General features: G+C 65.5%; 118 protein-coding genes and 1 pseudogene (2 of these 119 running past the window's edge). 50 read left to right on the top strand and 69 right to left on the bottom strand.

The features are described 5' to 3' along the window. Nucleotides 1-210: the start of a PGRS repeat-containing protein gene (locus C1A30_RS36405; RefSeq protein WP_200828124.1), read on the bottom strand. Its footprint begins 1104 nt before the window's first position; 210 of the gene's 1314 nt are visible here — the first part of the coding sequence; the start codon lies at nt 208-210; its stop codon lies off the left edge, out of view. A gap of 307 nt (nt 211-517) precedes the next feature. Between C1A30_RS36405 and C1A30_RS01275 the strand changes: the two genes are divergently transcribed. Genes C1A30_RS01275 through C1A30_RS01265 form a run of 3 tightly spaced genes read left to right on the top strand, consistent with a single transcriptional unit; the run spans nt 518 to nt 2608 of the window. After that, entirely contained in the window at nt 518-967 is a 450-nt protein-coding gene (locus tag C1A30_RS01275) for a Zn-ribbon domain-containing OB-fold protein (RefSeq protein ID WP_101946471.1), read from the top strand. A gap of 12 nt (nt 968-979) precedes the next feature. Continuing rightward, nucleotides 980-2122 (top strand): thiolase family protein, encoded by a 1143-nt coding sequence (locus C1A30_RS01270; protein ID WP_101946470.1) that lies wholly within the window; start codon nt 980-982, stop codon nt 2120-2122. Nucleotides 2123-2179: 57 nt separating this feature from the next. Further along, nucleotides 2180-2608, top strand: coding sequence for a hypothetical protein (locus tag C1A30_RS01265; RefSeq protein ID WP_101946469.1), 429 nt, complete (start codon nt 2180-2182; stop codon nt 2606-2608). Here C1A30_RS01265 and C1A30_RS01260 read toward each other — a convergent pair. Further along, entirely contained in the window at nt 2566-3204 is a 639-nt protein-coding gene (locus C1A30_RS01260; protein WP_101946468.1) for a TetR/AcrR family transcriptional regulator, read from the bottom strand. The two genes, C1A30_RS01265 and C1A30_RS01260, sit on opposite strands and share 43 nt — an antisense overlap. 150 nt (nt 3205-3354) lie before the next feature. Between C1A30_RS01260 and C1A30_RS01255 the strand changes: the two genes are divergently transcribed. Continuing rightward, a complete protein-coding gene (locus C1A30_RS01255; protein WP_101946467.1) occupies nt 3355-4632 on the top strand; it encodes a cytochrome P450 in 1278 nt (425 codons plus the stop codon). Here C1A30_RS01255 and C1A30_RS01250 read toward each other — a convergent pair. Next, a complete protein-coding gene (locus C1A30_RS01250) occupies nt 4619-5413 on the bottom strand; it encodes a phthiotriol/phenolphthiotriol dimycocerosates methyltransferase (RefSeq protein ID WP_101946466.1) in 795 nt (264 codons plus the stop codon). The two genes, C1A30_RS01255 and C1A30_RS01250, sit on opposite strands and share 14 nt — an antisense overlap. A 6-nt stretch (nt 5414-5419) precedes the next feature. Continuing rightward, nucleotides 5420-6247 (bottom strand): phthiotriol/phenolphthiotriol dimycocerosates methyltransferase, encoded by an 828-nt coding sequence (locus tag C1A30_RS01245; protein ID WP_101946465.1) that lies wholly within the window; start codon nt 6245-6247, stop codon nt 5420-5422. Nucleotides 6248-6519: 272 nt separating this feature from the next. Between C1A30_RS01245 and C1A30_RS01240 the strand changes: the two genes are divergently transcribed. Continuing rightward, nucleotides 6520-8772, top strand: coding sequence for an MMPL family transporter (locus C1A30_RS01240; protein ID WP_101946464.1), 2253 nt, complete (start codon nt 6520-6522; stop codon nt 8770-8772). Beyond that, complete coding sequence (locus C1A30_RS01235; protein WP_235009596.1) at nt 8765-10075, top strand: cytochrome P450; 1311 nt, start codon at nt 8765-8767, stop codon at nt 10073-10075. The genes C1A30_RS01240 and C1A30_RS01235 overlap by 8 nt, the downstream gene beginning before the upstream one ends. Nucleotides 10076-10084: 9 nt before the next feature. Here the strand turns inward: C1A30_RS01235 and C1A30_RS01230 are convergent, their stop codons facing one another. The 4 genes from C1A30_RS01230 to C1A30_RS01215 are packed head-to-tail and all read right to left on the bottom strand — an operon-like array spanning nt 10085 to nt 14781. Beyond that, complete coding sequence (locus C1A30_RS01230) at nt 10085-11434, bottom strand: cytochrome P450 (protein ID WP_101946463.1); 1350 nt, start codon at nt 11432-11434, stop codon at nt 10085-10087. After that, complete coding sequence (locus C1A30_RS01225) at nt 11427-12248, bottom strand: Coq4 family protein (RefSeq protein ID WP_101946462.1); 822 nt, start codon at nt 12246-12248, stop codon at nt 11427-11429. The genes C1A30_RS01230 and C1A30_RS01225 overlap by 8 nt, the downstream gene beginning before the upstream one ends. Next, a complete protein-coding gene (locus tag C1A30_RS01220) occupies nt 12235-13623 on the bottom strand; it encodes a wax ester/triacylglycerol synthase family O-acyltransferase (protein WP_369974085.1) in 1389 nt (462 codons plus the stop codon). The genes C1A30_RS01225 and C1A30_RS01220 overlap by 14 nt, the downstream gene beginning before the upstream one ends. A gap of 18 nt (nt 13624-13641) precedes the next feature. After that, nucleotides 13642-14781: a Rieske 2Fe-2S domain-containing protein gene (locus C1A30_RS01215; protein ID WP_101946461.1), complete on the bottom strand. Its 1140-nt coding sequence runs from the start codon at nt 14779-14781 to the stop codon at nt 13642-13644. 332 nt (nt 14782-15113) lie between these two features. Here C1A30_RS01215 and C1A30_RS01210 point away from each other — a divergent pair, with 332 nt between their 5' ends. Together C1A30_RS01210 and C1A30_RS01205 are read left to right on the top strand one after the other, a co-directional pair. After that, nucleotides 15114-16289: a cytochrome P450 gene (locus C1A30_RS01210; RefSeq protein ID WP_101946460.1), complete on the top strand. Its 1176-nt coding sequence runs from the start codon at nt 15114-15116 to the stop codon at nt 16287-16289. A 59-nt stretch (nt 16290-16348) separates the two neighbouring features. Then, on the top strand, nt 16349-16735 hold the full coding sequence (locus C1A30_RS01205) for a hypothetical protein (protein ID WP_101946459.1): 387 nt from the start codon (nt 16349-16351) through the stop codon (nt 16733-16735). Between the two features lie 19 nt (nt 16736-16754). Here C1A30_RS01205 and C1A30_RS01200 read toward each other — a convergent pair whose 3' ends face one another. Further along, nucleotides 16755-17135, bottom strand: a complete 381-nt coding sequence (locus tag C1A30_RS01200) for a hypothetical protein (protein ID WP_101946458.1) — start codon at nt 17133-17135, stop codon at nt 16755-16757. Between the two features lie 77 nt (nt 17136-17212). Here C1A30_RS01200 and C1A30_RS01195 point away from each other — a divergent pair, with 77 nt between their 5' ends. After that, the gene (locus C1A30_RS01195; protein ID WP_101946457.1) at nt 17213-17758 is read left to right on the top strand and encodes a hypothetical protein; all 546 of its coding nucleotides are present in this window, start codon (nt 17213-17215) and stop codon (nt 17756-17758) included. Here C1A30_RS01195 and C1A30_RS01190 read toward each other — a convergent pair whose 3' ends face one another. Genes C1A30_RS01190 through C1A30_RS01135 form a run of 12 tightly spaced genes read right to left on the bottom strand, consistent with a single transcriptional unit; the run spans nt 17759 to nt 32595 of the window. Beyond that, nucleotides 17759-19441 (bottom strand): MCE family protein, encoded by a 1683-nt coding sequence (locus tag C1A30_RS01190; protein ID WP_101946456.1) that lies wholly within the window; start codon nt 19439-19441, stop codon nt 17759-17761. Then, nucleotides 19441-20955 carry an MCE family protein gene (locus C1A30_RS01185; RefSeq protein WP_101946455.1) on the bottom strand — a complete coding sequence of 505 codons (1515 nt, stop codon included), beginning with the start codon at nt 20953-20955 and terminating at the stop codon, nt 19441-19443. Before C1A30_RS01185 ends, C1A30_RS01190 begins: the two co-directional genes overlap by 1 nt. Then, a complete protein-coding gene (locus C1A30_RS01180; RefSeq protein ID WP_101946454.1) occupies nt 20952-22418 on the bottom strand; it encodes an MCE family protein in 1467 nt (488 codons plus the stop codon). Before C1A30_RS01180 ends, C1A30_RS01185 begins: the two co-directional genes overlap by 4 nt. Further along, nucleotides 22415-23509: an MCE family protein gene (locus C1A30_RS01175; RefSeq protein ID WP_101946453.1), complete on the bottom strand. Its 1095-nt coding sequence runs from the start codon at nt 23507-23509 to the stop codon at nt 22415-22417. The genes C1A30_RS01180 and C1A30_RS01175 overlap by 4 nt, the downstream gene beginning before the upstream one ends. Beyond that, nucleotides 23509-24534 carry an MCE family protein gene (locus C1A30_RS01170; RefSeq protein WP_101946452.1) on the bottom strand — a complete coding sequence of 342 codons (1026 nt, stop codon included), beginning with the start codon at nt 24532-24534 and terminating at the stop codon, nt 23509-23511. Before C1A30_RS01170 ends, C1A30_RS01175 begins: the two co-directional genes overlap by 1 nt. Beyond that, a complete protein-coding gene (locus C1A30_RS01165; RefSeq protein WP_235009595.1) occupies nt 24531-25811 on the bottom strand; it encodes an MCE family protein in 1281 nt (426 codons plus the stop codon). Before C1A30_RS01165 ends, C1A30_RS01170 begins: the two co-directional genes overlap by 4 nt. Nucleotides 25812-25821: 10 nt before the next feature. Beyond that, complete coding sequence (locus C1A30_RS01160) at nt 25822-26679, bottom strand: ABC transporter permease (protein ID WP_200828123.1); 858 nt, start codon at nt 26677-26679, stop codon at nt 25822-25824. Nucleotides 26680-26689: 10 nt separating this feature from the next. Next, nucleotides 26690-27502 (bottom strand): ABC transporter permease, encoded by an 813-nt coding sequence (locus tag C1A30_RS01155; protein ID WP_101946450.1) that lies wholly within the window; start codon nt 27500-27502, stop codon nt 26690-26692. After that, entirely contained in the window at nt 27489-28658 is a 1170-nt protein-coding gene (locus C1A30_RS01150) for a thiolase (protein ID WP_101946449.1), read from the bottom strand. The genes C1A30_RS01155 and C1A30_RS01150 overlap by 14 nt, the downstream gene beginning before the upstream one ends. Next, a complete protein-coding gene (locus C1A30_RS01145) occupies nt 28655-29833 on the bottom strand; it encodes an OB-fold domain-containing protein (RefSeq protein ID WP_101946448.1) in 1179 nt (392 codons plus the stop codon). Before C1A30_RS01145 ends, C1A30_RS01150 begins: the two co-directional genes overlap by 4 nt. 16 nt (nt 29834-29849) lie before the next feature. Beyond that, nucleotides 29850-31055, bottom strand: a complete 1206-nt coding sequence (locus C1A30_RS01140; protein ID WP_200828122.1) for a CaiB/BaiF CoA-transferase family protein — start codon at nt 31053-31055, stop codon at nt 29850-29852. Nucleotides 31056-31110: 55 nt separating this feature from the next. Then, nucleotides 31111-32595 (bottom strand): aldehyde dehydrogenase family protein, encoded by a 1485-nt coding sequence (locus C1A30_RS01135; protein ID WP_101946447.1) that lies wholly within the window; start codon nt 32593-32595, stop codon nt 31111-31113. Nucleotides 32596-32844: 249 nt separating this feature from the next. Here C1A30_RS01135 and C1A30_RS01130 point away from each other — a divergent pair, with 249 nt between their 5' ends. The 5 genes from C1A30_RS01130 to C1A30_RS01110 all read left to right on the top strand — a co-directional run bounded on the left by C1A30_RS01130 (nt 32845) and on the right by C1A30_RS01110 (nt 36531). After that, nucleotides 32845-33543 (top strand): SDR family NAD(P)-dependent oxidoreductase, encoded by a 699-nt coding sequence (locus tag C1A30_RS01130; RefSeq protein WP_101946446.1) that lies wholly within the window; start codon nt 32845-32847, stop codon nt 33541-33543. A 22-nt stretch (nt 33544-33565) separates the two neighbouring features. Beyond that, complete coding sequence (locus C1A30_RS01125) at nt 33566-34426, top strand: mycofactocin-coupled SDR family oxidoreductase (RefSeq protein WP_101946445.1); 861 nt, start codon at nt 33566-33568, stop codon at nt 34424-34426. 15 nt (nt 34427-34441) lie between these two features. Further along, nucleotides 34442-34636, top strand: a complete 195-nt coding sequence (locus tag C1A30_RS01120; RefSeq protein WP_101946444.1) for a ferredoxin — start codon at nt 34442-34444, stop codon at nt 34634-34636. 10 nt (nt 34637-34646) lie between these two features. Further along, on the top strand, nt 34647-36023 hold the full coding sequence (locus C1A30_RS01115) for a cytochrome P450 (RefSeq protein WP_235009594.1): 1377 nt from the start codon (nt 34647-34649) through the stop codon (nt 36021-36023). 70 nt (nt 36024-36093) lie between these two features. Next, on the top strand, nt 36094-36531 hold the full coding sequence (locus C1A30_RS01110) for a hypothetical protein (protein ID WP_101946443.1): 438 nt from the start codon (nt 36094-36096) through the stop codon (nt 36529-36531). Here the strand turns inward: C1A30_RS01110 and C1A30_RS01105 are convergent. The 6 genes from C1A30_RS01105 to C1A30_RS01080 all read right to left on the bottom strand — a co-directional run bounded on the left by C1A30_RS01105 (nt 36528) and on the right by C1A30_RS01080 (nt 43023). Then, complete coding sequence (locus tag C1A30_RS01105) at nt 36528-37889, bottom strand: amidase family protein (RefSeq protein ID WP_101946614.1); 1362 nt, start codon at nt 37887-37889, stop codon at nt 36528-36530. The two genes, C1A30_RS01110 and C1A30_RS01105, sit on opposite strands and share 4 nt — an antisense overlap. A gap of 102 nt (nt 37890-37991) precedes the next feature. Then, the gene (locus C1A30_RS01100) at nt 37992-38777 is read right to left on the bottom strand and encodes an SDR family NAD(P)-dependent oxidoreductase (protein WP_101946442.1); all 786 of its coding nucleotides are present in this window, start codon (nt 38775-38777) and stop codon (nt 37992-37994) included. Beyond that, nucleotides 38774-40069 carry an acyl-CoA dehydrogenase family protein gene (locus C1A30_RS01095; RefSeq protein ID WP_101946441.1) on the bottom strand — a complete coding sequence of 432 codons (1296 nt, stop codon included), beginning with the start codon at nt 40067-40069 and terminating at the stop codon, nt 38774-38776. The genes C1A30_RS01100 and C1A30_RS01095 overlap by 4 nt, the downstream gene beginning before the upstream one ends. Before the next feature lie 13 nt (nt 40070-40082). Beyond that, a complete protein-coding gene (locus tag C1A30_RS01090; RefSeq protein ID WP_101946440.1) occupies nt 40083-40850 on the bottom strand; it encodes an enoyl-CoA hydratase/isomerase family protein in 768 nt (255 codons plus the stop codon). A gap of 5 nt (nt 40851-40855) precedes the next feature. Further along, complete coding sequence (locus tag C1A30_RS01085; RefSeq protein ID WP_101946439.1) at nt 40856-42031, bottom strand: acyl-CoA dehydrogenase family protein; 1176 nt, start codon at nt 42029-42031, stop codon at nt 40856-40858. Next, entirely contained in the window at nt 42031-43023 is a 993-nt protein-coding gene (locus C1A30_RS01080) for an acyl-CoA dehydrogenase family protein (protein WP_101946438.1), read from the bottom strand. The genes C1A30_RS01085 and C1A30_RS01080 overlap by 1 nt, the downstream gene beginning before the upstream one ends. A 286-nt stretch (nt 43024-43309) precedes the next feature. Here C1A30_RS01080 and C1A30_RS01075 point away from each other — a divergent pair, with 286 nt between their 5' ends. The 4 genes from C1A30_RS01075 to C1A30_RS01060 are packed head-to-tail and all read left to right on the top strand — an operon-like array spanning nt 43310 to nt 46817. Beyond that, on the top strand, nt 43310-44392 hold the full coding sequence (locus C1A30_RS01075) for an amidohydrolase family protein (RefSeq protein WP_101946437.1): 1083 nt from the start codon (nt 43310-43312) through the stop codon (nt 44390-44392). Between the two features lie 19 nt (nt 44393-44411). Next, nucleotides 44412-45554 (top strand): amidohydrolase family protein, encoded by a 1143-nt coding sequence (locus tag C1A30_RS01070; RefSeq protein ID WP_101946436.1) that lies wholly within the window; start codon nt 44412-44414, stop codon nt 45552-45554. 1 nt (nt 45555) lies between these two features. Beyond that, entirely contained in the window at nt 45556-45948 is a 393-nt protein-coding gene (locus C1A30_RS01065; RefSeq protein ID WP_101946435.1) for a Rieske (2Fe-2S) protein, read from the top strand. Then, entirely contained in the window at nt 45945-46817 is an 873-nt protein-coding gene (locus tag C1A30_RS01060) for an alpha/beta fold hydrolase (RefSeq protein WP_101946434.1), read from the top strand. The genes C1A30_RS01065 and C1A30_RS01060 overlap by 4 nt, the downstream gene beginning before the upstream one ends. Here the strand turns inward: C1A30_RS01060 and C1A30_RS01055 are convergent. Continuing rightward, nucleotides 46814-47287, bottom strand: coding sequence for a hypothetical protein (locus C1A30_RS01055; protein WP_101946613.1), 474 nt, complete (start codon nt 47285-47287; stop codon nt 46814-46816). The genes C1A30_RS01060 and C1A30_RS01055 overlap by 4 nt on opposite strands. A gap of 33 nt (nt 47288-47320) precedes the next feature. On the opposite strand from C1A30_RS01055, the gene C1A30_RS01050 reads away from it, so the two are divergent. The 8 genes from C1A30_RS01050 to C1A30_RS01015 all read left to right on the top strand — a co-directional run bounded on the left by C1A30_RS01050 (nt 47321) and on the right by C1A30_RS01015 (nt 54504). Continuing rightward, nucleotides 47321-48580: an NADH-ubiquinone oxidoreductase-F iron-sulfur binding region domain-containing protein gene (locus C1A30_RS01050; protein ID WP_101946433.1), complete on the top strand. Its 1260-nt coding sequence runs from the start codon at nt 47321-47323 to the stop codon at nt 48578-48580. Continuing rightward, complete coding sequence (locus C1A30_RS01045; RefSeq protein ID WP_101946432.1) at nt 48573-48878, top strand: ferredoxin; 306 nt, start codon at nt 48573-48575, stop codon at nt 48876-48878. The genes C1A30_RS01050 and C1A30_RS01045 overlap by 8 nt, the downstream gene beginning before the upstream one ends. Next, complete coding sequence (locus C1A30_RS01040; protein ID WP_101946431.1) at nt 48875-50518, top strand: OB-fold domain-containing protein; 1644 nt, start codon at nt 48875-48877, stop codon at nt 50516-50518. Before C1A30_RS01045 ends, C1A30_RS01040 begins: the two co-directional genes overlap by 4 nt. Beyond that, nucleotides 50515-51408 carry an alpha/beta hydrolase gene (locus tag C1A30_RS01035; RefSeq protein ID WP_101946430.1) on the top strand — a complete coding sequence of 298 codons (894 nt, stop codon included), beginning with the start codon at nt 50515-50517 and terminating at the stop codon, nt 51406-51408. The genes C1A30_RS01040 and C1A30_RS01035 overlap by 4 nt, the downstream gene beginning before the upstream one ends. Continuing rightward, nucleotides 51408-52226, top strand: coding sequence for an NAD(P)-dependent oxidoreductase (locus C1A30_RS01030; protein ID WP_101946429.1), 819 nt, complete (start codon nt 51408-51410; stop codon nt 52224-52226). Before C1A30_RS01035 ends, C1A30_RS01030 begins: the two co-directional genes overlap by 1 nt. Beyond that, nucleotides 52223-53041: an NAD(P)-dependent oxidoreductase gene (locus tag C1A30_RS01025; protein ID WP_101946428.1), complete on the top strand. Its 819-nt coding sequence runs from the start codon at nt 52223-52225 to the stop codon at nt 53039-53041. Before C1A30_RS01030 ends, C1A30_RS01025 begins: the two co-directional genes overlap by 4 nt. A gap of 63 nt (nt 53042-53104) precedes the next feature. Next, nucleotides 53105-54307 carry a cytochrome P450 gene (locus C1A30_RS01020; protein ID WP_101946427.1) on the top strand — a complete coding sequence of 401 codons (1203 nt, stop codon included), beginning with the start codon at nt 53105-53107 and terminating at the stop codon, nt 54305-54307. Further along, nucleotides 54304-54504 carry a ferredoxin gene (locus C1A30_RS01015; protein ID WP_101946426.1) on the top strand — a complete coding sequence of 67 codons (201 nt, stop codon included), beginning with the start codon at nt 54304-54306 and terminating at the stop codon, nt 54502-54504. The genes C1A30_RS01020 and C1A30_RS01015 overlap by 4 nt, the downstream gene beginning before the upstream one ends. 89 nt (nt 54505-54593) lie before the next feature. On the opposite strand, the gene C1A30_RS01010 is transcribed toward C1A30_RS01015, so the two are convergent. From C1A30_RS01010 to C1A30_RS00955, 12 genes and pseudogenes are all read right to left on the bottom strand, one after another. After that, nucleotides 54594-54878, bottom strand: a complete 285-nt coding sequence (locus C1A30_RS01010) for a DUF1330 domain-containing protein (RefSeq protein ID WP_101946425.1) — start codon at nt 54876-54878, stop codon at nt 54594-54596. A 16-nt stretch (nt 54879-54894) separates the two neighbouring features. Continuing rightward, nucleotides 54895-55086, bottom strand: a complete 192-nt coding sequence (locus tag C1A30_RS01005) for a ferredoxin (RefSeq protein WP_101946424.1) — start codon at nt 55084-55086, stop codon at nt 54895-54897. Continuing rightward, on the bottom strand, nt 55083-56357 hold the full coding sequence (locus C1A30_RS01000; RefSeq protein WP_101946423.1) for a cytochrome P450: 1275 nt from the start codon (nt 56355-56357) through the stop codon (nt 55083-55085). The genes C1A30_RS01005 and C1A30_RS01000 overlap by 4 nt, the downstream gene beginning before the upstream one ends. A gap of 95 nt (nt 56358-56452) precedes the next feature. Beyond that, a complete protein-coding gene (locus tag C1A30_RS00995; protein ID WP_101946422.1) occupies nt 56453-57298 on the bottom strand; it encodes a TauD/TfdA family dioxygenase in 846 nt (281 codons plus the stop codon). Beyond that, nucleotides 57295-57627 carry a hypothetical protein gene (locus tag C1A30_RS00990; RefSeq protein WP_369974084.1) on the bottom strand — a complete coding sequence of 111 codons (333 nt, stop codon included), beginning with the start codon at nt 57625-57627 and terminating at the stop codon, nt 57295-57297. The genes C1A30_RS00995 and C1A30_RS00990 overlap by 4 nt, the downstream gene beginning before the upstream one ends. 2 nt (nt 57628-57629) lie before the next feature. Then, nucleotides 57630-58889 carry an aromatic ring-hydroxylating dioxygenase subunit alpha gene (locus tag C1A30_RS00985; protein ID WP_101946420.1) on the bottom strand — a complete coding sequence of 420 codons (1260 nt, stop codon included), beginning with the start codon at nt 58887-58889 and terminating at the stop codon, nt 57630-57632. 12 nt (nt 58890-58901) lie between these two features. Then, nucleotides 58902-59645, bottom strand: coding sequence for an SDR family NAD(P)-dependent oxidoreductase (locus C1A30_RS00980; protein ID WP_101946419.1), 744 nt, complete (start codon nt 59643-59645; stop codon nt 58902-58904). Nucleotides 59646-59654: 9 nt separating this feature from the next. Further along, nucleotides 59655-59927 (bottom strand): annotated as a pseudogene (locus C1A30_RS00975) (2Fe-2S iron-sulfur cluster-binding protein); the annotation flags it as partial. A 46-nt stretch (nt 59928-59973) separates the two neighbouring features. Further along, nucleotides 59974-60441 (bottom strand): MarR family winged helix-turn-helix transcriptional regulator, encoded by a 468-nt coding sequence (locus C1A30_RS00970; RefSeq protein ID WP_101946418.1) that lies wholly within the window; start codon nt 60439-60441, stop codon nt 59974-59976. Between the two features lie 18 nt (nt 60442-60459). Beyond that, the gene (locus C1A30_RS00965; RefSeq protein ID WP_101946417.1) at nt 60460-61695 is read right to left on the bottom strand and encodes an amidohydrolase family protein; all 1236 of its coding nucleotides are present in this window, start codon (nt 61693-61695) and stop codon (nt 60460-60462) included. Beyond that, nucleotides 61692-62021, bottom strand: a complete 330-nt coding sequence (locus tag C1A30_RS00960; protein ID WP_101946416.1) for a hypothetical protein — start codon at nt 62019-62021, stop codon at nt 61692-61694. Before C1A30_RS00960 ends, C1A30_RS00965 begins: the two co-directional genes overlap by 4 nt. Beyond that, nucleotides 62018-63283, bottom strand: coding sequence for an aromatic ring-hydroxylating dioxygenase subunit alpha (locus C1A30_RS00955; RefSeq protein ID WP_101946415.1), 1266 nt, complete (start codon nt 63281-63283; stop codon nt 62018-62020). The genes C1A30_RS00960 and C1A30_RS00955 overlap by 4 nt, the downstream gene beginning before the upstream one ends. A gap of 79 nt (nt 63284-63362) precedes the next feature. On the opposite strand from C1A30_RS00955, the gene C1A30_RS00950 reads away from it, so the two are divergent. Next, complete coding sequence (locus C1A30_RS00950) at nt 63363-64805, top strand: aldehyde dehydrogenase (RefSeq protein ID WP_101946414.1); 1443 nt, start codon at nt 63363-63365, stop codon at nt 64803-64805. Between the two features lie 3 nt (nt 64806-64808). Here C1A30_RS00950 and C1A30_RS00945 read toward each other — a convergent pair whose 3' ends face one another. Both C1A30_RS00945 and C1A30_RS00940 read right to left on the bottom strand, forming a co-directional pair. Next, entirely contained in the window at nt 64809-66095 is a 1287-nt protein-coding gene (locus C1A30_RS00945) for an HNH endonuclease signature motif containing protein (RefSeq protein ID WP_101946413.1), read from the bottom strand. Between the two features lie 33 nt (nt 66096-66128). Next, nucleotides 66129-67304, bottom strand: coding sequence for an acyl-CoA dehydrogenase family protein (locus C1A30_RS00940; RefSeq protein ID WP_101946412.1), 1176 nt, complete (start codon nt 67302-67304; stop codon nt 66129-66131). A gap of 44 nt (nt 67305-67348) precedes the next feature. Here C1A30_RS00940 and C1A30_RS00935 point away from each other — a divergent pair, with 44 nt between their 5' ends. The 5 genes from C1A30_RS00935 to C1A30_RS00915 are packed head-to-tail and all read left to right on the top strand — an operon-like array spanning nt 67349 to nt 72164. Continuing rightward, complete coding sequence (locus C1A30_RS00935; protein WP_200828121.1) at nt 67349-68266, top strand: NAD(P)-dependent oxidoreductase; 918 nt, start codon at nt 67349-67351, stop codon at nt 68264-68266. A gap of 2 nt (nt 68267-68268) precedes the next feature. Further along, nucleotides 68269-69012, top strand: coding sequence for a hypothetical protein (locus C1A30_RS00930; protein WP_101946410.1), 744 nt, complete (start codon nt 68269-68271; stop codon nt 69010-69012). 9 nt (nt 69013-69021) lie between these two features. Beyond that, the gene (locus C1A30_RS00925; RefSeq protein ID WP_101946409.1) at nt 69022-69975 is read left to right on the top strand and encodes an LLM class F420-dependent oxidoreductase; all 954 of its coding nucleotides are present in this window, start codon (nt 69022-69024) and stop codon (nt 69973-69975) included. Between the two features lie 57 nt (nt 69976-70032). After that, complete coding sequence (locus C1A30_RS00920) at nt 70033-70872, top strand: mycofactocin-coupled SDR family oxidoreductase (protein ID WP_101946408.1); 840 nt, start codon at nt 70033-70035, stop codon at nt 70870-70872. Nucleotides 70873-70886: 14 nt separating this feature from the next. Further along, nucleotides 70887-72164, top strand: a complete 1278-nt coding sequence (locus tag C1A30_RS00915; protein ID WP_101946407.1) for a cytochrome P450 — start codon at nt 70887-70889, stop codon at nt 72162-72164. Between the two features lie 3 nt (nt 72165-72167). Here C1A30_RS00915 and C1A30_RS00910 read toward each other — a convergent pair whose 3' ends face one another. Continuing rightward, on the bottom strand, nt 72168-72863 hold the full coding sequence (locus C1A30_RS00910) for a FadR/GntR family transcriptional regulator (RefSeq protein WP_101946406.1): 696 nt from the start codon (nt 72861-72863) through the stop codon (nt 72168-72170). A 159-nt stretch (nt 72864-73022) separates the two neighbouring features. Here C1A30_RS00910 and C1A30_RS00905 point away from each other — a divergent pair, with 159 nt between their 5' ends. The 3 genes from C1A30_RS00905 to C1A30_RS00895 all read left to right on the top strand — a co-directional run bounded on the left by C1A30_RS00905 (nt 73023) and on the right by C1A30_RS00895 (nt 77272). Further along, entirely contained in the window at nt 73023-74378 is a 1356-nt protein-coding gene (locus C1A30_RS00905; RefSeq protein ID WP_101946405.1) for an SLC13 family permease, read from the top strand. 180 nt (nt 74379-74558) lie between these two features. Beyond that, a complete protein-coding gene (locus C1A30_RS00900) occupies nt 74559-75764 on the top strand; it encodes a CaiB/BaiF CoA-transferase family protein (protein ID WP_101946404.1) in 1206 nt (401 codons plus the stop codon). Further along, nucleotides 75761-77272: a carboxyl transferase domain-containing protein gene (locus tag C1A30_RS00895; RefSeq protein ID WP_101946403.1), complete on the top strand. Its 1512-nt coding sequence runs from the start codon at nt 75761-75763 to the stop codon at nt 77270-77272. Before C1A30_RS00900 ends, C1A30_RS00895 begins: the two co-directional genes overlap by 4 nt. On the opposite strand, the gene C1A30_RS00890 is transcribed toward C1A30_RS00895, so the two are convergent. The 11 genes from C1A30_RS00890 to C1A30_RS00840 all read right to left on the bottom strand — a co-directional run bounded on the left by C1A30_RS00890 (nt 77239) and on the right by C1A30_RS00840 (nt 87706). Then, nucleotides 77239-77544: a hypothetical protein gene (locus tag C1A30_RS00890; RefSeq protein ID WP_101946402.1), complete on the bottom strand. Its 306-nt coding sequence runs from the start codon at nt 77542-77544 to the stop codon at nt 77239-77241. The two genes, C1A30_RS00895 and C1A30_RS00890, sit on opposite strands and share 34 nt — an antisense overlap. Before the next feature lie 11 nt (nt 77545-77555). Continuing rightward, entirely contained in the window at nt 77556-78434 is an 879-nt protein-coding gene (locus tag C1A30_RS00885) for an alpha/beta hydrolase (protein ID WP_101946401.1), read from the bottom strand. A gap of 92 nt (nt 78435-78526) precedes the next feature. After that, complete coding sequence (locus tag C1A30_RS00880) at nt 78527-79246, bottom strand: glycine betaine ABC transporter substrate-binding protein (protein ID WP_101946400.1); 720 nt, start codon at nt 79244-79246, stop codon at nt 78527-78529. Further along, a complete protein-coding gene (locus C1A30_RS00875) occupies nt 79243-80265 on the bottom strand; it encodes an NADPH:quinone reductase (protein WP_101946399.1) in 1023 nt (340 codons plus the stop codon). Before C1A30_RS00875 ends, C1A30_RS00880 begins: the two co-directional genes overlap by 4 nt. A gap of 19 nt (nt 80266-80284) precedes the next feature. Beyond that, nucleotides 80285-81517, bottom strand: a complete 1233-nt coding sequence (locus C1A30_RS00870) for an LVIVD repeat-containing protein (RefSeq protein WP_101946398.1) — start codon at nt 81515-81517, stop codon at nt 80285-80287. Next, nucleotides 81514-82578 carry an SMP-30/gluconolactonase/LRE family protein gene (locus C1A30_RS00865; protein ID WP_101946397.1) on the bottom strand — a complete coding sequence of 355 codons (1065 nt, stop codon included), beginning with the start codon at nt 82576-82578 and terminating at the stop codon, nt 81514-81516. Before C1A30_RS00865 ends, C1A30_RS00870 begins: the two co-directional genes overlap by 4 nt. Further along, complete coding sequence (locus tag C1A30_RS00860; RefSeq protein WP_101946611.1) at nt 82575-83588, bottom strand: zinc-dependent alcohol dehydrogenase family protein; 1014 nt, start codon at nt 83586-83588, stop codon at nt 82575-82577. Before C1A30_RS00860 ends, C1A30_RS00865 begins: the two co-directional genes overlap by 4 nt. A gap of 22 nt (nt 83589-83610) precedes the next feature. Further along, nucleotides 83611-85206 (bottom strand): benzoylformate decarboxylase, encoded by a 1596-nt coding sequence (mdlC, locus tag C1A30_RS00855; protein ID WP_235009593.1) that lies wholly within the window; start codon nt 85204-85206, stop codon nt 83611-83613. Nucleotides 85207-85239: 33 nt separating this feature from the next. Further along, nucleotides 85240-86340, bottom strand: coding sequence for an enolase C-terminal domain-like protein (locus C1A30_RS00850; RefSeq protein WP_200828120.1), 1101 nt, complete (start codon nt 86338-86340; stop codon nt 85240-85242). 2 nt (nt 86341-86342) lie between these two features. Further along, complete coding sequence (locus C1A30_RS00845) at nt 86343-86846, bottom strand: nuclear transport factor 2 family protein (protein ID WP_101946394.1); 504 nt, start codon at nt 86844-86846, stop codon at nt 86343-86345. Between the two features lie 200 nt (nt 86847-87046). Then, nucleotides 87047-87706, bottom strand: coding sequence for a helix-turn-helix domain-containing protein (locus tag C1A30_RS00840; RefSeq protein ID WP_160112667.1), 660 nt, complete (start codon nt 87704-87706; stop codon nt 87047-87049). A gap of 161 nt (nt 87707-87867) precedes the next feature. On the opposite strand from C1A30_RS00840, the gene C1A30_RS00835 reads away from it, so the two are divergent. Both C1A30_RS00835 and C1A30_RS00830 read left to right on the top strand, forming a co-directional pair. Further along, nucleotides 87868-88455 (top strand): TetR/AcrR family transcriptional regulator, encoded by a 588-nt coding sequence (locus C1A30_RS00835; RefSeq protein WP_101946392.1) that lies wholly within the window; start codon nt 87868-87870, stop codon nt 88453-88455. Then, a complete protein-coding gene (locus C1A30_RS00830; RefSeq protein WP_101946391.1) occupies nt 88452-88832 on the top strand; it encodes a helix-turn-helix domain-containing protein in 381 nt (126 codons plus the stop codon). Before C1A30_RS00835 ends, C1A30_RS00830 begins: the two co-directional genes overlap by 4 nt. On the opposite strand, the gene C1A30_RS00825 is transcribed toward C1A30_RS00830, so the two are convergent. Together C1A30_RS00825 and C1A30_RS00820 are read right to left on the bottom strand one after the other, a co-directional pair. After that, nucleotides 88810-89844: an NAD-dependent epimerase/dehydratase family protein gene (locus C1A30_RS00825; protein ID WP_101946390.1), complete on the bottom strand. Its 1035-nt coding sequence runs from the start codon at nt 89842-89844 to the stop codon at nt 88810-88812. The genes C1A30_RS00830 and C1A30_RS00825 overlap by 23 nt on opposite strands. Nucleotides 89845-89920: 76 nt before the next feature. Beyond that, the gene (locus C1A30_RS00820) at nt 89921-90829 is read right to left on the bottom strand and encodes a helix-turn-helix domain-containing protein (protein WP_101946389.1); all 909 of its coding nucleotides are present in this window, start codon (nt 90827-90829) and stop codon (nt 89921-89923) included. Nucleotides 90830-90940: 111 nt separating this feature from the next. On the opposite strand from C1A30_RS00820, the gene C1A30_RS00815 reads away from it, so the two are divergent. Next, complete coding sequence (locus C1A30_RS00815; protein WP_160112666.1) at nt 90941-91873, top strand: nuclear transport factor 2 family protein; 933 nt, start codon at nt 90941-90943, stop codon at nt 91871-91873. Nucleotides 91874-91933: 60 nt separating this feature from the next. Here C1A30_RS00815 and C1A30_RS00810 read toward each other — a convergent pair whose 3' ends face one another. The 3 genes from C1A30_RS00810 to C1A30_RS00800 form a co-directional block, all read right to left on the bottom strand. Further along, nucleotides 91934-93136 (bottom strand): cytochrome P450, encoded by a 1203-nt coding sequence (locus C1A30_RS00810; RefSeq protein ID WP_101946387.1) that lies wholly within the window; start codon nt 93134-93136, stop codon nt 91934-91936. 21 nt (nt 93137-93157) lie between these two features. Next, nucleotides 93158-93994: a mycofactocin-coupled SDR family oxidoreductase gene (locus tag C1A30_RS00805; RefSeq protein ID WP_101946386.1), complete on the bottom strand. Its 837-nt coding sequence runs from the start codon at nt 93992-93994 to the stop codon at nt 93158-93160. Between the two features lie 81 nt (nt 93995-94075). Beyond that, nucleotides 94076-94648, bottom strand: a complete 573-nt coding sequence (locus C1A30_RS00800) for a TetR/AcrR family transcriptional regulator (RefSeq protein WP_101946610.1) — start codon at nt 94646-94648, stop codon at nt 94076-94078. Between the two features lie 101 nt (nt 94649-94749). On the opposite strand from C1A30_RS00800, the gene C1A30_RS00795 reads away from it, so the two are divergent. The 8 genes from C1A30_RS00795 (at nt 94750) to C1A30_RS00760 (ending at nt 100400) form a co-directional block, all read left to right on the top strand. After that, a complete protein-coding gene (locus C1A30_RS00795) occupies nt 94750-95232 on the top strand; it encodes a DUF1772 domain-containing protein (protein WP_101946385.1) in 483 nt (160 codons plus the stop codon). Further along, nucleotides 95229-95546, top strand: a complete 318-nt coding sequence (locus C1A30_RS00790; RefSeq protein ID WP_101946384.1) for an NIPSNAP family protein — start codon at nt 95229-95231, stop codon at nt 95544-95546. Before C1A30_RS00795 ends, C1A30_RS00790 begins: the two co-directional genes overlap by 4 nt. Before the next feature lie 20 nt (nt 95547-95566). Continuing rightward, nucleotides 95567-95941 carry a DUF4267 domain-containing protein gene (locus tag C1A30_RS00785; RefSeq protein ID WP_101946383.1) on the top strand — a complete coding sequence of 125 codons (375 nt, stop codon included), beginning with the start codon at nt 95567-95569 and terminating at the stop codon, nt 95939-95941. A gap of 55 nt (nt 95942-95996) precedes the next feature. Next, entirely contained in the window at nt 95997-96341 is a 345-nt protein-coding gene (locus C1A30_RS00780) for a cupin domain-containing protein (protein WP_101946609.1), read from the top strand. Between the two features lie 104 nt (nt 96342-96445). Further along, nucleotides 96446-97099 carry a TetR/AcrR family transcriptional regulator gene (locus tag C1A30_RS00775; protein WP_200828119.1) on the top strand — a complete coding sequence of 218 codons (654 nt, stop codon included), beginning with the start codon at nt 96446-96448 and terminating at the stop codon, nt 97097-97099. Nucleotides 97100-97114: 15 nt separating this feature from the next. Continuing rightward, nucleotides 97115-98416 carry an acyl-CoA dehydrogenase family protein gene (locus C1A30_RS00770; RefSeq protein WP_101946382.1) on the top strand — a complete coding sequence of 434 codons (1302 nt, stop codon included), beginning with the start codon at nt 97115-97117 and terminating at the stop codon, nt 98414-98416. A gap of 38 nt (nt 98417-98454) precedes the next feature. Further along, the gene (locus tag C1A30_RS00765; RefSeq protein ID WP_200828133.1) at nt 98455-99438 is read left to right on the top strand and encodes a phosphotransferase family protein; all 984 of its coding nucleotides are present in this window, start codon (nt 98455-98457) and stop codon (nt 99436-99438) included. Further along, a complete protein-coding gene (locus tag C1A30_RS00760; protein ID WP_101946380.1) occupies nt 99435-100400 on the top strand; it encodes an NADPH:quinone oxidoreductase family protein in 966 nt (321 codons plus the stop codon). The genes C1A30_RS00765 and C1A30_RS00760 overlap by 4 nt, the downstream gene beginning before the upstream one ends. On the opposite strand, the gene C1A30_RS00755 is transcribed toward C1A30_RS00760, so the two are convergent. The 10 genes from C1A30_RS00755 to C1A30_RS00710 form a co-directional block, all read right to left on the bottom strand. Beyond that, nucleotides 100397-100894: a hypothetical protein gene (locus tag C1A30_RS00755; protein ID WP_101946379.1), complete on the bottom strand. Its 498-nt coding sequence runs from the start codon at nt 100892-100894 to the stop codon at nt 100397-100399. The genes C1A30_RS00760 and C1A30_RS00755 overlap by 4 nt on opposite strands. Beyond that, nucleotides 100891-101499: a TetR/AcrR family transcriptional regulator gene (locus C1A30_RS00750; RefSeq protein ID WP_101946378.1), complete on the bottom strand. Its 609-nt coding sequence runs from the start codon at nt 101497-101499 to the stop codon at nt 100891-100893. The genes C1A30_RS00755 and C1A30_RS00750 overlap by 4 nt, the downstream gene beginning before the upstream one ends. A gap of 204 nt (nt 101500-101703) precedes the next feature. After that, a complete protein-coding gene (locus C1A30_RS00745) occupies nt 101704-102153 on the bottom strand; it encodes a nitroreductase/quinone reductase family protein (RefSeq protein ID WP_101946377.1) in 450 nt (149 codons plus the stop codon). 2 nt (nt 102154-102155) lie between these two features. Then, nucleotides 102156-103304, bottom strand: coding sequence for an acyl-CoA dehydrogenase family protein (locus tag C1A30_RS00740; RefSeq protein ID WP_101946376.1), 1149 nt, complete (start codon nt 103302-103304; stop codon nt 102156-102158). A gap of 64 nt (nt 103305-103368) precedes the next feature. Further along, on the bottom strand, nt 103369-104514 hold the full coding sequence (locus tag C1A30_RS00735; RefSeq protein WP_101946607.1) for a thiolase family protein: 1146 nt from the start codon (nt 104512-104514) through the stop codon (nt 103369-103371). A 5-nt stretch (nt 104515-104519) separates the two neighbouring features. After that, entirely contained in the window at nt 104520-105296 is a 777-nt protein-coding gene (locus C1A30_RS00730; RefSeq protein ID WP_101946605.1) for an enoyl-CoA hydratase/isomerase family protein, read from the bottom strand. A 2-nt stretch (nt 105297-105298) separates the two neighbouring features. After that, nucleotides 105299-106522 (bottom strand): CaiB/BaiF CoA-transferase family protein, encoded by a 1224-nt coding sequence (locus C1A30_RS00725; protein ID WP_255413172.1) that lies wholly within the window; start codon nt 106520-106522, stop codon nt 105299-105301. Further along, nucleotides 106519-107274 carry an SDR family NAD(P)-dependent oxidoreductase gene (locus C1A30_RS00720; RefSeq protein ID WP_101946375.1) on the bottom strand — a complete coding sequence of 252 codons (756 nt, stop codon included), beginning with the start codon at nt 107272-107274 and terminating at the stop codon, nt 106519-106521. Before C1A30_RS00720 ends, C1A30_RS00725 begins: the two co-directional genes overlap by 4 nt. Then, nucleotides 107274-108440 (bottom strand): acyl-CoA dehydrogenase family protein, encoded by a 1167-nt coding sequence (locus C1A30_RS00715; protein WP_101946374.1) that lies wholly within the window; start codon nt 108438-108440, stop codon nt 107274-107276. Before C1A30_RS00715 ends, C1A30_RS00720 begins: the two co-directional genes overlap by 1 nt. Nucleotides 108441-108539: 99 nt before the next feature. Next, entirely contained in the window at nt 108540-109832 is a 1293-nt protein-coding gene (locus C1A30_RS00710; RefSeq protein WP_101946373.1) for an amidohydrolase family protein, read from the bottom strand. A 251-nt stretch (nt 109833-110083) separates the two neighbouring features. On the opposite strand from C1A30_RS00710, the gene C1A30_RS00705 reads away from it, so the two are divergent. The 4 genes from C1A30_RS00705 to C1A30_RS00690 all read left to right on the top strand — a co-directional run. Beyond that, a complete protein-coding gene (locus C1A30_RS00705; protein WP_101946372.1) occupies nt 110084-110614 on the top strand; it encodes a carboxymuconolactone decarboxylase family protein in 531 nt (176 codons plus the stop codon). A 7-nt stretch (nt 110615-110621) separates the two neighbouring features. After that, entirely contained in the window at nt 110622-111953 is a 1332-nt protein-coding gene (locus tag C1A30_RS00700) for an SRPBCC family protein (RefSeq protein WP_101946371.1), read from the top strand. Beyond that, nucleotides 111946-112275, top strand: coding sequence for a hypothetical protein (locus tag C1A30_RS00695; protein ID WP_067810255.1), 330 nt, complete (start codon nt 111946-111948; stop codon nt 112273-112275). The genes C1A30_RS00700 and C1A30_RS00695 overlap by 8 nt, the downstream gene beginning before the upstream one ends. Nucleotides 112276-112357: 82 nt before the next feature. Further along, nucleotides 112358-112518: the 5' end (the start) of an amidohydrolase family protein gene (locus C1A30_RS00690; RefSeq protein WP_101946370.1), read on the top strand. Its footprint extends 1060 nt past the window's final position; 161 of the gene's 1221 nt are visible here — the first part of the coding sequence; it begins with the start codon at nt 112358-112360; its stop codon lies off the right edge, out of view.

Below are 112518 nucleotides of genomic sequence, written 5' to 3'. Positions count from 1 at the left end.
CAGCTCCAGACCGGGCTCCACGTACGCCGCGCCCGCAACAGTCGCGTTCGGGCCGTGAGGCTCAACCAGGGCGTCGGCACTGGGCTGCGAGGTCGCCGGCATCGCGGCCACGATCGGCCCATCCTGGGTGGTGGCCGCCGAACCGCCTGCACTGAAAACGCCCGCGGCGACGACCGCGCCGACCACCGTTAATTGCGGAACAGCCGTCATGACAAAGGTTCCCCAACTCGCAAATTGGCTGAGCTAACGAGCACATATTCGCATCTTTCACAGCAGCAGTTGGCGAATTCGAGAAAATATGCGTGCCCCCAAACCCGTTGCGCTGCACTGCGTTTGTCACGCCTCGGCGCCGGCCCCCCGCTGCGCAGCAAATGGCCGGAGCCTTTTGCGCATCACCGTAATTAAAAAGCAAGCGTTAATTTCTCGCGGCGACACTCTCTGATTTCGACCGATTGGCGTCACGACCGTTTCCGGCAAACAAAGCCAACGCCGGGCGAAGCGTTCTCTCTAGACGAGAATGTCATTTCCAGTTATCGTCAACGGCGTGTCAGTACAGCAGATAGCGCTCGCGCCGGAGATCTCGACCTGGCCAGCCGAGCACCCCCAACTCATCGGAAGCTCCTGCGGTAAGTGCGGGGCCACCGCGTTCCCCGTGCAGCAGCGCTGCCCGAAGTGCAGCGCCGGCGAGATGTCCGAGGTCCTGTTGCCCCGCCGCGGCACGCTGGTCGCATGGACCACCCAGGGCTTTCCGCCCGGCGCGCCGTACAAGGGCCCGACCGGTAAGGACTTCGTGCCGTTCGGCGTCGGCCTGGTGCAACTCGAGGACGTGATCCGCGTCGAAGGCAGGCTCACCGAGAACGATCCGGCCAAACTGCAGTTCGGCCAGGAGGTCGAACTGACCATGATCCCGTTCACCACCGACGAAAACGGCAACGAGATCGTCACCTTCGCCTTTCAGCCGGTCTGAGAAAGGACTGCCATGAACGACGTCGCCATCATCGGCGTGGGCCTGCACCCGTTCGGACGCTTCGACAAGACCGCCATGGAGATGGGCGCCGACGCGATCCAGGCGGCCCTCACCGACGCGGGGGTCGAGTGGAAGGACATCCAGTTCGGCTTCGGCGGCAGCCATGAAGTCTCCAACCCGGACGCGGTGACACGCCTCGTCGGCCTGACCGGCATCACCTTCACCAACGTCTTCAACGCATGCGCCACAGCGGCATCGGCCATCCAGCAGACGGCCGACACCATCCGGCTCGGCAAGTACGACATCGGCATCGCGATCGGTCTGGACAAGCATCCCCGCGGGGCGTTCACCGACGACCCCGCCAAGCTGGCGCTGCCGCAGTGGTACGCCGAGAACGGCCAGTTCGTCACCACCAAGTTCTTCGGGATGAAGGCCAACCACTACATCCACAAGCACGGCATCTCCCAGGCAACGCTGGCCAAAGTGGCTGCCAAGAACTTCCGTAATGGCGAGAAGAATCCGAATGCGTTCAGGCGCAAGCCAATTCCCGAGGAAGAAATCCTCAACTCGACAGTGTTGAACTACCCCTTGACGCAGTACATGTTCTGCGCGCCCGACGAGGGCGCCGCCGCGGTCATCATGTGCAGGGGCGACATCGCGCACAAGTTCACCGACAAACCGGTTTACGTGCGTGCCACCGAGATACGCACACGCACCTTCGGCGCGTACGAAGTGCACGCCACGTCGGCGCCGCTGGACGAGGACGCCTCCCCCACGGTGTATGCGGCCAAGGCCGCCTACGAGGCCGCGGGCATCGGCCCCGAGGACGTCGATGTCGCGCAGTTGCAGGACACCGATGCCGGAGCCGAGGTCATCCACATGGCCGAAACGGGCCTGTGCGCCGACGGCGACCAGGAGAAGTTGATCGCCGACGGCGAGACCGAGATCCACGGTTCGATGCCGATCAACACCGACGGCGGGCTGATCGCCAACGGTGAGCCCATCGGCGCGTCGGGGCTGCGGCAGGTGCACGAGTTGGTGCGTCAATTGCGCGGCGAGGCGGGCGACCGTCAGGTGCCCGGCGGGCCGCGGGTCGGCCTGGCCCAGGTCTACGGGGCGCCGGGCACCGCGTCGGCGACGATCCTGAGCCTGTAGTCACCGGATCGCCGAATCGGAACCCGGTGTGGGAAACATGGTTCTAGGATCCCGGAAATGAGGTTTCCGTCCGCGCTGTCGGCGACGGTGTTGGCCGTCGCGTGTCTGATCTCCGGCATGCCGTCCGCGGCCGCAGACGACGATCCGCCGCCTCCGCCCCTGCACAACGTGCACTACACCGTGTGGGCGGAGCAGCCTTTCAGCGTGTCGATCTACTACCGCGACACCGACCCGCCGAACTGGGCCGATTTCAGCCACAACCCGTACCAGTTCAGCCCGAAGGTGCAGGCCGACGTCGGTCCGAACCAGCAGTGGAACATGGACGTCGGACTGGTCAACCCCGACGAGTGGGCGATGGTCGTGGCGGGTACCGGCGGCGAGTCGACGAAAGCGCCCAACATCCACTGCGCGCTCGCCGTCGACGGCGTGGTCGTGAAGACCCATCAGGGTCCCAAGGGCGCGCTTTGCTCGCTTCGCAATTGGTGATCGTCGACACCCGGCGGGTCGCCCTCGAGGCGGCGTAGCCAATCCTCGCAATACTTGAAGGTTTCGTCGTGACCGGAGGACATGCCAAGCGCCCGCTCCATCACGATCGCCTGCGACACACTCGTCGCGAACACCGTCCACACGACCGGGGGGACGTCAGTCGTGGCGATTCCGTAGCGCTCCAACGCGGCGGCGATCGCCTTGTTCTGCTCCTCGCGGAAACGCTCTGCGTAGTAGACGATTTCGGCCCGCAGCGCCTTGCGATGGTTGGCCAGACCCATGAACTCCATCGTGAGTCTGGTGGCTTCGGGCATCGTGCTGAACCGCCACAGCGCCCACAGTGGTTGCGGCGATGCCAGCGCGGTCTTCAGCACCCCGAGCCCCTCTTCTGCCCTGCGCCGGAACACTTCGGAGAACAGGTCCTCCATCGTGCGGAAGTAGTAATGCACGAGTTGCGGTTTGAGTCCGGCCCGCTCGGCGACCCGCCGCGACGTGACCGCAGCGTAGCCCTCTTCGAGCAGCAGTTGCTCGGCGGCGTCGAGCAACACGCCGCGATTCTTCGCGTCCGGCGCTCCGATTCTTCGCGCCGATGCCATCCCCGCTCCTTCGATTCGTGCCTCACCAGGTGCCCACGATGTCGACACGCAGATGTTAGACGCCGCGTCGCGGTGTCACCTTGACCATGACTCTACGCCCGTGCTAAGCAGGTGCTCAGCACATTCGGGATTCGGAAGGGAACGCATCAGATGACCACCGATTACGACGCTGTCGACTACTTCACGGATCCGTCGCTGGTGCCAGACCCGCACCCCTACTACGACCACATCCGGCAGAAGAATGCGGTGTGCTGTCCGATCAACAACGGGGTGCTCGCGGTGACAGGTTGGGAGTCGGCCAACAACGTCTACAAGGACGCCGAGAACTACTCGTCCTGCGTCGCGGTCATGGGTCCGTTCACGCCGATCCCGTTCACCCCCGAGGGCGACGACATCACCGCACTGCTCGAGCAGCACCGCACCGAGATCCCGATGTTCGAGCACATGGTGACGATGGATCCGCCGCAGCACACGGACGCGCGCTCGATCCTGTCCCGGCTGCTGACGCCCAAGCGGCTGAAGGAGAACGAGGACTTCATGTGGCGGTTGGCCGATCGCCACATCGACGAGTTCATCGCCGACGGTCGCTGCGAATTCCTCGCCGCATACGCGAAACCCTTCTCGCTCTTGGTGGTGGCCGATCTGCTGGGGGTTCCCGAGTCGGACCACGAGGAGTTCCGGCAGTCGTTCGGCGCGGGACAGCCGGGAACCAACATCGGCGCCCTCGACCACGAGGTGATCGCCACCAATCCGCTGGCGTGGGCGGACGACAAGTTCTCGCAGTACATCGAAGATCGCCGCGAGACTCCCCGCGACGACGTGCTGACGTCGATCGCGACCGCCAAATATCCGGACGGCTCCACACCCGAGGTGGTCGACGTCGTACGCACCGCTACGTTCTTGTTCGCCGCCGGCCAGGAGACCACTGCGAAGCTGTTGGGCGCGGCGCTGCGCGTGCTCGGCGACCGGCCCGACATCCAGCAACGCCTTCGTGAGGACCGCAGCCTGATTCCGGTCTTCATCGAGGAATGCCTGCGGATGGACAGCCCGGTCAAGAGTGTGTTCCGGATGGCCCGCAAGACAACGACTCTCGGCGAGACGCCGGTGCCTGCGGGCACCACGGTGATGGTCAGCCCCGGGGCGGCCAACCGCGATCCCCGGCGGTTCGACAATCCGCACGAGTTCCAACTCGACCGCAAGAACGTCCGCGAGCACATCGCGTTCAGCCGCGGCATCCACTCCTGCCCAGGCGCCCCGCTGGCTCGTGTCGAAGGGCGGGTCTCGATCGAGCGGCTGCTCGACCGCCTGGCCGACATCAGGATCAGCGAGGAGAAGCACGGCCCGATCGACGCGCGCAACTACACCTACGAGCCGACGTTCATTTTGCGCGGGCTCACCGAACTCAACATCGAGTTCACGCCGGCTTGACGAAGTCGTACATCCGGTAACAGATCTCCCGGGTCTGCAGCGCGCGGTTGAGCCTGCGTGCCCCATGCTCGGCCACGCCGCGCAGCAATGTCGGGGTCCGGCGCGTGACCAATTCGTTCAGTTCCGGTGAGCTTCGTGACTTCTCAAGTCCGCGTTCGACTTCGGTGCTGATGTCGCGTTCGTCGAGCATGGTCAGCGGGGCGGCGGCCAGTTGCGCCTCCCATTCCGCCACCTTGTTGCGGTTGCGCAGATCGGCGTAGAGGAATCGTCCGCCCGGCGCGAGCACGCGGGCGACCTCGCGCAGAAACCCGGGGAAATCCGGGTAGCAGTGCGACGATTCGATGTTCAGCACGGCGTCGAACGACTCGTCGGGGAAGGGCAGCGCTTGGGCGTCGCCTTGGACGAAGTCCAGTCCTGGCACCGCGTGCACCCGTCGGCAGTACTCAATTCCTCTGGGATTCAGGTCCATTCCGGTGTAGGACGCCGGACCGAGATAACGGGTGAGGTAAGAAGCGCCGCCACCGTGCCCGCACCCCACTTCCAACACACGCTTACCGCCGATATCCGCCTGCGTAGCCGTGCGGTGATACAGCTGGATACACATCCGATTCGGTTCGTCGACCGCCTCCAACGGCAGACCCAGCGGCGGATCCTGTTCGTAGCCGAAGTTGAAGAAGACGACGTCGTCGGCTTCCATCCGACGGGTGGCAAGCGGATAGATGTACTTCGCCGAAAGCCTGAACGCCAGCGGGTTGAATGCCACGCGGAACAGAATTCCCATGCGTCGTCACTTCACGAAGCTGTACATCCGGTACACCATGGTCCCGTCCTGCATGGCGCGGTACAGCCCGGCACCCGGTGCGCCCATCGCACCTTTGACGACGCCGCGCAGCATCGGTGGCACCACACGCTCGAACGTCTCGCGGGTCTGCGGGGATACCCACCACTGGTCGAAACCTCTGACGACTCCGGCGTTGATGTCTCGGCTCGACAGCATCGTCAATGGCGCCTGGGCCAGCTGCATCTCCCATTCGGCGACCCGGTTGCGGATGCGCAGATCGGTGTAGAGGAAATGTCCGCCCGTGGTGAGCACGCGGGCGACCTCGCGCAGGAACCCTGGGAAATCGGGATAGCTGTGCGACGACTCGACATTGATCACCACGTCGAACGACTCGTCAGGAAACGGCAACGACTGGGCATCGCCGTGGACGAACGTCAACCCCGGCACGTCGTGAGTGCGCTGACAGAACGCTATGCCCTTGGCGTTCAGATCCATTCCGACATAAGAAGCCGGGTGCAGATAGCGGGTCAGGTAGGAAGCGCCGCCACCGTGGCCGCAGCCCACCTCGAGCACGCGTTTGCCGCTGATGCCCGCCTGGGTGGCGGTGAGGTGATACTGCTGAATGCACGCCCTGTTCGGTTCGTCGGCCGGCTCCAACGGCAGGTTCAGCGGCGGGTCCTCTTCGTAACCGGCGTTGAGGAACACCACGTTCTCGCCTTCGACCTGACCGGTCAGCCATGGATAGTGGTACTTCGGTGAGTGTTTCAACACGAACGGGTGGTAAGCCACGCGGAAGAACAGGTCCCGCGGCTTAAGGCTGGTCATCCTCGTCATCACCGCAGATCGTAAGCCGGTCGAACCGGCGGCGACAATGGTTGAGGCGCATGGGTCTTGACGCCGCGGCTGGAGGCCCCACCCCTGCGACCCTTGCGCCCCGAACACCCAGCATGATTCACTGATGCCCACAGCGCGTGTTTGCCCAGCATGGCACGCGGCACCCTTGAGCGTTATTTGCACAACCGAATTTGACGGTGGTGCAAAGCAGCAGCCATGTGAGGTCACGAACGGCGTGATTCCTAAGCGCTTTGCTCACCGGACGGTGTGACGTGTTGCGACGCCTGGCGCTGCTGGCCATTACCGCGCCGCGACGCATCCTCGTCGTCGCAGCGTTGCTGACAATCGGTTTCGGGGCGCTGGCATGTTCGGTGACCGGAAACTTAAGCGCCGGTGGCGGATACGATGCGAACGCGGAATCGTCGCGGGCGATGGCGGTGATGTCGGAGAAATTCGGCCAGAGCGGGTGGCAGTTGTTGGTCACCGTCACCGATCGCTCAGGTGCGCTCGACGGTCCGGCCCGCGATGTGGGCATGACGATTGTCGACCACCTCTCTCATTCACCAGACGTCGCCAGCGTGATCTCGCCGTGGACGGTGCCGCCGCAGGAGTCGACTCGACTGCTCAGCAGGGACGCCACCTCCGGGTTGATCGTCGCGAACATCCAAAGCACCGAGAACACCGCACCGGTACGGGCCGAGACGCTGACGAAGCAACTGCCCGCGGGGACCGACGGGGTAGCAGTTCGTGTCGGCGGGCCAACGATGTTCGCCTCGCAGATGAAACAGCAAGCGGCTAGCGATCTCGTGCTGATGGAGTCCATTGCGATCCCGCTCAGCTTCCTCGTGCTGGTGTGGGTGTTCGGTGGTCTGATCGCCGCCGCACTGCCCGTCGCGGTGGGCGTGATCGCGATCGTCGGATCCATGGCCGCGTTGATGTTGGTGTCGTTGGCCACCGAGGTCTCGATCTTCGCGTTGAACCTCAGCGTTGGCTTGGGTTTCGCGCTGGCCGTCGACTACACGCTGCTCATGGTCAACCGCTATCGCGACGAGTTGGCCGACGGCGCAACCCGTGACGAGGCGCTTCTCACCACCCTGTCGACCGCAGGCCGGACCGTGTCGTTCTCCGCGGTCACCGTCGCGCTGTCGATGGTCGCGATGATTCTCTTCCCGATGAGCGCATTGCGGTCGCTCGCATATGCGGGCATCGTGACGGTGGGTTTCGCGGCGGCTTCCGCTCTGCTGGTGGCACCGGCGGCCATTGTGCTGCTGGGGGATCGGTTGAACTCATTGGATGTGCGTCGGCCGCTGCGGCGAGCGTTGCGGTTGCGGCCTGCGGGCGACCGCGCGCTCGAGCAGCAATTCTTGTACCGGACAACGAAACAGGTCATGCGGCACGCGGTTCCGGTCGGCATCGGCGTTGTGGTTCTGCTGCTGCTGTTGGGGATGCCGTTCGGCGGGGTCCAGTTGGGTGTGGCCGACGATCGGATGCTGCCGACGTCGACGCAGGCACGCCAGGTGGGCGACCAATTGCGTGACGACTACCCCCGCAACGAGGCGGCCGCCATCACGATCGTCGTTCCCGACGTCGACAACCTGGCGCCAGCCGAACTGGACCGGTATGCCGAACGGTTGTCCCGTGTCATCGACGTCTCCAGCGTGTCCTCCCCCGGTGGCACATATGTGTCCGGCGCCAGGGTCGGGCCGCCGTCCGCCGCCACCGGAATCGCAGCAGGCAGTGCATTCCTCACCGTCGACAGCGCAGCGCCTTCGCTGTCGACGAGTTCTGATGTGCAGCTGGATCGTCTCCACCAGGTCGCGGGACCGGCCGGGCGGTCCACGCTCATCAGCGGCGCGGCCCAGATCAACCGGGACAACGTCGAGGCGATCGCGCGACCGCTGCCGTGGGTGCTCGCCGTGATGGCAGCGACCGTTTTCGTGTTGCTGTTCCTGCTCACCGGAAGCGTTGTGGTGCCGGTCAAGGCACTGCTTCTCAGTGTGCTGTCATTGACCGTCACGTTCGGCGCGTTGGTGTGGCTCTTCCAGGACGGCCACTTGGGCGCCTTTGGTACGACCGCCACCGGAACACTGGCTGCAATCGTGCCGGTACCGCTGTTTTTCTTCGCGTTCGCGCTTTCGATGGATTACGAAGTGTTCCTCGTCGCCCGGATCCGGGAGCACTGGCTGGAATCCGGCCGGACACAGGCCGAAAACGACGAGAGCGTCGCGCTGGGCTTGGCGAAAGCTGGCCGGGTCGTCACGGCGGCGGCCGTGTTGATGGCGATTCCGTTCGCCGCCTTGATCGGCGCGCAGGTGTCGATCATGCGGATGTTCGGTGTGGGACTCACCCTTGCGCTTCTGGTCGACGCCACGTTGATCCGGATGGTGCTGCTGCCCGCGTTCATGCACCTGCTCGGTCCCTGGAACTGGTGGGCACCAAAGCCGTTGGCACGCCTGCACAGGCGCTTGAACCCGGAGCAGTCCCCGACCGATGCGCCAAACCGGTTAGGTGCTGTCAGTGGATAGCCAAGTGGTGACGCCCGATTCACTGCCGCCGGGTCCCCGGCTACCGGTCGCTGTTCAGACCGCCGCGTACATCACCAGGCCGTGGGAATTCATGGCAAGGTCGGCGGCCCGTTATGGCGACATGTTCACCCTGCGGCTCGTCAGTGAGCCGCCCTGGGTGATGGTCTCGCACCCGGACGCGGTCAAAGAGATCTTCACGGGTCCGCCCGAACTGCTCCACGCAGGCGAGGGTAAGCAGATCCTGGTGCCTGCACTCGGCACGAATTCGGTGTTGCTGCTCGACGGTGAGGCACACCGACAACAGCGCCGGTTGTTGATGCCGCCCTTCCGCGGCAACCACTTGACCTCCTACGCCGAGTCGATGACCGCTGTCACCAAGGCCGAGATCGCTCGATGGCCGCGGCGGACCCCGGTGCGCCTGCACCCGCTGATGCAGACGTTGACGCTGGAGATCATCCTTCGCACCGTGTTCGGGCTCAGTGAGGGCACGCGACTGGATGCGCTGCGCGCGGCAATGACACGAATCTTCGTCAGGACAACGGGTGTCGCGACTCAGCTGTTCCTGGTGGCGCTGGGACCCCGGCGGATCAGGGCCACACTCACCCGCAGGTTGCTTCGTGGTGTCGATCGTCTGCTCTACGCCGAGATCGCCGAGCGGCGACGCGCAGGCCACATCGGCGAGCGCGCCGACGTGCTGTCAGCCCTGTTGGCGGCCCGGCACGAGGACGGCATGCCGATGAGCGACGTCGAGATCCGCGACGAGCTGATGACCCTGCTGCTGGCGGGACACGAAACCACGGCGACCGCGCTGTCATGGGCGGTCGAGCGATTGGTGCGCCACCCCGCCCATCACGCCCGCCTAAAGGACGAATTGGCAAGCGGACAAACAGAATTCCTGGCCGCGGTAGTCAAAGAGACCTTGCGTCTTCGGCCGGTGATCTCGCTGGTGTCCCGGCGGCTCAAGGCGCCCATGCGCATCAACGGTGTGCAATTGCCCGCAGGCGTTGATGTGGTGCCGTCCATCTATCTGATGCACCGCCGGCCGGAGATCTATCCCGAACCCGAGCGGTTCTCCCCGGAGCGCTTCATCGGGAAGCGAACCGGCACCTACACGTATATTCCGTTCGGTGGCGGCATCCGCCGTTGTCTCGGTGAAGCATTCGCCGAAAACGAGATGCGTGTGGTGCTGGCTGCCCTGTTCGGCGACTGCACGGTGCGGGCCACCACAGACCGGTCCGAGCGAGTGCGCAGGGGCGGAATCAGCCCCGTGCCCGACCGCGGTGCCACGGTGGTGCTGGACTAGCGTAAGCGCTCAGCGAGTCGTCAGACACACGGGGAACCCGTCGACCAGTCCGGTGGATATCCGCAGCGTCGGTTTGGGTTTCCAGCCGGGTCGAATCTCGATGGTGTAGCGCTGCAGGACCGCAGCCAACGTCATCAGGCCGTCGATGTAGGCCAGTCGCCAGCCCAGGCATTTGCGCGGGCCGATGCCGAACGGAATGTAGGCGTTGCGGTTGATCTTCCCGGTCAGAAACCGGCTTGGCTCGAATTCTTCTGGGCGACTCCAGAATCGCGAGTCACGATGCAGACCGAACGGCGAGACCAGGACGTGGGAGCCCTTCGGAATGTGATAGCCGTCGATGGTGTCGTCCTCGGCGGCCGTGCGCAGGATTCCGGGCGGAGCCTCGGTTCGCAGGGCCTCATCGAAACATGCGCGCACGAACGGCAGCTGAGCGAGGGTGGCGTACTCGATCGGCGCGCCGGCCAGGGCATCCACCTCCGCGTACGCCTTGGCAAGCGCAGACGTATTGTCGTGCAGCAACGCCAAACACCACGACACCGATTCCGCAGTCGTCTCGAAGCCGGCGAAGACCAGCGACGAAAGCTCTGTGCGCAGCCTGCGGTAGGCCATCTGAGGACATCCGTCGAACGTCATCCCCATCAGGGCGTCCAGGATGTCGGGCACGTCGCGGGGGCCCTCGGCCTGTCGCCGGACGATCAGTTTGTCGAGCTCGCCGAGGAACGTCCGCTGCGCCGCCTCACCGCGCCTCTGGAAGGGGCGGGGCAGGAAGCGCGGGAAGGCCGACATCAAGGCCCTGCCGATGGTGTACTTGCCAAGGTCTCGCGCGGCATCGACGTAGCGGCCCAATGTCTCTGGGTCAAGCACAGTGCTGAACATCGACCGCAGCAGCGCGTCCATGACCACGGCGCCGAGTTCGTGTTCGAGGTCGATCCACTGGCCGGACGTCGTGTATGGAGCCCACGCGTCCATCCCGGCCGACACCGCGGCGGCCATCGAGCGGCTTCTGGCCGCCAGCGCCTCCTCCCCGAAATGCGGGTTCAGCGGTCGGCGCCAGCGTCGCCATTCCTCGCCTTCGAGCACCGGCAACACGTCGGGCTCCCCCGGCACCAACTGACTGGTCAGATGATGCCGGTGATAACGGCTGTGGTCGCGGACGAAGATGTGCTCGACGTGATCGGGATGGCTGAGCAGCGTGGTCGTCGAGCCCAGCATCGGCACCGGGAGGTCCACCACGTCCCCGTATCGACTCGCGATCTGCGGCAGCAGTGCGAACGGGTCGGCCGCGTGCCGTAGCGACAGCCAGCCCAGCTCAACGATGTTGGGGCCGGGCGGACGTCGACCGACTCGCGCGTCAGGCATGTTCCTTGGCCAGGATCGCGTCGTAGTCCCACCGGGTCGGTGGCCGCATCCCGGGCGGCGTCCACGCGGTGAACCAGAGGCCGTCGGGATGTGCCTCGTGTGTCGGGGCCACCCCCAGTTGAGCCCTGACTTCGTCGAGCGGTTTGTCGAGTAGCTGTTCCCATGGCGCCGCTGTGAGCTTGTCCGCGCGCCTGCCTCTTTCGACGGCCTGCCGGAAGACGCGCAACTTGTGCCGTAGCGAACCACCCGGCAGGCTCACCGCCGCGGCATACCCCAGCTTCTCCAACGGCCCTGCGGGTTCCATTTGGCCACACTGGAAACCGATTCCGGTGATCTCGCCGGCCAGGTCGGGTCCGTATCCGGTGACGACGTGGGAGAGATCGTGCATCGCGTTGCACCGCATCAAGAAGTAGTAGTAGTCCTCGTGCCAATTACGCGCCTCGGCGTGTGGCCGAACCACCTTCGCCTCGTCGAACACATCGGCATCGAGACGGTTGAGGGCGAGGAAGCAGCGGTATGCGTGCCCCAATGTGCCTGCGGGCAGCGACGCCAGATACGCCTCATCGCGCAGTAATGCCATCAGGTCGGGTTTGTCGCGAATGATGTTGCGGCCGTGGGGGTGAGCACGCACTTGATAGAACTGGCGTGGGATCGACGGTATCGAGATCTCCAGCGAAGCGAGATAGAAGTACTCGTACATGGGTTTACCGGTGACGGTCAGGCCGCGCCAGCCTGCGATGATCGTTCGCCATGACCGTCGGTCGGGAACGATGCCGTCGGGATTGCGGTATTCGGAGCGGTCAGTGCGCTGCATTCAACAACTCCTTCAGCGCGACGGGCATGGCGTCTGCCACCTCCCACAGGTCCGGCAGCAGTTCCGGACAGGAGACCAGGCCGCAGTCGATGTTGCCGTTGAGCGATGCCGCGGTGATGTTGAGTCCGGCTCCGTTCATCACCGGTCCGAATGGATAGTTCGCGATGACGTGCGCGCCGAGGATCTGCTGTTGGTCTCCCCGCACATTCGACAGCGACACGCTGTAGACGGGCAGGCGCTTGCTCAGCCCCGACCACGCGTACAGCCGCATGATGGCAGGCGGCAGCGACGGTGCGCAATGCGCCCAATCGGCGAGCAACGTGGTGCCGATCGCCGAACTGTGTTCTTTGGCAACCGAACTGGATTCGGCGATGGCTTTGAGCCGTCCCACCGGGTCTTCCAGATCGGTGTGCAAACTCGACCACATCGGCGCGAACTGATTGCGAAGTCCCTCCCTGCCGTCCTGCACCGCCACCGGGATCAACGCCACCAAAGCCCTGTCGGGCAGCGCGCCGCGCGATTCCAGGAACTGCCTGACCGCACCCGACACCACAGCCAGCAGCACATCGTTGACCTTCACCCCGAATGTGTTCTTGACCGTCTTGACGTCGCGCAGGTCGAGCCTGGCGTAGGCGACGTTGCGGCGTTCGCTGACGTCGCCGTTGAACGGAATTCGTGGTGCGAGGAACGGGGCCGACATGGCTCGGCCGCGCACGGCGCGCCCCACCGTCCGCGCCAGCGCCACGAGGGTAGGGACGATGAGCCTGGTCAGTAGGAACCACGGTCGAGCCGCGAAGCGCAGCAGTCCGTCGACCGCCAGGCGTTGCGGTGAGATATCGCCGAAACCGTCGACAGGAGACGTCGCGGGAGCGTCGGTGTCACTGGCATACAACTTGGCCCACAGGTCACCGCTGGTCAGCCCGTCGGCGAAAACGTGATGTGTCCTGATGACCACCGCGATGCGGCCGCTGACCTTCGGCTCGACACCCGAAACCCCCTCGAGCACCCACATGTCCCAGAGGGGTCGGCTGCGATCGAGCGGTTCGGATGCCAGACGCCCTGCGATATCGCACAATTCGCGCTGACCGCCCGGCGCGGGCAGGTCGAGGCGATGCACGTGGTTGTCGATATCGAAATTCGGGTCCTCCGCCCACACCGGGGTGCCCAGGTTGAGCCGGCTGTCGACCACCTTCGCGCGGAACTCCGGAAGTGCGCGGGTACGCACAGCGAGCATCTCCCGGAAGGCCTCGAAGCTGTATCCGCCCGGCATGGTCGAGACGTCCAGTTCGGCCAGCGAGCACGCGTGCATCGGCTGCGATGGGCTCTCGAACAGCAGCAGCGTCGCATCGAAGCCACCGAGTCGGTGCACCTTCACCGCGCTCCCCCGGCCTTCTCAGCGCACCGTGGACGGTGCTGTGGCACTCGCGGACTCCCGCGCCATGTTCTCTTCCACTTCTCGGGTCCAGATCTGAGTCGGATAGGAAGTGTCCACCTCGCACTCGAACCGGTCCGTCATCTCCGGTGTGACATCGGCGACGTCGACGTAGAACTGCTCATACCAACGCCGCAGTTGATAGATCGGGCCGTCGTCGTCACATAGCAGAGGGTTGTCGATCTTGGCCTTGCTCTTGAAGATCTCGACATCCTGTTCGAAGCCGGCCGTCACCCCTTCCGCGACCATCCGCGCAAGCTTGTCGGTGGTGTCGGGATCCAGACCCTGCGGCTTCTGCACGGCCACCGCGTTGTGAAGCATGAACGAGTCGTGGGTCACCGGGTAGTGAAAGGCGATCAGGATCGCTTCGGTGCGATAGCCGCTGTAGTTGTTGTGCAGGAAGGTGACCACGTAAGCCGGGCCGTAATACGACGATTCGGAATTCAGGATCGAGTTCGCGAACGCCGGGCCCAGGTCGGTGTCGGGCCTGCCGCGGTTGGTCAGATACTGCGTCGCAGTATGGCCCTCGAACACGTTTTTGAAGTAGGTCGGAAAGCCGTCGTGCACATAGAAGAAGTGAGCGGTGTCGGCCACATTGTCGACGATTTCCCTGCTGTGTGAATTCTCGATGAGCCAGCGCTTCACGGTCCAGTCGGTCCACTGGTCGCTGAACACTTCGTCGATACGCGGAATGGCGACGTCGTCCGGCGGCGGACTGCCTTCCGGGTCATGCCAGACGAACAGCAGGTGATTCTGTTGACACGTGATCCACGAACGGGTGCGCGCGAGTTTGGGGACCCGTTTCGAATACGGCACCAGTGCACACCGCCCGTCGCCGTCCCAGCGCCAATCGTGAAACGGGCACGCGATCGAATCACCTTTGACAGAACCGCGGCTCAGGTCACCGCCCATGTGCCTGCAATACGCGTCGAGGACACGCGGTGCTCCCTGGCTGTCTTGGAAGACAACCAATTTGGTTCCGAACGCCTCGACGGCATGCGGCTTTCCGTCGAGGAAGTCCCGCGCCAGGCCCAGACAATGCCAACCCCGAGCGAAGCGCGTCGGGAGCGAACCCGTCTCGATCTCACGAACCTGCTGCATGCACCACCGCCGAAATCACCTTGTGCAAATAACGCTCAGCTTCGCTCTTTCTGGCAAACGGCTGATATTACGAAGTCAAGCATGCATGTTCAATGAACACAAGGAACGGATATTGACGCGTTCGATGAAATCTGATGTGCGCCTTCGGCTCTGATGGTCAACTCATCGAATTGCTGTGCCCGGCATCGGCATCCACCGCATACAATGTCCGGCGGTCACCGCGCAGCAAACGCACCGCACCGCCGATGACGGATCGAAAACCGGCTATACAAGTCGTGCGGTAGCGGGCATCCTTAGATACACCTTCGTGCCGGAATGTAAGGGGGTCAGGCATGGCCGTTGCGGCGCAACTGCCTTTCGAGCAAGGACATCCGCTGCAAGTCGCACCGCGACTTCGCGAGCTTCAGGCCGCAGGGCCGATCCATCGGGTGCGCACCGGCGTCGGCCACGAGGGATGGCTCGTCACCCGGCACGCTGACGTGCGACGCCTGCTCGACGACGACCGGCTTGGTCGAGGCCACCCCGAACCGGAGAACGCGGCAAGACTGGGTGAATCGTTGTTGTTCGGCGGTCCGATAGGCAATTTCGACACCGAGGACACCGACACCGCACGCATGCGCGAACTCCTGCAACCGCACTTCGCGCCCAAGCACATGCGCGCAATGCAGCCCCGGATCGAGGCGATGACGGCGCAACTGCTCGACGAGATGGCCGAGCAGGGACCGCAGGCAGATCTGCACACCGCGCTGGCCGTTCCCTTGCCGATACAGGTCATCTGCGAACTGCTCGGGGTGCCCTACCAGGATCGTGAGCAGTTCCGCAGTTGGGCCGACGACGCCGCGGACACCCGCGACCGAACCCGTTCGGAACAGGGCATGATGCAGTTGTTCGGTTACGGCCTGCAGCTTGTCGCGGCGAAACGCCAGGAACCGGGTGACGACGTCATCTCTCGGCTGTGCGCAACCGAGGGTGTCGAAGACCTCGAGGTGGCCGGTTTGACGATGGCTCTGCTCTTCGCAGGCCACGAGACGACGGTGATCCAAATCGGCCTTGCCGCAATGCTGTTGCTGGCGAACCCTGCGCAGTGGCAGGCACTCGTCGATCAACCCTCGCTGATCCCCAACGCGATCGAGGAGACCCTGCGGGCCGCCCGCACCGGAGGCTTCCCGGTGCCACGCTATGCCCGCCGCGACTTCGACATCGACGACGTCACCGTCAAGGCGGGTGATCTCGTCCTTCTCGATCTCGGCGCAGGTAACCTCGACCCGGCCGCCTATCCGGATCCCGACCGGCTGGATGTAACACGTTCCGCGTCAGGTCATCTCGCCTTGGGGTACGGCGCCAGGTACTGTCTCGGCGCGCCACTGGCCCGCATCGAACTCCAGACCGTGTTCACACAACTGGTGTCCCGGTTCCCGACGCTGCGACTGGCGGTCGACGTGTCAGAACTGACGCTACCGCGGGACGCATTGGCGGGCGGAATCACCGAACTGCCGGTGCGCTGGTGAAACTGCGGTCGGTGCCGCGCTGCCGCGCTAGGCTGGATCGATCAGGCGAGGGGACACACGTGCGTACGATCATCGCGATACCGGTTCTGACTGTTGGATTGACCGCGGCCGCAGTCTCTCTCGCGGCGCAGTCATCGGCGGACTGCGACGCGGCGCTGTGCGTCCCGAACGTGGCGCGCAACGTCGTCGAAGGCGCACCGTGTGCACCAGGGCCGTCATTCGTCTTCGGCTTGGATGCAAACCTCGGCACCTTGATCTGCTCCGCACAGGGTGTGTGGGTGCGGGTCGGACCGCTGGTCGGCGAGCAGCAGGTGGCGCAACCGTGCGCCAGGCTGGGCGACACCGCGCAGGAACCCGTGGCAGGCAACGACTTACAACCCCGCACCTTCGGGGTGCCGCTGCGGTGCGCAAAGGTGAACAGCGCACTGCAGTGGGTGCATTTCTGAGCGGTGGCCGCCGTCAGGTCTAGGTGTCTCCGCGGGCCCAGTGCGCGCTGCCGTCTTTCAACACGCAGGTGAGAAACAACCCGTCGGGCGCTTGGGCGACTTCGCCGTCCAATGCGGGGCACGTGTCGCCCTCGTTCTTGACGCCGTGCATTTCGGGTGACCGGAACCATCGTGGTTCGTACCGCCGCGGTGAGCCGCAGAACACCAGGCGGCCCCACGAGGTCACGCCGAAGACGTAGAACGTGGTGTTGTCACAGTTGGAGCCCAGCACCACAGCCGGCCTGATACCCGGTGTGCACGACGGGTAGTTGCAGTCGGTCGGATCCGCCGCCGCCGGTGGCGCGGCGGTGACCAACGCGGAGACCATCAAGGCACCGAGTATTGCGAAGACGGACCGCACGGCAACATTTTCACACGGGCGGGAATGAAATTCTCGCTTTCGGAGAAGATTGCTCCGCGCGGTATTAGGCTCGGTTCATGCGTGCAATTGGCGTGCTCGGCGCGGTATCGACGGCAGCTGCTGTGCTGGGGAGTCTCGGTCTGTCGGCGCAGGCATCCGCGTCCAACTACGGCGTCGAACTCAACGGCACCTACCGCGTTATCTCGAACGGCGACTGGGCGACCACGAGCGCGGGTCCATTCGGCCAGGGCGGAGCGCAGGTCTTCATCGACCAGCCGACGGTGGTCCAGACCTGGACCATCACTTCGAGCTGTACGAGCCCGATTCGGTGCAGCGGCACCGTGACAAGCGATCAGGGCTGGTCTTCTCCGGTCTCCACCACCGGCGACTACTGGGTCGTCGACCACTTCGTCGAGAACTGGCTACCGTGCCCCGACGGCACCGTCGTCCCCGGCGCGCAGAAATTCCTGTTCTGGGGATGGAACCCTGTCGCCAGCGACCGCGACATGAGATACAACGACGTGATGCCTGGCCGCGACAGGACGCAGGCCGCCAGCGGCGCGTGCGGTCAGAACAAGTCTGTGGTCACCGAGTATCCGTTGCGGTTGGAGAAGGTCTCCTAACTACGTCGGCATCAAGTCCTTCCACGACTTGGGGTCTGCCTTCGCGCCCACGTTCGCCAACTGCTCGAGTCGGCCGTCCGGGGTCATATAACGGCCCGTGTTCGGGTCATAATGCGCGACAGCCACCGAGGGGCCTGCAGCGCGGCCGCCGTCGAATGCGCTTGGCGCAGCAGGGATCGCACCGTCGGGCGCAGGGCCCGGCAGCGGCCCCGTCGGCACCGGTGCCGGCTCGGACGGCGGGGCGGGCGCGGCGTCGGCGGGCGGTATCGGCTCGCCGTTGAGCGAGTTGCCAGGAGGTGGCGGCGGCGCCACGGGCGACGGCGCGATCGGCGCCGTCAGCGGATCAGGGTTCTCCGGCGGACCGACACCAGGAGGCAAGGGCGTGCCCTCCGTCGGCGCGAAGATCCGGTCGTTGAAGTCCACCCGATCGTCTACCGGCACACCTTGAGAAATCAGGTTCGGGTCCAGCGGGTAGGGCCCGAGTGCATGCGGGCGCATCGCCAACGGCTGGAAGCCCTTCGGATCGTTGCAGAGTTCGACCGTGGGAGCGCGCTTTCCGGGATGCCCCGCGCAGGGGTAGTTACGCGCGCCGCGGACGGCGATCGGTGAGTCCTGCGGCAACTTGCAGTACAACCCGTCCGGTGTGTCGAGAGTTGTCCGGTCAGCGGGCGAACGCCATTGCGAGGGCGGCAGATAACCAACTGTGCACACCGGCGGATCGCCGATGGTGATGGCGAAGTCGCTCAGGGGCAGGCCCTCGGGGTTGTTCTTCATCTTGCCGAACGATTGCTCCATGGCAATGGTGGCGGGCAACAACACCAACAGCTGTTCCAGCCCTGGGTTGTAGGTGACGAAGATCTGTCCGAGGGTGTTCAGGTTCGCCAGCAGCACCGGCAACGTCGGCTTGATTTGATTCAGCAGATTCGACACTTCGCTTGCGAACCCGGGACCGTTCTGCAGGATCGCCCGAATGTCGGGGTCGTTCTGCGCCACCTGCTCGGTGATTCCGGACAGGCTGCGCGCCCACGTCCGAATCGAGTCGGTGGTTTCCGCCTGCGAATCCAGCAGCGGCCCACTGTCTTCGATCAGCCGACGGCTCTGGTCGGACACGCCGTTGATGTCACCGGTCAGCTTCGACGACGAGTCGAGCAGGGACTGGAAATCCTCCCCCGCGCCATTGAAACCCTTGAACGACTCGTCGAGCAGGTCGGAGAGCCTGTCCTTGGGAATGCTGGCCACCAACTGGCTCACCTGGTCCAGCATCGGCCCGACTTGTTGCGGAATCGTGGTGTCCTGCACCGGAATCACCGAACCGTCATGCAGGTAGGGCCCGGAGTCGGTGCGGGGCCGCAGATCGACGTACTGCTCACCCACTGCCGAGACACTGAGAACGTCAGCCTGAAGATCGGAAGGGATCTTCGGCGACCTGGCGAGCCGCATCGTCGCCTCGGCTCCGGTCTCGGTCAACCGCACCGACGTGACCTCGCCGATCTGAACGCCTCGGTAGGTCACGTTGCTGAAGCGGTACAACCCGCCCGCTGCGGGCAACTGCAACGTCACGGTCAACCGGCCCACCCCCAACAGGGTGGGCAGTTGCATGTAGCTGAACACCATCACGGCGATGCCAATGACGGAAGCGATCGTGAAGATGATCAACTGATTTCGGACGAAACGGGTCAGCATCAGCCACCGCCTCCCGGCATCGCTTCGCCGTACGGGCCCGCGAAGACACTCGTCGTCGTCACCCGTTCGGGCTGAAGCCTGTCAATGGGTGGCCGCAGCGGGACAAGCGGTTCGTTGACCGGCGGCATCGGCATGTCCAGCGCGGGTACGTCGGGCACCGGCGGTGTGTCAGGCGCCGACGGCGTTTCCGGCTCAGAAGGTATGGCGGCCGCAGGTGGCGCGGCAGGCTGGCCCTGCGCTTCGGGTCCGAACGGCCCGGCGAAGAACTGCGAGGACGTGATCGCCGGTGACGGAGCCGCGTTGGGCAGCGCCGGTGGTGGCGAAACCGGCAACAGCGGCTCGCTGACCGGTGGCATCGGCCCGCCCGGCGCCGCGGCCGGCGCGGGCGGCAAGGCTTCGGTAGGCGGTGGCGAGACACCGAGCGACAACGGGTTGTACGAGTAATTGAGATACCACGGGTCGCCCGGCGCAGGGATCAGGTGGGCGTCCTGGTCACCCCACCGGGTGCCGAGGAACATCGTCCGCTTCAACCGCGGATAGGTCAGGTCGAAAACGGCCCACAGGTTGATGTAGTCGCCCTGGACGATTCGATCCGCGAACGCAGGCCCGTACGGGAAGGCGCTGCCGAACACGAGCCCCTTGTTGATCTCTGGCCCGATGTCGGCGAGCGCCTTCACCACCGGTTCGAGATTCTTCAAGTCGGCCACCAAGTCGTCGCCGGCGTCGTTGACCAGTCGGGTGGCGGTATCACTGAACGTGCCAAGCCTTTCCAGCGCGGCAGTCAGGTTGGGCCGCTCCTTGATCAACACGTCGATGGCAGGGGGGATCTTCTTCAGCGCGGCGTCGATCACATCGCGCTGCCCGGCGAACGTGGTGGCCACCCGGTTGAGTTGCTGTATGGAGGCGATGATGTTGTCCCGCTGTGCATCCAGCACCCCGATGAAGTTGTCGAGACGGGTGAGCAACTCACGGATCTGGGGCTCGCGCCCCGACATCGCCTCGCTGAAGTTGTGGATGATGTCGCCGATCTGACCGAGGCCGCCGCCGTTGACGACGGCCGACAACGATGACAGCGTCTGCTCGGTGGTCGGATAGGTCGACGACTTGTTCAAGCCGATCGTGGCCCCTGGCTGCAGTCGGCCTTCCGGTGCCTCACCCAGCGGAGGGTTGAGCGCCAGATGCATGGATCCCAGCAGGCTGGTCTGCCCGACGGTGGCGACAGCGTTGGCAGGCACCACCACGTCCGGCTTGAGCGAGATCTCCACGTCGGCATGCCAACCCTGCACGGTCATCTTGCCGACGCTGCCGACCACGACATCATTGATCATCACCGGCGAATTCGATTCCAGGGTCGCCACATTCGGGAGTTCGACGTGATAGGTGACTGCATCGGCCCCCCGCCCCACCGCACCGGGCAGCGGTAGTGAGTTCAGCCCCTGGAAAGAACAGCCGGTCATTGTCGCCGCGGCACAGCATGCCGCTGCCGTCAGCGTCCTGAAACGATGTCGGGTCATGACGGCGGCGTCCCTTCGGCGGGCAACAGCGGCCCAGGCGGCGGTTCCGGCGCCGGGGTCTGCGGCAGCAGCATGCTGTCGACGCTCGGCGGCGGTCCCGGGAGCACCGTGGGCGGTCCGGGAATCGGCGCGCCGGGGAACAGTGCCGGTGACGGAATCGCGGGCTTCTCGTCGTGCCCGTACAGGCCCTGCGGTGGCGGCGGCAACCCGAACCCGGGCGGCGGCGGCACGTCACCCATGCCGGTGTACGCGGACACGGTCGGCGGAGGTTCGGGCGGGTCCGAAGGCCCCGGGCCCCCTGGCGCGATACTCGGATCGGTGTAGATGATGTCCTGCGGACGTGGCGCCGGACGAAGGTACGCGTTGAAGGGCAGCGGAATGTTGTTTATGTTGATCAGCCGCAACGCCGGGCCGAGATACTGCGCGCAGAGTTTCGCCGTCTCGGGCGCGGTGATGTTCTCGACCGCACCGATCATGCCGCAGATCATGTAGATCGGGTTCGAGAAGTTCACCAGCGAGAACGCGCCGGTCACACCACCCGACGGCGGGTAGTAGATGTTCTCGAAGTTCGCGATCGCATTCGGCGTGACGTGCAGGACGTTCTCCAGTGCCATCTGGTTGTCGACCAGAACCTGGGTCACACTCGCCAGGCTTCTGATCTGCTCGGCGGTCTGGTCACGGCTGCCGTTGACGAACCGCTGCACGTCGGTCAACGCCACCGACAGATCGCTCAGCGCCGCGTCCAGGTCGGATCTGCTGTCGTTGACGACACTGGTCAGACTGGCCAGCCGGTTTTGGAACAGAACGATCTGCTGCTTGCTGTCGCGCAGCGCGTTGACGAACACCTGCAGGTTCTTGATGATGTCGACGACATTGCCGCTGCCTTCGGCGAAAATCCGTGCCGCACCGGCCAACTGCGCGAGCGTCTGACGCAACTTGTCGCCGTTGCCGTCCAGCGCATTGGCGGCACTGTCGATGAAGCGGGACACCGACGTCCCCGACACACCGCTCTTCGGGCCCAATTCCGTTGCCAGCCGCATCAATTGCGTCTTGACCTCGTCCCATTCGACGGGGACGGCGGTGCGGTCGCTGGGAATGACAGCACCGTCACGCATGGTGGGGCCGGCGCCATTGCGGTAGGCGGGCGTGAGCTGGACGTACCGGGCCGCGACGAGATTCTGAGCGACGATCACGGCCTTGGCGTCGGCCGGAACCGGGACGCCACGGTCGACCTTGAGGACCATCTTCGTCTGGGTGCCCTCCGGCGTGATCGAGTCGATCTTGCCGACTTTCACGCCGGAGACGCGCACCTCATCGCCCGGATAGATGGACGTCGAGGTGGGAAAGTAGGCGGTGATGGTGGTGGGCCCGAAATACATCTGGCGGAGCACGAACGCCGCACCGGCTATCAGAAGGGCGACCAGCGCAACGGCCGCGACGGTGACGAGTCTCTTTCTGTTCATCGCGGCGGAAGGTCTCCTGGAGCCGGAATACCGTTGACAGGGAACCCGATCTCCGCCCTCGGCCCGGCATTGTCCGGGGGCTGGCCTGCGTCGACCCCACGCCTGAACCCGAAGGCGTAATCGAGGAACGGCTGCAGAATCTGCGCGAACATGAGGTTGGGCACGAACGCGTTGTAGTAGGCGCCGTTGGCCACCAACTCCCCCTGGGTGAGTTCGTACTTGGCCAACCCCGGGATGATCTTGGACAGGTCGTCGCGGTGCCGTTCCAGCATCTGGTTGACCCGGTTCATCCGTTCCAGCGCCGGCGCCAACTGCTTTTCGTTGTCGGCGACCAAACCGGACAACTGCTTCGACACCGCGGAGGTGTTGGCGAGCAGGCTCGCGATCGCCTGCCGTCGGTCGTTGAGCACCGCCAGCAGGTCGTTGGCGTTGAGAATCAGCGTGTTGACCTGCTGACTGCGCTCCGAGAGGATGCCGGTCACATCGCCCGCGGTCTTGAGCAGCTGCGCCAGGCTTTCGTCGCGATTGTTCAACGAGCGCGAAAGCCGGGACAGGCCATCGAATGTCGGGCCGAGTTGCGGGGAGATCTGGTCGAGCGTGGCCGACAGCGTGTCCAACGACTGGTTCAGCGTGTCGGTGTCGGTGGCCGCGGTGTTGGCGGTCAGCTCGCCGACCGCGTCGGTCAAGGAATACGGCGACGACGTCCTGGACGTGGGGATGACGTCGCTGTGCGACAACGTGCCGGTGCCCGCCGAGTCCAGCGCCAGGACGCGTTCGCCGAGCAGCGTGCCGGTGCGGATGTGCGCGGTGGTCTGCGAACCCAGCGCATATCGCCCGTTGATCGTGAACTTGACCAGCGCATCGCCGTCCTGCAGCGAAACATCGGACACCGAGCCGACTTTGATACCCGAGACGGTGACGTCATTACCAGCGGTGAGACCACCCGCCTCGGTGAACAGCGCCTGATAGCGCAGCGACGTCGCCATCTGCACAAGCCGCTCGGGTTGCAGCCCGACCGCGATGACGAGGACGATCAGAACAACGCCGATGAAGCCTGCCCTGATCAGTTGGGATCCGCGGTACTTATCCATCAGCCCTCAGCGCACCTTCCCGTCTCCTGTTTGATCCACGGGAACTGGACCGTGCGGCCTTCGAGGTCGCTGGCGCGGAAGGTGACCCCGCAGATGTAGTACGGGAAGAAGGCACCGTAGGAGCCGACCCGCGCGAGCTTGCGGTAGATGCCCGGCAGCCGCCCGAGGGTGTCATCAAGGCGGTCCTTGTCGTTGTCGATGTTCGTCGCCAGCGTGTTCAATTGCGCGACAGTGCCTGCCAGCGGAGGCCGGGCGCGGCCGAGCAGGTCCGCCAGCGATGCGGTGCCGCTGTCCAACTGCTCGATCGCCGTGCCGATGGGATCTCGGTCCTGCGACAGCCCGCTGACCAACCGCTCGAGTCGGTCGATGGCACCGGAGAACTCGTCCCCGTCCTTGGACAGCGTGTCCAGTACGGTGCGCAACTGATCGATCAGTTGCTCGACGACCTGGCTGTTGTCGGCGATCGCGTTCGTGAACGACGACGTCTTCGAGAACAGCGAGTCCAGCGTCCCGCCCTGCCCCTGCAGGACCTGGATGAGCGATGCCGTCAGGGCATTCACATCTTTCGGATTGAGGCCCCGGATAACGGGCTTCAAACCACCGAGCAGCAGGTCGAGGTCCAGCGCCGGGGCGGTGCGGTCCTTCGGTATCTGCGATCCGACGGGCAGCAGCTTCGTCGAACCGGGGCTGTCGACCAGTTCCAGGTAGCGGTCGCCGACGAGGTTCAGATAACGCACCTGTGCCTTCGTCGCGGTGGTCAGCACGATGTGGCGGTCGGCGTTGAATTTCACCAACACCGAACGGTCGGGCTGCAGAGACACGTTCTCAACGGTGCCGACCCGCAGGCCTGCGACCCGCACCGTGTCGCCCGCCTTCAGCCGGGACGCGTCGGTGAAAACCGCCGAATATCCGTTTGTGGCACCGGTTCTCACCTGGCCGAAGATGAAGAACAGGAACGCGGTCAGCATGACCATCACGAGCCCGAAGATCGTGAACTTGATGAGTGTGCCGGTCGAGCGGGTCATCCCGGCATTCCGATCTGCGCGGTGTTGCGCGGCGGGCCGGGTATCGGTCCGAACAACCACTGCTTGAGGGCATCCGAGTTCAGCAGGATGCCCTGGTTGCCGTACTTCGCAGGATTGGTGCCGACGTCGCTGACTATCAACGGCGGCCGGAACTCCGGCGGGACGTCGGGCAGGCCCAGTTCCTTGCAGTACGGGCGTCCCTTGGCCGCGACCTTCGGCAAGTCGTTCGGATAGCGGTACCGTTCGACGCCGAGCGTCAGTCCTGCGGACACAATCACCTGTTTGAACTGCGGCACGGAGTTCGCCATCGGGATCAGGCCGCCGATACCGCACCACAGCGACTCGTGGTACCTGTTCAACAATTCGGCGGTTGGCAGGAGCACGTGCGTCGCATCCGTCAGCGCCTGGCGGTTACCGCCGATCACGTCGTTGCCGATGTCGGCCAGCCCGATCGAGCTGACCAGGAACGCGTCGAGGTTGTGCTGCTCCTCGACGATGCTGTCGCTGAGCTGAGTCGAGTTCTGGACGGTCGCCAGGAGGTCCGGCGCCGCGTCCGCGTAGGCGCTCAACACCGGTGCCGCGGTTTCGATGTCGTGGCTCAGACTCGGCAGGCTCGGCTCGATCTTGGCCAGGAAGGCGTTGAAGTCGGTGAGCGTGTTGCCGATCTTTTCGCCGCGTCCGTTGAAGGCCGCGGCGATCGCGCCGAGCGTCTGGTTCAGTTTGGCCGGGTCGATCTTGTCCAGCACCTGAACCAATTGTTGGAAGACGGTGTTGACCTCGACCATGACGTGCTGGCTCTGGATCACCTGTCCTGGCCGCAGCTTGTCCGGCGACGGCTGCGCCGGCGCCACCATGTTCACCGACTTCGCGCCGAACACCGTGGACGATTCGATGTCGACATTGACGTTCGACGGAATCAGGTGCAGCTGCTCGGGATCCATCGCAAGCTGCAGCTTGGCCCTGCCGTCCGGCTGCACCTCGATCGACTTCACCGTGCCGACCTGCACACCGCGCATCTTCACCTTGGCGTCCGGGTTCATCACCAGACCGGCGCGATCCGAGAGCACCGTGACAGGCTCCGACCGCGTGAAGCTGCCCCGGAACAAACCGACGGCGAGTGCGACGATCGCGCCGATCGCCACCACGGTCGCCAGCCCCGCGAGCGGCCGGGCGTAACTCTGCGCGCCGAAGCTGCGACCAGGCCGTCCGCCGACCGGTTGTGCTGCGGTCGTCGTTTCGGACCGGTGAATCGGTCCTGGTCCCAGGTTGCTCGTCAACTTCGCTCCCCTACCCCGACAGATTGAAGTTGCCGTTGGAGCCGTAAATGGACAGCGAGACAAGCAGCGTGACAGACACCACGACGACCAGTGAGGTGCGCACCGCATTGCCGACCGCCACCCCGACGCCCGATGGGCCGCCCGAGGCGAAGTAGCCGAAGTAAGTGTGTATCAACAGGATCGTGATCGCCATCAGCACGGCCTGCAGGAATGACCACAACAGGTCGATCGGGTTCAGGAACGTGTTGAAGTAATGGTCGTACAGGCCGCCGGACTGGCCGAACAGCACCACGGTGGTGAACTGGCTGGCGACGAAGCTGAGGATGACGGCGATCGAATAGAGCGGCGTGATCGCCACCATGCCCGCCACTATTCGCGTGGACACCAGGTACTCGACAGGACGGATCGCCATCGATTCCAGCGCGTCGATCTCCTCGTTGATGCGCATCGCGCCCAACTGGGCGGTCACGCCGGCGCCGAACGTCGCGGCCAACCCGATACCGGCCACCACGGGTGCTGAGATACGCACGTTGATGAATGCCGCCAGGAATCCGGTCAAGGCTTCGATACCGATGTTGCCCAGCGAACTGTAGCCCTGCACGGCCAACGTCCCGCCCGCGGCCAGCGTCAGGAAGCCGACGATCACCACGGTGCCGCCGATCATCGCCAATGTTCCTGCGCCCATGGAGATCTCGGCAATCAACCGGATGATCTCCTTGCGGAAATGCACCGCCGCGTGCGGCACGCCGCCCAACGCCCTGAGATAGAACAGCATGTGGTCGCCGATGCGGCTCAACAGGTCCACGGGCCTGCGCGCCCCCCGCGTCAGACGCGGGTAGGTCGATTTCAGGATCGTCATTGTGCCCATCAGAAGCCCGCTATCCCGTCGTCATCCGGATGCCGATGGCCGTGACGACCACGTTGATGACGAACAGCGCCATGAACGCGTACACGACTGTCTCGTTGACGGCGTTGCCGACGGCTTTCGCGCCCCCGCCGGTGATGCTCAGGCCCCGGTAGCAGGCCACCAGGCCCGCGATCAACCCGAACAGCGCGGCCTTGACGCACGAGATCACCACTTCGGGGACCCCCGTAAGAAGCGTGATACCCGCTGCGAACGCGCCCGGATTCACATCCTGGATGAACACCGAAAACGAGTAGCCGCCAAGGATTCCGATGATCACGACCAGGCTGTTGAGCAACAGCGCCACCAGACCCGACGCCAGCATCCGCGGCGTCACCAACCGCTGCACCGGGTCGATGCCGAGCACTTCCATCGCGTCGATCTCCTCGCGGATGGTCCGCGATCCGAGATCTGCGCAGATCGCCGTCGAACCGGCGCCCGCGACGATCAGCACCGTCACGATGGGTCCGATCTGCGTCACCGCGCCGAACGCCGCACCGGCACCGGACAGGTCCGCGGCGCCGAGCTCGCGCAGCAGGATGTTGAGGGTGAAGCTCACCAGCACCGTGAACGGAATCGCCACCAGCAGGGTCGGCGCCAACGCGACCCGCGCGATGAACCAGCACTGCTCCAGGAATTCCCGCCATTGAAACGGCCGCCGGAACGTGAACAACACCGCGTCTTTGGACATCGCGAACAAGCCGCCGACCGCTTGCATCGGGCCCGAGAAGGAGCGAATGGTGGGCAGGCCCGGTGACCACCGTTCCGCGCCGCTACCGCGCGCCATTGGCCGATCCTTCCAGGATGGTGACCGCTGAAACCGCTGTCGGTCCGCCGATGTTGTGCGCCAACCCAACTCGTGCGTCGTCCACCTGGTTGGCCGCCTCCCCTCGGAGTTGCGCGAAGAGTTCCACGCACTGTGCCACACCTGTTGCCCCTGGCGGATGCCCCTTGGCCTTCAAGCCACCACTGGGGTTCACCGGCAGCGCACCGCCGACACTTGTCACTTCAGCCTCGACAAGCTTGTAGCCCCCGAACCGCTCGGCAAAGCCGAGATCTTCATAACTGATCAACTCGATCCCCGTGAAGAAATCGTGAACTTCGGCGACGTCGACGTCGGCGGGGGTCATGCCCGCCATCGCGAACGCCTGCTTTGCCGCACGCGTGGTCGCCGGAAACGTCGTCATATCGGGTTTGTGCTGATGCATCACCGAGTCCAGGCCGAGGCCGACACCGCGGATCCACACCGGACGGTCGGTGAACCGGTCGACGACGTCCTCGGCGGCCAACACCAGCGCGGCGGCCCCGTCACTCTGCGGAGCGCAGTCGTACAGCCCGAAGGGCGTCACGATGGTCGGCGCTGACAGCGCCTGCTCGAGGGTGATCTCAAAACGCAACCGCGCCTTGGCATTGCTCACGCCGTGGCGGTGATTCTTGACGGCGACCATGGCCAGGTGCTCGCGCGTCGCAGGCGTTTCGTGCAGATATCGACGGACGTGCAGCGCGAACCCGGCGGGCGAGACAAGGCCGAGTGGGTAGTCCCACGCCATATCGCGTGCCATTGCCTCCCATGCCCACAGCATGTCCTTGGAGGTGGTGTCGCGCAGTTTGTCGGCGCCCATCACCAATGCCACGTCGAATGCGCCGCAGGCCACACCGAACAGCGCGTTGCGAACTGCGTCGTTGCCTGTGGCACAAGAGTTTTCGACACGGGTGACGGGCAGGTCGGGTAGCCCGAGTGAATCGGCGAGGATGCCGGACGGAAAGCCGTCTGCGGTCCCCATCGCACCGAACCAGGCGCCCTGCACGTCCGCTTTGGCCAACCCCTTGTCGACGGAGGCCGCGCATTCGGCGAACGCCATCGGCAGCAGATCCTTGATGCCGAGGGCGAAATGCTCACCGAACGCGGTCATGCCGGCGCCGACGATCGCCACGCGTCTCACGCGACCTGCTCCGGCTCGAACATGTACCCGTAGTCCGGCACTCCCGAGCGCACCGCGACCCGGCGCAGCGCCAGGCGCCCGCGGGAGCCGATGTCGACCGTCCCCGGTGCGGCACCGGTGACCTTCACCAGCGCGCGCACTCCCACCGCGTCGAGTTCGACGATCACCAGAGAGTACGGGGTGCGCAGCCCAGGCACGGGCATGTGCACGGTCGTTTCGGTGTACACCGTTCCGGTGCGCGGCAGCGGGATCAACTCATAGTCGGTGGCCAGCGCGCCGTCGTCGGACAGTCGGAAGCGCGGCGGGAAATCCAGCGCACCGTCGGGCGTCGCGGCGAACCTGCCTGCCTCCCAACGGGTTTTGGCCTCGAAGGCTCGCTCGTATGCAGCCAGCGAGATCGGGATGTCACCGCCCTCGACATAGGTGCCGTCCGGCGTCGGGCGCGCGGGCGGTTCCCGGCGATGGATCTCGGCGACGCCGTTGCTCACAGTGATGCCGGACAGGCTCGCCTGCTCGACCGCGACCAACGGCCCGGTGGTCCCCGCGTCGGCCATGCCTGCGAGCGCGAACAGGCTGGCGCTCGCGCCGGTGGTCGGCAGCGCAGGCGGGTCGCCGATGCACATCTCGACGGCGCGGTCGTGCTCGACGCCCGCGACGGCGGCGGGGGTGTCGAGCCATGCCGCGGCCAGTGACGCGACCAATCCCCGCTCGTGCAGCAGTCGGGGGTCGCCGTAGTCGGTGACGTCACCGGTCGCGTTGCGCGTGCGCACCGGCAGGCTGCGCGCGACGCGGGCCGCGGTGCGCACCTGCAGGCCGCGTTCGGCAGTCAGGATCGCGGCCGCACCCGCGGGGTCGAGGTCGGTCCCGATGATCAGTGTCCGCGGCCGCGCCGAGCTGACCGCGTCGAGCGTGGCCGGTGCCCCGCCGAGGCGTTCGTCGACCTCGAGTTCCGGGTCGAGCCCCAGCCCGGCCAGCAACACCGCGGCGTTGCTGCTCTCCAGCAACGGCATGTCGCGACTGACCAGGACGACGCGTTCGACCGCGCCGCTGGCGATCAGCGCCGCGCGGCCGGCCTCGACCGCAAGGGTGATCGCGTCCTCGTCGTCACCGGCCACCCGGTGCCGGGGCGCACCCCAACACGGCAGGTAGGTGCCGATCGACGCGACGTAGGGCATTGAGATCTCTCCGAACCTAGGTGACGGCGCCGGCCGTCTTGAGCTCGATGATGCGGTCCCAATCCAAACCGAGTTCAAGCAAGATTTCGTCAGTTTGCTCCGCAAACTCCGGCGCGGGTCCGGTTTGCGGTGCGCTGACATCGAACTGCACCGGATTCGCGACCAATTCGAGTTCGCCCGTGGACACGATGTAGTCGTTGGCCCTGATTTGCGCGTCGGCCGCGGCCTGCAAGGTGTCCTGCACCGGAGCCCACGGGCCTGCCAGCGTCGAGAACCGCTCGCTCCACTCCGGAAGGGTGCGCTTGGCCATCGCCTCGCGCAGGATCTCGACCGCGGCGGCGGTGTTCTCTGCGATCGATTCGACCGTCGCGAACCGAGGATCGTCGATCAGGTCGTCGAGATCCATGTGCCTGCATACGTCCGCCCAGAACTTCGTCGGCTGCATCATCACGAAGGAGATGTAGCGGTTGTCCGCGGTCGGATACACCCCGACCAGCGGGTTGATCGGCGAACCGTGCACCCCCGGCGGCGGCTGAACCATCAACTGGTTCAGATGCGACGTCAGCGCGACGGTGTGCCCCATCGACCACAGGCCGCTGCCGAGCAGCGACACGTCGACCACCGACGGTTCACCGGTGCGTTCCCGCTTCAGCAACGCCGCCGCGATGCCGCCCGCGAGGTTGGTACCGGAAATGGTGTCGCCGTAGGCCGGTCCCGGCGGCCCGATCATGCCTTCGATGCCGGGTGGGGTGATGGTGGCCGCGGTGCCTGCGCGGCACCAGAACGCGGTCATGTCGTAGCCGCCCTTGACCGACTCCTCACCGCGCGGACCCAGCGCGCTGCCCCTGGCATAGATGATGTTCGGGTTGACAGCGCGGATGTCGTCGACGTCGATGCCGAACTTCTGCCGGTGCCCCGGCAGGAAACTCGTGAGGAACACATCGGCGCGGCGCGCCAGATCGAGCAGCACCTCCAGGCCCTCCGGCACCGACATGTCCAGCCCGATGCTGCGCTTGCCGCGGTTGGCGTGCTCGATGTTCGGGTTGGGATCGCCCTCGACCCGAAGCGGACCGGTCTGACGCAGACCCCGCTGCGGATCACCGGTGACGGCGTGTTCGACCTTGATCACGTCGGCGCCCCACTCGCCGAGCACGGCGCCCGCCGACGGGACGAACCCGTACATCGCCACCTCGAGGACCCGGATGCCTTCCAGCGGCCGCATCAGTGCTGTCTCCTCTTCGCGCAAGCGTCCCCCGCAAGCGGGCGGTGCCCCCACATCAGCCGACCACCGTCGCGAATGTCTTGGACTCGAGGAACTCCTCGAGTCCGGCGGTGCCCATCTCGCGACCGATGCCGGACTGCTTGTAGCCGCCGAACGGGCTGTCGGGGCTGAAGTAGTTGCCCCCGTTGATGGAGAAGGTTCCTGTCCGGATGCGACGGGCCACCGCCAGCGCGCGGTCCTGGCTGCCGAACACCGCACCGGAGAGCCCGTAGATGGAGTTGTTCGCGATCCGCACCGCGTCGTCGTCATCGTCGTAGGCGATGACCACCAGCACCGGCCCGAACACCTCTTCCTGGGCGATCTCGCTGTCGGGATCGACGTCGGTGAGCAACGTCGGCGTATAGAAGAAGCCGGGGTCCATCTTCTGGCCGCCGGTCACCAGCGTGGCGCCGGCCTCGACGGCGCGCTTGACCATGCCGTCGACCTTGTCGCGCTGCTTCTCGCTGATCAGCGGCCCCATGTAGGTCGAAGGGTCGGCTGGATTTCCAAAGCGGACCAGTCCGAAGTTGTTCTTCACCAGTTCGACGATCTCGTCGTGATGGATGCGCGGCACCAGCAGCCGCGACGTCAGCGCGCAGCCCTGCCCCGCATGGGTCACCATCGAGAACGCGGTGAACAGCGCGGCGGTGTTGAAGTCGGCGTCGTCGAGCACGATCGCCGCCGACTTTCCGCCCAGTTCGAGGAACACCTTCTTGAGGGTGTCGCTGGCGGCGGCCATGATCCGGCGACCGGTCGGCGTCGACCCGGTGAACGTCACCATGTCCACGTCGGGACTTGTGGTCAGCACCGCGCCGACCTCCGGGTCCGCGCCAGCGAGCACGTTCACCACCCCGGCGGGGATGTCGGTGTGGTTGGCGATCAGCTCACCGATCGCCAACGTGATCAGCGGGGTGTCCGGCGCCGCCTTGAGTACCACCGTGCAGCCCGCCGCCATCGCGGGCGCCAGCTTCGCCAGCGCCAGTTGATTGGGATAGTTGTAGGCGATGATCGCGGCCACCACCCCGGCGGCTTCTTTTTCCACCCAGCGGTGGTGCTGGGCGCCGCGGCTCTCGATATTGCCGAGGTCCTGGGTCAACGGATACGTCTTGAGTAGTTCCGCGTAGTAGCGGACGATCTCGATCGGCGCGTCCAACTGCGCGCCCTGGCACAGCGATTCGGTGGCGCCGGCTTCGGCGATGGTCAGTGCTGCGAGTTCGTCGCGGTGTTCGACGAGCGCGCGGTGGAACTGCTCGAGGCAGCGGACGCGCAGTTCCGTGTTGGTCGCCCAATCGGTTTCGTCGAACGCGCGTCGCGCGGCGGCCACGGCGGCCTGGGCGTCGGCGACGGTGGCGTCGGGCGCATGACCGAGCACCTCGCCGGTCGCGGGATTGAGTGAAGGAAACGTCCGTTGGATGTCGAGCAGCTTGCCGTCGATCAGGAGGTGCCGATCAGCCGTACCGGCACTGGCTGCGTCACTTGAGATGGTTGGCGTTTCCTGCACGATCCTCCTCAGTGTTCTTCGCAGTGTGATGAAAACTTCATTCTCATCACCGGCGAATCATACATTCGCATACAGAGAACTCAAGCAGATGTACGGAACTGCCCCTGCCTGCGAAGAGGGGTAAGACAATCGTCCCGCCAACGTCTCACCAGTGCGAACGCTGTTGCTCGATTGTCTTGCGGTATTGCATGCGACGAGAGTACGGTTCTCATAATCGGAAGGACGGTTCTTGATAACTGAGGCCTGCGTGTGAAGACCGCGGTTGTTACGGGTGGCGGCTCCGGCATCGGGGCTGCCGTTGCAAGACGGTTGCGCGCCGACGGGTTGGATGTGGCGACGATCGACCTCAACCCGTCGGATGAGCGACACGCCTTCGTCGCCGACGTCACCGACCGCGTCGCGGTCGAGGAGGCGCTGACGGCGATCCGCGCTCAACTGGGTCCCGTCACGGTGCTCGTCAACGCCGCCGGGCTCGAGAAGTTCAAGCGCTTCACGGAGTTGAAGTTCGACGACTGGCAGCGCGTCATCGACGTCAACCTCAACGGCGTCTTCCACTGCATCCAGGCGGTGCTTCCGGACATGATCGAAGCGGGCTGGGGCCGCATCGTGAACATCTCGTCGTCGAGCACGCATTCGGGTCAGCCGTACATGGCGCCGTACGTGGCCGCCAAGTCGGCGGTCAACGGGCTGACCAAGTCGCTGGCACTTGAGTATGGGCCCGCGGGCATCACCGTCAACGCGGTGCCGCCCGGGTTCATCGACACCCCGATGCTGCGCAAGTCCGCCGAGCGCGGCTACCTCGTGATCGACAAGAACATCGAGTCGACGCCCGTGCGCCGGATGGGCAGGCCCGAAGACATCGCAGCCGCGTGTGCATTCCTGATCTCCGAAGAGGCCGGCTACATCACCGGACAGATCTTGGGCGTCAACGGCGGCCGAAACACGTAAATCAAAGGAGAAAGGACTCGGAATGGGACGCGTGCAAGGGAAAGTCGCTTTCGTCACCGGCGCGGCGCGCGGTCAGGGCCGCAGCCACGCGGTGCGGCTCGCCGAAGAGGGCGCGGACATCATCGCCGTCGACCTGTGCCAGGACATCCCGACCATCGGCTACCCGATGGCCACACCCGAGGATCTCGAGGAAACCGCCACGTTGGTCGAGAAGACCGGCCGCGGCATCGTCACGGCGCAGGCGGACGTCCGCGAGGCCGGCCAGCTACGTGAGGCGCTGGAGCGCGGCATCGCCGAGTTCGGCAAGGTGGACATCGTCGTCGCGCAGGCCGGCGTCGCGGGCATGAAAGGTCAACCGCCGCTGCAGGCTTGGGTCGACGTGATCAACACCAACCTGATCGGCACCATCAACGCGATCAACGTCGCGCTGCCCCACCTCAAAGAGGGCGCGGCCATCGTCGCGACCGGTTCGACCGCCGCGCTGATGGACACCCACAACAAGCCCGACCCCGGCAACGATCCTGGCGGCATGGCGTATGTGCATTCCAAGCGCGCGCTCTCGACATACGTCCACGACCTGGCGACCGAACTCGCGCCGCGCGGCATCCGCGCCAACGTCGTGCACCCGACCAACTGCAACACCGACATGTTGCAGAGCGAGCCGATGTACCGGTCGTTCCGGCCCGACCTGGAACACCCCACCCAGGCCGACGCCGAACCGGTCTTCTACGTCCAGCAGGCCATGAAGGTGCCGTGGATCGAGCCCGTCGACATCAGCAATGCGGTGCTGTGGTTGGCGTCCGACGAGGCCCGGTACGTCACCGGGATGCAGGTGCGGGTGGACGCAGGCGGCTACCTCAAGTGGTACGACTACCACAACTGATCCGGGAGAAACGCCATGAAGGTTTTCGTTGATTCCGCGCGCTGCCAGGGGCACACGCTGTGCTCGATGATCGCCCCGGATGCGTTCGAGCTCAGCGACATTGACGGCACCTCGTCGCCGGTGAACGAAATCGTTCCCGCCGATCAGGAGGACGCCGTTCGGGAAGCCGTGCACTCGTGCCCGGAACAGGCCATCTCGATCGAAGAATAAGGGAGAGACCTTGAGCACCGTCGATCACATCGTCGGGGGCGCCGACGCCGACGGCGACCGCAAGAAGAACCGCTACCACTTCGATCGCCACACTCCCGAGTACCGGCTGCAGTTCGAGAAGATCACCGAGGAAATGCAGTCCAAGTGCCCGATGGCGTGGTCGGATACCTACAACGGGCACTGGGTCGCCGCGGACAGCAAGCACGTCTTCGAATTGGCGCGCTGCCCTGCGGTTTCCAATCATCACGACCTCTCAGGGGAGACGCCCTACCAAGGCATCACCATTCCGAAGGCGCAACGCGCGACGGTCGTGCGCGGCGGCATCCTGGAGATGGACGAGCCCGAGCACAGCATCTACCGCGGCGCACTGAACCCCTATCTGTCCCCCGCCGCGGTCAAGAGGTGGCAGCCGTTCGTCGACGAGATCGTGCGGGCCGCGCTCGACGAGAAGATCGAATCGGGACGCATCGACTTCGTCGACGATCTCGCCAACATCGTGCCCGCCGTGCTCACGCTGGCGATGATGGGCATCGAGTTGAAGAAGTGGCCGGTGTACAGCGAACCGGCCCACCTGTCGGTGTCCACGCCGGAACATTCGCCCGACGCCCCGCGAGTGGCCGAGATGAATCGGCAGATGGGCATCGACATGATCAACACGATGATGGAGGTCCGGGAGAACCCGCGACCGGGCCTGATCAATGCGCTGCTGCAACTGCGCATCGACGGTGAACCCGCCCCCGACCTGGAGATCCTGGGCAACCTGGGGTTGATCATCGGCGGCGGGTTCGACACCACCACCGCGTTGACCGCGCACGCGCTGGAGTGGCTGTCGGACCACCCCGACCAGCGTGAGCTGCTCAGCCGGGAACGCGACACCCTGCTCAACCCGGCCACCGAGGAGTTCCTGCGCTTCTTCACTCCCGCCCCCGGCGACGGCCGCACCTTCTCGGACGACGTCGAGGTCGAGGGCACGAAGTTCAAAGAGGGCGAGCGGCTTTGGATCTCCTGGGCGATGGCCAACCGCGATCCGTCGGTATTCGAGCGCCCGAACGAGCTCGTCATGGAGCGAAAGGGCAACCGGCACTTCAGCTTCGGCATCGGTGTGCACCGCTGCGTCGGCTCCAACGTCGCGCGTACGGTGTTCAAGTCGATGCTCACCGCCGTGCTGGACCGGATGGCAGACTATGTCTGCGACCCCGAGGGCACCGAGCACTACGAGACCATCGGCGTCATCCAGGGCATGAAGCACCTGCCCGCGACGTTCACCCCGAGCAAGCCGCTGGGCCCCGGCCTCGACGAGACACTGGAGAAGCTGCAACGCATCTGCGACGAACAGGAATTGGCCCGGCCGATCACCGAGCGCAAGGAAGCCGCCGTCATCGACTGATCACGACACAATCCGACGATGAACTGGTTTGATAGGCCCCCATCGGGGTGAGTTGGACGGAGGGACGACGATGAAGTCGGTGCTAGCAGGGATCGCGACGGCCGCGCTCGCCGCCGCCGCGACGGTGATCGCCCCGCCCGCCAACGCGATGATGGCGCTGGCCAACTATGACGTGCTGACCAGCAGGTACGACCGCGCGTCGTGGGTCTGGTTCGTCTCATACTGCTCACCCCCGAGCACGGACTGCGTTTACGTCAGTGGGATTCCGCGGCTGAAGTTCTACGCGTACTACCAGGGTTATGCGCACCTGGTCGACGGCACGTATACGTTGACGGTGGACGTGCCCGACGGCCTGCAATGTTTGCCCGGTTACGCCATGCCGACACGGGACACCTACACCTGGAACGAAGTGACGCTGGCCGGAACCATCGACTCGCAATACGACACCGGGTGTTTCAACGGACCACCGGGAACGCAATCCTGGACCTTCGCGCTCCAGCGAGTTTAGTATCCGGGCGGCGGCACGAAGCCACCGAGCAGTTCTTCGATGCACCGTGCCACCGCGAGTGTGGTGTGGTCCTCCAAATACGGCCCGACGACTTGAATTCCGACCGGTAGGCCTTGTGCTGTGCAGCCGACCGGGACGACGGTCGCGGGCAGATACGCCACCGTGGCGAGGCCGACCCAGCCGAACAGGTCGAGGTACGAACGGGTGCGGTCGTCGACATGAATCTCTCGGCTGGTCAAAGGTTTACGGTGGTCATGCGGTATCGCCGGGACCACGGCCACCGGCGTCAAAAGTGCGTCCACACCGCGGAAGTAGTCCGCCATCGCCGCGCGCAATCGTTCTCGTCGCTCGTTGGCGGCCAGCCAGTCGCGGTGCAACAGCGTCGACGATCGATCCGTCAGCGGAGTCAACAGTTCCATGTGTAGTGCCACCAGATCGGGTAGCGCCACGGGGGGAAGCGTTTCGACGATACGGGCGCCGGCTTTCGTCACCGCGGTGACGGCTTGTTCCAGCACACCACGGACGTCGTTCTCGACCGGGTACGCCGGGTCATCCAGCCAGCACGCCAACCGCAACTGCGACAACGACTTTCCGCGCGCGGCAGGCAACTCGAGCCGCCACCCGACCGCCCGCTGCGCATCCGGTCCGGCGAGGATGTCGAGCGCCAACTCGAGGTCCGCGACGTCACGTGCCATCGGGCCCATCACCGCGAGGTCGGTGCCAGCGAGGGCGCCGGGCGGCGGGGGCAGATGACCCCGCTGCGGCACCACACCCCAGCTCGGTTTGTGCCCGCAGGTGCCGCACCAATTGGACGGCACCCGAATGGATCCCGCGATGTCACTGCCCAATTCGAGAGCCGTCAGGCCTGCGGCGAGCGCGGCGGCGGAGCCTCCTGACGACCCGCCAGGGGTGCGCGACGTGTCCCACGGATTGTTGGTGACGCCGAAGATCTTGTTGACGGTCTGCAGGTCCGCCGCCAGTGTGGGCGTATTGGTCTTGCCGAAGATGACCGCACCGGCCGCACGTAGCCGGGCCACGGCGTCGGCGTCCCGGTCGGGGACACCGTCCCATGCGGGCAGCCCGCAGGTCGTCCGCATCCCCGCCGTCTCGTAGGTGTCCTTGACCGTCATCGGCACGCCATGCAGCGGCCCGACGACCTCGCCGCGGCCCAACGCGGCGTCGGCGTCGTCAGCGGCGCGCCGCGCGGCATCGGCGTCGACGGTGACCACGGCGTTCAACGCGGGGTTGAGCCGTTCGACCCGGGCCAGGTAGTGCTCCAGCAGTTCACGGCTGGACAGCTCGCGCCGAGCGATGGCCTCGGCAAGGACGTGGGCGGGCCGCATGGCGATGTCGGACATGGTGTGCACATCGTGCCTGACAAATCATCGGCGAGTGTGGGCTTGTGCTACGCCCACACCGCCTTTTTTGTGCGGGTAACCCACGTTCGCGGCACGTGGGGGTCAGGTCAGCCAACCGACTTCACGCAGGAACGTCTGCGTGTGGGCGATGCGTCCGGTCAACACCTTCGGATCGCCCGTGCACAGCCTCAACGCGGTCTCGGTGATGAGCCCGATGTCCTCGGTGTCGGTCTTGGCCAAATCCAGCGTGCCCGCGCCCGGGGTGGCGACCGGATTGGTCGGCGCCGCGGCGTTGACGGCGATCCCGTCGTCGAACAGTTCGGCGGCAAGGCTTTTCGTCAACCGATTGAGGGCCGCTTTGACCGTTCCGTAGATGCCGAAACCCGCCGAGCGGTCGAATTCGGAGAACGGCGGACCGTCCGGAAGATCACCGCCGACCGATGTCACGTTGAGCACCCAGCCTCGACCGCGCTCGCGCATCGCGGGTATCGCCAGCTGAGTCAGGTGCAGCGGGGCCAGCACGTGCATCTCCATCATCAGCCGCACCCGCCGCTCCGGGAACTGGTCGAGCGGACGCAGGAATGTGACGGCGGCGTTGTTGACCAGGATGTCGGGCGGCCCGACGACATCGACCACCTCGTTGAAGAGGAGATTGCGGTCGTCGACGTCGGACAGATCAGCCTGAACCGCGATCGCGGTGCCACCCGCCGCCTCGATCTCCTCGCGCGTCTGCCGAAGCGAGCCTTGATATTTCGGGTCGGGCTCCATGGTGCGGGCGGTCAACGCGACCGTCGCGCCCTCGGCGGCCAGCCGTTGTGCGATCGCCTTGCCGAGGCCGCGGCTTGCGCCGGTCACCAACGCCACCTTGCCCTCACACGACGTCGTCATGACCGCTTGATCCCGGCCAGCTTGTCGGCGAACTTCGCCTCGGCCGCTTCCCGTAGCCGAAGCAGGTGTTCCGACGGGAACATGTCGGGTGCCGGCTTCTGATCCTTGAGGAGCAGCCGGGCCAGCGTCACCTTGTGCACCTCGGTCGGGCCGTCGGCCAGCCCGAGCACGAACGACTCGGTCAGGTACTGCACGAACGGCATCTCGTGTGTGGTGCCCAACGAGCCGTGCAACTGCAGGGCGCGGGCCGAAACGTCGTGCAGCACCTTCTGCATCATCGCCTTGACCGCGGATATGTCGGCCCGCACCGCCTTGTAGTCGTTGTGCTGGTCGATCTTCCACGCCGTCTGCAGGGTGAGCAGGCGGAACGCCTCGATCTCCATCCACGAGTCGGCGACCATCTCCTGGACGAGTTGTTTGTCCGACAGCAGGCCGCCCTGGGTGTACCGCGATACCGCGCGTTCGCAGATCATGTAGTAGATGCGCCGGACCAGGCCGACGGTCCGCATGGCGTGGTGAATCCGTCCGCCGCCCAACCGGGTCTGGGCCACCACGAACGCGCCACCGCGGGGCCCGAGCATGTGATCCGCAGGCACCCGGACGTTCTCGTAGCGGACATAGCCCTCACGGCCGCCGCCCAGCGGCTGATGCCCCAGCCCGACGTCGCGCAGCACGTTGATGCCGGGCTTCTCACCGGGCACGACGAACATCGAATAGCGTTCGTAGGGCGGCGCGTCCGGATCGGTCATCGCCATCACGATGATGAAGGACGCCATCGACGCGAACGACGAGAACCACTTCTCGCCGTTGATGATCCAGTGGTCGCCGTCCTGGGTGGCGGTGGTGGTGAACACCTTCGGGTCGGCGCCGCCCTGCGGTTCGGTCATCGAGAAGCATGACACGATGCGGTTGTCCAGCAGCGGCTCCAGGTACCGCTTCTTGAGTTCGGGCGTGCCGTAGTGGGCCAGGATCTCGCTGTTGCCGGAGTCGGGAGCCTGGGACCCGAACACGATGGGCGCGCACTCCGATCGGCCCAGGATCTCGTTCAGCAGAGCCAGTTTCACCTGGCCATAGCCGGGACCGCCGAGGTGCGGACCGAGGTGGGTGGCCCACAGGCCGCGATCCTTGACGATCTGCTGCAGCGGCGGAATCAACGCCTGGCGCACCGGATCGTTGAGGTCGTGTGACTCCTTGACGATCAGGTCGATCGGTTCGCACTCCGACCGGACGAAGTCGTCCACCCATGCGAGTTGTTCGGCCCACTCGGGGTCGGTCGAGAAGTCCCACGCCATTGTTCGTCCCCTCTCAACGCTTCCGTCGTGCCGCAGCCTCGTCGGTCGCGTGGGTGAGCACCTGATTGCGGTTCTCCAGTTCCATCGCCGCGTCCGGACTCGTCGCGTCGGTGTTCACCTGCAATGCGCGTTTGGTCATCCGCACCCCCAGCGGCGCGAGTTCCGCGATGCCCGAGGCCAATTCCAGCGCACGCTGCAGCAGGCGCTCCGGTTCGACCAGTTCGCTGACCAGGCCGCGCCGGTCAGCCTCGGCAGCGGACACCGTGCGGCCGGTCAGCATCCAGTCGGCGGCGACGCTGGTGCCGACGATCCGGGGCAGGTGGTAGCTCATGCCCATCTCGGCGCCGGACAGCCCGAGCAGGATCGCACCGTTGCCGAAGGTGGCCGCCGTCGAGCAGATCCGGATGTCGGATGCCAGACACAGTGCGAAGCCGGCGCCGACACACGGCCCGTTGACGGCGGCAATCACCGGCTGCGGTAGATGCCAAATCGCCTGCGGCAGCGCGGCCATGGCTTCCTGGAACCGCAATCGGTCGATCGCCGGGTCAGTCGCCTCGAGCGGGGTCGGCCCGAAGTCGCGCACATCGATACCCGAACAGAATCCGCGGCCCGCGCCCGTGAGCACGACGACGGATACCGAGGCGTCGGCGCTGATCGTTGCGAGGGTCTGCGCGAGTTCGTCGCGCATCACCTCGTTGATCGCGTTGAGCCGCTTCGGCCGATTTAGTTGCAGCACAACCACACCGGGCCGGGGCCGGTCGAGGATGAGCGTCTCGGTCACCGGACTCAGCGCCGCGGCAGGCCCAGTACCTGGGTGGCGATGATGTTGCGCTGGATCTCGGACGTGCCGCCCGCGATGGTGCCGCCGAAGCTGCGGGCATAGCGCTCGAACCAACTGGCGAAGTAGTGGTCGAGGTTCATGTGCGCGTAAGGGCCCGACATCGACGGGTGGGTGAGCCCGTCGGGGCCGGCGGCGGTCAACGCGTTCTCCATCGCCTGCCGTTCGGCCTCGGATCCGAACAGCTTGAGCACCGACACCGACGCGGTGTCCATCTCACCGCGCGCCGCGCGGGCCAGCGCCGCCGACCCCATCGCCCGCAGCGCCTGATAGTCCATGATCGTGGTGGCGTACTGATCGCGTTCCAGCGCGGTGCGGGGCCGGAAGTCGGCGATCATGTTGTCGATCCGGTCGGCGAACCCCAGCCACATCATGGTGCGCTCGTGGCCGAGGGATCCGTTCGCCACCCCCCAGCCGCCGTTGAGCGGGCCGACGAGGTTCTCGGCGGGCACCCGGGCATCGGTGAAGAACACCTCGTTGAAGTCGAGGTTGTCCTGCCCGGTCATATCGGCGAACGGACGGCACACCACTCCTGGAGTGTCCGTCGGAATGATCAGCGCGCTGATGCCCTTGTGTTTGGGCGCATCCGGGTCGGTACGCACGAACGTCAGCAGGAAGTCGGCGTCGTGCGCGCCCGACGTCCACACCTTCTGCCCATTGACCACGAAGTGGTCGCCGTCCAGCTGAGCGCGGGTGCGCAGCGACGCCAGGTCCGAACCCGCGCTCGGCTCGCTCATGCCAAGCGACGCGGTCATCTCGCCGCGGAGCACCGGCACCGCCCAGCGGTGCTTCTGCTCGTCGGATCCGAACGAAATCAGCGACGCGGCAACGATGTTGACGCCCTGCGGATTGAAGCTGTGGTAGATGCGGCGCCTGCACAGCTCGTCGAGGTGCACGAACTGCTGCAGCACCGTGGCGTTGCGGCCGCCGAACTCCGGCGGCTGGGCCGGCAGCAGCCAACCGTTGTCGAACAGCAGCCGCTGCCAGTCGCGGGCCCACTGCGGCATGTGCGACACCGACTTCGGCCGGTCCAACGTGTCGGCTTCTGCGGGCAGATGCTCGTCGAGGAAGGCCGCGAACTCCGCGCGGAACTCCTCGACGTCGGAATCAAAGGTCAGCTGCATCAGAAGGGCCTGTATTCGTTCGCGATGACTTCCCGGTGTTCGGCCGCGCCGCCAAGGAGCAGTTCGCCTGCCTTGGCCCGTTTGAGTGCGAACTGCAAGTCGTTCTCCCAGGTGAATCCCATGGCGCCGAACAACTGCAGGCCGTGCCGGAACACCAGTGCCTGGCACTCCCCTGCGGCCGCCTTGGCCATCGCCGCGGCCAGCCTCCTGCGCGGGTCGTCGGCCGAAATGGTCAGCGCGGCAAAGTAACACAGCGCGCGGGCCCGCTCGATGGCGACGTGCATGTCGACAGCCTTGTGCTGTACGGCCTGAAATGATCCGATCGCCACGCCGAACTGCTGACGCTGCTTGACGTGTTCGAGCACCAGGTCCAGGATCCGCTGGCATGCGCCGACCATGGTGATGGCCATCCCGGCCAGCGCCACATGCCGGGCCTTTTCGGCGTCGACGACGACCCGGTCCGAATCGGGCACCTGCAGACCCGCGAACGACGCCTCGGCGATGTGCAGCACGGGATCGAACACCGGGCTGCGACGTGTCACCACTTGGCCGGCGTCGACCAGGAACACCCCGGCTTCGGTGACGACCGCGAGCTTTTCGGCGCGATCGCCGTCGAGCACATGGTGTGCGGTGCCGTCGAGCACCCACCCGTCGGCGTCGCGGTGCGCGGTGACGCCGCTGTAGATCGCGGCGCCTGCCTGCTGCGGGTCGAAGCGGTCGCCTGCGAGCGGCGCGTACTGGCTCAGTGTCGCGAGAAAGGGCGTCGGATCGGTGGCGCGGCCGAGTTCCTCGAGCAGGATCGCCAACTCGACGGCGTTCTCGGCATCGGTCAACTCTGTCCAGCCGCCGTCGACGTAGGCCTGCCACAGCGGTGTCGGGTCGACGCCGTTCTCGGCGACGTCGCGCACCAGGGACGGCGGGCACTGCTTGGTGACGGCGTCGCGGACCGTCTCCTGCCACAGCCGTTGATCGGCATCGAACTCCAGTAACACCTAAAGCCTCCTGGGGGACGTGATCGCGGCGGGCCGCGCCACGACGAGAATAGCATTCTCATTAGATGTCGTAATCGTTCTCTTGTTTTGACTACCACGTTTCGCCACGTCGATCCCAAGCGACTGACCAGCACACACTCTGACCTGCGCGAAGGTAAGCGATTCGCTGAGAACTAGATTCTTGCTATTGAAGAACTACGCTTTACACTGGGACTATTCGGCGCGCCTCGCGCAGCGCTCGAACGCGCTCACGTCGCCCGGATGACATCGGAGGACAGCTTTGGCGATGCAGACACAGGACGGGGTCACCATCCCCGTCATCGATGCCAGCGTGCACATCTTCAGCAAGTCGAACAAAGACCTGCGCAGCTTCATGCGCGAACCGTTCAAGAGCCGCGGCTTCCCCGACTACGAGATGGACTGGTACGGCGCCCCCGGCGGCGAATACGCCCCGAACACCGACGGCGACCGCCGCTATCCCGGCTCGGATCCCGAGTTCGTCGGCGGACAGTTGTTCGGCGAACGCGGCGTCGACGTGGCCGTCCTGCACCCGATGACGCGGGGCATCATGCCCGACCGCCATCTCGGCACGGCCATCGCGGCCGCGCACAACGAAATGATGGTGTCGCGTTGGCTGGCGGACAACTCCTACGCCGATCGGTTCCGCGGCACCATCCGGGTCAACCCCGACGACGTCACCGGTGCGCTGCGCGAGATCGCCAAGTACGCCGATCACCCACGAGTGGTGCAGATCGGTGTCCCGCTGCAGTCACGCGAGTTGTACGGCAAACCGCAGTACTGGCCGCTGTGGGAGGCGGCCGCCGACGCCGGTCTGCCGGTTTCAGTGCACATCGAGGTCGGTGCAGGCGTGTCCTTCGCCCCGACGCCCTCGGGCGTGCCGAGGACGTACGAGAACTACGTCAGCTTCATGGCGCTGAACTTCCTGTATCACCTGATGAACCTGATCGTCGAAGGGGTATTCGAAAGGATGCCCACGTTGAAGTTCGTGTGGGCGGACGGGGCCGCCGACCTTCTGACGCCGTTCATCTGGCGGATGGACTGCTTCGGCAGGCCGCACCTCGAGCAGACGCCGTGGGCGCCGAAGATGCCGAGCGACTATCTGCCCGGCCACACCTACTTCGTGCAGGGCGCCATGGACGGCCCGGGTGACACCGAGTTCGCGGGCGAGTGGTTCGGCTTCACCGGCAAGGACGACATGGTGATGTACGGGTCGAGCTATCCGCATTGGCAGCTCAACGATTTGTCGGTGCCCTCGACCTTCACCGACGACCAACGCGACAAGTTGTGCTGGCGAAACGCCGCGGAACTCTACGGCATCGACGTCGGGGCCGGGGTCGGCGCACAGTGAGGAAGTTGAGGAGCCCACGATGACGGTCACAGTGACAGAGCGCAAGCCGGCGGCGGAGCGCGTCGCCGTCCGATGCGTCGACTCCGATGTGCATCCGGTACCCAAGAGCGGGGTGCTCGCGCAGTACATCCCGGAACCGTGGCGCAGCAAGTACTTCCTGCCGCGCCGGATCGGTGACCAGATCTATTACGACGCACCGGATTACGCGCACGCCTACGCGATGCGCACGGACACCTTCCCCGCCGACGGTGAGTTCGCGGGCAGTGACCCGGATCTGGCGTTCAAACAGCTGATCATGGAGGCAGGCGCCGACATCGCGATCCTGGAACCGGCCGCGTACCCGGCGCGCTTCCCCGAGGTCAATCACGCGATGAGCTGTGCGCTCAACGACTGGCAGGACAATCACTGGTTGGACAGCCACAACAACTGGCACGAACGGTGGCGCGGTTCGATCTGCGTCGCGATCGAGGCGCCCGAAGACTCCGCCCGCGAGATCGAGCGATGGGCCGGGCATCCCTACATGGGCCAGATCCTGATCAAGGCGGAGCCGCGGCCCGCGTGGGGCGATCCCAAATACAACCCGATCTGGGAAGCCGCCACCAAGCACGACATCACGGTGAGCTGTCACCTGTCGCGTAGCCATCACGAGGAGCTGCCGATCCCGCCGGTCGGATTCCCCAGCTACAACCACGATTTCATGGTGACGTACTCGCTGCTGGCCGCCAACCAGGTCATGAGCATGGTCTTCGACGGCCTCTTCGACCGCTTCCCGACGTTGCGAATCGTGTTGGTGGAGCACGCATTCACGTGGATCCTGCCGTTGATGTGGCGGATGGACGCCATCTACGAAGCGCGTAAGTCGTGGGTCGACATCAAACGCAAGCCGTCGGAGTACGTCAAGGACCACATCAAGTTCACCACCCAACCGCTGGACTACCCCGAGGACAAGACGGAGTTGACCCGCGCGTTCGAGTGGATGGAGTGCGAGAAGATCCTGCTGTTCTCGTCGGACTATCCGCACTGGACGTTCGACGACCCACGGTGGCTGGTCAAGCATCTGCCCGAGCATGCACGGGAAGCGGTGATGTTCCGCAACGGCATCGCGACCTACCATCTGCCCGAGACGGTGCCTGCCCTCGAGGGCCAGGTGCGGGTGTTCTGAATTGACCAACACGGAGAAGACGCCTCGGCTTGCCCAGGGGCGTGAACATGTCGTCGCCACGGTGGACGAGATCCCGCCCGGCACACACAAACTCGTCCCGATCGGGCGTCACGGCGTCGGAGTCTACAACGTCAACGGCACGTTCTACGCGATCGCGAACTACTGCCCGCACGAGGGAGGCCCGCTGTGCTCGGGCCGGGCCCGCGGCCGCACCATCGTGGACGACAGCGTGCCGGGCGATGCGGTGATGGTGCGCGACCTCGAATACATCTACTGCCCCTGGCACCAATGGGGCTTCGAGCTCGCGACCGGCACCACCGCGGTGAAACCGGAGTGGAGTATCCGCACCTACCCGGTGCGGGTGGTCGGCAACGAGGTACTGGTGCAGGCATGACAGAACAGCGCATCGAGATCAACGGCGGCAATGTCGTCTACGAAATCCTCGGCGAAGACGGCGATTTCATCGTGCTGACGCCCGGCGGGCGGTTCAGCAAGGACATCCCCGGGTTGCGGCCGCTTGCCGAGGCGCTGGTCGACGGCGGCTATCGCGTCCTGCTGTGGGACCGACCCAACTGCGGCAAATCCGACGTGCAGTTCTACGGGCAGTCCGAATCGCATATGCGGGCCGAGACGCTGCATGCATTGATCACGGGGCTCAGCATCGGGCCGTGCATCATCGCCGGCGGCTCGGGCGGCGCAAGGGATTCCATGCTGACGGTGATGCTGTACCCGGACATCGCCACGAAGCTCGTCGTGTGGAACATCGTCGGCGGCGTGTACGGCACCTTTGCGCTCGGCGCGCACTACATCACCCCCAACATCCGGCCTGTCCTCACCATGGGGATGGAAGGCCTTCTGCACCTGCGCGAGTGGAAGGAACGGATCGAGGAAAACCCTGCCAACAAAGAGCGGATTCTGTCGCAAGACCCCGACGAGTTCGTCAAGGTGATGATGCGCTGGCTGAACGCGTTCGTGTCCAAGCCCGGTCAGACGATTCCCGGCGTCGATGACGAGATGTTCGACAACATCAAGGTACCCACGCTGATCATCCGCGGCGGTGACGGCGATTGGGACCATCCGAAGCGGACGTCGTTGGAAGTCAGCTGTCTGATCAAGGGTTCCGAACTGATCGACCCGCCGTGGCCGGAGGACGCCTGGGAGCAGGCGGCCAAGGACAACGCGCTGGGAAAGGTCAAGCACTTCAACATGTTCGACACGTGGGTGCAGGCGGCGCCCGCGATCCTGAAGTTCCTGGACGGCTAGATGGTGCGGATCTGGACTTCACAGTTGAGCGACGCTTCGAGCGCAGTATGGACGCGGCTTTCCGGAACGCGCTCCATGTCTACCTTGCGCAGCGTCACGTGCACGATGTCCCAGCCGTCGTCGCCCGGCACGCGTTCGACGTCGCCGGTGAGCCCGAAGCCGGCCAGCACGCCGTGGGCGTCGTCGTCGGTGCCACGGCTGATGTACGTGAGCACTCCCGGCACCGGTGTGGTGCCGAACGCGTTGGCGCACAACTCGACAGCGCGCCGCTCGAGGTCGGCGGGATCGTCACCGGCGATCAGCAACTCCACTTCGCGGCGCTGCGGCGGCAGGTTCGCAAGATCGTTCTCCACCACCTCGAAACCCGCGGGCCCGGCCAGTTCGCGCAGCCGGGCCATGCCGTCGCGTAACTGCGCGGGAGCAAGCTCGCCGGCCGCGTCGACGCCGACGCGCACCACCGCGGTCCTCATGTCCATCAGCCTATCCGGCGGGAAGGACCCGTCATGACGTCCACCACCACCGATCTCGTCGTGGCCGCATGGTCGAACTGCGAACCGCGACTGCTGGCCTCGGCCGCCAGCGCATACCTACCGCTCGCCGACGCGGACGCGTTGCTGGAGCAGGTCGACCTTTCGGGTCTGCTGGGCCGTGGCGGTGCGGCCTTTCCGCTCGGCACCAAGCTGCGCACGGTGCGCGACGCCGGGCGCCGTGGCTCGGAAACGGTCGTGGTCGCCAACGGTGAAGAGGGCGAACCGGCTTCGGTGAAGGATCGCTGGCTGCTTCGCAACCGGCCGCACCTGGTGCTGGACGGCCTGCGGCTGGCCACCGCGATGGTCGGCGCCGGTCGCGCGTACGTGTACGTCTCCGATGTACAGTCGGCCGCCGCGGTGGCCTCAGCGCTGGCGGAGCTGAACCCCGATACGTTCGGCGGCACCGAAGTCAACGTGGTCACCGTCGACCCCACCTACGTGGCGGGCGAGGAGACGGCCGCCGTGCGACGGATCAATGGCGGACCGGCCAAGCCGACCGACAAGCCGCCGCGGCCGTTCGAGGAAGGAGTGCTGGGGCTGCCGACGATGGTCAGCAACGTCGAGACGCTGGCCAACATCCCCTTCATCCACGAGCACGGCGCACAGGAGTTTCGCGCCGTCGGTACGCCGATGTCACCCGGCACGTTTCTCGCCACCATCACCGGCGCAGGCCGGCCCCCGGCGTTGTACGAACTCCCGCATGGCACACCGTTTTCCGAGCTGTTGACGCGGCACGGCCTGGCGCCCGAGTCGGTGCGCGGCGCATTGATGGGCGGCTATTTCGCGGGTCTGCTCAACACCGACATCCTCGACGCCACACTCGACCACGAGACGATCCGCACGCTCGGCAGCGGTCTGGGCTGCGGCGCCATCTCGATCCTCACCGACGACTGCCCCGTCGCCGTGGCCGCCTCGGTGATGGCGTACTTCGACCGCGAGAACGCCGGCCAATGCGGATCGTGCTTCAACGGCACCGCGGCGATGTCCGCCGTCACGTCGGCGTTGCGCGACGGGGTGGCAACGAAAGAGGATCTGGCCCGTCTCGAGCGGTGGTCGGTGGTGTTACGCGGTCGCGGCGCATGCGGCACCCTGGACGGCGCCACCAATGTCGCGGCGAGCGTGCTGCGGCAGTTCCCTCAACTCGTCACACAGCATCTCGCGAACGACTGCGACACCTGCCGCACCGCGCCATTCGACGCCGTACGGCCATACGAAGTGGAGTCTCATGAGTGACGGCTTGCGGATTCGGCTCGACCGAACGCTCTGCGACGGCTTCGGCGTCTGCGCCCGCCACGCGCCGGACTATTTCTCGCTCGACGACTGGGGCTACGCATCGCTGATCGGCGACGGCACGGTGCCGGACAAGGACCGTGACGCGGTGATGCGTGCCCTGCTGGACTGCCCGGTGCACGCGATCATCTACATGGGCGAACACCGGCCGTCCGGGGACAGCGCGGCTGCACACGAAGCTCAGGAGTCCCCGGAGCCCGAACCCAAAGACAGCGAGGCCATTTCGGAGTTCGTCCGGTGACACGACCGCTTCCCGAACTGACGCTGCAGAACGAGTTCTTCTGGACCGCAGGCGGTGACGGCGTGCTGCGCATCCAGGAATGCCGCGACTGCGACGCGCTGATCCACCCGCCGCAACCTATCTGCCGGTACTGCCGCAGCCGCAACATGGGCGTCCGTGACGTATCCGGAAATGCGACGCTGTCGGCGTTCACGGTCAACCACCGGTTCGGCTTCCCCGACCTACCGCCCCCATATGTCGTCGCCCAGGTCGCCATCGTGGAGGATCCGCGAGTCCGGCTCACCACCAACATCATCGACTGCGATCCGGACGACCTCGAACTCGGCCAGCTGGTCGAAGTGGCCTTCGAGAAGATCGAGGATGTCTGGCTGCCGCTGTTCCGGCCCGCCACTGATACCGGGCCCGGACCGCAGGCGGTCGACGAGATCGCGCCGCAGGACTTCGGCAAGCACGTCTCGCCGATGCTCACCACGGACAAGTTCGAGGACGCGGCGGCGATCATCGGGATCGGCATGTCGAAGATCGGCAGGCGGCAGATGGTGCCGCCGCTGTCGCTGACCATCGATGCGTGTGAGCGAGCCGTCGCCGACGCCGGGCTGACGTTCGACGACATCGACGGGCTGTCAACATATCCCGGCCTCGACATCGCGGGTATGGGCGAGGGCGGGGTCAGCGCGCTGGAAGGCGCGCTCGGGTTGCGTCCGGTGTGGATCAACGGCGGCATGGACACGTTCGGCCCCGGCGGCTCGGTCATCGCGGCGGTGATGGCCGTCGCCACCGGCATGGCCCGCCACGTGTTGTGCTTCCGCACGCTGTGGGAGGCGACGTTCCAGCAGCTGATGAAGGAGGGCAGGACGTCGCCGCCCGGCGGCCCCCGCACCTCCAGTTGGCAGATGCCGTTCGGTGCGACGTCGGCGGCACATACGTTGGCGCTCAACGCCCAGCGACACTTCCACCGGTACGGCACCACCCGCGAGACCCTCGGCTGGATCGCACTGAACCAGCGGGCCAACGCGGCGCTGAACCCGACGGCGATCTACCGCGATCCGATGACCATGGACGACTACCTCGATGCCAGGCTGATCACCACCCCGTTCGGGTTGTACGACTGCGACGTCCCCTGCGACGGCGCAGTCGCGGTGGTGGTGTCCGCCGTCGACGCGGCCAAAGACCTGCCCAAGAGGCCGGTGCTGTTCGAGGCCGTCGGCACCCAGATTGTCGAGCGCACCGACTGGGACCAGACCACACTGACCCATGAGCCGCAGGTGCTAGGCCAGTCCGCACACCTGTGGACGCGAACCACGTTGCGGCCCAAGGATGTCGACGTCGCCGAGCTCTACGACGGCTTCACGTTCAACTGCCTGTCGTGGTTGGAGGCGCTCGGCTTCTGCGGCATCGGGGAGGCCAGGGACTTCCTCGACGGCGGGAAGGCCATCGCCCGCGACGGCGTGATACCGCTGAACACGCACGGCGGCCAACTCTCCCACGGCCGCACCCACGGCATGGGCCTGATCCACGAAGCCGTCAGCCAACTCCGCGGCGAGGCGGGCGAGCGTCAGGTGAAAGACGCGCGCGTCGCGGTGGTCAGCAGCGGCGGTCTCACGCCGAGCGGGGCGATCTTGTTACGGGCCGCCCAATGACTCCGAGGCGGAATGTCGCCGCCGGCGCGGCTCCGCGGCCTCGCGTCGTCCTGGTCGACGGCGTGCCGATGTCCGGACTGGTCGCGGCGGCCGAGGATCCGAAAGCCGTCGTCGTCGCATTTCACGGGGGCGCAAGCACCGCAGCCTATTTCGACTGTCCCGGCCATCCGGAGCTGTCGCTGCTGCGCGCAGGCGCCGAGCAGGGCTACACCATGGTGGCGCTGGACCGGCCCGGCTACGGAAGCTCGGCGCCGTATCCGGATGCGATCCAGCGGCCGGAGCAACGCGTGTCCCTGATATCCGGGGCGATCGACAAGCTGATCGGCGACAACGCCCGCGGGGCGGGGGTGTTCTTCGTCGGGCACTCCGCGGGTTGCGAACTGGCGGTGCGAATGGCAGTCGAGCACGCCGACATCATCGGTCTCGAACTGGCGGGCACCGGTGTGCAGTACCACCCGGAGACCGCCGAGATCCTCGAGACCGCCACGGCCACCCGCCGACCCACCGGGCTGCGCGACATCCTCTGGCAGCCGGCGGAGGTGTATCCCGGCGACGTGTTGTCCGGGATGACGAATTCCTCCGGTGGCGCGCTGTACGAGGTCGAGATGACCAGGAACTGGCCGCAGCAGGACTTCCCCACCCTGGCCGCGCAAGTACCGGTGCCGGTGCAGTTCACGGTCGCCGAACACGAGCGGGTGTGGCGTTCGGACGCCGAGACGCTCGCGCGGATCGGAACCATGTTCAGCGCCTCGCCACGGTTCCTCGTCAATGAGCAGCCAGGCACCGGACACAACGTGTCACTGTCCGTCATGGCGGCGGAGTACCACGCCAATGTGTTGTCGTTCATCGGCGAATGTGTAGTGGCACAACAGGAATTGGAGGCGGGTTGATGCGCGTCGGATTCATCGGACTGGGCAGCCAGGGCGGTCCCATGGCGCGGCGGATCGTCGAAGCCGGGTACGAGACGACGCTGTGGGCGCGCCGCGAGGCCAGCTTGGAACCGTATGCGGACACCGCAGCGAAGACGGCAGGATCCCCGGCCGAACTCGGCGCCGCGAGCGACCTGGTCTGCCTCTGCGTCGTCGGCGACGACGATGTCCGGCAGGTGCTGTACGGCGACACCGGCGTGCTCGCAGGCCTGGCGCCCGGCGGCGTCGTCGCGATCCACAGCACGGTGCACCCCGACACATGTCGGGAGATCGCCGAGAAGGCCGCGGCACAAGATGTTTCGGTGATCGATGCCCCCGTCAGCGGCGGCGCTCCCGCTGTCGAGGAAGGCAAGCTGCTCGTCATGGTCGGCGGAGACGACGAAGTCGTCGACCGGTGCAGGCCGGTGTTCGCCAGCTACGGCGACCCGATCGTGCACCTCGGCCCGCTCGGCAGCGGCCAGGTCACGAAGATCCTGAACAACCTGTTGTTCAGCGCCAATCTGGGCAGCGCGATCAGCACGCTCGAACTGGGTGACGCGCTGGGCATCTCCCGCGCCAAACTCTGCGAGGTGCTCAACGGCGGGTCGGCGGTCAGTAAGGCACTCGGCAGCATTGCGGTGTTCGGCGGAACGTTGGAGGGGCTGGCGCCGATCGCCGGTGGCCTGCTGCAGAAGGACGTCCGGCACGCCGCCAGCCTCGCGGCCAACGCATCGGCACCCGAGGGTGCGGTGTTCACGGCTGCCGATGCCGCGCTGAAGTCGATGGACCATCCGCGATGAGTGAGATCGGATTCGTCGGGGCGGGCCGGATGGGCGCACCCATGGTGCGCCGCCTCGTCGAGGCGGGCCACGAGGTGCGCGCGCTCGGCAGGTCCGTCGAGAAACGCAGGGCCGTCAGCGAACTCGGCGCGCAGCCGGTGACCGACCTGGCCGACGTCGCTACCGACGCCGACGTCGTCATCGTCTGTGTGTTCACCGACGAGCAGGTGCGGCAGGTCTGCCTGGACAGCGTGCTGCTGTCGGCGCTGCGACCCGGCGCCGCGCTGGTCGTCCACACCACCGGCAGCCCGCGCACGGCGGAGGCCATTGCGGCAGAGGCCCGGTCGCATGACGTCGCGGTCGTCGACGCCCCGGTCAGCGGTGGGCCACACGACATCGCCGCGGGCCACGTGACGCTGTTCGTCGGGGGCTCAGAGGACGCCGTCGAACGCGTCCGCCCGATCCTGGCCTGCTACGGCGATCCGATCCAACACGTCGGCCCCATCGGTGCGGGGCAGGCCGTCAAGCTGATCAACAACACGATGTTCGCCGCGCAGATCGGGCTGCTAAACGAGGGCGTGCGACTCGGTGAGCGACTCGGCGTCGACGAGAGGCGACTGCTGGAGGCGATCGGGCACGGCAGCGCCGCGAGCCGGGTGGCGGACATCGTGGGCGCACGCGGTTCTGTCGACGCATTCATCGGCATGGTCGGCGAGTTCGTGGGTAAGGACATCGCCGTCGTGCGCAAGACCGCGGCCGAACTGGGCAGCGAACTCGGGCTGCTCGATGAACTGATAAACGCCGGATTCGATGAATCCGGTGACCGAAACTGTTAGCGTTACAGTTATAGCGTCTCTCGTAACGCTTCCGGCAATCAGCCCGCCGCTCAGGAGGAGCCCATGACCAAGCCGAAATTGAAGTTCGACCCGGTCGCGCAGGAGTACTTCGAGAACCCGTACGAGATCTACAAGCGAATGCGGGACGAGGCGCCCATCTACTACGACGAGGACGAGGACTTCTACGCGCTGACGCGGCACGCGGACGTGTCGGCGGCGCTGAAGGACTACGAGTCGTTCTCGTCGTCGCGCGGTTGTGACCTCGGCATGGTGCGGACCGGTGAGGTGCCGCAGAAGTCGATCATCTTCATGGACCCGCCAGACCATCGGCACATGCGCAGCCTGCTGAACAAGGCGTTCACCCCGCGCGCCATCCAGTCGCAGCGCGACTCCATCGTCGAACTCGTCGAGCACTACCTGAGCAAGGTCGATCCCGACAACTTCGACGTGGTGCAGGACTTCTCCGGCCCGTTCCCCGTCGAGGTGATCACCAGGATGGCCGGCGTACCGGAGGACTTCCGGCAACAGGTCCGGCACTGGATCGACACCAGCCTGGAACGTCAACCCGGCCAGATCGAACTGTCCGAGAAGAACATGAAGGCCAACATCGACTCGGCGATGTACTACTACAGCCTGGTTCAGGAGCGGCGGCAGAACCCGCAGGACGACATGATCAGCCGTCTGATCGCCGCCGAGATCCCCGACGACGAAGGCAATCTGCGCAAACTCGACGACATCGAGATCACCGGATTCACCACGCTGTTGGGCGGCGCGGGTGCCGAGACCGTCACCAAACTGGTCGGCAGCGCGGTGGTCGAATTCGCCAGGCACCCGGAGCAGTGGCAGATGCTGCTCGACGACCGCAGCAAGGTGCCCGACGCCGTCGAGGAATTGCTGCGCTACGTCGGACCGGTGCAGTACAACGTCCGCTACACGCTGAAGGAAGCCCATGTGCCGAGCGGCACCGTGCCCGCTGGCAAGCCGGTGTTCCTGATGAAGGCCGCGGCCAACCGCGACCCGCGTGCGTTCGACAACGCCGAGACGTTCGACATCACCAGGGACAAGACGCAGGCGCAGAATCTCGGCCTCGGCTACGGCATCCACAGTTGCCTCGGCGCCGCGTTGGCCAGACTCGAGACGACGATCGCACTCGAACATCTACTCGACTTCATGCCGCGCTATGAAGTGGATTTCGATGGGCTGCAACGAGTCACGATGCAAAACGTCGCCGGATACCACAACGTGCCGGTGAAGGTGTTGAAGTGACCCGAAAAGTCGTCGTCGACTTCGGCCTCTGTGAAAGCAACGGGGTGTGTATGGGCATCATTCCGGAGGTGTTCGATCTCGACGACCAGGATTATCTGCACATCCTGCAGGAAGAAGTGACGCCGGAGAACGAGCAGCAGATCCGCGAGGCGGTCAGGCAGTGCCCGCGGCAGGCCATCTCGATATCTGACGAGTGATGCTGCACTGACCTTTCCCCGCGAGCAGACGCAAAGTGTCCCAAATCCTCGGCGTGTCGCGACACTTTGCGTCTGCTCGCGGGAGAAAGTTACAGGCCCGCGACGATGACGCCGTTGCAGTCGGCTGCCGCCTGACGCAGCTTGGCCGCCTCCTGATAGGCGTCGGAGTAGTACCATTCGCGGGCGGCCTCAACGGATTCGAACTCCAGCACGACGGTCTGCGTGCCGTGCCACTGCCCCTCCAGCACCTCGGGCTTCGAATCGAACGACAGCAGTGTCGAGCCTGCCATCGCCTTGCCCGCCAACTTGGCATACTCCGTCATGCCGGCCGGATCCTTGACGTCCTCGGTGATGATGATGTAACCCTTGGGCACGCAAACTCCTTGTTGTTCAGTCGATTTCGCTGATGGCTTGTTCGGGGCAGTTGGCTATCGCGTCCTTCGCCCCGCCCTCCAGACCTTCGGGCACGTCGGACGGATCAGCGACGGCGTAACCGTCGTCGTGCATGTGGAACACCTCCGGGCACAGCGTCAAGCACATGCCGTGGCCTCGGCAGCGGTCTTCGTCAACGGTGACTTTCATGACAGATCGAACTCCAGATGCAACTCGGTGAGTCCACGCAGGATGTACGTCGGAATGTATTGGTAGCGGCGGTCAGACGCCGGACCGTGATGCTTCTCGCTGATCCGGATGTCGCTGGTGCGATCCAGCAGGCGCTCGAGGGCGACGCGCGTTTCGGCCCGCGCCAGCGGGGCGCCGGGGCAGCTGTGGATGCCGCGGCCGAAAGCCAGGTGCTGGCGGGCGTTCTTGCGTTCGGCGTCGAAGGTGTCCGGATCGTCAAAGCGCCGCGGGTCGCGGTTGGCCGCCCCGTTGATCACCATCACCGTGCACCCGGCCGCGATCGCTTGATCCCCGACAGTCGTTGGGACGCGCGACAACCGGAAGTCACCCTTGACCGGGCTCTCGATGCGCAGACACTCCTCGATGAAGTTCGGTAGCAGACTGCGATCCTCGCGCAGTCTGGCTTGTATGTCCGGCCGGTCACCGATGACCTTCAACGCCGTGCCGAGCAGCCGCACGGTGGTCTCCTGCCCGGCAGAGAACACGTTCGTGGCCACCCGCACCACGTCGCCCACCTCGGGCACCGACCCGTCGGGGAACGCCGCCGTCGCCAGACCGGTCAACACATCGTCGCGCGGCTCGCGTCGACGGTCTTCCACATACGTCGCGAAGATCTCGTAGAGGTATTCCAGCGGGGTCTTGTTCAGCGACTTCTCGGCGTTGCCGAGGCCGCCGCCATGCGTGCCGCGGGCCAGCCGGTCGAGCAGTTCCGGGCGGTCCTCCTCGGGCACCCCCAGCAGGTCGGCGATCACGCGCAGCGTGAACGGACCCGCGAAGCCGTTGATGAATTCGCCTTCGCCGGGCGCCAGGAAGTCGTCGAGCATGTCGTCGGCGATCTGCCACATCGCGTCCTCGTTCTCCTTGAGGCGCTTGGGCGTGATCAACCGCATCAACAATGCGCGGTGGTTCGTGTGCGTCGGCGGGTCGAGCGTCGGCAGCTGATCGCTGAACGGAATCTCGTCGCGGTGCTGCTCGATCAGCTCGGTGACGTCGTCGCCTTCCAGCGGTACCGGGAACCCTGGGAACGGCCCGGTCACCGAGATGCACGAGGAAAACGTCTTCTCGTCGTTGTAGACGTCGACGGCTTCCTGCCAGCCCGTCACCATGGTCACGCCGTAGTGGTCCTCGCGGCTGACCGGGCACTTATCGCGAAGTGCCTGGTAGAACGGGTACGGGTCATCGGTCAGACGACCGTCCCGGAAGAAGTCGACCGAGGTCAGGTCTTCCGCCATGCTTGCTCCGTTTCGACGATCTCGGCATACGAGAATGCGATTCTCATATGCGGGTATTAGATTTCCACAGCGGCTCGCCCTCGTCAACGAGGGCCTCACTGAATCGGCTCGTCCCCCAGCACCGTGGTCCGCAGCATCTCGCGGTCGGAGTCCCGGGCGTAGGGCGCCGCCCGGTGCAGCACCCCGCGGTTGTCCCAGATGACGGTGTCGCCGACGGACCACGTGTGGCGGTACACCTTGTCCGAGGTGGTCGCGCGGGCGAGCAACTCCGCCAGCAGCGCCCTGCCCTCGTCGCGGTCCACGCCCGCGATGTAATCGGCCGACGCGCCAAGCACCAACGACCGACGACCGCTGCGGTGTGTCCACACCAGCGGGTGCTCATGGGTGGGTCTGGCCCGCCACCGCGCCAGTTGCTCGGCCGTCGGATCGGGGTTGACCCGGCGCTGCGACGCTTCCAGTGAGTGCACGACGCGCAGCGTGGCCAGGTGCGCTTTCTCCGCATCGGTCAGTTCGTCGTACGCACCGTAGGTGCTGGCGAATTCGGTCTCGCCGCCACGCTCTGCGACCCGGAACGCGGACAGCACGGTCGCTTTCTGCGGAACCTCGTCGTTCACCGGTGTGCAGCCGTCAATGTGCCAGTCGAACGTGGCCCGTAGATACGCCGCCGACGCGTTCTTCGACGTGTCCAGCGTGACGGGATAGATGCCCGGCACCGGATGATGCCCGTCGGACGAGTGGTCGATCTCCCCCAGCCGGCGGCAAAACGCCACCTGCGCTTCGGGATTCAGCCCGAGCCGCGGAAACACCAGCACGCCGTTATCCTCGAGCGCATCGAGCACCGCATCGCCGAGCAGGTCGTCGCTTGCCAACCGATCGGCGTCGACGCCGACGACCTCGGCGCCGATCGAGTCGGTGAGCTTGTTGATCGTCAGCAGGGTCACGGCACCGGCGCTCCGATGCGGTCGATGACAGCGTCCGCGGAGTCGGTCGGCTTCTGTGTGCCGAAGACCTCGATGGCCATCGACACCATGATCATCGAGTAGACGAGGTGCAGCAGGTTCAGTACATCTTCGGGTAGGTCATCGAGCGGGAACTTGTCGCAGTAGTCGATGGCTTCCTCGAATCGTGGGGTGAACGTGTCGTAGAACTCGCGCAGTTCGGGCATGGGCGTGGACAGTCTGGCCTGCCACCGCTCGGGTTCGGTTGGCAGACACCACTTGTCGGCGAACCGTTCGAGTTCGGCGAAGGCGCTGGGCAGGAGTTTGGACACGGTCACACCTCCACCGGGCGGCGCTCACGCTGGTACTGCTCGACCCAGTCCACCGCCACCTTGTGCAGATGACGCACCAGGATCTCCTGATCGTTGAGCGGAAAATCGTCGACGACCTCGTACTCCAGCGCCGCCTGCGTGCCACCGAGCATGCCGGCGTCCTGAAGCGCGAACTCCTTGAGCACGACGGAGGCGACCTCGTGTTCGATGCGCTCGCGCACCGTCCGGGCGGGGTGAAACGCGTTGTACGCCTCGAATTTATGGGTGTTGTGCGACGTCGGCCAGTACCGGTACAGCAGGTACCACCCGTGGTAGATCAGGATCTCGAGGTTCGGGAAGATCTGGAAGTTCGTGATGCCCCACGGCTCGATGCCGCCGGGGTTCAGGCCCGCCGACTGGTGCGTCTCCGGTGTCCGCCATGGCCCGACCAGCCCGCTGCGGGTGGCCCGTTCGACCGGATACATGTACTCGGGGTCGAGTAGCCACCTGCGAGTGCCTGCCGTGGACACCAACCGGTGCGGCCCGTCGATCTGGAAATGACCGCACTCGAACGTCGCGTTGGGTTGCCGCACAGACGAGGGCACCTGCTGGCTGTGCAGCGACGGCACGTGGTAGTACTCCTGGAACGCGTCAGCGAATATCTTCCAGTTGCTGTTGTTGTGCGCGACGAAATCGTAACGCTCGGTCATCAATTCGAACGGATAGTCGTCCAGCGCGGTGATCATCGGCCCGAGGAACTCGCGCAGAGTCTGCCTCGGTTCGGGGTCGAGGTTGATGAAGATGAAGCCGTTCCACACGTCACAGCGCACCGACCGCAGGCCGTACTGCGTGGGGTCGAGGTCGAAGAACTCGCCAGGCTGCTGCACGAACGTCAACGCGCCTTCGAGGTCGTAGCGCCATCCGTGGTACTTACACGTGAATTGGCGGCAGGTTCCGCTGACTTCCTCGTTCGGAAAGTCGTTCCACACCAGCTTGTTGCCGCGGTGACGGCAGACGTTGTAGAACGCCCGAATCGCATGGTCTTTTCCCTTGACGACGACGACTGACGTCTTTGCCGCGGCGATCTCCTTGGTGAAATAGCTGCCGACGCACGGAAGCTCCTCTACCCGACCGACATTGAGCCATGCACGTTTGAAGATCGCTTCCCGTTCGAGTTCATAGAACTCCGGTGAGATCGAGTCCCGAAACGAAACCGGGCCCGTCCCGAGTTCCGGGTAGTGTTCGGTCCAGCTACCCTCGGCCGGCTTGGGCCATCGCGCCATCCTGTCCTCCTCTCACAGCACCGCCCCGCCGTTGACACCCAGCACCTGACCGGTGATGAAGCCGGCCTGCTCCGAACACAGAAATCCGACCGCGGCGGCGATGTCGTCGCCGGTACCCAGATGGCCCACGGGGACGCTGGCGGCCATCTGCTCGTTGGACGGCAGGTGCCCGGCGGCCTGCGACTGATGCTGCATCGGCGTCTCGATGGCCGACGGTGGAATGTTGTTCACCGTGATGCCCAGTGAACCGTACTCGCGGGCAAGCGATTTCGTCAGCGACAGCAATGCACCCTTGGAGGCAGCGTAGTGCGCCATCCTTGGGGAGCCACGCTGGGCGCTCGACGACGAGATCATCACGATGCGACCCCACCCCGCCTCCACCATGTCGCCGATCGCAACCTGACAGCAGTGGAAGGTGCCGGTCAGGTTCACCGCGATCAACCGGTCCCACGCCTCGGGTGTGATCTCGGTGAACGGCGCGAAATCGACCAGGCCCGCGCTGGTGACCAGGACATGCACCGGCCCGAGTTCGCTGCGCACTTTCGCGAAGGCTTCCTCGACGGCGGTGCGATCGCTGACGTCGGCCGCCACAGCCAGAGCGGTCACGCCTTCGGCGCGAAGTTCTTCGCAGACACGTTGTGCGGCTTGCCCATCGATGTCCATCACCGCGACTTTGTGCCCGCGCCTGCCCAACTCGTGGCACGTCGCCTCCCCCATGCCCGACGCACCGCCGGTCACCACTGCGACGCGACTCATGCCTGCCTCCTATTCGTAGACCACTCGAACAGTGCGGCTGGTCGGCAGCGCCTGGCAGGTCAGCACCCAGCCTTCGGCCACCTCGTCGTCTTCGAGCGCGTCGTTGTTCACGATCCGGGCGTCACCTTCGACGATGCGCGCCATACACGTTCCGCACGAACCGGTTTCGCACGAGTACGGCGCCTGCAATCCGGCGATACGCGCGGTCTGCAGCAACGTGTCGCCTGCCCGGTAGGCAGCCGTCGTCGTGCCCCGGTTCAACTCGATGACGACCTTCTCGGTGTCCTCGCTCATCGACAGCAACATTATCAAGTACTTGTCATTTATATCAACTACTTGCTACGTCGGGGCCGATGTGGTCGGTGTGCAGGGGGTGTCCGGTGCCCTGCTCGATGACGCGACCGAGCAGCTCACGCAGCGTTTCCTGTTCTGCTGCGGTGAGCACGCCGAACACCTTGTCGTTGGCGGCGATCGCATCGCTGACCACCGCCTCGGCGACCTTGCGCCCGTGATCGGTCAGGAACGCCTGCAGGATCCGGCCGTGTTGCGGATCCTGTTTACGCTCGACCAAACCGCGACGCTCCAATTCCTTGAGCGCCAGTTGCACGCCCTGCGGGCTGATCAGCAGCCGACGAGCCAGATCTGCTCCGGACAGGCCGGGTTCGGTGGCCAGTTGGCGCAGCATGCCGATCTGCGCGGTGCTCACACCGTGCTCGCTGACCGCCTCGTTCACGGTCGTCAGCGAGAAGTACCAAGCCTGCTTGAGCAGCCAGAGAATGTTGTCGCGTTGTTCCACGCTCGCCTCCTGTCGACGTCAGCGCTTGTAGATCTGACCGTTCTTCATCACGAACCGCACGTCGAGTGTGGTCGCGATGTCGCGGGACGGATCGCCGGCCACCGCGATGATGTCGGCGAGGTACCCCGGTGCGAGACGGCCCAATTCGTGCTCCACCTCGATGAGTTCCGCGCTGGTGACCGTTGCCGCCCGGATCGCTTCCATCGGCGTCATGCCCCGATCCACCAGGGCGCACAGTTCCTTGGCGTTCTGCCCGTGCGGAATCGCCGGGGCGTCGGTTCCGCAGGCGATCCGCACGCCCGCCGCGATCGCCTTCGGCAGCATCGACTGGGCGCGCGGGAACACCTCTTCGGCCTTCTTGCGCAGTTCGGGTGCGATGCGGTCGACGGCCATCGCTTCGGTGAGATAGGTGGTGGACACCAGGAACGTGCCATGGTCGACCATCATCTGGATGGTCTCGTCGGATGCCAGGAAGCCGTGCTCGATGCAGTCGATGCCGGCCCGGATGCAGGCGCGAATCGCACTGTCGCCCACGGCATGTGCGGCCACCCGAACACCGGCGCGGTGCGCCTCGTCGGCGATCGCGGCGAACTCGTCGTCGGAGTACTGCTGGGCACCGGGAGCGGTGCTGTGTGACATCACCCCGCCCGACGCGGACACCTTGATCAGTTTGGCGCCGTGCCGGATCTGGTATCGCACGCACGCGCGGACGTCGTCGACGCCGTTGGCGATGCCCTCGGCCACCGAGAGCGGCATGATGCCCGGCGCCAACCGTGGGAAGACGGTGGGGTCGAGGTGCCCGCCGTAGGGTGTGACGGCGTGTCCGGCCGGATGGATGCGCGGCCCGACGTGCCAGCCCTGGTCGATGGCGCGTTGCAGCGCGACGTCGAGCAGATAGCCGCCGGTCTTCACCATCAACCCGAGATTGCGCACGGTCGTGAAACCGGCTTCGAGCGTGGTTCGCGCGTTCACCGCGCCGCGCAGCGTCCGGTACGCGGGGTCGTCCTGGACGCCGTGCATTGGATTGGGCAGTCCTTCCGGGCCACCCGGTCCCCCGATCAGCAGGTTGAGTTCCATGTCCATCAGCCCGGGCAACAGGGTGACGTCGCCGAGGTCGATGTCGGTCGAATCCGCAGGCAGCTCAGCGGGATTGACCGCTTGAATGCGATCGCCGTCGACCACCACCACGGCGGGCGAGTGCACCTCGCCGGCGTCGACGTCGGCCCACCGCGCCGCGTGCAGGACGGTGGTCACGGGACCGGTTCAGACAGGCAGTCCATGGCCGCAGCACCGGAATCCGGTACGCGTGGTTGCTTCCAGCATTCGACGGGGAACGACACCATGATCATCGAATACAGCAGGTGCATCAGGTTGAGGACGTCGTCGGGCATGTCGTCGAGCGGAAACTTGTCGCAGTATGAGATCGCCTCCTCGGCGCGCGGCGTGATTGCGTCGTAGAACGCCTGCATCTCGGCCATCGAACTGGCCATCCGCTTGGCGTAACGCTCGGATTCGGTTGCCAGGCACCAGTCGGAATATGGCTCCAGATCGGCGAATTCAGCGGGCAGCATGGCGGTCATACCGTCACCGTCCTGCGCTGGTAATCGTCCACCCACGCGGCGGTCTCCTTGTGCAGATGGCGGATCAACACCTCTTGGTCGCACAGCAGGAACTTGTCGACGACGCCAGACTCCACCATCGTCTGGGTGGCCTCCAGCGTGTTCGCGTCCTGAAGGCTGTACTCCTTGAACGACACTGCCGCCAGTTCCTGCGCGATGCGCTCCCGCGGAGTGCGCGGCTGCGGGAAATACGCGGTGCCCTCGAAGATGTGCGAGTTGTAGGACGTCGGCCAGTAGTGGTAGGACAGGTACCAGCCCTGCCCCCAGATCAGGATCACGAAGTTCGGGAACAGCTGAAACGAATCAAGGCCCCAGGGATCGCATTTCGCCGGATTGAGGCCGTCCGGCATCGCCCCAAGGTCCGGCTTGTCCCATGGCCCGAACAGCCCGCTCTGGCAGATATCCTCGATCGGCTTGCGCATCTCCGAGTCCATCTCCCACGCGCGAACTCCGGATGTGCTGACCAACCGGTGCGGTCCGTCGATGCGGTAGTGCGGCGCTTCGAATCCGGCCTCGGCGGCGGCCTTCGAGTATTTGGCCGGTGACTGGTTCGCATGCAGCACGGGTGCGTGGTAGAACTCCTGGAACGCGTCCATGTAGAGCTTCCAGTTGGCCTTCACGTCGGAGCGGTAGTAGAACCGTGACGTCATCTGATCGAACGGGTAGCCCTCCAGACCGGTGATCATCGGGCCGAGAAAGTCCCGCAGGGTCTGCTCGGGTTCGTCCGCGAAGTTCACGAAGATGAAGCCTTCCCAGACGTCGCAGTGCACCCCGACGAGTCCGTATCGGCTCTTGTCGAGATCGAAGAACTCCTCCTCCTGCTGGACGAAGGTCAGGTTGCCGTCGAGGTCGTAGCGCCAGGCGTGGTACTTGCAGGTGAACTGCCTGCAGACGCCGCTGGTCTCCTCGAGGGGCATGTCGTTCCACACCAGCTTGTTGCCGCGGTGCCTGCAGATGTTGTGATACGCCTTGATCTCGCCTGCGGTCGTGCGCACCACGATGATCGACGTGTTGACGACCTTCAGTTCCTTGGTGAAATAGCTGCCCTTGCGTGGAAGCTGTTCGGTCCGACCGACATTCAGCCATGCGCGTTTGAAGACCGCCTTGCGCTCGAGTTCGTAGAAATGCGGACTGATCGAATCCTCGTAGGACACCGGTTCTGTTCCCAGATCCGGGTAGTGCTGGGTCCAGCTACCTTCGGGCGGTTTCGGGAAACGAGCCATAGCGCCGACGGTATATGCTGTCAGCAGCAATAACAAGTAGTTGATATTAGTGTGGCGCCGCGGACGAGGAGACGGTCGATTGCGTCAGGACGCGCTGTTCATCGGGGGTCACTGGGCGAAGCCGAGCACCGACCGGCGTATCGAGGTGATCTCCCCGCACTCCGAGGTGGGCGTGGCGCACGTCGCCGCCGCACAACCCGGCGACGTCGACGCGGCCGTCGCGGCGGCGCGGGAAGCGTTCGACACCGGCCCGTGGCCGCGACAGGATCCCGCGGAGCGCATCGACGCGGTGCGCAGGCTGGCCAAGATCTACGGTGAACGACGCGCCGAGATGGCCGACGTGATCACGTCCGAGGTCGGCGCCCCGATCAGCTTCGCGCAGCGCGCGCAGGTCGGTCTGCCGGCGATGATGATGACTGCGTTCTGCGATGTGGCCGAGTCGTATCCGTGGCAGGAGGCGCGGCCGGGGCGCTACGGCGCCGACATCCACATCCATCGCGAGCCGGTCGGCGTCGTCGCGGCGATCGTGCCGTGGAACATGCCGCAATTCCTGATCGCGACCAAGTTGATTCCCGCGCTGCTGGCTGGCTGCAGCGTGATCGTCAAGCCTGCGCCGGAATCACCGCTGAACGCGTTGCTGCTCGCCGAGATGATCGGCCAGGCGGGGTTGCCGGACGGCGTGGTGAGTGTGCTGCCCGGCGACGCCGGAGTCGGCGAGTACCTGGTGAAACATCCTGGTGTGGACAAGGTTTCGTTCACCGGATCGACGGCGGCGGGTAGGGCCGTCGCGGCGGCATGCGCACCGGATCTGCGCCGCGTCAGCCTCGAACTGGGCGGCAAGTCCGCCGCGATTGTGCTCGCCGACGCCGACCCGGCAACCGTCGCCAAGGGCGTGCGGTCGGCCAGCCTGTCGAACAGCGGGCAGATCTGCAACGCGCTGACCCGCATCCTGGTGCCCGCGAATCGGGCCGACGATTTCACCGACGCGTTGGCCGCCGAGATGACGTCGATGGTCGTCGGCGATCCGACGAACAGCGCCACGCACGTGGGTCCCCTTGTGGCGCAACGCCAGCAGCAACGCGTCCGCGGCTACATCGAGAGCGGCCTGGACCAAGGCGCCCGCCTTGTCGTCGGCGGCCCCGAGATGCCCGACGGTCTCGACCGCGGCTGGTACGTCAAGCCAACGCTGTTCGCCGACGCCGACAACTCGATGCGGATCGCACGCGAGGAGATCTTCGGCCCGGTGCTGACCGTGATCCCCTACACCGACGAAAACGAGGCGGTGGCCATCGCCAACGACTCCGACTACGGCCTGGCCGGTTCGGTGTGGACGAACGACGTCGAGCGCGGTCTCGAAGTGGCGGCCGCCGTGCGCACCGGAACATTCGGCGTCAACCAGGGCTACACCATGGACCCGTTCGCGCCGTTCGGCGGCGTCAAGGCCAGCGGCTACGGCCGCGAACTCGGCCGCGAGGGCATCGACGGCTACACCGACACCAAATCCATTGCGGTAGCAGGCTAGCCGTCAGGCTGCGTGTAGGTCGGTGAGTTCGACGCCGATGCGGATTTCGAGTTCGCTGATGGTGATCAGTGGGGCCCCGGGCAGCGGGGGTGCGGTGGAGCGGTAGGTCTTGCCGGTCGGGGTGACGAATTCGGCGCTGTGGGTGTCGTTGTCCAGCGCGGTGGACACCCGCCAACCGGCTGCTTCTTTGACGTAGTTGCACCGCTCACAAGCCCCCAACCCGTTGCCGGCGCTGGTCGGACCACCGCGATGCCGCGGTATGGCGTGATCACGATGCCGGATCGGGGCATCACAATACGGAGTACGACAGGTGCGATCCCGCACCCCGATGAATTTCGCTAACCCCTTGGGAAACAACCGCGCCCGCGACTCCATCGCCACCAACGCCCCACTGCGCGGGTGCCGATACAACCGCCGCAGACTGGCCCGCGCCCGCTCATCAGCGACCGCATCGCCGACCAACTGTTGGGCCAGCGGCGCCGGAACCGGCCCATAACCGTCCAGGATCGCCGGGGCATTGTCGCTGCCCCACAACGCCGCATCGGTCATCACCAAATTCAACGCCACCGACTGCGGCTGCACCGCCGGACAGCCGGTGATGCGTTCATAGGCGGTATCAGCCATCACCTGACCCCGCGAACGCCCATCAAAGGTGGTGTCAGCCTGGCGTTTCAATGCCGCCCACAACCCCACCCCCTGACGCATCGGCAACAACACCGTCACCCGGGCCATGCAATCGGGCGCCGGGCGCACCGTCACGCTGCGATCCGCCTCAGCCTTGGCCGCCCGATCCACCACCGCCGCGGCATCCAACCGGGCGGCGATCTCCTTGGCCTTGGCGCTGATCCGGCCATCACCGAGCCCCTCCAACGCCGAGACATCACCGCACATCTCAGCGTCCAGCAGCCGCCGATCCGCCACGGCCAAACACGCCGACTCGCGCGCGATCAACGTCGCCCGCCACTCCGAGAGCACCCCGCATTCCATCGCGGCCAGCGTGCGCGGCATCTCCTCGACCAACGCCTGCGCCAACCCCAACAGCCGACCACCCTGATTCGGCGACTCGCGGCGCGCCAAAGCGACCTCACTGCCCAACCCACGACCCTGCCGCGACTTGGGCACCCCCGCCGCCACCTCCGCCGCCCGACGCGCCGTCGCCAACGCCGCCGCCGCGCGGGCCTGCCCCGCCGCCGCAGCCGACTTCACCGCCTCCAACCACGCGATCTGCTCGACCAAGGCCCCCTGATCAGCCCGCGGATCCACCTCCGCCAACACCCTGAAATCGAACATATGTTCGACACTACCACCACCCCACGACAAGAATCAGCGCGCAGGCAACCCCAGCACCCGCTGCGCAATGATGTTGCGCTGGATCTCTGAGGTGCCGCCCGAGATCGTGCCCGCATAGGTGCTGACGTAGCGGGTGAACCAGCTTCCAGTGAAAAGGTCTGGGTTGTACGGGTTGTACGGCGCAGTGAGCGCTGGACTGAGTAGACCGTCGACGCCGGCGGCGTCCAGCGCGTACCGAAACGCGTTCTGTTCGGCCTCCGACCCGAGCAGTTTCAGCACCGAGATGCCGGGGATGTCTCGCTCGCCGCGCGCCGCCTGCCCGAGCGCCACCGACCCAAGCAGTCGTAGCGCTTGATGGTCCATCGCAATAGTCGCGTACCGGTCGCGGTCGAGCGCATCCACCGGTCGATAGTCTTCGAGCAACTGCCCCATCCGGTTCGCGAACGCCATCCACATCATCGTGCGCTCATGGCCGAGCGATCCGTTGGCGACCTGCCATCCGCCGCCCAGTGGGCCGACGAGGTTCTGTGCGGGCACGCGCACGTCGGTGAAGAACACCTCGTTGAAGTCGAGGCTGTCGCGGTCGAATACGGCGGCGAACGGCCTGCGCTCCACCCCCGGTGTATCGGTGGGGATCAGCAGCGCGCTGATTCCCTTGTGTTTCGGCGCATCCGGATCGGTGCGCACGAACGTCAGCAGCACATCGGCGTCGTGAGCGCCCGATGTCCACACCTTCTGACCGTTGACCACGAAGTCCTCACCCGACAGCACCGCCCGGGTGTTCAATCCGGCCAGATCGGAGCCTGCCCCCGGTTCACTCATGCCAAGCGCCGCCGTCATCTCCGCGCGCAGGATCGGCACTGCCCACTGCTGTTTCTGCTGATCGGTTCCGAACGACAGCAGCGAGGCCGCGATGATCCCGACGCCCTGCGGGTTGAAGCAGTGGTAGATGCGCCGACGGGCCAGTTCGTCACGATGAACGAACTGCTGCAGCACACCGGCATTCCGACCACCGAACTCCGGCGGATTACCCGGCAACAACCAGCCGTGGTCGAACTGCAGCCGTTGCCAATCACGCGCCCACGCCGGCACATGCGCCGTCGAGGACGACCGTTCGGCGGCCTGAGCCTCGGTCGGAAGGTGCTCGTCGAGGAACCTGCCGAACTCCGCTCGGAACGCTTCGACCTCGGCGTCGAACCTCAGTTGCATCACGCCAACATATCAAGTACTTAACATTTGCGTGTCGATGCGCTATGACTAGTTGGATGCTCGAGGCGGAGAAGATTCTCATCACCGGTGCGACCGGAAAGATCGCCTTCCCGATCGCGCGTGCGCTCGCCCAGCGCAATGAGGTCTGGGGCGCCGCACGGATGCGGGATCCGGCCGATCGGGAACGGCTCGCCGCGGTCGGCGTCAAGCCGGTGGCGCTGGACATCAGCGCGGGCGATTTCTCCACGCTGCCCGACGATTTCACGTACGTGTTCCACGCCGCCGTCGACGTCGGTGCAGGCGAGTGGGCGACATGTGTGAACACCAACGCCCAGAAATCCGGCGATCTGCTCTACCACTGCCGCGCCGCCAACGGCTTCGTGTTCTGTTCCACCGGATCGATATACGCCTATCAAGGACAGCGTCCGTTGCGTGAGTCCGATCCGCCGGGAGCACCCCTGCGCGCGAACTACAGCTTCTCCAAGGTCGCCGCCGAGGCCGTGTGCACATGGGTCGCAAAACAGCACCGGGTCCCGCTCACCATCATCCGGATCTGTTCGACCTACGGCCCCGAGGGCGGCGCTCCCGCCGACCGACTGGAAATGATGTTGGCCCGCAAGCCGATTCGGCTCCACCCGGACAAACCTAACAACTACAACCCGATCTACGAAGACGACTACGTCGAGCTCGGCATCCGCGCCATGGAGGTCGCCGACACGCCGCCGATCGTGGTGAACTGGGCAGGCAGTGAAACCGTCAGCGTCGAGGACTACTGCGCCTACATGGGTGAACTCGTCGGCGTGGAGCCGGTTTTCACCTATACCCCCGACGCGCACACGCCGCTGTGGCCCGATGTGACCTACATGCACGACATGCTCGGCCGCACCAAAGTGCACTGGCGCGACGGCTTCCGCCGCATGATCGAGGCCCGCCACCCCGAACTCAGGCTGAAAGGCGACTGACCATGCAGCTACCCGGTACGCCATCGGACGAACTCGCCGACGTTCTCGCCACGGGCACAGGCGATGTCACCACTTTGTTCGTCTCGATGGCCACGCGGCATCCCGAGGGCGCGGACGCCGAGTACTTACGTTGGCACACCCTCGATCACCGCCCGGAGCAGCACCGGTTGTCCGCCGTCCGCGCTTCCTTGCGCTTGGTGTCGACGCCCGCCTGCCACTCAGCGCGCGCGGTGAGTCGGCAACCGTACGACGACATCGATCACGTGATGACGTATTTCTTCACCGATCAGAGCGGCATGACCGGCTTCCTCGATCTGGCAAAGGCGCTGATCGGCGCCGGCCGCAAGTTGCCGCTGCTGCCGCCGGTCGAACGCGGGATCTACGACGTGCAATCCAAGGCCGCAGCCGCCCGGATCAAGGTCGGCGCCGACGTGCTGCCGTGGTGGCCGATACGCGGCGTCTATCTGTTGTTGGAGACGAACGCGACGACTGCAACGGAGCTGACTCGCGTCGACGGTGTCGCCGGGGTGTGGTCGGCCGCATCGCAAGCCGTCGACGTCCGACTGGCGAATGCCCCTGCGGGCCAAACGATTTCTTATTGCTTCCTCGACGACGACCCGGTCGCCACCGCCGAGCGGCTGCGGCCGGTGCTCGAAACGCGGTGGAAAGACACCGACATCGAACCGCTCTTCGCCGCCCCTTTCCACCCGGTCGTGCCGTACGAGTGGGACCGCTATGTGCCCTAGGAGGTCGGCATGCGGATCGGCTTGATGGTCGGCTCCGACAAGGAGCGGGCCCGCGCGGACCGGGTGGCCGGACTCATCGACGACGTGAAAACGGCCGAGGCCCAGGGATTCGCCTCGTTCTGGTTCCCGCAGGTGCCTGGCTATCTCGACGCGCTGACCGCGGTGGCGCTCCTCGGCCAGGCCACCGAGCGGATCGAGATCGGCACCGCGGTCGTCCCGATCCAGACCCGCCATCCGTTGATCCTGGCGCAGCAGGCGCTGACGACGCAGATCGCCTGCTCCGGCCGATTCAGCCTGGGCCTGGGCCCGTCGCACCATTGGATCATCGCCGATCAACTCGGCCTGCCCTATGACCGGCCGGCGCGGTTGGTGCGTGACTACCTCGACGTGCTGGCGGCCGCGTTCGCGGGCCCGGGCTCGGTGGCGGTGGACAACAACAACTTTCGCGTGCACAGCCCGATCGACGTGACGGATTCATTCGAGATGCCGGTTCTTCTGGCCGCGCTCGGCCCGACCATGCTGCGGATCGCTGGTGAACGGACGGTCGGCACCATCTTGTGGATGGCCGACGAACGGGCGATCGGCGACTATGTGGCGCCGCGCATCATCGAAGCCGCAACCGCGGCGGGCAAGGCCGAAACCCGTATCGTCGCAGGGATTCCCGTCGCACTCTGCGCGTCCGGTGAAATCGACGACGCCCGCGCATACGCGAGCGAGGTGCTCGGCCACGCCGACTTCTCCCCGAACTACGTCCGCCTGCTCGAACACGGTGACGCCGAGGACGTGGGCGACACCATGGCGGCCGGCGACGAAACCGCCGTGCTCGCGCGCCTGCGGCGCTACCGCGACGCCGGCGTCACCGACCTCGCTGCGCGTGTGGTCCCACTCGGCGGTGACGCAGCAGCGCGCGCCCGATCACGGCAACGCACCCAGGACTTCCTCGCATCACTCACCCTCGATTGACACTCCGCGCCTGAGATGTAAGGTACTGATCGATCGATAAATCAGTAAGGATGGCGCATGACAGGACGTGTCGACGGCAAGGTCGCTTTCATCACCGGCGCTGCGCGCGGTCAGGGCCGCAGCCACGCAGTGCGGCTGGCGCAAGAGGGCGCCGACATCATCGCGATCGACGTATGCCGGCCGATCAGCCGCAGCAGTGAGATTCCCGCCGCCACGGCGGACGACCTGGCCAAGACCGCCGATCTGGTCAAGGCACAGAATCGCCGCATCGTCACCGCCGAGGTCGACGTGCGCGACTACGACACGCTGAAGGCCGCCGTCGACAGCGGCGTCGAGCAGTTGGGCCGCCTCGACATCATCGTCGCCAACGCCGGCATCGGGAACGGCGGCGCCACGCTGGACAAGACCAGTGCCGATGACTGGAAAGACATGATCGACGTCAACCTGTCCGGTGTCTGGCATACAGTCAAAGCTGCTGTGCCACATCTGATCTCCGGGGGCCGCGGCGGCTCCATCGTGCTGACCAGTTCGGTCGGCGGACTCAAGGCCTACCCGCACACCGGCCACTACATCGCGGCCAAACACGGGGTGGTGGGTCTGATGCGCACCTTCGCCGTCGAACTCGGGCAGCATTCCATACGGGTCAACTCGGTGCACCCCACCAACGTGAACACGCCGCTGTTCATGAACGAGGGCACGATGAAGTTGTTCAGGCCGGATCTGGAGAACCCCGGTCCCGACGACCTCGCCGTCGCCGCTCAGTTCATGCACGTACTGCCGGTGGGCTGGGTCGAACCCGTCGACATCAGCAACGCGGTGCTGTTCCTGGCGTCCGACGAAGCCCGTTACGTCACGGGTCTGACCATGACGGTCGACGCGGGCAGCATGCTGAAGTAGATCGATCGATCAAGATGACAGATCTCGCCACCGTCGACTACTTCTCCGATCCGGCCGTCGCGCAGGACCCGTACGACTATCTCGATCACCTGCGCTGCCAGGGCCCGGTGGTCCGGGAGCCGCACCACGGCGTCGTCGCCGTCACCGGGTACGCCGAGGTGATGGCGGCGTTCAAGGACACCGACGCGTTCTCGGCGGTCAACGCCATCGGCGGACCGTTTCCGCCACTGCCCTTCGAGCCCGAGGGCGACGACATCACCGAGCTGATCGAGGCGCACCGCCACATGTTCCCGATCAACGAGCACCTGGTGGTGATGGATCCGCCCGCCCACACCCGCGCGCGGTCCCTGCTGACGAAACTGTTGACGCCGAAGCGGCTCAAAGAGAACGAAGACTTCATGTGGCAGCTGGTCGATCGCCAGCTCGACGAGTTCATCGCGAACGGCCACTGCGAATTCCTCGCCGAATATGCAAGGCCCTTTGCCACTTTGGCGATCACCGACCTACTGGGCGTGCCCGAGGAGGACCGAGACGAGATTCGCAGCGCTCTCGGCGCCGGACAGCCCGAGGGTGGCGTCGGCGCGCTGGACGGCGAGCCGGTGGGTCTCAATCCGCTGCAGTACCTGGACGACAAGTTCAGCGGCTACCTCGCCGAGCGGCGACACCAACCGCGCGACGATGTGCTCACCACGATGGCGACCGCGACCTATCCGGACGGCTCGACACCGCAACTGCTCGAGGTGGTCCGCCCCGCGACCTTTCTGTTCGCCGCGGGCCAGGAGACCGTCACCAAGCTGCTCAGCTCGGCCGTTCAGGTCCTCGCCGAGCGGCCGGACCTGCAGCGGGAGATACGCGAGAACCGCAAACTCGTCAGCCCGTTCATCGAGGAATCGCTACGCACACAGAGTCCTACCAAGGTGGACTTCCGGCTGGCCCGCAAGACGACAACGCTTGGCGGCGTTGATATTCCGGCGGGCACCGTCGTCATGCTGTGTCTCGGCGCCGCCAACCGTGACCCGGCCAAGTTCGCCGATCCGCACGAATTCCGGCTGGACCGCAAGAACGTTCGCGAACACATCGCGTTCGGCCGGGGCATCCACAGTTGCGCGGGCGCGCCTCTGGCGCGCGTCGAAGGCGTCATCACCATCAACCGGATGTTGGACCGGATGGCTGACATCGCGATCAGCGAGGCCAAACACGGCGCGCCCGAGGACCGTCGATACAGCTACGAACCGACCTTCCTGCTGCGGGGGCTGACCGAACTGCACATCGAGTTCACGCCTGTCGGCTGAACCTCAGTCGGCTTGGCGCAGCAGGGCGACGTCGGACACCATCCGGATGTGATCGGCCATCGCCTTCGATGCCGCTTGCGGGTCCTGTTTGCGCACCGCGTCGGCGATGCGCCGATGGCCCTCCAGCGACGCCCGCGGCCGGTCTTCTTGCGAAAGCGATTCGATGCGCGTTTCCCTTATCAGGCCCGAGATCTCGTGCATCAGCTTGGCCAGCAGCGAGGAATGCGCGGCGGTGGTGATGGCCTCGTGGAACATCTCGTCGCCAACGACACCGCGGTCCCCCGTTTGAACCTCTTCCTCCATTTTCGCGATGGCGGCGTCAATGGCGGCCATCTCGGCATCGCTTCGACGGGCGGCGGCGAGTCCGGCCAACTTCACCTCGAGGGCTTCGCGGGCTTCGATGATGTCGGGTATCCGGTCGGCGTGTTCCCGCAGGGCCTTGACGGCCCGCTCCTCGGTCGGGCGGCGCACCAGGATCGCGCCGTCGCCGTGCCGCACCGACAGCACACCCTGCACTTCGAGGGCGACCAGCGCCTGGCTCAACGAGGCGCGACTGACCCCCAGCTTGGCGGCCAAGTCACGCTCGGCAGGCAACCGGTCACCCGGCGTCATCTCGTTGTCAGCGATGTACGCGCACAGTTGCTCGACGATCACTTCATACAGTCGGGGACGCGTGACAGGTCTAAGTTGCTCAACCACTGACTCACCTACTCTCTGCTCCAACCATACCCATTCGCAGTACGCTCCCTGGGTGCAGCGGGTCACACAGCATATTGACAGTGATGACCGTCACTGCTTTACTGGCTAGGCCATTGCTCCACTAGGTCATTAGACCTACGCAAACCCCCGGAGACCTCGATGCCGCTCGAACTGATACCAATCCTGGCTCTCATCGCGATGTTCGTCGCGGCCACACTGCTGCCGATCAACATGGGCACCCTGGGATTCGTCGCCGCGTTCCTGGTGGGAACGCTCGCCGTCGGAATGAAGACCGACGACATCATCGCGGGCTTTCCCAGCGAACTCTTCCTGACGCTCGTCGGCGTCACGTACCTGTTCGCGATCGCGCAGAACAACGGGACCGTCGACTTGATGGTCAGGGGCGCTGTACGCCTGGTACGCGGGCGGGTCGCGTTCATCCCCTGGGTGATGTTCGGGATCACCGGCGTGCTCACCGCGCTAGGCGCCCTCGGCCCGGCCGCGGTCGCGATCATCGCGCCGATCGCGCTCGGGTTCGCCAAGCAGTACCGGATCAACGCGCTGCTGATGGGCATGATGGTCATTCACGGCGCGCAGGCCGGCGGTTTCTCGCCGATCAGCGTCTACGGCGTCACCGTCAACAACATTGTGGCCAAGGCCCAGTTGATGAACAGCCCAGTGGCACTGTTCCTCGGCAGCCTGTTGTTCAACGCGGCCATTGGCGTGCTGCTGTTCGTCTTCCTCGGCGGCCGCAAGCTGATGGGACGGACCGTGCATGACGATCACGACGATCCGATCGGCGACAGCGTCACCGGCGGCGTCGGCGGCGCCACACCTCCGACTGGGACCGGCGGCACGGCGACCCTCACGGTGACCGAGACCGAAGCCCGCGTAGCGGCCAAACCGCTGCCGACGAAGATCACCTACGACCAGGTGCTCACCCTGATCGGACTCGGCGCGCTGGCCTTGTTCTCACTTGTCCTCGATCTCGACATCGGCTTCGTGTCGATGACCGTCGCCGCGGTGCTGGCACTGGCCTCCCCCAAGGCACAGAAGGGTGCGGTGTCGCAAATCAGTTGGTCCACCGTGCTTTTGATCGGCGGCGTGTTGACCTTCGTCGGCGTGCTGCAGGAAGCCGGCAGCGTCGAGTGGGTCGGCAACGGTGTCGCCAAAATCGGCATGCCTCTGCTGGTGGCGCTGCTGCTGTGCTACGTCGGCGGCATCGTGTCGGCCTTCGCCTCGTCGACGGCCATCCTCGGCGCGACCATTCCCCTGGCGGTGCCGCTGCTGTTGGCCGGCGAGGTCAGCGCCATCGGAGTCGTTGTCGCGCTGGCGATCTCGTCGACCATCGTCGACGTCAGCCCGTTCTCGACCAACGGTGCCCTGGTACTGGCCAATGCGCAGGATGTCGACCGCGACAAGTTCTACAAGCAGATCCTCAAATACAGCATGCTCGTCGTGCTGATCGGGCCACTGCTGGCATGGGCCGCGCTGGTGCTGCCCGGTTGGCTGTAGCTCCCCAGGGATTCCCAATGGCGGCGGCTTACTGCGACCAGTAGGCCGCCGCCATCGTTTTCGTGAGACCCAGGTCACAGAACCAGTCCGTGGAAGACCTTGACTCGCAGGTCAGTGCATGATTTTCTGAATTGGCTAGGCCACTAGCTCACTTAGTCACTAGGCCGAAGGTGGTCCCCCATGACATCGACACTCTCCTCGAACGGACCCGCCGGCCCCCTCGCCGGACTGGTGGTGGTCGACCTGACTCGCGCCCTGGCCGGGCCGCATGCGGCGATGATGCTCGGCGATCTCGGCGCGCAGGTGATCAAGGTGGAAAACCCGCACGGCGGCGACGACACCCGCGGCTGGGGCCCGCCCTTCGTCGATCCGGTGGACGGCGACCGGGAGTCCACCTACTTCCTCAGCGCGAACCGGAACAAGAAGTCGGTCACGCTCGACCTCAAGGATGACAGCGGCAAGCGTGCGTTGACGGCGCTGATCAGCAGCGCCGACGTGCTGATGGAGAACTTTCGGCCCGGAGTGCTTGACCGCCTTGGCTTTTCACAGCAGCAGCTGGCAGCACTCAATCCGCGATTGGTCGTGCTGTCGATCAGCGGCTTCGGCCACGACGGTCCCGAAGCAGATCGCTCAGGTTACGACCAGATCGCCCAGGGTGAGGCAGGCTTGATGTCGGTAACCGGCTCCGCCCCAACGGATATGCAACGGGTCGGGGTACCGATCGCCGACCTGTTGGCCGGCATGTACGGCGCATTCGGTGTGCTGGCAGCGCTGCACGAGCGCGAGCGCACCGGTCGCGGTCAGGTAGTGCGCGCCTCCCTGCTCGCCGCGGTCGTGGGGGTGCACGCATTCCAGGGCACGAAGTGGACGGTGGCGGGCGAGGTCGGCGAAGCGACCGGCAACCACCACCCCTCGATCTGCCCGTACGGCCTGTTCGAAACGGCTGACGGCGCAGTGCAGATCGCGGTCGGAAGTGAAGGACTGTGGAAACGTTTCTGCGCGGGCTTCGGCTTCGATCCGCACGCCCCGGAGATGGCGTCGAATCCGCAGCGAGTGGCGAACCGCAAGCAGGTCAACGAGATGGTGCAGGCGCGGTTCGGCTACTACACCACCGACGAGTTGCTCGCCAAGCTCGATCGAATCGGCGTGCCCGCCGGGCGCATTCGCTCCATCCGCGAAGTCTACGAGTGGGAACAGACCAAGTCCCAGGGCCTGCTGATCGACGTCGAGCACGCCACGTTGGGAAACATCACGTTGCCTGGGCCGCCGCTGCGGTTCTTCGAGGCCGACGGAACCGAACTGACACGCAGGCACCACACCGCTCCCCCGGTGCTCGGCGCCGACAACGACCTCATTGCAGCGACCCTGCTCGCGGAGCACCGATGACCCGGCACAGCGCGCGGCAGGTCATCGCCGCGGTCATCGATGACGGCTCGTGGACGGCATGGGATGACGCACTGCCCGACGTACCCGCGAACGGAGCGTATGCCGACGAATTGGCCCGTGCGCGAGCGGCAACCGGCTTGGACGAAGCGGTTCTCACCGGCACTGCGACCGTACGCGGCCACCGAGTCGCGATGCTGGTGTGCGAGTTCGGCTTTCTCGGCGGCTCGATCGGCGTGGCCGCCGGCCACCGACTCACCATGGCAATTCGCCGCGCCACCGCCGAAGGTCTTCCACTCCTCGCACTGCCGACGTCAGGCGGCACCCGCATGCAGGAGGGCACGACGGCGTTCATGCAGATGGTCCGGATCACGGCGGCCGTGACCGACCACAAGGCGGCCGGTCTGCCGTATCTCGTCTACCTGCGGCACCCGACGACGGGCGGAGTCTTCGCGTCATGGGGCTCGCTCGGGCATGTGACCCTCGCCGAGCCGGGTGCGTTGATCGGCTTTCTGGGTCCGCGAGTGTACGAGGCGCTGTTCGGTGACCCGTTTCCCACAGGCGTGCAGACGTCGGAAAACCTCTGTGCGCGCGGCGTTGTCGACGCCGTGGTGGCCGTGGACGACCTCGCCGCAATCGTGGACCGCGCCTTGACGCTCATCACGCCGGCGCCGCACCAGATGATCCAGCCCAGCACCGTGCATCCGCCTTCCTCCGACGTGCCCGCGTGGGAATCGGTGCTGGCTTCCCGCCACGGCGAGCGACCCGGCGTTCGCGAACTGCTCCACCACGCCTGCAGCGATGTCCTGCTGCTCAACGGAACCGGACAGGGCGAGAACGAACCGGGACTGCTGCTCGCGCTCGCCCGGTTCGGCGACCAGACGTGCGTCCTATTGGGTCAGGACAGGCACGGCCAGACCCCTGAGGCACCGCTGGGTCCTGCGGCGCTGCGGCAGGCGCGACGCGGTATGCGATTGGCCGCGGAACTGAACCTCCCGCTGGTCACCGTGATCGACACGGCGGGCGCCGCACTGTCCCGCGAGGCAGAGGAGGGTGGTCTTGCCGGCGAGATCGCGCGCTGTATCGCCGACATGGTGACGCTCGAAGTGCCCACCATTTCAATACTTCTCGGGCAAGGCACCGGCGGCGGAGCACTCGCACTCGTGCCCGCCGACCGGATGCTCACCGCGCAGCACGGATGGCTTTCGCCGCTGCCGCCCGAGGGGGCCAGTGCGATCCTGTATCACGACACCGACCACGCGGCGCACATGGCGGCCAGCCAAGGGATCCGATCCGCGGATCTACTGGCGCACGGCGTCGTCGACCGGGTGATCCCCGAATACCCAGCAGCCGCAGCCGAGCCCGAACAGTTCTGCCTGCGCGTAGGGGCGGTGCTGCGCGACGAGCTGGCGACGCTTCGCAACGTCGACCCCGCGCGCAGGCTTGCCGATCGTGTCGACCGGTTCGATCGGATCGGTCAGCCTGATTCCGTGTTGGCCGCGGTCGGATAGTCCGACGCCTGCGTGATCCTCACGAGGTGCTGCTTGGTCCGCCACAGCAGCGGTCTCAAGATGAGCGAACGCAGCGCACCGCCGTACTTGCGCAGAGTGGCCGAATCCGCCTGACGGATCGTTTCGGCGTCGGTGACGAGTTCGAAGATGACCGGATACCGGCGTTTTCCGTCGACGACGACACCGACCGGTGTCGTGAGGACCTTGCCGTTAGTCGTCGCCGTGCCGATGGTGACGACTTCGGAGGTCTCGAGTAGATCGAGCAGTTCCATGGCGGATTCACCTAAAGCTTGAAGTGAGCCGCCGCGGCGTCGGACGCCACCGTCATCGGCCCCGGCTGGTCGTAGAAGTCGAATTGGGTTGCTGCGTCGAGCCATAGCTGGTCAACCGGACCGGGCACCGCGCCCACGAATCGGCGGACGCTGTCGGGGTTGACCGCACCATCGCTGTGCACCACGAGCAGCGGTTGAGCCAACGCGGGGGCCAGAGCATGGACGTCGAAGGGGATCCAGCTCGCCCACGACGCCAGGTTGAAGGTGTTGTCCCACTGCGGAATCAGCCCGCGATCGGGGTTGGTGTAGTAGTCCTCACCAGGTGCGGGATCGGCCTGAATCGGCGGGACTGCCGGTACCAGCGCCTGCCGGCCGCTGCGCTCATATTCCGCGAGTGCCTCATCCGCGGCATGGATGAGCGCTGCCATACCTTGTTGACCGCCGAGGTTTTCACTGACGTCGCTTCGCGTCGGCAATGCTGGCGCGATCAAGGCGAGCGACTCGAGCAGTGGCGTCCGGGTCGCCGCGGCCACCAGGTAACTACTGCCTGCGCAGATCCCCAACCCGGCGATGGCGTCCCTGTCGACAGCGGGATGGGCGGCGAGGAACTGCGCCGCCGCGACGATGTCGGCACCTTTCGCGAGCGGGTCCTCCATCGATCTGGGCTGGCCACCGCTCTCACCCCAACTGCGGAAGTCGAACGCCAGCGCGATGAGCCCGCGGTCCGCCATCTCGCGGGCGTAGCCGGCCGCCATCTGCTCCTTGACCGTCGCCCACGCCCCGGCCACGACGACTGCCGGTCGCCGCGCGCCGTCCAGATCGGCAGGCAGGTACATGGTGCCTACAAGGACGTCGCCTGACGAATCGAAGGTCACTCGCCGTGTGTCCATCACTCCTCCAGAAACGGTAGTTGCACTCCCACTTCAAACCATATCGGCAAAGTGGGAGTACTACCACCACTCCAGGTGGTGATCTGCGGCACCTACTGGAGCAGGTCGTCCAATTCGCTGACCCGCGCGTTGCCCAGATGCAGCGTGGCCAGTTCGGAAAGGGCTTCATCGCCGATCCGCGCCTCGGCGTCCTTGCGGACGATCAAGGTGGCCTCGTCGGTGCCGCCGAGCAGCCCCTTGGGCTCGTCGAGTTCGCGTATCCGGTAGCGATGGTGCAGCCATTGCGGCTGCCAGAGCGGGATCACCACCCATCGCTGTTGCGCGACGGCGTCCACGAACCGGCCGAAGCACTGTTCTTCTGTGCCCGTGCGGAATTCGTATCCTGCTGCCCCGAGACCGTACTGGTCGATGATGTCCGCAGAGAACCGGCTGATGCCTGCGCCCGGATTGATTCCCTGTATCAGTCGCTCCATCCGGGTCAACGCCGGTTCTGCCAGCAGGTCGGTGACACCTCGAACGGCATCCTCGGGAACGTAGTCGGGCACGCCCCAGAGGCAGTACGGCTCGTACAAGACGGTGACCTTGCGCACCTGATCGGCGAACGGAGCGAGATACGCTCCGTGGCTGCTCGGCAACCACGCGGACACCAGGACGTCGACGTCGCCGTCGCCCATGCGGCGGAACATCTCCTCGTGCGGGGCTGCCGAGCGTTCGATGTCATGGCCGTGACCGATCAGGACCCGCTCGACTTCCCGTGCGGCAGCGTCGTGAAAACTCAAGTCGATGTGTCCGACACGGATCCGGCTTGTCATACGGTCGCCACGTCGATGAGAACCTTGCCGATCACGCCGGATTCGGACGCGCGGTGTGCGTCGGCGGCGCGTTCCAGCGGGAAGCGGTGCAACGGCAACCCCGCCTGTTCACCCACCTCCATGGCACCGTCGGCGATCGCCGCATTCACCGCCCGGACGGAGGCCATCTTCTCGTCGTGTTCGGTGAGGTAGGTCAGGATGTACTGAAGGCGGGCGTTTTTGGTCATGGCGGCCCTGGTCGGGACGGAAACCGCATCCTGCTCGTCAGAGGCGTACACGGTGATGACGCCGTCGTTCGCAATTATCGCCAAGTCCTCGGCGACGTTGGCGCGCAGATTCACCTCGACGATGATGTCGGCGCCTTGGGCATGGTGGCGAAGCAGTTCTGCCGCAACGTCCTGGCGACGGTAGTTGATGATCTGGTGTGCACCCGCCGCCCGGCACAACTCGGCCTTCTCCTCACTGCTGACCGTGGTCACCACGGCCGCACCGGCCCACACCGCGAGTTGGATCGCGGCATGGCCGACGGCGCCTGCCCCGCCCGCCACCAGAACGGTCAACCCGCTCAGAGCGCCCGGATGCAACTGCGTCGGCGCTCCCCGGTGCGAGGTGAGCGCGCGATGGGCGGTCAGCGCCGGGATACCCATCGACGCGCCGACGTCGAAGCTGGCGTTGTCGGGTAGTAGCACGACCTGGTCGGCCGGGAGGGACACATATTCCTGGGCGGTGCCGTCGGGCCGCTGCCAGGCGGCATCCCAAACCCACACCCTGTCACCGCTTTTCAAGCCGGTCACCCCGTCGCCAACCGCGTCGACGACGCCGGCACCGTCCTGGTTGGGCACCTGGCCGCCGGCGGCGACGGCCGCGTTGGGTGCTTGCCGGGCCTTCCAGTCGGTCGGGTTGACACCCGAGACAACCATATTCACCCTGACCTCCCCCGCGCCCACCGCGGGCAAAGGTCGCTCCACGAGTGTCAGCACCGACGGATCTCCGGTGCGCGTGTAGACGATTGACTTCATCGGGTTCCTGTTCTGTTGATCAGCCGTGAAATTCGACGATGTCGAGTCCACCGTTGTAGTCGGTGGTGAACGCGATCCCGTCGCTGCGCACGTAGACGTCGGCCGTCTGAATGACTTGCCTGCCGCCGGGCCGCGGGTCGACGAGACGATCCGGCGGCCCTGGCACAAACGCCCCGATCTGGCGGGGGCCGAAGGGATTGCTGATGTCGAAAGCGCGCAGGCCCGCGTTCTGGTACGTCGCGAAAATGATCGTGTCCGACACGAAGCTGCCCGGCCGGTTCTCGTGCAGATTGTGCGGGCCGAAATGGCGGCCCTTACCCGCGTAGTCCTGTTCCGTCGGGGTCGGGAACGTCGAGATGCTGATCGGGTTCGACGGCTCCCGGATGTCGAACACCCAGACGTGTTTCAGGCCGTCGGCCAGTTCGTCGGCGGTGGCTTCATCGGCGACGATGAGCAGGTCGCGTTCCGGTAGTGGCAGCGAAGTATGAGTGCCCCCGCCGAACGGCGGCGACCAGTTGCGGTGCACGATCGACCGCGGGTTGGCTCTGTCGCTGATGTCCAGCAGCGCCAGCCCGCCATCGCGCCACGACGAGTACGCGGTGTCGCCCGCGATGATCGCGTGGTGCAGGGCATACCGCCATCGAGTGGTGTCCCATGTCGGTTTCTCGCCCGCCGCCGAGTTCATACCCGGCAGCCAATGGTTTCCGACGATGACCGGCTGTGTGGGGTCGGACAGATCGATCACCGCGAAGATGTAGTCGCTGAATCCGGTTGGCAGCACTGACGCATAGGCATAGCGTCCGCCGGTGTACCACAACCGGTGCGCGCCGACGCCGTCGATCGGCAGGAAGCCGATGCAGCGTGGCGCCGACGGCACCGCGATGTCGTAGACCGCCACCCCCGCCGACCAGTTCTGCTCGCTTCCGCCGAGCCGGGTGCCCAGTGAGCCGCTGTAATAGTTGGCTTCGGTGTCGAATTGCTTCCACAAGTCCTTGGCGTGGATGACAAGAAGCAGATCGTCCGCCGCCTGCAGGTGGATGTTCCAGGTGTTGGGCGGCGCAGGCTCGAACGCAACGGGTTTCGGCGCACGCAGATCGCTGACGTCGATCGCGCTGAAGCCACCGCTGAACAGGTGGCCGACGTAGACGTGTTCGTTCCAGTACTGCAACTGCATCGCATCGGGCCTGCCGCCTTGATCACTGTGCGCTATCGCGGTGAATCCATCGGCCAACTCGGGTTCGGTGCCGCTCACGGCTTGAGCCGGATCGGTTGCGCGCCGATGTCGACCCGGATGATCAGGTAGGGAGGTATCCGGTCGTCGGCTCCGTGATTGAACAGCGGGAGGCGCGGTAACTGGTTGACGCTGACGTACAACTGCCCGTCGGCGGCGATGGCCAAGGTGTCGGGCCACAACAGTTCTCCTGCCTGCAGCACCGTGGTCCACTCGCCCGCCGGGTTACGGCGCAGCACTGCGCCGTGCTCGTAGGCGGTGGCGTAAAGGTTTCCGGCAGTGTCTGTTTCGAGACCATCGGACGCGCATTTGTCGCCGTGGTCGAGGACTGTCTGCGCGACGAGGTCGTCGGGCATGTCGCGGTCGCGCAGCGCCGCGGTGTCGACGCTGTAGAGCCGGCGCGACGATAGCGGGCAGTAGTACAGCCGGGCACCGTCGGCGCTGATCGCGATGCCGTCGGCACCGACGCGGTACTGATCGCGCACCACACCTTCGACCACGGCCCGAAACTGGTCCTCCGCCTGGGTGGTTCGGTGGCCGCGGAGGCGGTCCCAGGACTGCCCGGTGTCGAGGTCGACGACGATGAGCGCACCGGTGGGCTGCGAGTCGGTGATGTACGCGTACCTGCCGCGGCTGAAGTCGAACCGGACGTCGTTCAGATACGTCGTCGGCGTCATCGCCGCGTCGTCGATCGGAAGCACACGGTCGATCTCGTTGCAGTTCAGATCGACTCGGACCAGCTTGGGTCCGCCCCCGGCCACGTACGGTGAGAACGACGGTGCGCCGGTGTCCAGCAGCCACAGGTAGCCGTCTGGGTCGACGATCACGCTCTGCACCGAGATGAGCCGCTCCCGCGGTGCCGCCCCCGTCCACGCGTTCACCTCGATGCTCGGATATGCGACGGCCGTACCGTCGACGATCTCGGCGACGGTGTACGGGACCTGGTCGCCCCACCGCGGAAATGAGACGAACACGCGTCCGTCGTCGCTGACCGTGACACCTGTCGGCATCAGGTCGGTGATCTCGGCTACCACTTCGTATTCGGGCTGGACGTCGCTACCGAGCGGCCGCGGTGCATTCATGAGTGCTTCTTTCCTGTTGTATCGCCGGACGCGATCTGGACAACGACTTTCCCGTTGGCGGTGTGGTTTTCGACGGCGGCATAGGCTTCGTCGAGGTTCGCGAACGTGTACGTCCGGCCGTCCAGTCGGGGCACCAACCGACCGGAGTCGGCCATCTCCGCCGCCAACCGAAGGGCACGCCCGTGCCTGTCCCTGTGCTGTCCGCTCAGCAGCGGCAGCAGCGTGAACACACCCGAGTACGTGGCCGCACGGAACGACAGCGGTGCCAGGCTGTGCGTGCCCCAGCCGAGCGCACTCACCACATGACCGGTGTAGCGCTTGACGGCGGCGAACGAGTCGTCCAGCGCGGACCCACCGACGGTGTCGAACACCACGTCGAAACCATCACCCGCCGAATGCTTCTCGACGTACTCGGCCACCGTCGTCGTGGTGTAGTCGATCGCTGTCGCACCCGCCGCAGTGATGATCTCCTGACTCGCCGCACCGCCGGTGGCGAAGACCTTCGCACCGCGGTAGCGGGCGAGTTGGATGGCGACGTGACCGACACCGCCCGCCCCACCGTGCACGAGCACCGAGGCATCATCAGGGATGTGCGCGTGACCGACGAGCGCCTCCCTGGCGGTGATGAACGCCAACGGCAGGGCGGCCGCCTCCTTCATGGAAAGTGTGCGCGGTTTCGGCGCGAGCAATCGGCAGTCGACGGCGGCGAACTCGGCCAGCGAGCCCTGGATGCCGCCGACGCCGCCGGTCATCCCGAAGACTTCGTCACCGGGCCGGAATGCATCGACACCGTCACCCACCGATTCCACCACACCCGCCATGTCAATTCCGAGGACTGCGGGCGGCACCGTCTGTGCGTGCGCCGCCTGTCCGCGCCGAATTTTCGTGTCGAGCGGGTTGACTCCGCTTGCCATCACCCGGACCAGCACCTGCCCCGGCCCGGGTGACGGCACTTGTAGCTCGAGGATCTGAAGTGGTGCACCGAATTCGGTGAGAACTGCTGCGCGCATGGGCATCATCCCGGTCGTGTGGCTAGATCAGCGGTGGGACCGTCGCATCGACCGCCACCTCGACGAGGTGGGGGCGGTCAGCGTCGATTCCCCGCTTGATCACTTCGCAGAGGGCCTCGGCTGAGGTGACCCGTTCACTGGTGCACCCGTAACCCTGAGCCAACCCCTGAAAGTCGAGGTCCGGTAGGTCGAGGCCCGGAACCCGGGGAGTTTCAAGAAGGTGCGCGAAGGATTTCAGAATGTTGTAGGCGCCGTTGCGCACGACGATGAACAGGATGGGCAGATCGTGTTGCGCGGCGGTCCAGATGCTCTGGATCACGTAGTTGGCCGCCCCGTCACCGACAATGCAGATCACCTTCCTGTTGGTGCCTTCGTCGCGCTCGGCAAGGGCCACGCCGACCGCGGCGGGCAGCCCGTAGCCAAGCACGCCGCTGGACATGGAGAAGAACGACTTCGGCTGATCGGTCGGGATCTGCTGGCGCAACTGGCGCAGCGTGGAAAGTGACTCCTGGACGATGACGCTGTCGGCCGGACGGACCGTCTGGATGGTGTGGTACAGCCACTCCGCGGTGATGCGGTCGTCGAGAAGGGCGGGCGCCGGGGCGGGCCGCGCCGACGGCAGAATTCGATTCGCCTGCGGCACAGCGTCGGCGATCACCGCGCAGGAACGGCCAGGGTCGGCGAGGATCGCGGTGCCGACGGGTGCGCGCGCCGCCTCGGCCGGATCGTCGGTGATGTGGAAGAGCACGGCGCCTTCGGGCAGGTACTCACCGGGGACGTACGGGTAGTAGCGGAACACCGGCGCGCCGATGACGACGATCACGTCGTGGCCCGACAATGCTTGCGTCAGCGGACCGATCGCGGGAGGAAGTGTGCCTCGATACTGTGGATGCGTCTCAGGGAAGCCCGGCCTGCCTTCCTCGGGCGCCGCCCACACATCGCATCGCAGCTTCTCGGCCAACGCCACGGCATCGTCCCAGCCGCCGACCTGATCCACGGCGCCGCCGATGACCAGAACCGGTGAGTGGGCCGACTCGAGCGCTGCGATCACTTCGGCCAACGCGTCGACATCGGCAGACAGCCGTCGACTCACGGTGCGCAGCAGCGGAAGTCGGGGGCAGGGTTGGTCGCCGTCGTCCATCGGGATCGACAGGAAGACCGGCCCGGCCGGGGGCAGCACCGCCGTGGCATAGGCACGCATCAAGGCCGCGGGCAGGTCCTCGGCGCGGGCCGGCTGATAGGCCCACTTGATGTACGGCTGAGGTACGACCTCGGGCTTGACGTTGGTCAGATACGGTTCCAGCAACAGCATCTCGCGGGTCTGCTGGCCGGCGGTGATGATCAGCGGGGCACGGTTGTACCAGGCGCTTTCGATGTTGCCCACCGCATTGCCCATTCCGGCGGCGGTGTGCAGGTTCACCAGCGCCGCGCGCCCGGTGCGCTGCGCGTAGGCGTCGGCCATGGCCACGGCCGGCGCCTCCTGCAGGGCCAGCACATAGCGGAAATCGGTTGGGAAATCTTTGAGGAAGGGTTCTTCGGTCGAACCCGGGTTGCCGAACATGGTCGTGAGCCCCAGTTGGCGGGCGATCTCGAAAAAGGCTTCTCGTACGGTCTGCATGGTCACCTCTCGGCTGTGGTCTGAAATGGGTTGTCAGATCTGGACGGCGTATTTGTTGACGGCCTGCTCGTCCCAGGCCAGGCCGGCGCCGGGCTGATCGACAGCGGTGAGCGTGCCGCGCTCGGGTTGCAGTGGGGTAGCCAGGATCGGGCGTGCCCAGTCCACCCACTCCAGCCAGTGCGCCGTTGGCGTGACCCGAAGCAGGTGCGCCGCGAATTCCGGATACAGGTGGTTGGAGAACTGGATGCCCGCCGCGGCCGCGACTCCGGCCGTCTGCAGCCAACCCGTGACACCACCGATCCGCATCAGGTCGCCCATGGCGTAGTGAACACCGCCGCTGTCCAGGAAATTCAGTAGATCACGTGCGCCGTAGTAGTTTTCGCCTGCCTGCAGTGGCGTGCGTACCTTCTGGGCGAGTTGTGAATAGCCGCGGACGTTGTCGTATGCGATGGGTTCCTCGAACCAGTACAAGTTCTGCTCGTCGAGTTCGTGGCACCGCCGAATCGCATCACCGAGGCCGAGGGCCTGATTGAAGTCCACCATGAGGTCGATATCGGCCCCGATCCCCTGCCGGACCGCGTCGATGGCCGCAAGGTCGTCGCGCAGGTGCGTGTTGCCCAGCCGCATCTTCAACGCGGTGAACCCGCCTTCTTCGACCAACGCCCTGGCCTCGGTAGCCAGCGTCGAGACCTGATGGCGCCAGAGGCCGTTGCTGTTGTATGCGCGCACTGGGCCGACCGAGCCGCCGAGAAGCTGGGCCAGCGGAAGACCGGCGGTCTTGGCCAGGGCATCCCACAGCGCCATGTCGATTGCGGACACCGCGATCGTCGAGACACCAGCCAGCCCGACGACATTGAGCGACGTCAGCGCCTCCCGGAAGGCGTCGCCGGGCGCGATGTCGCGGCCATGGAGCCCGTCGAGCAGATCGCGTAGTTCGGCGACCACCACCGGCAGAGACTTGACCCGGTACGGCGCGATGTAGCTCGAGCCGATGACTCCGTCGGCCAACTCCACGTCGACAAGCACCAAGGGCCAATGGTCGAACCGGCCGATCGCGGCGATGATCGGATGCCGCAGCGGTACCACGACGGCGCGAACCGTACTGCGTTGCACTATCATTCGTGAGTCAGCCACGGTCAGACACCTTCGTTCTGAAGTTGGCGCAGATAGCCGGTGACGTCCGCTATCGGGGGCAAGAGATCTCCTTCGGTACCGGACAACCCGGCCTGCCGAAGCACCTGGGCTTGATCCCAGTAGAGGGTTTCGCTGAGCATCAGCGAGTCTTCGAACGTCACCACCACGACGAAGGGAATCTGCAGCGACAAGCCGGTCGGGGCGACGCCGGGAAGAAGGTGCGGCATCACCCGGTCGTGGGTGAACTCCATGATGCATTCGTCGACGAGCACGTCGTCGCCGAGCGAGCGCCGCACGAGTTCGAGGCTGGTGTCCGGTGGCTGGGCCGGAATGAAAACCTCGGCGTAGTAGGCGCGCAACGCCTCACGCCCCGATGCCCCGCTCATCGTCGGTAGGTGCATCACCCGCGCATGCGGCACCATCGTCGACACCGCCAGATCGGCGTCCTTCGATTCGAATTCGTACCGGGTGTGCCGCGTCCACAGCTCCTCGATGGCCTCACTCATGGGGCCCGAAGTTAGAAACCGTCCCGCCGAGTCCGCTAACCAGTGTCCAATGAATGGACAAAATCGGCGGTCGGCTGCAGACATGGGTGCTCCTCGATGGATGGGGCGAACCCGGCGAGGCTAACCAACCAAGGCCGGTGACATGCAAGGACCATTGGTAACCCGGTGGAAACCATTGCAGGTCAAGGCTTTGCGGAGTGTCACATCGGATTCGTGAGCATGACGTTGGCTATGCGTTCGGCCGTTCGGCGGGTCGCCGCCAGCATCACGTCCGACGGACGGGACGACGGAATCAAGGTGGACACCACCGCGACACCGGTTGCCGAACCGTACGGAATGCCCATCGCGACACAGCTGTAGTCGGCGGCGACTTCGCCGGCATCGACGACCGGCGCGGTGAGCGTGTGGTGGGCGCGCCCCTGCGCGGTTTCGGCAGGGACGACGCCTCCGGCTTTGGCGAGGAATCGCACCGGCGAGCGCGCTGCGAGTGCATCGAGATAAATCGGGCCGTCACCGAGATCGGCGGACAGGCTCACCGCCGCGCCCGTGATCGCGGCGAGTTCAGCCATCGGGCGCCTGCAGGCGATACGGAGTCGGGCCGCGGGCGTCACCGTCGCGCCGAGACGCAACAGGCTCGCGCCGAGGGCGTAGCGCGATCTCTCCCGTCGGACCGCCCCGACAGTGACCAGTTGTCGAAGTAGCCGGTGCACCGTGGGATGCGGGAGCCCCGCGGCCGCGCTGAGATCCACGAGCCGAACCGGTTGCAGCTCGGCAATGAGGTCGAGCAGGCCGAACGCGGTTTCGATGACACCGCGGGGCGTCGCCTCGGCACCGAAGCGATCCGGATCGGTAGCGGTCATGAGGTCACCGTGCCCTTCCAAACGACACCGATCCCTCGGCCACTGCGAATGGCTCATCGTGCAGCACCAAGCTATGCGCCCACTGAGCGCTCGTTGACAATCTGCTGGGAGCGTGGATCGCTAATATGGCAGTTGCGCTACCGGATCGAGGGAGGACGACCATGCGGACGCCCCGCCGAGATGTGCAACGCAACCGGCAGCGCATCGTCACCGCCGCACGCGAGGCGTTTCACGTACAGGGGCCTGCAGCGAGCCTCGAGGAAATCGCACGCCGCGCGGGCGTCGGACCCACGACTCTGTACCGGCATTTCCCCGACAAGGACGATCTGGTCGTGGCGGTCCTCGACGACTTGTTCGCCGACGCGGACGGCGCCGCGGACTCTCCTGAAGCAATTTCCGACCCGCTCGCGGCCTTCCGGTCAGTGTTCACCGACAGTTGCGATCTGACCGACGCCGAGACGGAGACCTTTCTCCGACTGGCGGCGACGAGCCCGCGCGCCAGGTCGCACGCGCAACGCCTGATCACCGATCTCGTCGAACCGTTCACGATCCGCCTCCGCGAGGCCGGGGGCCTGCATCCCGGTATCTCCGCCGACGACATCGCCATGTTCATCCGCATGACCGTTGCCGCCGACGATCACGCGGGCCGGGCCAAGGCAGTGCGGGTGCTGCTCGCCGGGCTGACCCGAGCGCCCGAAGCGCCCCGCTCAAAAACCCCGCGAACAAGGAAGGCAACGGCACGGCGATGACTCAAACCTGTCGCACAGGCCAGCATGACGTTCACAATGTGTACGGAGAACTGTGCCCATGCCGGATACTGCTGGATCTGCTGGCCAACAAGTGGTCGGCGCTGTTGATCGGTCTGCTCGAAGACGGGCCCGTGCGCTTCACCGCGTTGCGGGACCAGCTGCCGGGCATCAGTTCGAAGATGTTGACACGCACCCTGCGACAACTCGAATCCGCTGCGCTGATCAGTCGGACGGTATATGCCGATGTGCCACCCAGAGTCGAGTACGAGCTGACCGAACTCGGCGCGAGCGCCGCTGTCCCCCTGGGCATGTTGCGAGCCTGGGCCGAGGACAACCTCGATCACATCTCCACGATCAATCCCGGGTGGGCTGAGTGAAGCGCTCACCGCGGCGCCGGGCCGCGAAGAACTGAGCCGCGTCGCGGATCGATTCTTCGACAGGCCTTGGCGTCCAACCCAGTTCACGCTCGGCCTTGCTGTGGTCCAGCGGCGACATCAACTCGGCCATCCGGATTCCGGCGTAGGCGAAGAGCAGATCGCGGTTGAGTATCCGGGCCGCGAGGTCGTTGGCGCGTGCTGCCACCTTGAGCACCGGCAGTGGAATCCCGATGCGCGGCGGTTTCCGCCCGACTGCTGCTGCGGCGATGCCGTTGACCTCGCGGACGCTCAGATACCGATCGGAGATGATGTAGCGCTCACCGTCGCGGCCACGATCGGCGGCCAACAGCATGGCGCGCGCGGCGTCTTCGATTCCGACTACCTCGGCCGAATAGTCGAGGTAGATCGGGAAGCGACCGGCGGCGATCGCGGCGATGACCGATCCGTGTGGAGTCGGCGCCCAGTCGCCTGGGCCGTAAGTGGTGGAGACGCACATCGCCACTGCCGGGAGGCCGCGCTCGCGGGCGTAGGCCAGCACCAGGTCCTCGGCCGCCACCCGGGACGCGATATACGCGCCGCCGTCGGACCAGTTGTGCGCGTCGGCCTCGGTGACAGGTCTGCTGTCGCTGATCGCCAACGTGCCTGTGGTACTGGTGAAGACGAACTTGCGCAAGCCGGCATCGACTGCGACGTCGAGCACACAGCGCAGACCGTCGACGTTGGTGCGGAACAACGGGGACGGATCACGCAGCCACATCCGAGCGTCGACCACGCAGTAGTAGACGACGTCGCAATCCGACATCGCGTCCTTCAAACAGCCGACGTCGAAAATGTCGCCGTGAATACGCTGCACGTCAAGGTCGTCGATGCCCTTGGTGGAACTGGTCCGGCGCAGCATGACCCGTACGTCCTCGCCGGCCGCGACCAGCTGACGCGTGACGTGCGAGCCGAGGAAACCGCTGGCACCGATGACCAACTTCTTCGGCCGGCCCGGTGTGCCGCTGCGCTGCACTGTTCTCCTTGGCGTTGCCCACGCACAGTCGAGTAATCAACAATTCGACACGAATATTGGGAACATAACGAACGAATCAGCGCACGTCAACGCGTCGAAAACCAGCAGAGCGCTTAATTATCCGGGCTGTGATCGACTCAGCGGCCCGCCGAAGACGACGCCCAATCTGGTCGATCTTGCGCGCTGACAGGTTGGTGAACGGATGCAGCGTGATGCTGTGCGAAACGCGCCCGACATCGTTGAAGATCGGCACGCTCATCGCGCCGACGTAATGTCGTCCGCCGGCTTCTGTCGGGTCACCCGGGGTGCCAGTCATTTCGAGCAGGATGTGGTCGAGATGACCGCGCATCGAATCCGACAGCGCTTCAGCCTGGAGTCTGGTCATGATGGGGATCGCCGCTACCATCTCGGGGCTCATCCGCTCGACGCTGTAGCCCCGATGGGCCGTATCGGTCAGAAATTGGTCAAGACGGCGGTGGAACGCGCGATTGTTCACTCCGCTGCGGCGAATCCAAGCCAGCCGCTCGTCGTCGGATTCCCAAGCGGCATAGGCCGGTCCGAAGGGCGCAGCGAACGGCAGTCGATCTCCGACCGCGGCGTGCCATTTCTCGTCGTGCACGCCTGGTGCGGCGATGAAGGCCGTGATGACGAGTTGGTTCCCGGCCCGCTCAGACACCGATGCGGCGTAGCCGGTGTCGGCGACGGCGGCTTGCGCCGCGAGTTGCGCCGCGTGTGCGACTGACGGTGACTGATCGATCTGCCTGGCAAGACCGGCGAGTGCGGCGCCGATCGAAAACGCCTTGCTGGCAGGATCGCGCGTGACCCACCCGGCGTCGACGAGCTCCTTCATGATCGTGTACGCCGTCGCCTGGTTGAGATCCAGTGCCTTGACGATGTCGCTGAGCCGGGTCGGCACGCCCGCACGTGCGACGAGTAACTCGACTATTTCGACCACTCGACGGGTGGGCGGCGACGAACCGGTCACGAGCTACTCCAAGCCTGCGGATGTTGAATATCCGAAGACTACCGGCCGATTCCGCAGCATCAGCATTTTTGTATATCCAACTTTTGACTTTGAATATGTAATATGCGACGGATGACCCCACCAGACAGGAGGAAACGAATGGTGCTCATGGCCGAACGGCGAGCTGCGGTCGTGTTGGGCACGGCGGTCTTACTCGCTGCTGGGACCACCCCCGTCGCAAACGCCGCGGAACCGCCTGAGGCGGCGGCCGTGGAGTTGCTCAAGGCGACGTACTTCAACGATGTCGACACCAAGAACTGGCTTGCGCTACGCCAACTCTTCGCTCCCGACGCCGTGGTGGATACCACGGGCTCGTTCGGTCCGTACTTCCCCAACCGCGACTCGTTCATTGCGTTCACGTCGCTGACGCTGAGCGCGATCAACACCCGCCACCAGGGATATGACCCGCAGATCGAAGTCACTTCCGATACGACTGCCAGTGCCGTATGGACGATGCAGGACCGACTTTCCGTCGCAGGCCTTGTCACGATCCACGGGTACGGGCACTACACCGACCGGTACGAGGAGGTCGACGGTCAGTGGCGGATCACCTACTCCAAACTCACGCGGACAGGCTTCGCGGTGGAGTTCCCCGCATTCCAGAAATTCTTGACCGGGCTCAACGACGCGTTTAGGGCCGGCGGTCCCGTCGCGGCAGTCGCGTATGTCGGCCCGGCCGTCGTCGACATCCCCGTCAGCGCTGCCAAGCAACTCGTCGGCGCCATCGCAAGCAACTTCGGCGGGCCGCCCGCGAAAGCCGAACCGATCACCGTGCCGCGCGGATCCACGGGGGTGACCACCGAGCCTCCGGGCGTGACCACCGTGCCGTCGGCGCCGCCGAAGAAACCGTCCCGATCCAGCAAGCCGTCGGTCGCGAAGGACAACGATGCTGCACCGTCGTCGACGGGCAAGAAGGCGCGTACCGCGACCAAACAGCAGGGGGCCGGTCACAAACGCGCCGAACATACCAAAGCGGGGGCGAAATCCGAGCGCGGAGCGCGTTAGTGCAGGAGAAGTGCACTTGTCGTTTTGCCCACGTACAGAGCGACAACACTTCGGCGGCACTCACGGCAGGACCAGCCGCAGCCTCTCCCAGCCTCGCACGGTCGACGTCGGCGCGAGTTCGGCTGTGTCGTAGTCGATATCCCACTCCGGCCACCGGTTGAGCAGTTCGTCGAGGGCGACGCGGCCTTCCAGGCGGGCGAGGTTGGCGCCGAGACAATAGTGCACGCCCTTGCCGAACGTCAGATGCGAGATGTAGTCGCGGTGGATGTTGAACGTCTCGGCATCGGTGTACTTGCGGGAATCACGGTTGGCGGCGCCGAACAGCAGCAGCATCGCACTGCCCGCGGGCACTGTCGTGCCGTAGCACTCGAAATCCCTTGCCATCCAGCGTGCTACGTGCGGTCCGGTCGGCTCGAACCGCAACGTCTCGTCGACGGCGCGGTTCAACAGCGAACGGTCCGCCACGATGTCGCGGCGCTGGTCGGGATGCTCGGCGAGCACCTTGGCCAGCCAGCCGATCAGCCGTCCCGTCGTCTCGTTGCCCGCCCCGGCCACCACCTGTGTGTAGCGCAAGATCTCGTCGCGGGTCAGTTTGCGCGTGACGCCGTGCTCGTCCTCGAACTCGACGTTGAGCAGCGCGGTCATCAGGTCATCGGAGGGATTCTTCGCACGCCAGTCGATGTAGTCGGCGTAGATGCGGCCGTCGGCGATCTTGTCCGCGTTGACCACCTTCATCGGCGCCCCCGGCTTGGTGCGCAGGTTCGCGTCGTTGGCGTCGCGGACCGTGACCTGATCCGACTCGGGGATGCCGAGCAGCATGCCGATCACCCGCATCGGCATCATCGAGGCGAGTTCGGCAATGATGTCGAAGCCATCCGAACCGACATGCGGGTCAAGGCAATTGACGCAATAGCGGCGGATCTGGTCTTCGATCTCCGCCATCCGCCGCGGGGTGAACACCCGGGACATCAGCCCGCGCAGCATGGTGTGCACCGGCGGGTCCTCCATCATCATCACGCCCTTGGGCATGTTGAAATCCGACTGGATCAACTCGAGGATGTCGCCGCGGCTGTTGGAGAAGGTCTCCCAGTCGGCCAGCGCCTTCTCCACGTCGGCGTAGCGCGAGATCGCCCAGAAGTCGTAGCGCTCGTTGTAGTAGATCGGAGCTTCGTCCCGCAGCCGGGCGTACACGGGGTATGGATCGTGCACGATGCCGATGTCATAGGGGTCGTAGTAGACATCTGTATCCGACGTAATCGTCATGCGGTGTCGGTCCTTTCGGTTCTACTTCAGGCAGCTGCCCGCGTCGACCGGAAGCGCGACGCCGGTGATGTTGCGGGCTTCGTCGGACGCCAGGAACAGCACTGCGTTGCTGATGTCTTCGGCAGTCACCCACGGGATGGGCAGCATGTGGAAGGTCTGGCACACCGGCGCCATATCGTCGGGGCCCGGGTTTTCCAAGTCAGGCCGGAACATCCGGTATGTCTGCTCGTTGTGCAACAGCGGCGTGTTCACGTGCGTCGGATGCACGGAGTTGACCCGGATGGACTGTGCGCCGAGTTCGACCGCGAAGGTCCGCATCAGGCCCACCACACCGTGTTTGGCCGCGGTGTAGTGCCCGGTGTGCGGGTAGGCCTTTAAGCCCGCCACCGAACTGGTCAAGACGATCGAGCCGCCCCGACCGCCCGCCAGCATGTGCGGGACGCCCGCCTTAACCGACTTCCACACCCCGCCGAGGTTGACGTCGATCATCTCCTGCCAGATGTCTTCCTTCATCCGGTCGAGTCGGGTGCCGATCGTGCCGATACCCGCGTTGGCGACGATGATGTCGAGGCTGCCGAGTTGCTCGACGCCGCCGTCGACCGCGGCCTTCAGCGCGTCGTAGTCGCGGACGTCGACCTCCGCGGTGACGACGCGGCGGTCCAGCGCCTTGACCAGGTCGGCGGTTTCCGCGAGATCTTCCCGGGTGGCGGGCGGCGCCGGTGAATCAGGAAACGGTCGGCAGATATCGACCGCGATGATGTCGGCGCCCTCTTGCGCCAACCGCACCGCGTGGCTGCGTCCCTGCCCGCGCGCTGCGCCGGTGACGAACGCGACCTTGCCTGCTACCCGACCGGCCATTGACCCTCCCTCGAGTGATGTCGCCCCCATCTTCACCTGACACCGACACCAATGCTGAGCACTTGCACAAATTGGTGTCACTCAGCCGATGATCTGGCGGACGAGCAGTTGAACGCGTTCCGCGTCGTAGCCGGGACGTAGTCGGTCGGTGCGACTGAGGGTGACCAGGCCGTGCAACGCCGCCCACAACACCTCGGTGAGCGAATCCGCATCCTTCACGTCGGCGACGAGACCGACCGCTTGGTGCAGTTCGGCGAAGGCGGCTGTCAACTGGGGCGGTGTGTCGTCGGCGGCGAAACGCAGCGCGGTCGCGCGGGTGAACATCGCGTCGTACACCGCGGGATTGCTTCGAGCGAAGTCGAGATAGGCGTGTGCAACGTCGGCCAGCGCGTCGCCAGCAGCGGCGGCACCGTCTCGAGCGTTGCGCATCGCCTCGGCGAGCTCACCGAACCCGTCGAGTGCGACGGCATCGGCGATCTGCTCCATCCCGCTGAAGTGCTTGTACAGCACGGGCTGGCTGTACTCGATCTCGGCGGACAGCCGACGGGTGGTGACGGCATCCCAGCCCTCGGCCTCCGCCAGCTTGCGGGCGGTTTTCACGATCAATTCCCGGCGGGCGGCGCGCTCGCGTTCGCGGCGATCCCCAATAGCCATGCCCAACAGTAGCACAGCTAGAAATGCTAGCGGCGCTATTGACACGGTGCCGATCCGAGGGTTAGCGTTGCTAGCACTTACCGCTCGAAGGGACCCACGACATGGACTTGGACCTCATCACCCGTGCCGCCGCGCTGATCGCGGTGCTCGGCACTGCGGTGGTCTACGGCACAGACGTGTTCTGTGCGATTGCGCTGCGACCGGCCTTGGCGTTGGTCGACGACAGCGCTCTGGTGGCAGTGATGGGACGCGTGCACCGATACGGCGACCGACGGATGCCGGTAGCGGGCGTGCTCGGGATTGTCGCCACCGCGACGAGCGTGGTGTCGGCCGCAGTCGCCGCACATTGGGCGCAGGCGATCGCGGCGGGCACAGCCCTGGTCCTGCTCCTGGCCTGGCTCGCGGTCTACACCCGGGTGAGCGCACCGATCAATCGACGTCTCACCGCGGCTTCGGACACCGGGCAGCCGTTCCCGGACGGGCGTGCACTGCAAGCGAAGTGGGATCGGGTGATCGACGCCCGTGCCGTACTGCAGGGCCTGGCCGTGGCTGCCCTGTGCCTGGTGCTGGTGGTCCCCCAATGATCGAGCTTCGGACTTACACACTGCGATCGCCGGAAGCGCTGCAGCAGTACGCATCTGTTCACTGGGCCCGCCACCTACCGACGTTCGAGAGCTTCGGGGTCACCACCCATGGTGTGTGGACCGAGCAGAGCCACGACGCGTACCGGCTCGTCGCACTCATCGGCTATCCACCGGGCGCCGACGCGCAACAACTCGCGCAGCACATCATGAAAAGCCCGGAATTCGCCGCCGACATGGTCGGTTTCGACGTTGCCGAGATCCTCGACGTTCAGTCGGTGATCCTCGAACCGACCCGGTTCTCCCCGATCCACTGACACGACAAAGGACTCCTGCCATGACCGCAGTCGCTTACGCTCTCGCCGGACTCATCGCCGCGGCGATCATCTTCATCGGCGCACGGTTTCTCGTCGCGCCGCGCGTCGCCGCCGCCGGCTACGGTGTGCAGCCAGATCTCGGCCAGCCGTCCGTCGGCGCCTACATGAGCGTCAAGGGCGTCCGCGATATCGCATCGGGTCTGTTCGTGGTCATTCTGATGGCTGCCGGTGAGACACAGATTCTCGGCTGGATGCTGCTGGCCGCCACCATCATTCCGATCGCCGACGCGATCATCGTGCTCCGCGACGGCGGCGCCAAGTCCGTCGCTTATGGCGTGCACGGCGCCACCGCTGTCGTCATGCTCGTCACCTCAGCGCTATTGCTCGCTTCTTAAATGTCAAGTAGAAATCCGGTGAGTCCACAGTGAACGCCAAACCGGAGACCATGTGATGATGCAGCTGCAACCCAACACCGCCACAGCCGCATGTGCGCTGCGTCTCGAACTGCACGACGTCGCCGAGGACGACACCGTCAGCGGTCATCCCAAGACCGGATCGGCCGTGTTGGGCAGCATCGGCGATGTCGAAGTCGGTGTGTGGGAGATGACCGTCGGCGGCATGCGCGACGTTGAATCTGAGGAGTTCTTCGTCGTGTTATCCGGCAGTGCAGTCGTGGAATTCGACGACGGCAGCGAACCACTGCACCTGAAAGCAGGTGATGTCGCCCGGTTGGCGGCTGGCACCCGGACTGTCTGGACCGTGTCGGAGCCGCTGCGCAAGGTCTACCTGACTTAGCAAGCCAGCAAGCTCAGCCGTGGCGTTCACTCAAGTACGGACCTCGGATAGTTAGACTGGCGTCAACTATTCCAACCAGCGAATATGCCTGTTACAGTGCGGTAGTGCCGAAGAACAGCGCCAGTATCGCCGCTGACGGTGGTCAGCGGCGAGCGTCGTACCAGCGGGCCAGGTCGCACGAGACCAAACGTTCGCTGGTACAAGCCGCGATGGCGTTGTGGCGCACCAACGGCTACGCCAACACCACCGTCGCCGACATCTGCCGCGCGGCGGGCGTGTCGCGCGCGCTGTTCTACTTCTATTTCCCGGCCAAAGAAGATGTGCTCTTCGAAGTCGGGCTGTTGTCGACCCGCGCCGCGCAAGAGACCGTCCGCTCGTTGCTGCAAACGGACTATGAGGTGGACGCCGTCATCAACGAGGCGTTGCGCAGCCTCGAACGCTCGATGGCCCGCAACCCCCGCGAGCTGATCATCGAAACCATCCTCGAGGGATACCGCCACGAGCACCGCATCCTCGCCGGTGAACCGCTCGACGACGCCGACGTCGACATGTTCGGTGAGCTGTTCGCACGAGCACAGGCCGACGGCAAACTGGCGGCACATGTCGACGTTCGGCATCTCTCGCGCCTCGCCGGGATGCATGTCAGTGAGGGTGTCCGGCATTGGGCGGCAGGCACTTACGGCAAACGTTCGTTCTCCGAGGTCGTCGGCCGCGACATCGCGGCGTTGATCGCCGGCTACAACCAACTGTCCGCGTAGAAGAGGAGACCCGACATGGCGTGGGATTTCGAGACCGACCCCGACTACCAGAAGGTGCTGGACTGGGCCGACGAATTCGTCCGCGACGAGATCGAACCACTCGACCTCGCGTTTCCGCACCTGCAGTTCACGCCGCTGGACGACAACCGGCGCAAGGTGATCGACCCACTGAAAGAGGAGGTGCGCCGAAAAGGGCTGTGGGCCACCCACCTCGGGCCCGAACTCGGCGGGCAGGGTTATGGCCAGCTCAAGCTCGCGCTGCTGAACGAGATCCTCGGCCGCTCGCAGTGGGCGCCCATCGTGTTCGGCTGCCAGGCGCCTGACACCGGCAACGCTGAGATCATCGCGCACTACGGCACCGAGCAACAGAAGGAGCGCTACCTGCGCCCGCTGTTGGAAGGCGAGTTGTTCTCCTGCTATTCGATGACTGAACCGCATGCCGGCGCCGATCCGACGCTGTTCACCACTCGCGCCGTACGCGACGGCGACGATTGGGTGATCAACGGCTGGAAGTTCTTCTCCTCGAACGCCAAAACCGCATCGTTCCTGATTGTCATGGTGGTGACCAACCCCGACGTGAGCCCCTACCAGGGCATGTCGATGTTCCTGGTGCCTACCGACACCCCCGGTGTGAACATCGTCCGCAACGTCGGCCTGCACGGGGAGGCTGAGGACGAAGGTTCACACGCGCTGATCCACTACGACAACGTGCGGGTACCCGCCGAGGCGCTGCTGGGCGGCGAGGGGCAGGCGTTCGTGATCGCGCAGACCCGGTTGGGCGGCGGGCGCATCCACCACGCGATGCGCACCATCGGCCTGTCCCGCAAGGCGCTCGACATGATGTGCGAACGTGCCTTGAGCCGCCAGACGCAGGGCAGCCTGCTCGCGGACAAGCAGTTCGTGCAGGGCTACATCGCCGACTCGTACGCGCAACTGCTGCAGTTCCGGCTGATGGTGCTCTACACGGCGTGGGAGATCGACAAGTACAACGACTACAAGAAGGTCCGCAAGGACATCGCCGCCGTCAAGGTCGTGATGCCGACCGTGCTGCATGACATCGCCTGGCGGGCAATGCAAGTGCACGGTGCGCTCGGCGTCACCAACGAGATGCCGTTCATGGCGATGGTCACCGGCGCCGCGGTGATGGGCCTTGCCGACGGTCCGACCGAGGTGCACAAGACCACCGTCGCCAAGCAGGTACTGCGCGGCTACCAGGCCACCGACGACACCTGGCCCACCGAGTGGACCCCGCGCAAGCGAGAGGCCGCCAGGGCCAAGTACGCCAGTTATCTGGAGAACGAGGTGGGTAACCTGTGAGTCACCCTGAGGTCGACACGGCCCGCCTCGCCGATTGGATGGACGACGCGGGGCTGCCGGGAAAGGGCGAGCCCTTGACGGCCCGATTCCTTTCCGGCGGAACGCAGAACGTGATCTACGAACTGCGCCGCGGCGAACACACGTGTGTGCTGCGAATGCCTCCCCCCGACGCACCGGCCGACCGCGACAAGGGCATCCTGCGGGAGTGGCGGATCATCGAGGCCCTCGACGGCACCGATGTCCCCCACACCAAAGCCGTCGGCGTATGCCACGACGCGTCGGTGCTCGGCAGGCCGTTCTACCTGATGGGCTTCGTCGACGGCTGGTCTCCGATGGACGCCCACGCGCGTTGGCCGGAGCCGTTCCACACCGATGTCGATGCACGTCCCGGGCTGGCGTATCAGCTGGCCGAAGGCATCGCGTTGCTGTCGAAGGTCGACTGGAAGGCCAAGGGGCTGCACGATCTCGGCCGTCCCGACGGTTTCCACGAACGCCAGGTCGACCGCTGGATCGCCTTCTTCGAACGGATCAAGGGCCGGGAGATCGAGGGCCTGGACGTCGCCACCGACTGGCTGCGAGCACACAAGCCGATCGACTTCATCCCCGGCTTGATGCACGGCGACTATCAGTTCGCCAACGTCATGTACAAACAAGGCGCGCCCGCGCAACTCGCGGCGATCGTCGACTGGGAGATGGGCACCGTCGGCGACCCGAAATTGGACCTCGGCTGGATGGTGCAGAGCTGGCCGGAAGACACCGACGCGCCGTCGGCGATGAGCTACGTCGACATGCGCGGAATGCCCTCCCGCACAGACGTTGTAGAGCACTACGCCAAGGTGTCGGGCCGTCAGGTCGACGACCTCGACTACTACCTGGTGCTGGCTAAGTGGAAACTGGCGATCGTCCTGGAGCAGGGCTTCCAACGGGCCGGCGACAACGAGAAGTTGCTCGCATACGGCCCCGTCATCACGGCGTTGATGCGCTCGGCGGCCGACCTGGCCGAGTCCAGCGACTACCGGTGAGGGCCGCAGTCTGCTCGGCGTACGGGCCGCCGGAAGTGGTCCGCATCGAAGAGCGTCCCTCACCGACCGTTGCGCGGGGGCAGGTGCGGGTGAGGGTCGGTGCGGCGGCGGTGAATTTCCCGGACGTGCTGCTGATCGCCGACCGGTATCAGATCAGCGTGCCGCCGCCGTTTGTCCCGGGTAGCGAGTTCGCGGGCACGATCGTCGAAACCAGCGATAGCGCCGAGGGTTTCACGGTCGGCGACCGTGTCACCGGCACCGGCCTCTGTGGCGCGTTCGCCGAGGAGGTCGCGGTGCCTGCCGCCGGACTGTCGCGGATACCCGACGGCATCGATGACCGCGCCGCGGCGGCCTTCGGCGTGGCCTACCGCACGGCGTTTCACACATTGCGGTCGATGGCCTGTGTGCGGGAGGGCGACGACGTGATCGTGCTGGGTGCGGGCGGAGGTGTCGGTCTGGCGGCCGTCCAACTCGCCGTGCGACTGGGCGCGTCGGTCACCGCTGTCGCGTCGTCCGCCGAAAAACTCGACGTGGCAGCAGGTTACGGGGCCACGCGGGCCGTCAACCACACGACAGCAGACCTACGAAGCGCGTTGAAGCAGGCCGTGCCCGGCGGCGCGGATATCGTGATCGACCCGGTCGGCGGCGACCTGTCGGAGCCGGCATTGCGATCGCTGAAGCGCGGCGGGCGGTTCGTCACCGTCGGTTTCGCGTCGGGCGTCATCCCCCGCATCCCACTGAACCTGGTGCTCGTGAAGGGGATCCGCGTGTTGGGGTTTCAGTTCCAGGACGTGCCGCCCGACGAATTCGACCGCAACGAACGGCAATTGCGCGAGTATCTCGTCAGCGGCCGAGTGGCGCCCCACATCGGCGCGGTTTACCCGCTGGCCGAAACGGTCGCAGCGCTCGAACACGTCGCGACCGGGCGTGCGATCGGCAAGGTGCTGATCGACCTCGCCTAGCTTGCGGGCACGAGGTCGGCGGCGACCGAGGCCATCATTCCGCAGCGGAACGTCTCGGCGCGGGAGACAGTGGCGTCAGCATCCGCCGCGGCCAACGCCTGGGTCTTGAAAGCCCGTGCGGCAGCGCTCAAATGGTGCTCGACGGAGTCGACACTGTCGTCCAGCTCGGCGGGCAGTCGCTCACCCCACAGTGTCACCTCGGTGCCGCCCTGCTCGAGCGCGTTGAGCACATGCTGATGTACGCGCGCGTCGCTGTCGACGAGTTCGGCGGCCACCGCGACCGTCTGCGGATGCGGGCGGTCTTCCCATGCCGCCAGCACGTCTTCCAGACTGCGCACCTCGGCGCCGAGAATCTCGAGCGGCCGCGCATCGTCGTCGGCGCCGATCAAAACGGTGACATCCCATCCCGCCATCACCCGGTCGCAGATCCAGCCACCTGCGAACGTCACCGCATCGAGCACGGTGGGCGCGACGACGTCGAGCCGGTACCTCATGTCGAGCTCCTGGGCGCCAGCTCGCGGCCCAGCGACTCGGCGTACCCCTTGAACACCGCGGCCAGCGGGACTGAAGGATCGAGCAACCATAGTGTCTCCATTCCGTTGATGAAGGCGAGTATCTCCACGGCCTTGCTGGCCGCGTCGAGATCGGGGCGGTAGGAACCGTCACTTTGTCCGCGTTGAATGATCTTGGTGATGATGTCGACGGCATCGCGGTACCGCTTGTGCAGCCGATCGTGCAGTGGCGCATCGGAGGCGATGTTCTCGACCAGCAGCACGGTGAAGGTGCCGACGAGTTCGGGCGCCCGCTCGAACCGCTCCGGGACCCGGGACAGCTCGGTGATCAGGTCGCCTGAGCGGTAGTCCGCGTGGATCTCGTCGTCGGTGTCACGGGCGTCGAGCACCGCGTTGAGCAGTTGTTCCTTCGATTCGAAGTGGTGCAGCAGCCCCGCGGGCGTGACGCCGGCTTCCTTGGCGATCTGCGCCAGCGAGGTATTGCGCCAGCCGTTGCGGGCCAGCAGTCGCTCGGCGACCGACAGGATGCGCTGCCGACGGTCCTCACCCTTGGCGAGGAGCGTTGCATAGGGCCTCGGCTCCGGCACTGAACTCCTTCGTTCAACCAACCTAGTGAACACACAGTAGGTAGGTTTCGCCGCTGTGACAAGCGTCTCACCGAAATTGGGTTTGGATCTTTGCTACACCGCTGGTCAGCGGACCGCGGGCGGCCCGCGCCTGACCGTCCGCGCGAGACTGCATCCACGCACGGAAAGTGCGAGTGGGGGCGTGCTGGAATGCCGTTTCGCGGTTTACTGAAACACGTCGATGGCCGCGATGGGCGTCATCATGACCAGCGGGATATGCCGCGCCGTGGCCCTCTGATAGTTGAGGTAGGGCGGGAAGGCGCGGCACATGAAGTCCCAGACCCTGTGCCGCTCTTCGCCTTCGGGCTCACGCCAGGTGGCGCGGAAGGCTTGGGTGGCGATCTGGAAGTCGACTTCGGGGGCCGCGGTCAGGTTGAGGTACCACTCGGGATGCTGGTCGGCGCCGCCCTTGGACCCGACGATCACGACCTCACCGCCGAAATCACCGTAGATCAGTGGCACAATCCGCGTCTCACCGGATTTGCGGCCGGTCACCCTGATCAGGCAGTGGGTCGTAAAGGCGTGGCCACCCCGGTCGGTGAGATCCATGATGTGGCCCTGCGCGCCGCCGGAGCGCAGGTAGGCTTCGCGGTGTTCGGTCGAAAACTCGCTCATGGTCAGAGTCCCAGCGACTTCGCGATGATCACCTTCATCACTTCGCTTGTGCCCGCATAGATGCGTGCCACCCGAGCGTCGGTGTACAACCGGGCGATGGGGTACTCCATCATGTAGCCGTATCCGCCGAACAACTGTAGACACCGGTCGATGACTCGCTGCTGCATCTCGGTGCAGAACAGTTTGACCCGGGCGGCGTCAGCGGCCGACAACTCGCCCTCGACATGGAGGGCGATCGCGCGGTCCAGCATCGCCTGGCCGGCCTCCACCTCCGTCGAACAGGCAGCCAGCTCGAACTTGGTGTTCTGGAACGACGCGACGGGTGTGCCGAATGCCTTGCGGTTCTTGGTGTAATCGATGGCCGCGGCGATCGCCGACCGCGCCTGTGCCACCGAGCCGACCGCGACGGTGAGCCGCTCCTGCGGCAGGTTGTGGCCGAGGTAGCCGAACGCCTCGCCCTCCTCGCCCAGCATGTTGGCCGCGGGCACCCGGACGTCGACGAACGACAGTTCCGCGGTGTCCTGGACCTTGCAGCCCATCTTCTCGAGCACACGGCCTCGGGTGAATCCCGCCATGCCGTCCTCGACGACGAACAGCGTGAGCCCCTTGCGGCGGTTGTCCGGATCGGTGGCGGTGCGGGCCACCACGATCACCAGATCGGCCTGCATCCCTCCGGTGATGAATGTCTTGGCGCCGTTGATGATCCAGTCATCGCCGTCGCGCACCGCGGTGGTGCGCATGCCCGCCAGGTCCGACCCGGTGCCGGGTTCGGTCATCGCGATGGCGGTGAGCAGAGTGCCCGCGGCCAGTCCCGGGAACCACCGCTTGCGCTGCTCCTCGTTCGCGTAGTGCAGGAAGTACGGCACGATGACCTCGAGTTGGGTGCGCACCGTCGACAGCGTCACCAATGCGCGCGCCGCTTCTTCCTGCAGCACGACGTTGTAGCGGTAGTCAGGTGCACCGCCGCCGCCGTATTCCTCGCCGATGGCCATCCCGAGCATGCCAAGCGAACCCATCTGCTTGAACACGTCGCGGGGCATCCGTCCGCCCTTCTCCCACTCGGGATAGTGCGGAACCACCTCCTTCTCGACGAAGTCGCGGGCGAGTTCACGGAACGCCTCGTGGTCGGAGGTGAACAGATCGCGTTGCATCCAAATCCCTGTCTATGCGACGAGTTCTACTTCCATCGCTAAGCGATGAGTTCTACTTCCATCGCTAAGCGATGAGTTCTACTAGCGTGGCGTTGGCCGTGCCACCGCCTTCGCACATGGTTTGCAGGCCGAAGCGAATCCCGTTGTCGCGCATGTGGTTGATCATGCGGGTCATCAGCACCGCGCCCGATGCGCCCAGCGGGTGGCCGAGTGCGATGGCGCCGCCGAGCGGGTTGAGCTTGTTCTCGTCGGCTCCGGTCTCGGCCAGCCACGCCAACGGCACGGGCGCGAAGGCCTCGTTGACCTCGAACACCCCGACCTCGTCGATTGTCACGCCCGCCTTGTGCAGCACCTTTTCGGTGGCCGGGATCGGCCCGGTCAGCATCAGCACCGGGTCGGCCCCGGTCACGGCGCCCGCCCGGTAGCGCACGATCGGCGTCAGACCCATCGTGACAGCGTTGTCGGCCGTCATCACCAGCAGCGCCGCCGCGCCGTCCGAGATCTGCGACGAGTTGCCCGCGTGGATGACGCCGTCCTCCTTGAACGCCGGCTTGAGACCGGCGAGTTTCTCGACGGTGGTGCCGCGGCGGATGCCCTCGTCGGCCACCACGGGTTCACCGCCGGTGAAGACCGGCATCACTTGGGTTTCGAACGCGCCTTCGTCCTGCGCCTTGGCGGCAAGCTCGTGGGACCGCGCCGAGTATTCGTCGAGACGGGTGCGGGAGAAGCCCCACTTCTGCGCGATCAGTTCCGCCGAGATGCCCTGGTTGAACGAGAAATCCCCGTAGCGGGCAAGCACTTTGGGTCCGTACGGCATGCCGGTGGCGCGGGCGGCGCCCAGCGGCACCCGGCTCATCACCTCGACGCCGCCTGCCACCACGACGTCCTGCTGACCGGACATCACCGCGTGCACCGCGAAGTCCAACGCCTGCTGGCTCGATCCGCATGCCCGGTTGACGGTGGTGCCGGGGATGGTCTCCGGCCACCCGGCGGCCAGCACCGAGTAGCGACCGATGTTGCTCGACTGGTCGCCGACCTGCGAGACGCAACCCCACACCACGTCGTCGACGATCTCGGGGTCGATGCCTGCACGTTCGGCCAACGCGTTGAGCACGATCGCCGACAGGTCGGCGGCGTGCATATCCGACAGTCCGCCGTTGCGCTTGCCGACGGGCGTGCGCACCGCCTCCACGATCACCGTTTCACGCATGTTGTCTACTCCGATCTCGGTACGGCCCACCGACCAGTGAACACCGCGTCGCGTTTCTGGGCGAACGCCGCGTAGGCCTCGATTGAGTCTGCGGTAGCGAAGTTGCCCGGTTGCGCCCGGGCCTCGTTGGCCACCGCCTCACGCAGGGTCGCGTTCGCCCCGTCGTTGAGCAGCGCCTTGCTCTGCGCCAACGCGACGGGCGGGCCCGCCGCGAGTCGGCCCGCCAGGTCCGCGACGAACGCGTCTATCTCGTCGACGGCCCGCACCCAGGTGACCAACCCGAGCGAGCGCGCCTCGTCGGCGTCGATGGTCTCGGCCAGCAGCACCAGACGCTTGGCCTGCTGCAGGCCTACCAGTTTCGGCAGCAACCAGGAGCCGCCGAGGTCGACGGACAGCCCGCGTTTTGAGAACACTTGGCAGAAGCGCGATTCGGGCGTCGCCACCACGAGATCACAGCCGAGCGCGAGGTTCCATCCAGCGCCGACCGCCACCCCGTCGACCTTCGCGATGGTCGGGATGGCCAGCTCATGCAGTGCCAGCGCGACGTCGGTGAGCCGGCGCAGTTTGTGTCTGGGGTGGATGTCTTCGGGCGTGGAGATGTCCGCGCCGGAGCAGAACGCGCCGCCTGCGCCGGTGATCACCAGCGCGCGCACATCGTCACGGGCGGTGGCCCGTAGCGCGTCGGCCAGCTCGTGCCAGAGCTGCGGATTGATCGCGTTCTTGCGCTCGGGGCGGTTCAGCGTCAGCGTCCGCACGCCGTCGGCATCGGAAATCAGCAACACGCTCACGAGTACGTTGGCCCGATCACGTTATCGGCGCGCAGCCGGTCGATGTCCTCGGCGGTCAGCCCCAGTTCGTGCAGCACCGTGTCGGTGTGTTCGCCGAGGCCGGGCACCGCGCCCATGGGTTGTTCGAAGCCGCGGATCACCGGCGGCGGGCGCAGCGCCTGGATGTCGCCCTTGGGTGTGGCCACGGTGCGCCAGCGGTCCCGCGCGGTCAAGTGCGGGTGCACCACGACTTCGCTCGGCAGGTTGTAGCGGGAGTTGCCGATTCCTGCGGCGTCGGCGATCTTCTGGATTTCCGCGAGATCGTGCTGTTTGCACCAGGATCCGATGGCCTCGTCGAGGATCTCGCGGTGCGCACAGCGGCCCGGGTTGGTGGCGAACCGCGGATCGTCGGCCAGGTCGGGGCGCTCGATGATCCCCCTGGCCACCCGTTGCCATTCGCGGTCGTTGGTGGTGCCGAGCACGACGGTCTGGTCGTCGCGGGTGGCGAATGCGCCATAGGGGGCCACCGCGGGTGAGCCGACGCCGAGCGGCTCCTGGTCGATGCCGGAGTGCTGGGTGTAGGTCAGCGCGTAGCCCATGACGTCGGTCATCACGTCGAACAGGCTGAGTTCGACGGCGGGCGCGGGCGTGTCTTGGGGCCGGTGGGTGCGGCCGAACAGCAGCGCCAGGATGGAGATCGCGGCGTACAGGCCGGTGCTGAAGTCCGCCATTGCGGGCCCGGGTTTGGCAGGCATCCCCGGATACCCGGTGATGGCGCAGGATCCCGATTCCGCCTGCACGAGAAGGTCGTACGCGCGCTTGTGCGAGATGGGGCCGCCGGGCCCGTACCCGTCGATTTCGACGGGGATGACGTTGGGGTGACGTTCGGCGAGATCGGCTGCGGAGATACCCATCTTCGCGGTGGCGCCGGGGGCGAGGTTCGACACGAAGGCATCGGCGCGGTCCAGCAGCCGGTGCAACAGCTCAAGGCCCGCAGCCGATTTGGTGTTGAGAGTGATCGATTCCTTGCCGCGGTTGCACCATACGAAGTGCGCGGCGAGACCACCCGGTCCGTTGACCACGTCGTCGTAGTGACGCGCGAAGTCGCCGCCGTCGGGATTCTCCACTTTGATGACGCGGGCCCCGAAGTCGGCGAGGACGCGTGTGCACATCGGCGCGGCGACGGCCTGTTCCATGGCCACGACGGTGACACCGGCAAGCGGTGCAGGTGACGTCGTCACATCACCATGCCGCCGTCGACGGGCAGCACCTGCCCGGTGATGTACGACGCGGCGTTCGAGGCCATGAACACGAAGGCGCCCGCGATCTCCGACGGCTCAGCCCACCGCTTCATCGGGATGCGGTTGCGCATGTTGGCCGCGAATTTCTCGTTGGTGCGGATGGTTTCGGTCATCGGCGTCGCCGCCAACGGGGCCAACGCGTTGACATTGATGTTCTTGGTCGCCAGTTCGCGGGCCAGCGATTTGGTGAAGCCGATGATGCCGGCCTTGGCCGCCGAATAGTTGACCTGGCCGAGCGTGCCGGTGAGGCCGGCGGCCGACGTCACGTTGACGATGCGGCCGGTGCCGTCGGTCGGGATGTACGGCAGCGCCGCCTGCGTGACGTTGAAGGCGCCCATCACATGGATGTCGAAGAGCAGTCGGAACGACTCCTGGGTGGTCTTCTCGAACATCGCAGGTTTGGTGACGCCCGCGTTGTTGATCACGACGTGCAGCGCACCGTCGGCAAGCGCCGCTGCCTGCGCCGCGGCCGCGTCGGCGGAGTCGCGGTCGGACACGTCGAGCGCGGCGGACTCGGCCCGGCCGCCCGCATCCGAAATGCGTTCGGCCACAGCGGCGGCGGCGTCCTTGTCGAGGTCGGTGACGAGCACAGCGGCGCCCGCTTCGGCCAGCGCGGTTGCCACCGCTGAGCCGATTCCGCCTGCGGCCCCGGTCACCAGGGCCGAGCGGCCGGTCAGGTCGAAATACGTCATCAGTAGCTCCTGGGTAGGCCGAGCACGTGTTCGCCGAGGAAGTTCAGGATCATCTCCTGACTGACCGGCGCGATCTTCATCAGCCGCGACTCGCGGAAGTACCTCGACACGTGGTACTCCTCGGAGTAGCCCATCCCGCCATGCAGTTGCAGGGCGCGATCGGCCGCGCCGAAGCCGGCGTCGGCACACAAGTACTTGGCCGTATTCGCCTCGCGCCCACAGGGTTTTCCGTTGTCGTACAACCAGGTTGCCTTGCGCAGCACCAACTCCGCGGCGTCGAGCCGCGCCAGGGAGTCCGCAAGCGGGAACTGCAAACCCTGGTTCATGCCGATCGGCCGGTTGAAGACGACCCGTTCGTTGCCGTACCTGACGGCCTTCTCCAGCGCCACCCTGCCGATGCCGAGCGCCTCGGCGGCGATCAACATCCGCTCGGGGTTGAGCCCGTCGAGGATGTACTTGAAGCCCTTGCCTTCCTCGCCGACGCGGTCGGAGACCGGCACGATCAGGTCGTCGATGAAAACCTCGTTGGAGCTCACCGCATTTCGGCCCATCTTGTTGATCGGCCGGATGTCGACGTGGTCGCGATTCAGATCGGTCAGGAACAGCGTCATGCCGTCGGTCTTCTTGGTCACCTCGTCGTACGGCGTGGTGCGCGTCAGCAGCAGGATCTTCTCCGACTCCAGCGCCTTGGAGATCCAGACCTTTCGACCGTTGACGCGATAGTGGTCGCCCTCGCGCTTGGCGAAAGTGGTGATGCGTGAAGTGTCAAGCCCCGCACCGGGTTCGGTGACGCCGAAGCAGACGTGCAGGTCGCCGTTGACGATTCGCGGCAACGTCGCTTTCTTGAGTTCCTCGGAGCCGTGCTTGACCACCGGCTGCATGCCGAAGATCGACAGGTGGATGGCGCTGGCACCATTCATCGCCGCGCCCGAGCGCGCGACCTCCTCGAGCAGCAGGGTGGCTTCGGTGATGCCGAGGCCGTGTCCGCCGTATTCCTCCGGGATGGTCATGCCGAGCCAGCCGCCCTTGGCGATGGCGTCGTAGAACTCCTGGGGGAATTCGTGCGCCTGGTCCTTCTGCATCCAGTAGTGGTCGTCGAACTTGCCTGCCAGCTCGGCGACGGACTTGCGGATCAGCTCCTGATCCTCGGTCAGCTCGAAACTCATCCCGCCGGGCACTGCGTCATCTCCTCAGGTCACATAGCAGTACGCCGGTGCGTGAAACGGTCCATTCGCACCGGCGCACTTCACACTAGAAACTACGACTTAGTCCTTATTGCCGGTCAACTCCTTGGCATTCGCGGCGAAGTCCGCGAAGTTCGCGCCGCCATGCTCGTGCTTGGACAGCGCCTGGATGGAGACGTCGTGGCCCTCGGCGGCCTTGCGCAGCGCGCCGACCGTGGCCTGCTCCTTCGAGATGTGGGTGAACGGGTCCCAGTGATACCAGCGCATCGCGTTTTCGAAGGTCATCTTGTTGACCTCGTCGTCGGGGACATTGTTGGCGGTCAACACCTCGTGCAGCTGCTCAGGCGCCCCCGGCCACATGCTGTCGGAGTGTGGGTAGTCGGCTTCCCAGCAGATGTTGTCGATACCGATCTCGTTGCGCAGTTTGACCCCCACCGGATCGGAGATGAAACAGGTCAAGAAGTGCTCCCGGAACACCTCCGAGGGCAGCTTGCCCTTGAAGTCCTGGCCGGTCCAGGTGGAATGCATCTCATAGGTGCGATCCGCACGCTCCAAAAAGTAGGGAATCCAGCCGGTACCACCCTCACTCAACGCGACCTTGAGATCGGGGTACTTCTTGATCGGCTTGGACCACAACAAATCCGCCGCGGCCTGCACGATGTTCATCGGCTGCAAAGTGATCATCACATCCATCGGCGCATCCGGCGCGGTGATCGCCAACCGGCCCGACGACCCGATATGCACATTCATCACCGTGTCGGTATCCACCAACGCCTCCCACAACGGCGTCCAGTAATCATCATGAAACGACGGATACCCCATCGCGGCCGGATTCTCGGTGAACGTCAACGCATGCACACCGCGTTTGGCGTTGCGGCGCACCTCGGCCGCGCACGCTTCGGCGTCCCAGATCACCGGCAGACACATCGGAATGAACCGCGCCGGATACTGCCCGCACCACTCCTCGACATGCCAATCGTTGTAGGCCTGCAACAACGCCAACGAAAACTGCGGATCCTCAGTGGCGAACAACCGGCCGGCGAAACCCGGAAACGACGGAAAGCAGATCGAGCCCAGAATGCCTCCGGCATTCATGTCCTTGACCCGCTCATCGACCTTCCAACACCCCGGCCGGATCTCATCCAAACCCTGCGGCTCCAGCCCGTACTCCTCCTTCGGCCGACCCGCAACCGCATTGAGCGCCACATTCGGGATCACCACATCACGGAACTGCCAAGTATCCGAACCATCCGGGTTATGCACCAACCGCGGCGCCTCATCCAAATACTTCTTCGGCAGATGATTCTTGAACATGTCCGGCGGCTCGACCACATGGTCATCCACGCTGATCAGAATCATGTCCTCTTTATTCATGCCTGTTCCTTCCGTCGGCGCCGGAGCACCGTTGGACCAGTGATGTTCTCTATCTCAGGAAACTACCTTCTCATACAGCGAGAATCAATGTCCGTAACCGGGCACATAGGCCGCAGGCAGCACCGTTGCGCCCGCGCGGGCGCGTCGGTGACCGGCGGTTCTGATTGCTCGCATTGACCAATTGCCGAAAAGGTGGAAACCTATTGGCAAATAATGAGAATCTGATTCTCGCGAGTGAGAGGAGACGGTCCGTGCGGGTATCCCCGCTGCCGGCGGAGGAGTGGGACGACGCTGTCGACCACGCCCTGTCTGGCCTGCTGCCCCCTGAGCGCCGCAATCCCGAGGCCGCGGGCAACCTGCTGGCCACGCTCGTCCGGCATCCGAAGCTGACCCGGGCCTTCCTGCGTTTCAACAGCCACCTGCTGTACTCGTCGACGCTGTCGGCGCGCCTGCGAGAGCTCGCGGTGCTGCGCGTCGCGCACGTGCACGGGTCCGAGTACGAGTGGAACCACCACGTCCGGATGGGCAAGGAAGCCGGACTCACCGACGAGGTGATCGACGGTATCCAGCACGGCGAGGCGTCCGACGGACTCGACCAGGCCGTATTGCGCGCCGTCGACGAACTCCAAGACAAATCGGTGATCTCGGACGCGACGTGGGCGTCGCTCTCGGAGCATCTCGATGAGCGACAGCGGATGGATCTCGTCTTCACGATCGGCTGCTATGGCGCACTTGCCATGGCCATCAACACCTTTGGCGTAGAACCCGACCAGGAGAGGTAGTTCAACAGTGGCATTCTTCCCGAAACCGGCAGCCGGTAGCTGGACAGAGAACTGGCCGGAGCTCGGCACCGCGCCCGTCGACTACACGGATTCGATCGACCCAGAGCAGTGGAAGCTCGAGCAGCAGGCGATCTTCAGAAGGTGCTGGCTGAACGTCGGCCGCATCGAACGGCTGCCCAAGAAGGGCAGCTACTTCACCCGCGAGATGCCGTCGGCAGGCGTAGGAACCTCGGTGATCATCGTCAAGGACGGCGAGAACGAGGTGCGCGCCTTCTACAACATGTGCCGCCACCGCGGAAACAAGCTGGTGTGGAACGACTATCCGGGCGAGGAAGTGTCCGGTACGTGCCGCCAGTTCACCTGCAAGTACCACGCTTGGCGCTACTCCTTGAAGGGCGATCTGACCTTCGTTCAGCAGGAGGGCGAGTTCTTCGACCTGAACAAGGCCGACTACGGCCTGGTTCCGGTGCGCTGCGAAGTGTGGGAAGGCTTCATCTTCATCAACTTCGACAACGATGCCGAACCGCTCGTCGACTATCTCGGCGACTTCGCGAAAGGTCTGGAGGGCTATCCCTTCCACGAAATGACCGAAACGTATTCGTACCGAGCCGAAGTCAACTCGAACTGGAAGCTGTTCATCGACGCGTTCGTCGAGTTCTACCACGCGCCGGTCCTGCACATGAAGCAGGCGGTCAAAGAGGAAGCCGAGAAGCTGGCCAGCTACGGCTTCGAGGCCCTGCACTACGACATCAAGGGCCGCCACTCGATGATCTCGTCATGGGGCGGAATGAGTCCGCCGAAGGACGAGAGCATGGTCAAGCCCATCGAACGGGTGCTGCACAGCGGGTTGTTCGGCCCGTGGGACCGGCCGAAGATCAAAGGCATTCTGCCTGACGAATTGCCGCCTGCCGTCAATCCGTCACGCCATCACGCCTGGGGTCAGGACTCGTTCGAGTTCTTCCCGAACTTCACGCTGCTGTTGTGGGCGCCGGGCTGGTACCTCACTTACCACTACTGGCCCACCGACGTGGACAAGCACATCTTCGAGTGCACGCTGTACTTCGTCCCGGCCACGAACACCCGCGAGCGACTTGCACACGAACTGGCGGCGGTCACCTTCAAGGAGTACGCGTTCCAGGACGCGAACACTCTGGAGGCCACCCAGACGATGATCAATACCCGGGTGGTCAAGGAATTCCCGTTGTGCGATCAGGAGATTCTGCTGCGTCACCTGCACAAGACAGCGTGGGACTACGTGAACGCCTACAAGAAGGAGAAGGGTCTGACCAACGGCCAGACCCCAGCCACGGCCGCCGAGAAGGACGCGATCAATGCCTAAGTTGCCCGAGGAGTTCGCCGACCTCGAACGGTTCACCGACTGGTGCCTGCCCACCGAGGAAGAGCGCTACCAGAAGCGGTTGTCCTCGACCATGGCCGAGATGCAGGAGTTCTACGACGCCGCGTTCCCGCGACTCGAGGCCGTGATGGAGTACTGCGACGCCAGGTTCCCGTTGGACGGCATGCCCGACGACGCCAAGGCGCTCATCCACATGATGCAGTCACTGGTGAACGTGTCGTTCCCGATCGAGGTGTGGAAACAGCCCCGCGTACTCGACAGTGGCGCAACATACATCACATGCATCAAGGAGCCGGTGGTCTGAACGTGCACAACACCCCGCCGAAACTACGGTTCCTGATGGAATTCGGCGGAAATCCGTCAACAACCGTAGTCTCGGCGCGATCATGCTGACCCTGAAGGCGGCCGGTCTGCTCGACGTCGACGCCGGCGAGATCGTCCGGCCCGGGATCGTTCGGGTCGAAGGCGACCGGATCGTCGGCGTCGGAGGCGCCGCAGACGGTGACGTCATCGATCTCGGCGACGCGATCCTGCTGCCCGGCCTGAT

This window comes from Mycobacterium sp. 3519A, from assembly GCF_900240945.1.
Taxonomy (GTDB): domain Bacteria; phylum Actinomycetota; class Actinomycetes; order Mycobacteriales; family Mycobacteriaceae; genus Mycobacterium.
This window is presented reverse-complemented; position numbering and strand designations above follow the sequence as displayed.

Excerpts from the sequence above, each read along its gene's own strand:
- C1A30_RS01275 (WP_101946471.1), top strand. The coding sequence starts at position 518 with ATGTCATTTCCAGTTATCGTCAACGGCGTGTCAGTACAGCAGATAGCG.
- C1A30_RS01270 (WP_101946470.1), top strand. The coding sequence starts at position 980 with ATGAACGACGTCGCCATCATCGGCGTGGGCCTGCACCCGTTCGGACGC.
- C1A30_RS01265 (WP_101946469.1), top strand. The coding sequence starts at position 2,180 with ATGAGGTTTCCGTCCGCGCTGTCGGCGACGGTGTTGGCCGTCGCGTGT.
- C1A30_RS01260 (WP_101946468.1), bottom strand. The coding sequence starts at position 3,204 with ATGGCATCGGCGCGAAGAATCGGAGCGCCGGACGCGAAGAATCGCGGC.
- C1A30_RS01255 (WP_101946467.1), top strand. The coding sequence starts at position 3,355 with ATGACCACCGATTACGACGCTGTCGACTACTTCACGGATCCGTCGCTG.
- C1A30_RS01250 (WP_101946466.1), bottom strand. The coding sequence starts at position 5,413 with ATGGGAATTCTGTTCCGCGTGGCATTCAACCCGCTGGCGTTCAGGCTT.
- C1A30_RS01245 (WP_101946465.1), bottom strand. The coding sequence starts at position 6,247 with ATGACGAGGATGACCAGCCTTAAGCCGCGGGACCTGTTCTTCCGCGTG.
- C1A30_RS01230 (WP_101946463.1), bottom strand. The coding sequence starts at position 11,434 with ATGCCTGACGCGCGAGTCGGTCGACGTCCGCCCGGCCCCAACATCGTT.
- C1A30_RS01225 (WP_101946462.1), bottom strand. The coding sequence starts at position 12,248 with ATGCAGCGCACTGACCGCTCCGAATACCGCAATCCCGACGGCATCGTT.
- C1A30_RS01215 (WP_101946461.1), bottom strand. The coding sequence starts at position 14,781 with ATGCAGCAGGTTCGTGAGATCGAGACGGGTTCGCTCCCGACGCGCTTC.
- C1A30_RS01210 (WP_101946460.1), top strand. The coding sequence starts at position 15,114 with ATGGCCGTTGCGGCGCAACTGCCTTTCGAGCAAGGACATCCGCTGCAA.
- C1A30_RS01195 (WP_101946457.1), top strand. The coding sequence starts at position 17,213 with ATGCGTGCAATTGGCGTGCTCGGCGCGGTATCGACGGCAGCTGCTGTG.
- C1A30_RS01190 (WP_101946456.1), bottom strand. The coding sequence starts at position 19,441 with ATGCTGACCCGTTTCGTCCGAAATCAGTTGATCATCTTCACGATCGCT.
- C1A30_RS01185 (WP_101946455.1), bottom strand. The coding sequence starts at position 20,955 with ATGACCCGACATCGTTTCAGGACGCTGACGGCAGCGGCATGCTGTGCC.
- C1A30_RS01180 (WP_101946454.1), bottom strand. The coding sequence starts at position 22,418 with ATGAACAGAAAGAGACTCGTCACCGTCGCGGCCGTTGCGCTGGTCGCC.
- C1A30_RS01175 (WP_101946453.1), bottom strand. The coding sequence starts at position 23,509 with ATGGATAAGTACCGCGGATCCCAACTGATCAGGGCAGGCTTCATCGGC.
- C1A30_RS01170 (WP_101946452.1), bottom strand. The coding sequence starts at position 24,534 with ATGACCCGCTCGACCGGCACACTCATCAAGTTCACGATCTTCGGGCTC.
- C1A30_RS01160 (WP_200828123.1), bottom strand. The coding sequence starts at position 26,679 with ATGGGCACAATGACGATCCTGAAATCGACCTACCCGCGTCTGACGCGG.
- C1A30_RS01155 (WP_101946450.1), bottom strand. The coding sequence starts at position 27,502 with ATGGCGCGCGGTAGCGGCGCGGAACGGTGGTCACCGGGCCTGCCCACC.
- C1A30_RS01145 (WP_101946448.1), bottom strand. The coding sequence starts at position 29,833 with ATGCCCTACGTCGCGTCGATCGGCACCTACCTGCCGTGTTGGGGTGCG.
- C1A30_RS01140 (WP_200828122.1), bottom strand. The coding sequence starts at position 31,055 with ATGCGGCCGCTGGAAGGCATCCGGGTCCTCGAGGTGGCGATGTACGGG.
- C1A30_RS01125 (WP_101946445.1), top strand. The coding sequence starts at position 33,566 with ATGGGACGCGTGCAAGGGAAAGTCGCTTTCGTCACCGGCGCGGCGCGC.
- C1A30_RS01120 (WP_101946444.1), top strand. The coding sequence starts at position 34,442 with ATGAAGGTTTTCGTTGATTCCGCGCGCTGCCAGGGGCACACGCTGTGC.
- C1A30_RS01110 (WP_101946443.1), top strand. The coding sequence starts at position 36,094 with ATGAAGTCGGTGCTAGCAGGGATCGCGACGGCCGCGCTCGCCGCCGCC.
- C1A30_RS01105 (WP_101946614.1), bottom strand. The coding sequence starts at position 37,889 with ATGTCCGACATCGCCATGCGGCCCGCCCACGTCCTTGCCGAGGCCATC.
- C1A30_RS01100 (WP_101946442.1), bottom strand. The coding sequence starts at position 38,777 with ATGACGACGTCGTGTGAGGGCAAGGTGGCGTTGGTGACCGGCGCAAGC.
- C1A30_RS01095 (WP_101946441.1), bottom strand. The coding sequence starts at position 40,069 with ATGGCGTGGGACTTCTCGACCGACCCCGAGTGGGCCGAACAACTCGCA.
- C1A30_RS01085 (WP_101946439.1), bottom strand. The coding sequence starts at position 42,031 with ATGCAGCTGACCTTTGATTCCGACGTCGAGGAGTTCCGCGCGGAGTTC.
- C1A30_RS01075 (WP_101946437.1), top strand. The coding sequence starts at position 43,310 with ATGCAGACACAGGACGGGGTCACCATCCCCGTCATCGATGCCAGCGTG.
- C1A30_RS01070 (WP_101946436.1), top strand. The coding sequence starts at position 44,412 with ATGACGGTCACAGTGACAGAGCGCAAGCCGGCGGCGGAGCGCGTCGCC.
- C1A30_RS01060 (WP_101946434.1), top strand. The coding sequence starts at position 45,945 with ATGACAGAACAGCGCATCGAGATCAACGGCGGCAATGTCGTCTACGAA.
- C1A30_RS01055 (WP_101946613.1), bottom strand. The coding sequence starts at position 47,287 with ATGAGGACCGCGGTGGTGCGCGTCGGCGTCGACGCGGCCGGCGAGCTT.
- C1A30_RS01050 (WP_101946433.1), top strand. The coding sequence starts at position 47,321 with ATGACGTCCACCACCACCGATCTCGTCGTGGCCGCATGGTCGAACTGC.
- C1A30_RS01045 (WP_101946432.1), top strand. The coding sequence starts at position 48,573 with ATGAGTGACGGCTTGCGGATTCGGCTCGACCGAACGCTCTGCGACGGC.
- C1A30_RS01035 (WP_101946430.1), top strand. The coding sequence starts at position 50,515 with ATGACTCCGAGGCGGAATGTCGCCGCCGGCGCGGCTCCGCGGCCTCGC.
- C1A30_RS01030 (WP_101946429.1), top strand. The coding sequence starts at position 51,408 with ATGCGCGTCGGATTCATCGGACTGGGCAGCCAGGGCGGTCCCATGGCG.
- C1A30_RS01025 (WP_101946428.1), top strand. The coding sequence starts at position 52,223 with ATGAGTGAGATCGGATTCGTCGGGGCGGGCCGGATGGGCGCACCCATG.
- C1A30_RS01020 (WP_101946427.1), top strand. The coding sequence starts at position 53,105 with ATGACCAAGCCGAAATTGAAGTTCGACCCGGTCGCGCAGGAGTACTTC.
- C1A30_RS01005 (WP_101946424.1), bottom strand. The coding sequence starts at position 55,086 with ATGAAAGTCACCGTTGACGAAGACCGCTGCCGAGGCCACGGCATGTGC.
- C1A30_RS01000 (WP_101946423.1), bottom strand. The coding sequence starts at position 56,357 with ATGGCGGAAGACCTGACCTCGGTCGACTTCTTCCGGGACGGTCGTCTG.
- C1A30_RS00985 (WP_101946420.1), bottom strand. The coding sequence starts at position 58,889 with ATGGCGCGATGGCCCAAGCCGGCCGAGGGTAGCTGGACCGAACACTAC.
- C1A30_RS00980 (WP_101946419.1), bottom strand. The coding sequence starts at position 59,645 with ATGAGTCGCGTCGCAGTGGTGACCGGCGGTGCGTCGGGCATGGGGGAG.
- C1A30_RS00960 (WP_101946416.1), bottom strand. The coding sequence starts at position 62,021 with ATGACCGCCATGCTGCCCGCTGAATTCGCCGATCTGGAGCCATATTCC.
- C1A30_RS00955 (WP_101946415.1), bottom strand. The coding sequence starts at position 63,283 with ATGGCTCGTTTCCCGAAACCGCCCGAAGGTAGCTGGACCCAGCACTAC.
- C1A30_RS00945 (WP_101946413.1), bottom strand. The coding sequence starts at position 66,095 with ATGTTCGATTTCAGGGTGTTGGCGGAGGTGGATCCGCGGGCTGATCAG.
- C1A30_RS00940 (WP_101946412.1), bottom strand. The coding sequence starts at position 67,304 with ATGCAACTGAGGTTCGACGCCGAGGTCGAAGCGTTCCGAGCGGAGTTC.
- C1A30_RS00935 (WP_200828121.1), top strand. The coding sequence starts at position 67,349 with ATGACTAGTTGGATGCTCGAGGCGGAGAAGATTCTCATCACCGGTGCG.
- C1A30_RS00930 (WP_101946410.1), top strand. The coding sequence starts at position 68,269 with ATGCAGCTACCCGGTACGCCATCGGACGAACTCGCCGACGTTCTCGCC.
- C1A30_RS00925 (WP_101946409.1), top strand. The coding sequence starts at position 69,022 with ATGCGGATCGGCTTGATGGTCGGCTCCGACAAGGAGCGGGCCCGCGCG.
- C1A30_RS00920 (WP_101946408.1), top strand. The coding sequence starts at position 70,033 with ATGACAGGACGTGTCGACGGCAAGGTCGCTTTCATCACCGGCGCTGCG.
- C1A30_RS00915 (WP_101946407.1), top strand. The coding sequence starts at position 70,887 with ATGACAGATCTCGCCACCGTCGACTACTTCTCCGATCCGGCCGTCGCG.
- C1A30_RS00905 (WP_101946405.1), top strand. The coding sequence starts at position 73,023 with ATGCCGCTCGAACTGATACCAATCCTGGCTCTCATCGCGATGTTCGTC.
- C1A30_RS00900 (WP_101946404.1), top strand. The coding sequence starts at position 74,559 with ATGACATCGACACTCTCCTCGAACGGACCCGCCGGCCCCCTCGCCGGA.
- C1A30_RS00895 (WP_101946403.1), top strand. The coding sequence starts at position 75,761 with ATGACCCGGCACAGCGCGCGGCAGGTCATCGCCGCGGTCATCGATGAC.
- C1A30_RS00890 (WP_101946402.1), bottom strand. The coding sequence starts at position 77,544 with ATGGAACTGCTCGATCTACTCGAGACCTCCGAAGTCGTCACCATCGGC.
- C1A30_RS00885 (WP_101946401.1), bottom strand. The coding sequence starts at position 78,434 with ATGGACACACGGCGAGTGACCTTCGATTCGTCAGGCGACGTCCTTGTA.
- C1A30_RS00880 (WP_101946400.1), bottom strand. The coding sequence starts at position 79,246 with ATGACAAGCCGGATCCGTGTCGGACACATCGACTTGAGTTTTCACGAC.
- C1A30_RS00875 (WP_101946399.1), bottom strand. The coding sequence starts at position 80,265 with ATGAAGTCAATCGTCTACACGCGCACCGGAGATCCGTCGGTGCTGACA.
- C1A30_RS00865 (WP_101946397.1), bottom strand. The coding sequence starts at position 82,578 with ATGAATGCACCGCGGCCGCTCGGTAGCGACGTCCAGCCCGAATACGAA.
- C1A30_RS00860 (WP_101946611.1), bottom strand. The coding sequence starts at position 83,588 with ATGCGCGCAGCAGTTCTCACCGAATTCGGTGCACCACTTCAGATCCTC.
- mdlC (WP_235009593.1), bottom strand. The coding sequence starts at position 85,206 with ATGCAGACCGTACGAGAAGCCTTTTTCGAGATCGCCCGCCAACTGGGG.
- C1A30_RS00845 (WP_101946394.1), bottom strand. The coding sequence starts at position 86,846 with ATGAGTGAGGCCATCGAGGAGCTGTGGACGCGGCACACCCGGTACGAA.
- C1A30_RS00840 (WP_160112667.1), bottom strand. The coding sequence starts at position 87,706 with ATGACCGCTACCGATCCGGATCGCTTCGGTGCCGAGGCGACGCCCCGC.
- C1A30_RS00835 (WP_101946392.1), top strand. The coding sequence starts at position 87,868 with ATGCGGACGCCCCGCCGAGATGTGCAACGCAACCGGCAGCGCATCGTC.
- C1A30_RS00830 (WP_101946391.1), top strand. The coding sequence starts at position 88,452 with ATGACTCAAACCTGTCGCACAGGCCAGCATGACGTTCACAATGTGTAC.
- C1A30_RS00815 (WP_160112666.1), top strand. The coding sequence starts at position 90,941 with ATGACCCCACCAGACAGGAGGAAACGAATGGTGCTCATGGCCGAACGG.
- C1A30_RS00810 (WP_101946387.1), bottom strand. The coding sequence starts at position 93,136 with ATGACGATTACGTCGGATACAGATGTCTACTACGACCCCTATGACATC.
- C1A30_RS00805 (WP_101946386.1), bottom strand. The coding sequence starts at position 93,994 with ATGGCCGGTCGGGTAGCAGGCAAGGTCGCGTTCGTCACCGGCGCAGCG.
- C1A30_RS00800 (WP_101946610.1), bottom strand. The coding sequence starts at position 94,648 with ATGGCTATTGGGGATCGCCGCGAACGCGAGCGCGCCGCCCGCCGGGAA.
- C1A30_RS00795 (WP_101946385.1), top strand. The coding sequence starts at position 94,750 with ATGGACTTGGACCTCATCACCCGTGCCGCCGCGCTGATCGCGGTGCTC.
- C1A30_RS00790 (WP_101946384.1), top strand. The coding sequence starts at position 95,229 with ATGATCGAGCTTCGGACTTACACACTGCGATCGCCGGAAGCGCTGCAG.
- C1A30_RS00785 (WP_101946383.1), top strand. The coding sequence starts at position 95,567 with ATGACCGCAGTCGCTTACGCTCTCGCCGGACTCATCGCCGCGGCGATC.
- C1A30_RS00780 (WP_101946609.1), top strand. The coding sequence starts at position 95,997 with ATGATGCAGCTGCAACCCAACACCGCCACAGCCGCATGTGCGCTGCGT.
- C1A30_RS00770 (WP_101946382.1), top strand. The coding sequence starts at position 97,115 with ATGGCGTGGGATTTCGAGACCGACCCCGACTACCAGAAGGTGCTGGAC.
- C1A30_RS00765 (WP_200828133.1), top strand. The coding sequence starts at position 98,455 with ATGGACGACGCGGGGCTGCCGGGAAAGGGCGAGCCCTTGACGGCCCGA.
- C1A30_RS00755 (WP_101946379.1), bottom strand. The coding sequence starts at position 100,894 with ATGAGGTACCGGCTCGACGTCGTCGCGCCCACCGTGCTCGATGCGGTG.
- C1A30_RS00745 (WP_101946377.1), bottom strand. The coding sequence starts at position 102,153 with ATGAGCGAGTTTTCGACCGAACACCGCGAAGCCTACCTGCGCTCCGGC.
- C1A30_RS00740 (WP_101946376.1), bottom strand. The coding sequence starts at position 103,304 with ATGCAACGCGATCTGTTCACCTCCGACCACGAGGCGTTCCGTGAACTC.
- C1A30_RS00735 (WP_101946607.1), bottom strand. The coding sequence starts at position 104,514 with ATGCGTGAAACGGTGATCGTGGAGGCGGTGCGCACGCCCGTCGGCAAG.
- C1A30_RS00720 (WP_101946375.1), bottom strand. The coding sequence starts at position 107,274 with ATGACGTATTTCGACCTGACCGGCCGCTCGGCCCTGGTGACCGGGGCC.
- C1A30_RS00715 (WP_101946374.1), bottom strand. The coding sequence starts at position 108,440 with ATGAGTTTCGAGCTGACCGAGGATCAGGAGCTGATCCGCAAGTCCGTC.
- C1A30_RS00710 (WP_101946373.1), bottom strand. The coding sequence starts at position 109,832 with ATGAATAAAGAGGACATGATTCTGATCAGCGTGGATGACCATGTGGTC.
- C1A30_RS00695 (WP_067810255.1), top strand. The coding sequence starts at position 111,946 with ATGCCTAAGTTGCCCGAGGAGTTCGCCGACCTCGAACGGTTCACCGAC.